General features: G+C 72.5%; 97 protein-coding genes, 1 tRNA gene and 1 pseudogene (2 of these 99 only partly in view). 35 read left to right on the forward strand and 64 right to left on the reverse strand.

The annotated features are described in order from the left end of the window. Positions 1–269, reverse strand: the start of a protein-coding gene (locus SA2016_RS13050; protein ID WP_066498756.1) for a glycosyltransferase. It extends 1789 nt beyond the left edge of the window; the window shows 269 of its 2058 coding nt (coding positions 1–269); it begins with the start codon at positions 267–269; its stop codon lies off the left edge, out of view. Beyond that, complete coding sequence (gene glf, locus SA2016_RS13055; protein WP_066498762.1) at positions 266–1453, reverse strand: UDP-galactopyranose mutase; 1188 nt, start codon at positions 1451–1453, stop codon at positions 266–268. The genes SA2016_RS13050 and glf overlap by 4 nt, the downstream gene beginning before the upstream one ends. 203 nt (positions 1454–1656) lie before the next feature. Between glf and SA2016_RS13060 the strand changes: the two genes are divergently transcribed. After that, on the forward strand, positions 1657–5751 hold the full coding sequence (locus SA2016_RS13060) for an FtsK/SpoIIIE domain-containing protein (RefSeq protein WP_066498765.1): 4095 nt from the start codon (positions 1657–1659) through the stop codon (positions 5749–5751). 9 nt (positions 5752–5760) lie between these two features. On the opposite strand, the gene SA2016_RS13065 is transcribed toward SA2016_RS13060, so the two are convergent. Further along, the gene (locus tag SA2016_RS13065; RefSeq protein ID WP_066498766.1) at positions 5761–6237 is read right to left on the reverse strand and encodes a hypothetical protein; all 477 of its coding nucleotides are present in this window, start codon (positions 6235–6237) and stop codon (positions 5761–5763) included. Between the two features lie 265 nt (positions 6238–6502). Between SA2016_RS13065 and SA2016_RS13070 the strand changes: the two genes are divergently transcribed. Then, entirely contained in the window at positions 6503–6751 is a 249-nt protein-coding gene (locus SA2016_RS13070) for a WhiB family transcriptional regulator (protein WP_066498767.1), read from the forward strand. A gap of 124 nt (positions 6752–6875) precedes the next feature. On the opposite strand, the gene SA2016_RS13075 is transcribed toward SA2016_RS13070, so the two are convergent. The 4 genes from SA2016_RS13075 to SA2016_RS13090 form a co-directional block, all read right to left on the reverse strand. Further along, the gene (locus tag SA2016_RS13075; protein ID WP_066498769.1) at positions 6876–8348 is read right to left on the reverse strand and encodes a sensor histidine kinase; all 1473 of its coding nucleotides are present in this window, start codon (positions 8346–8348) and stop codon (positions 6876–6878) included. A 121-nt stretch (positions 8349–8469) separates the two neighbouring features. Continuing rightward, a complete protein-coding gene (locus SA2016_RS13080; protein WP_066498771.1) occupies positions 8470–13377 on the reverse strand; it encodes an NAD-glutamate dehydrogenase in 4908 nt (1635 codons plus the stop codon). A 54-nt stretch (positions 13378–13431) separates the two neighbouring features. After that, positions 13432–14760 carry a CpaE/TadZ family protein gene (locus SA2016_RS13085; protein ID WP_066498773.1) on the reverse strand — a complete coding sequence of 443 codons (1329 nt, stop codon included), beginning with the start codon at positions 14758–14760 and terminating at the stop codon, positions 13432–13434. After that, positions 14757–15398: a hypothetical protein gene (locus tag SA2016_RS13090; RefSeq protein ID WP_066498776.1), complete on the reverse strand. Its 642-nt coding sequence runs from the start codon at positions 15396–15398 to the stop codon at positions 14757–14759. The genes SA2016_RS13085 and SA2016_RS13090 overlap by 4 nt, the downstream gene beginning before the upstream one ends. A 149-nt stretch (positions 15399–15547) precedes the next feature. On the opposite strand from SA2016_RS13090, the gene SA2016_RS13095 reads away from it, so the two are divergent. Continuing rightward, the gene (locus tag SA2016_RS13095; protein ID WP_066498778.1) at positions 15548–15769 is read left to right on the forward strand and encodes a helix-turn-helix domain-containing protein; all 222 of its coding nucleotides are present in this window, start codon (positions 15548–15550) and stop codon (positions 15767–15769) included. A 78-nt stretch (positions 15770–15847) separates the two neighbouring features. Here the strand turns inward: SA2016_RS13095 and SA2016_RS13100 are convergent, their stop codons facing one another. Next, positions 15848–16408 (reverse strand): hypothetical protein, encoded by a 561-nt coding sequence (locus SA2016_RS13100; RefSeq protein ID WP_084249511.1) that lies wholly within the window; start codon positions 16406–16408, stop codon positions 15848–15850. Positions 16409–16559: 151 nt separating this feature from the next. Here SA2016_RS13100 and SA2016_RS13105 point away from each other — a divergent pair, with 151 nt between their 5' ends. Together SA2016_RS13105 and SA2016_RS13110 are read left to right on the forward strand one after the other, a co-directional pair. Next, positions 16560–17147 (forward strand): LysM peptidoglycan-binding domain-containing protein, encoded by a 588-nt coding sequence (locus SA2016_RS13105; protein WP_066498782.1) that lies wholly within the window; start codon positions 16560–16562, stop codon positions 17145–17147. 114 nt (positions 17148–17261) lie between these two features. Then, a complete protein-coding gene (locus tag SA2016_RS13110) occupies positions 17262–17792 on the forward strand; it encodes an Rv3235 family protein (RefSeq protein ID WP_066498785.1) in 531 nt (176 codons plus the stop codon). Positions 17793–17868: 76 nt separating this feature from the next. On the opposite strand, the gene secA is transcribed toward SA2016_RS13110, so the two are convergent. The 7 genes from secA to mtrA form a co-directional block, all read right to left on the reverse strand. Further along, positions 17869–20571: a preprotein translocase subunit SecA gene (gene secA, locus SA2016_RS13115; protein WP_066498790.1), complete on the reverse strand. Its 2703-nt coding sequence runs from the start codon at positions 20569–20571 to the stop codon at positions 17869–17871. A gap of 60 nt (positions 20572–20631) precedes the next feature. Next, entirely contained in the window at positions 20632–21891 is a 1260-nt protein-coding gene (locus SA2016_RS13120) for a winged helix-turn-helix domain-containing protein (RefSeq protein WP_066498791.1), read from the reverse strand. A 108-nt stretch (positions 21892–21999) separates the two neighbouring features. Beyond that, the gene (hpf, locus tag SA2016_RS13125; protein WP_066498793.1) at positions 22000–22725 is read right to left on the reverse strand and encodes a ribosome hibernation-promoting factor, HPF/YfiA family; all 726 of its coding nucleotides are present in this window, start codon (positions 22723–22725) and stop codon (positions 22000–22002) included. Positions 22726–22874: 149 nt separating this feature from the next. Then, entirely contained in the window at positions 22875–23759 is an 885-nt protein-coding gene (locus SA2016_RS13130; RefSeq protein ID WP_169803074.1) for a ComF family protein, read from the reverse strand. A 258-nt stretch (positions 23760–24017) separates the two neighbouring features. Next, positions 24018–25733: an LpqB family beta-propeller domain-containing protein gene (locus SA2016_RS13135; RefSeq protein ID WP_066498797.1), complete on the reverse strand. Its 1716-nt coding sequence runs from the start codon at positions 25731–25733 to the stop codon at positions 24018–24020. Next, positions 25733–27754, reverse strand: coding sequence for an MtrAB system histidine kinase MtrB (mtrB, locus tag SA2016_RS13140; protein WP_141305438.1), 2022 nt, complete (start codon positions 27752–27754; stop codon positions 25733–25735). Before mtrB ends, SA2016_RS13135 begins: the two co-directional genes overlap by 1 nt. 36 nt (positions 27755–27790) lie before the next feature. Next, complete coding sequence (gene mtrA / locus SA2016_RS13145) at positions 27791–28465, reverse strand: MtrAB system response regulator MtrA (RefSeq protein WP_066498799.1); 675 nt, start codon at positions 28463–28465, stop codon at positions 27791–27793. A 165-nt stretch (positions 28466–28630) separates the two neighbouring features. On the opposite strand from mtrA, the gene SA2016_RS13150 reads away from it, so the two are divergent. Then, positions 28631–29518, forward strand: coding sequence for a cytochrome c oxidase assembly protein (locus SA2016_RS13150; RefSeq protein ID WP_084249512.1), 888 nt, complete (start codon positions 28631–28633; stop codon positions 29516–29518). Positions 29519–29533: 15 nt separating this feature from the next. Here SA2016_RS13150 and SA2016_RS13155 read toward each other — a convergent pair whose 3' ends face one another. The 8 genes and pseudogenes from SA2016_RS13155 to mnmA form a co-directional block, all read right to left on the reverse strand. Continuing rightward, on the reverse strand, positions 29534–30550 hold the full coding sequence (locus tag SA2016_RS13155) for a uroporphyrinogen decarboxylase/cobalamine-independent methonine synthase family protein (RefSeq protein ID WP_066498800.1): 1017 nt from the start codon (positions 30548–30550) through the stop codon (positions 29534–29536). Next, a complete protein-coding gene (locus SA2016_RS13160; RefSeq protein WP_066498801.1) occupies positions 30547–30963 on the reverse strand; it encodes a chorismate mutase in 417 nt (138 codons plus the stop codon). Before SA2016_RS13160 ends, SA2016_RS13155 begins: the two co-directional genes overlap by 4 nt. A gap of 121 nt (positions 30964–31084) precedes the next feature. After that, the gene (locus tag SA2016_RS13165) at positions 31085–32791 is read right to left on the reverse strand and encodes a dipeptide ABC transporter ATP-binding protein (RefSeq protein ID WP_066498802.1); all 1707 of its coding nucleotides are present in this window, start codon (positions 32789–32791) and stop codon (positions 31085–31087) included. Then, a pseudogene (locus tag SA2016_RS13170) lies at positions 32788–33716 on the reverse strand (ABC transporter permease). Before SA2016_RS13170 ends, SA2016_RS13165 begins: the two are co-directional and overlap by 4 nt. A gap of 98 nt (positions 33717–33814) precedes the next feature. Beyond that, positions 33815–34903: an ABC transporter permease gene (locus tag SA2016_RS13175; protein WP_066498806.1), complete on the reverse strand. Its 1089-nt coding sequence runs from the start codon at positions 34901–34903 to the stop codon at positions 33815–33817. Between the two features lie 83 nt (positions 34904–34986). After that, entirely contained in the window at positions 34987–36618 is a 1632-nt protein-coding gene (locus tag SA2016_RS13180; RefSeq protein WP_066498809.1) for an ABC transporter substrate-binding protein, read from the reverse strand. 233 nt (positions 36619–36851) lie between these two features. Then, complete coding sequence (locus SA2016_RS13185) at positions 36852–37946, reverse strand: metallophosphoesterase family protein (protein WP_244932809.1); 1095 nt, start codon at positions 37944–37946, stop codon at positions 36852–36854. 140 nt (positions 37947–38086) lie between these two features. Beyond that, entirely contained in the window at positions 38087–39289 is a 1203-nt protein-coding gene (gene mnmA / locus SA2016_RS13190; RefSeq protein WP_084249513.1) for a tRNA 2-thiouridine(34) synthase MnmA, read from the reverse strand. A gap of 61 nt (positions 39290–39350) precedes the next feature. Here mnmA and SA2016_RS13195 point away from each other — a divergent pair, with 61 nt between their 5' ends. Further along, positions 39351–40601, forward strand: coding sequence for an NAD(P)/FAD-dependent oxidoreductase (locus tag SA2016_RS13195; protein ID WP_066498816.1), 1251 nt, complete (start codon positions 39351–39353; stop codon positions 40599–40601). Between the two features lie 444 nt (positions 40602–41045). Here the strand turns inward: SA2016_RS13195 and SA2016_RS13200 are convergent, their stop codons facing one another. Continuing rightward, positions 41046–42272, reverse strand: coding sequence for a cysteine desulfurase family protein (locus SA2016_RS13200; RefSeq protein ID WP_066498818.1), 1227 nt, complete (start codon positions 42270–42272; stop codon positions 41046–41048). Between the two features lie 49 nt (positions 42273–42321). Continuing rightward, the gene (locus tag SA2016_RS13205; protein WP_066498820.1) at positions 42322–42999 is read right to left on the reverse strand and encodes a helix-turn-helix transcriptional regulator; all 678 of its coding nucleotides are present in this window, start codon (positions 42997–42999) and stop codon (positions 42322–42324) included. Between the two features lie 93 nt (positions 43000–43092). Between SA2016_RS13205 and SA2016_RS13210 the strand changes: the two genes are divergently transcribed. Beyond that, positions 43093–43527, forward strand: a complete 435-nt coding sequence (locus SA2016_RS13210; RefSeq protein WP_169803075.1) for a hypothetical protein — start codon at positions 43093–43095, stop codon at positions 43525–43527. Here SA2016_RS13210 and SA2016_RS13215 read toward each other — a convergent pair. Further along, entirely contained in the window at positions 43502–44455 is a 954-nt protein-coding gene (locus SA2016_RS13215; RefSeq protein WP_066498822.1) for a diacylglycerol/lipid kinase family protein, read from the reverse strand. The genes SA2016_RS13210 and SA2016_RS13215 overlap by 26 nt on opposite strands. A gap of 72 nt (positions 44456–44527) precedes the next feature. Between SA2016_RS13215 and SA2016_RS13220 the strand changes: the two genes are divergently transcribed. Further along, positions 44528–45481 (forward strand): J domain-containing protein, encoded by a 954-nt coding sequence (locus SA2016_RS13220; protein WP_066498823.1) that lies wholly within the window; start codon positions 44528–44530, stop codon positions 45479–45481. A gap of 35 nt (positions 45482–45516) precedes the next feature. Next, positions 45517–45984 carry a tRNA (cytidine(34)-2'-O)-methyltransferase gene (locus SA2016_RS13225; protein WP_066498824.1) on the forward strand — a complete coding sequence of 156 codons (468 nt, stop codon included), beginning with the start codon at positions 45517–45519 and terminating at the stop codon, positions 45982–45984. A 5-nt stretch (positions 45985–45989) separates the two neighbouring features. Here the strand turns inward: SA2016_RS13225 and SA2016_RS13230 are convergent, their stop codons facing one another. The 4 genes from SA2016_RS13230 to SA2016_RS13245 form a co-directional block, all read right to left on the reverse strand. Continuing rightward, positions 45990–46790 (reverse strand): PIG-L deacetylase family protein, encoded by an 801-nt coding sequence (locus tag SA2016_RS13230; RefSeq protein WP_066498826.1) that lies wholly within the window; start codon positions 46788–46790, stop codon positions 45990–45992. Beyond that, positions 46790–47767 (reverse strand): electron transfer flavoprotein subunit alpha/FixB family protein, encoded by a 978-nt coding sequence (locus tag SA2016_RS13235; protein WP_066498833.1) that lies wholly within the window; start codon positions 47765–47767, stop codon positions 46790–46792. The genes SA2016_RS13230 and SA2016_RS13235 overlap by 1 nt, the downstream gene beginning before the upstream one ends. Before the next feature lie 11 nt (positions 47768–47778). Then, on the reverse strand, positions 47779–48579 hold the full coding sequence (locus tag SA2016_RS13240; RefSeq protein WP_066498836.1) for an electron transfer flavoprotein subunit beta/FixA family protein: 801 nt from the start codon (positions 48577–48579) through the stop codon (positions 47779–47781). 276 nt (positions 48580–48855) lie between these two features. Beyond that, on the reverse strand, positions 48856–50535 hold the full coding sequence (locus tag SA2016_RS13245; protein WP_066498838.1) for a S1C family serine protease: 1680 nt from the start codon (positions 50533–50535) through the stop codon (positions 48856–48858). A 255-nt stretch (positions 50536–50790) separates the two neighbouring features. Between SA2016_RS13245 and SA2016_RS13250 the strand changes: the two genes are divergently transcribed. Next, positions 50791–52818, forward strand: a complete 2028-nt coding sequence (locus SA2016_RS13250; RefSeq protein ID WP_066498841.1) for a TPM domain-containing protein — start codon at positions 50791–50793, stop codon at positions 52816–52818. 62 nt (positions 52819–52880) lie between these two features. Next, positions 52881–53672 carry a PspA/IM30 family protein gene (locus tag SA2016_RS13255; RefSeq protein ID WP_066498843.1) on the forward strand — a complete coding sequence of 264 codons (792 nt, stop codon included), beginning with the start codon at positions 52881–52883 and terminating at the stop codon, positions 53670–53672. A gap of 85 nt (positions 53673–53757) precedes the next feature. On the opposite strand, the gene SA2016_RS13260 is transcribed toward SA2016_RS13255, so the two are convergent. From SA2016_RS13260 to SA2016_RS13270, 3 genes are all read right to left on the reverse strand, one after another. Then, positions 53758–53831 (reverse strand) — tRNA-Met (locus SA2016_RS13260). A gap of 66 nt (positions 53832–53897) precedes the next feature. Continuing rightward, positions 53898–56891, reverse strand: coding sequence for a UPF0182 family membrane protein (locus SA2016_RS13265; protein ID WP_066498850.1), 2994 nt, complete (start codon positions 56889–56891; stop codon positions 53898–53900). 167 nt (positions 56892–57058) lie between these two features. Beyond that, a complete protein-coding gene (locus SA2016_RS13270; protein WP_229710912.1) occupies positions 57059–58228 on the reverse strand; it encodes a YlbL family protein in 1170 nt (389 codons plus the stop codon). Positions 58229–58455: 227 nt separating this feature from the next. Between SA2016_RS13270 and SA2016_RS13275 the strand changes: the two genes are divergently transcribed. Next, positions 58456–59928, forward strand: coding sequence for a zinc-dependent metalloprotease (locus SA2016_RS13275; RefSeq protein WP_066502537.1), 1473 nt, complete (start codon positions 58456–58458; stop codon positions 59926–59928). A gap of 73 nt (positions 59929–60001) precedes the next feature. Here the strand turns inward: SA2016_RS13275 and SA2016_RS13280 are convergent, their stop codons facing one another. From SA2016_RS13280 to nudC, 4 genes are read right to left on the reverse strand one after another with little or no spacing between them, the layout of a single operon-like run. Then, positions 60002–60202 (reverse strand): hypothetical protein, encoded by a 201-nt coding sequence (locus SA2016_RS13280; protein ID WP_066498852.1) that lies wholly within the window; start codon positions 60200–60202, stop codon positions 60002–60004. Positions 60203–60211: 9 nt separating this feature from the next. Continuing rightward, positions 60212–60835 carry a M48 metallopeptidase family protein gene (locus SA2016_RS13285; RefSeq protein ID WP_229710913.1) on the reverse strand — a complete coding sequence of 208 codons (624 nt, stop codon included), beginning with the start codon at positions 60833–60835 and terminating at the stop codon, positions 60212–60214. Further along, on the reverse strand, positions 60825–62948 hold the full coding sequence (locus tag SA2016_RS13290; RefSeq protein ID WP_066498854.1) for an ATP-dependent DNA helicase UvrD2: 2124 nt from the start codon (positions 62946–62948) through the stop codon (positions 60825–60827). Before SA2016_RS13290 ends, SA2016_RS13285 begins: the two co-directional genes overlap by 11 nt. Further along, positions 62945–64027, reverse strand: coding sequence for an NAD(+) diphosphatase (gene nudC, locus SA2016_RS13295; RefSeq protein WP_084249515.1), 1083 nt, complete (start codon positions 64025–64027; stop codon positions 62945–62947). Before nudC ends, SA2016_RS13290 begins: the two co-directional genes overlap by 4 nt. A gap of 103 nt (positions 64028–64130) precedes the next feature. On the opposite strand from nudC, the gene SA2016_RS13300 reads away from it, so the two are divergent. Further along, the gene (locus SA2016_RS13300) at positions 64131–65219 is read left to right on the forward strand and encodes a phosphotransferase (RefSeq protein WP_066498857.1); all 1089 of its coding nucleotides are present in this window, start codon (positions 64131–64133) and stop codon (positions 65217–65219) included. 57 nt (positions 65220–65276) lie between these two features. Here SA2016_RS13300 and SA2016_RS13305 read toward each other — a convergent pair whose 3' ends face one another. Genes SA2016_RS13305 through SA2016_RS13315 form a run of 3 tightly spaced genes read right to left on the reverse strand, consistent with a single transcriptional unit; the run spans position 65277 to position 72339 of the window. Continuing rightward, positions 65277–68672, reverse strand: coding sequence for an ATP-dependent helicase (locus tag SA2016_RS13305; protein ID WP_066498859.1), 3396 nt, complete (start codon positions 68670–68672; stop codon positions 65277–65279). Next, positions 68669–71923, reverse strand: a complete 3255-nt coding sequence (locus tag SA2016_RS13310; protein WP_066498862.1) for an ATP-dependent helicase — start codon at positions 71921–71923, stop codon at positions 68669–68671. Before SA2016_RS13310 ends, SA2016_RS13305 begins: the two co-directional genes overlap by 4 nt. Then, entirely contained in the window at positions 71920–72339 is a 420-nt protein-coding gene (locus SA2016_RS13315; protein ID WP_066498865.1) for an MGMT family protein, read from the reverse strand. The genes SA2016_RS13310 and SA2016_RS13315 overlap by 4 nt, the downstream gene beginning before the upstream one ends. 104 nt (positions 72340–72443) lie before the next feature. Here SA2016_RS13315 and SA2016_RS13320 point away from each other — a divergent pair, with 104 nt between their 5' ends. The 4 genes from SA2016_RS13320 (at position 72444) to SA2016_RS13335 (ending at position 75971) form a co-directional block, all read left to right on the forward strand. Then, positions 72444–73151 (forward strand): 3'-5' exonuclease, encoded by a 708-nt coding sequence (locus tag SA2016_RS13320; protein WP_066498868.1) that lies wholly within the window; start codon positions 72444–72446, stop codon positions 73149–73151. 330 nt (positions 73152–73481) lie between these two features. Beyond that, positions 73482–74432 carry a substrate-binding periplasmic protein gene (locus tag SA2016_RS13325; RefSeq protein ID WP_066498870.1) on the forward strand — a complete coding sequence of 317 codons (951 nt, stop codon included), beginning with the start codon at positions 73482–73484 and terminating at the stop codon, positions 74430–74432. Between the two features lie 28 nt (positions 74433–74460). Beyond that, complete coding sequence (locus tag SA2016_RS13330; RefSeq protein WP_066498873.1) at positions 74461–75237, forward strand: amino acid ABC transporter permease; 777 nt, start codon at positions 74461–74463, stop codon at positions 75235–75237. Beyond that, positions 75234–75971 carry an amino acid ABC transporter ATP-binding protein gene (locus SA2016_RS13335; protein ID WP_066498874.1) on the forward strand — a complete coding sequence of 246 codons (738 nt, stop codon included), beginning with the start codon at positions 75234–75236 and terminating at the stop codon, positions 75969–75971. Before SA2016_RS13330 ends, SA2016_RS13335 begins: the two co-directional genes overlap by 4 nt. A gap of 94 nt (positions 75972–76065) precedes the next feature. Here SA2016_RS13335 and SA2016_RS13340 read toward each other — a convergent pair whose 3' ends face one another. Then, on the reverse strand, positions 76066–76521 hold the full coding sequence (locus SA2016_RS13340) for an Lrp/AsnC family transcriptional regulator (protein WP_218030604.1): 456 nt from the start codon (positions 76519–76521) through the stop codon (positions 76066–76068). An 81-nt stretch (positions 76522–76602) separates the two neighbouring features. Here SA2016_RS13340 and SA2016_RS13345 point away from each other — a divergent pair, with 81 nt between their 5' ends. After that, positions 76603–77283 (forward strand): LysE family translocator, encoded by a 681-nt coding sequence (locus SA2016_RS13345; RefSeq protein WP_066498879.1) that lies wholly within the window; start codon positions 76603–76605, stop codon positions 77281–77283. A 34-nt stretch (positions 77284–77317) separates the two neighbouring features. On the opposite strand, the gene hemL is transcribed toward SA2016_RS13345, so the two are convergent. The 9 genes from hemL to hemE all read right to left on the reverse strand — a co-directional run bounded on the left by hemL (position 77318) and on the right by hemE (position 87366). Further along, positions 77318–78631, reverse strand: coding sequence for a glutamate-1-semialdehyde 2,1-aminomutase (gene hemL, locus SA2016_RS13350; RefSeq protein WP_066498889.1), 1314 nt, complete (start codon positions 78629–78631; stop codon positions 77318–77320). A gap of 71 nt (positions 78632–78702) precedes the next feature. Beyond that, positions 78703–79758 (reverse strand): LLM class flavin-dependent oxidoreductase, encoded by a 1056-nt coding sequence (locus SA2016_RS13355; RefSeq protein ID WP_066498891.1) that lies wholly within the window; start codon positions 79756–79758, stop codon positions 78703–78705. 33 nt (positions 79759–79791) lie between these two features. Beyond that, entirely contained in the window at positions 79792–80772 is a 981-nt protein-coding gene (hemB, locus tag SA2016_RS13360; RefSeq protein WP_066498893.1) for a porphobilinogen synthase, read from the reverse strand. Between the two features lie 18 nt (positions 80773–80790). Beyond that, positions 80791–81687 (reverse strand): uroporphyrinogen-III synthase, encoded by an 897-nt coding sequence (locus SA2016_RS13365; RefSeq protein ID WP_066498895.1) that lies wholly within the window; start codon positions 81685–81687, stop codon positions 80791–80793. Next, complete coding sequence (hemC, locus tag SA2016_RS13370; RefSeq protein ID WP_066498897.1) at positions 81687–82673, reverse strand: hydroxymethylbilane synthase; 987 nt, start codon at positions 82671–82673, stop codon at positions 81687–81689. Before hemC ends, SA2016_RS13365 begins: the two co-directional genes overlap by 1 nt. A 2-nt stretch (positions 82674–82675) precedes the next feature. Next, the gene (locus SA2016_RS13375; RefSeq protein WP_066502544.1) at positions 82676–83950 is read right to left on the reverse strand and encodes a ferrochelatase; all 1275 of its coding nucleotides are present in this window, start codon (positions 83948–83950) and stop codon (positions 82676–82678) included. Between the two features lie 26 nt (positions 83951–83976). Further along, entirely contained in the window at positions 83977–84693 is a 717-nt protein-coding gene (gene hemQ, locus SA2016_RS13380) for a hydrogen peroxide-dependent heme synthase (protein WP_066498901.1), read from the reverse strand. A gap of 88 nt (positions 84694–84781) precedes the next feature. Further along, positions 84782–86305, reverse strand: coding sequence for a protoporphyrinogen oxidase (gene hemG, locus SA2016_RS13385; RefSeq protein WP_066498905.1), 1524 nt, complete (start codon positions 86303–86305; stop codon positions 84782–84784). After that, positions 86305–87366, reverse strand: coding sequence for a uroporphyrinogen decarboxylase (gene hemE, locus SA2016_RS13390; RefSeq protein ID WP_066498910.1), 1062 nt, complete (start codon positions 87364–87366; stop codon positions 86305–86307). Before hemE ends, hemG begins: the two co-directional genes overlap by 1 nt. Positions 87367–87474: 108 nt before the next feature. Between hemE and SA2016_RS13395 the strand changes: the two genes are divergently transcribed. Beyond that, complete coding sequence (locus SA2016_RS13395) at positions 87475–88818, forward strand: glutamyl-tRNA reductase (RefSeq protein WP_066498913.1); 1344 nt, start codon at positions 87475–87477, stop codon at positions 88816–88818. A gap of 42 nt (positions 88819–88860) precedes the next feature. On the opposite strand, the gene moeB is transcribed toward SA2016_RS13395, so the two are convergent. After that, positions 88861–90045, reverse strand: coding sequence for a molybdopterin-synthase adenylyltransferase MoeB (gene moeB / locus SA2016_RS13400; RefSeq protein ID WP_066498915.1), 1185 nt, complete (start codon positions 90043–90045; stop codon positions 88861–88863). 196 nt (positions 90046–90241) lie between these two features. Here moeB and SA2016_RS13405 point away from each other — a divergent pair, with 196 nt between their 5' ends. The 5 genes from SA2016_RS13405 to SA2016_RS13425 all read left to right on the forward strand — a co-directional run bounded on the left by SA2016_RS13405 (position 90242) and on the right by SA2016_RS13425 (position 93715). Beyond that, positions 90242–90823 (forward strand): TetR/AcrR family transcriptional regulator, encoded by a 582-nt coding sequence (locus SA2016_RS13405; protein ID WP_084249517.1) that lies wholly within the window; start codon positions 90242–90244, stop codon positions 90821–90823. A 72-nt stretch (positions 90824–90895) separates the two neighbouring features. After that, on the forward strand, positions 90896–91120 hold the full coding sequence (locus SA2016_RS13410) for a DUF3107 domain-containing protein (RefSeq protein WP_066498921.1): 225 nt from the start codon (positions 90896–90898) through the stop codon (positions 91118–91120). Positions 91121–91124: 4 nt separating this feature from the next. After that, positions 91125–91439: a hypothetical protein gene (locus SA2016_RS13415; RefSeq protein WP_066498924.1), complete on the forward strand. Its 315-nt coding sequence runs from the start codon at positions 91125–91127 to the stop codon at positions 91437–91439. Continuing rightward, entirely contained in the window at positions 91322–92098 is a 777-nt protein-coding gene (locus SA2016_RS22720; RefSeq protein WP_503413206.1) for a GNAT family N-acetyltransferase, read from the forward strand. The genes SA2016_RS13415 and SA2016_RS22720 overlap by 118 nt, the downstream gene beginning before the upstream one ends. A gap of 132 nt (positions 92099–92230) precedes the next feature. Further along, on the forward strand, positions 92231–93715 hold the full coding sequence (locus tag SA2016_RS13425) for an HNH endonuclease signature motif containing protein (RefSeq protein WP_218918320.1): 1485 nt from the start codon (positions 92231–92233) through the stop codon (positions 93713–93715). A gap of 20 nt (positions 93716–93735) precedes the next feature. On the opposite strand, the gene SA2016_RS13430 is transcribed toward SA2016_RS13425, so the two are convergent. Genes SA2016_RS13430 through thiO form a run of 4 tightly spaced genes read right to left on the reverse strand, consistent with a single transcriptional unit; the run spans position 93736 to position 96376 of the window. Next, positions 93736–94080: a 4a-hydroxytetrahydrobiopterin dehydratase gene (locus SA2016_RS13430; RefSeq protein ID WP_066498933.1), complete on the reverse strand. Its 345-nt coding sequence runs from the start codon at positions 94078–94080 to the stop codon at positions 93736–93738. Positions 94081–94120: 40 nt separating this feature from the next. Then, the gene (locus SA2016_RS13435) at positions 94121–94933 is read right to left on the reverse strand and encodes a thiazole synthase (protein WP_066498934.1); all 813 of its coding nucleotides are present in this window, start codon (positions 94931–94933) and stop codon (positions 94121–94123) included. A gap of 1 nt (position 94934) precedes the next feature. Then, a complete protein-coding gene (gene thiS / locus SA2016_RS13440; RefSeq protein ID WP_066498935.1) occupies positions 94935–95183 on the reverse strand; it encodes a sulfur carrier protein ThiS in 249 nt (82 codons plus the stop codon). After that, the gene (thiO, locus tag SA2016_RS13445) at positions 95183–96376 is read right to left on the reverse strand and encodes a glycine oxidase ThiO (protein WP_066498940.1); all 1194 of its coding nucleotides are present in this window, start codon (positions 96374–96376) and stop codon (positions 95183–95185) included. The genes thiS and thiO overlap by 1 nt, the downstream gene beginning before the upstream one ends. Positions 96377–96494: 118 nt before the next feature. On the opposite strand from thiO, the gene thiE reads away from it, so the two are divergent. From thiE to SA2016_RS13460, 3 genes are read left to right on the forward strand one after another with little or no spacing between them, the layout of a single operon-like run. Beyond that, positions 96495–97196 (forward strand): thiamine phosphate synthase, encoded by a 702-nt coding sequence (thiE, locus tag SA2016_RS13450; RefSeq protein WP_066498942.1) that lies wholly within the window; start codon positions 96495–96497, stop codon positions 97194–97196. Continuing rightward, positions 97193–98047 (forward strand): prephenate dehydratase, encoded by an 855-nt coding sequence (locus SA2016_RS13455; RefSeq protein ID WP_066498944.1) that lies wholly within the window; start codon positions 97193–97195, stop codon positions 98045–98047. Before thiE ends, SA2016_RS13455 begins: the two co-directional genes overlap by 4 nt. A gap of 10 nt (positions 98048–98057) precedes the next feature. Continuing rightward, positions 98058–99611 carry an RNB domain-containing ribonuclease gene (locus SA2016_RS13460; RefSeq protein WP_084249519.1) on the forward strand — a complete coding sequence of 518 codons (1554 nt, stop codon included), beginning with the start codon at positions 98058–98060 and terminating at the stop codon, positions 99609–99611. An 89-nt stretch (positions 99612–99700) separates the two neighbouring features. Here the strand turns inward: SA2016_RS13460 and SA2016_RS13465 are convergent, their stop codons facing one another. Then, complete coding sequence (locus tag SA2016_RS13465; protein WP_141305380.1) at positions 99701–100285, reverse strand: ABC transporter substrate-binding protein; 585 nt, start codon at positions 100283–100285, stop codon at positions 99701–99703. Positions 100286–100668: 383 nt separating this feature from the next. Here SA2016_RS13465 and SA2016_RS13470 point away from each other — a divergent pair, with 383 nt between their 5' ends. Both SA2016_RS13470 and SA2016_RS13475 read left to right on the forward strand, forming a co-directional pair. Then, a complete protein-coding gene (locus SA2016_RS13470) occupies positions 100669–102438 on the forward strand; it encodes a DEAD/DEAH box helicase (RefSeq protein WP_066498946.1) in 1770 nt (589 codons plus the stop codon). A 5-nt stretch (positions 102439–102443) separates the two neighbouring features. Further along, on the forward strand, positions 102444–103337 hold the full coding sequence (locus SA2016_RS13475; RefSeq protein WP_229710767.1) for a DNA-methyltransferase: 894 nt from the start codon (positions 102444–102446) through the stop codon (positions 103335–103337). Here the strand turns inward: SA2016_RS13475 and SA2016_RS13480 are convergent. Then, positions 103334–104179 (reverse strand): PHP domain-containing protein, encoded by an 846-nt coding sequence (locus SA2016_RS13480; protein WP_066498948.1) that lies wholly within the window; start codon positions 104177–104179, stop codon positions 103334–103336. The genes SA2016_RS13475 and SA2016_RS13480 overlap by 4 nt on opposite strands. A gap of 70 nt (positions 104180–104249) precedes the next feature. On the opposite strand from SA2016_RS13480, the gene SA2016_RS13485 reads away from it, so the two are divergent. Then, positions 104250–105824, forward strand: coding sequence for an aminopeptidase P family protein (locus SA2016_RS13485; RefSeq protein WP_066498949.1), 1575 nt, complete (start codon positions 104250–104252; stop codon positions 105822–105824). 129 nt (positions 105825–105953) lie between these two features. On the opposite strand, the gene SA2016_RS13490 is transcribed toward SA2016_RS13485, so the two are convergent. Next, positions 105954–107048, reverse strand: a complete 1095-nt coding sequence (locus tag SA2016_RS13490; protein WP_066498951.1) for a YflT domain-containing protein — start codon at positions 107046–107048, stop codon at positions 105954–105956. A gap of 86 nt (positions 107049–107134) precedes the next feature. Here SA2016_RS13490 and SA2016_RS13495 point away from each other — a divergent pair, with 86 nt between their 5' ends. The 3 genes from SA2016_RS13495 to SA2016_RS13505 are packed head-to-tail and all read left to right on the forward strand — an operon-like array spanning position 107135 to position 110125. Continuing rightward, positions 107135–108412, forward strand: a complete 1278-nt coding sequence (locus SA2016_RS13495; RefSeq protein WP_066498954.1) for a magnesium transporter MgtE N-terminal domain-containing protein — start codon at positions 107135–107137, stop codon at positions 108410–108412. After that, positions 108405–109010: a DUF1003 domain-containing protein gene (locus SA2016_RS13500; protein WP_066498956.1), complete on the forward strand. Its 606-nt coding sequence runs from the start codon at positions 108405–108407 to the stop codon at positions 109008–109010. The genes SA2016_RS13495 and SA2016_RS13500 overlap by 8 nt, the downstream gene beginning before the upstream one ends. After that, positions 109007–110125 (forward strand): Mrp/NBP35 family ATP-binding protein, encoded by a 1119-nt coding sequence (locus SA2016_RS13505; RefSeq protein WP_066498963.1) that lies wholly within the window; start codon positions 109007–109009, stop codon positions 110123–110125. The genes SA2016_RS13500 and SA2016_RS13505 overlap by 4 nt, the downstream gene beginning before the upstream one ends. Before the next feature lie 10 nt (positions 110126–110135). Here the strand turns inward: SA2016_RS13505 and SA2016_RS13510 are convergent, their stop codons facing one another. From SA2016_RS13510 to sigE, 3 genes are read right to left on the reverse strand one after another with little or no spacing between them, the layout of a single operon-like run. Continuing rightward, on the reverse strand, positions 110136–110528 hold the full coding sequence (locus SA2016_RS13510; protein WP_066498966.1) for a twin-arginine translocase TatA/TatE family subunit: 393 nt from the start codon (positions 110526–110528) through the stop codon (positions 110136–110138). 57 nt (positions 110529–110585) lie between these two features. Next, positions 110586–111095, reverse strand: a complete 510-nt coding sequence (locus SA2016_RS13515; protein WP_141305381.1) for a hypothetical protein — start codon at positions 111093–111095, stop codon at positions 110586–110588. A gap of 15 nt (positions 111096–111110) precedes the next feature. Continuing rightward, positions 111111–111737, reverse strand: coding sequence for an RNA polymerase sigma factor SigE (gene sigE / locus SA2016_RS13520; protein WP_066502555.1), 627 nt, complete (start codon positions 111735–111737; stop codon positions 111111–111113). Positions 111738–111911: 174 nt separating this feature from the next. Here sigE and SA2016_RS13525 point away from each other — a divergent pair, with 174 nt between their 5' ends. Further along, a complete protein-coding gene (locus tag SA2016_RS13525; RefSeq protein ID WP_066498975.1) occupies positions 111912–112547 on the forward strand; it encodes an O-methyltransferase in 636 nt (211 codons plus the stop codon). Between the two features lie 94 nt (positions 112548–112641). On the opposite strand, the gene SA2016_RS20950 is transcribed toward SA2016_RS13525, so the two are convergent. From SA2016_RS20950 to SA2016_RS13535, 3 genes are all read right to left on the reverse strand, one after another. Continuing rightward, the gene (locus tag SA2016_RS20950) at positions 112642–112809 is read right to left on the reverse strand and encodes a DUF3117 domain-containing protein (protein WP_084249520.1); all 168 of its coding nucleotides are present in this window, start codon (positions 112807–112809) and stop codon (positions 112642–112644) included. A 112-nt stretch (positions 112810–112921) separates the two neighbouring features. Continuing rightward, entirely contained in the window at positions 112922–114187 is a 1266-nt protein-coding gene (locus tag SA2016_RS13530) for a putative hexosyltransferase (protein ID WP_229710768.1), read from the reverse strand. Next, a protein-coding gene (locus SA2016_RS13535; RefSeq protein ID WP_066498977.1) for a DivIVA domain-containing protein crosses the window boundary here: on the reverse strand, positions 114177–114302 show its final stretch. It continues 237 nt past the right edge of the window; the window shows 126 of its 363 coding nt (coding positions 238–363); its start codon lies off the right edge, out of view; the stop codon is at positions 114177–114179. The genes SA2016_RS13530 and SA2016_RS13535 overlap by 11 nt, the downstream gene beginning before the upstream one ends.

Below are 114302 nucleotides of genomic sequence, written 5' to 3' on the forward strand. Positions count from 1 at the left end.
ACCGCCATCGACTCCCGCGAGAGGAAGTCCTCGTAATGCGCCTCCGCGGGCTGGGACGAGACGAGGTTGAGCTTCTCGTCCGGCTTCCGCGGTTTGCGGTAGAGGGTGTCGTCCTCCACGAGCCGCACACCGTGCGACGAGCCGGCGTCCACGTAGAGGGGGACCACGTCCTCCTGCCCGGTGCCGGGCAGCACGACCCGCTGGATCTCCTGCCAGTCGGAAGCGGCGTCCGGCGAGCCGGCAGCGACAGCGGTCTCCGCCGTCGTCACTCGTCCACTCCCCCGCTCACGAGGGCCTGGCCGCCCTCGAAGTGCGGCTTGATCCTGTTCTCGTACATCGACAGCGCCGAGCCGATGGCCATGTGCATGTCGAGGTACTTGTAGGTCCCGAGCCGGCCGCCGAAGAGGACGTCCTTCTCCGCCTTGGCCAGGTCGCGGTAGGCGAGCAGCTTCGCGCGGTCGGCCTCGGTGTTGATCGGGTAGTACGGCTCGTCGCCCTTCTCTGCGAAGCGGGAGAACTCGCGCATGATGACCGTCTTCTCGGTCTGGTAGTTGCGCTCGGGGTGGAAGTGGCGCGGCTCGATGATCCGGGTGTACGGCACATCGGCATCGTTGTAGTTCACCACCGAGGTCCCCTGGAAGTCGCCCGTGGGGAGGACCTCCTCCTCGAAGTCGATCGTGCGCCAGGAGAGGTCGCCCTCGGCGTAGTCGAAGTAGCGGTCCACCGGGCCGGTGTAGACGACCGGGACGCTGCCGACCACGTTGCCCTTGCTGATGGGCTGCGACTCGTCGAAGAAGTCGGTGCTGAGGCGGACGTCGATGTTGGGGTGGTCGGCCATCCGCTCGATCCACGCCGTGTAGCCCTGGGTCGGGAGGCCCTCGTAGGTGTCGTTGAAGTAGCGGTTGTCGTACGTGTAGCGCACGGGCAGGCGGGAGATGATCCCCGCGGGCAGGTCCTTCGGGTCGGTCTGCCACTGCTTGCCCGTGTAGTGCTTGATGAAGGCCTCGTACAGCGGGCGGCCGATCAGCTGGATGCCCTTGTCGTTGAGGTTCTGCGGGTCGGTGCCCGCGAGCTCGCCGGCCTGCTCGGCGATGAGGGCGCGCGCCTCGGCCGGGGTGTAGTTGGCCCGGAAGAACTGGTTGATGGTGCCGAGGTTGATCGGCAGCGGGAAGACCTCGCCCTTGTGGACGCCGTACACACGGTGCACGTAGTCGGTGAAGGTCGTGAAGCGGTTGACGTACTCCCACACCTTCTCGTTGGAGGTGTGGAAGAGGTGGGCACCGTAGCGGTGGACCTCGATCCCGGTCTGCTCCTCAGTCTCGCTGTAGGCGTTGCCGCCGATGTGGTGGCGCCGGTCGATCACGGTGACCTTGAGGCCCAGCTCGCTGGCTGCCCTCTCGGCCACGGTGAGCCCGAAGAATCCGGATCCGACAACGACGAGGTCTGCAGTCAAGGTGTCTCCCTGTGAGAAAAGCCGAGCGCCGCCGCGCGTGGGGCAGCGACCCGAGATGTCCGGGGTTCAGATTACCCGAGCCGCTCCGGCTTCCCGGAATCGCCGGAGCCCGGGTTGTCCACAACGGGCAGCCTGGCGGTGGCACCGGCGGCGGCGCGCTGCCTAGCGTGGTGGACGGTACGGGACGCTCCCACGGGGGGACCATGGAACTGCACTGCACGCTCATCTCACCGGACGCCGGCGGCGCGCTGGCGGGGCGGATCCGCCGGGAACTGGTGGTCCACGCGGCCGAGGGCTCGCCCGGCTCCGACGTCGCCGAGGCGCTGGAACGTGCCTACGGCCGCGGGGACTGCACCGTCGAGGGCCTGTCCCTGTCCGGCCTCGCGGTGGGCCGGCCGCCCCTCGTCAGCGGCGCGGTCCTCGTCGCTTCCGGCGCTGGCCTCCTCGGCCGCGGCGCCGGCACCGGTCCTGGCCGGCCGGCCCCTCCCCCGCTCTCGCTCGTCGTGCATACAGGACCCGCGGCAGGGACCGTGGTGCCGGTCGGACGGGGAACCCTCAGGCTCGGCCGCGCCCCGGGTGGGCCGGGCCGCTGCCTGACGCTGCCGGATCCCGAGCTCTCCCGCGACCATGCGCTCCTCGAGGTGACCGATGCGGCAGTCACCGTCACCGACCTCGGAAGCTCCAACGGCGTCTGGGTCGGCGGGCGTCGGGTCCAGCGCGCCGAGCTCTGCGTCGGCCAGGACTTCCGTCTGGGAGCGGGCACGTGCACGCTCGTGTTCGCGGCCGAGGAAGCCCTGCTCGACGCCTCCGCCGGATCCGGCCCGAGTGCGCCCCTGCGGGTGGCCCGCCACGCGCCGCCGTCCCGCAGGGCGGCGATGATCACCATGGCCGTGCTCCCCCTGGGGGTCGGAGTGGCCCTCGCCCTCACCACCGGGATGTGGATGTTCCTCGCATTCATCGCCGTCTCCGCCGCCTCCGCCGTCATCCCGCTCCTCGAGGGCCGGTCGGCGCGGCGGGACTTCGAGCGGCGGCTCGCGTCCGCGGCCGACGCCGATGCCGCACGCCGGCGCTCGAGGGCACCTGACGTCGGGCTTCTCGCGAGGTCCTCCGGCGTCGCACCCCGGCGCGAGGGCAGCGCAGGAGAGGGCGAGGACGGGTCGGTCCATGTGCGCCTCGGGACGGCGGACCAGCCCGCGGACATCGTGCTCGAGCCCGAGGGCTCCCGCCCCGCGCCGCCCACGCTCTCCGCTGCCCCGGTGACGGTGCCGCTCCGAGGAGTCCTCGGGATCGACGGCGGGGCGGAGCAGATCGAGGGACTCATGGCGTCGCTCCTCCTCCAGCTCGCCCGGCTGCCGTCCGCCGAGGGCCTGGACATCGCCGTCGTCGGGGGCACGGACAGGCTGCGGCTGGTGGCCCGGTTCCTCCCACGCCTCAGGTTCCTGCCGGCACGCACGACGCAGGCGCGCCTCGACGCCGCCCTGCCGATGCACCCGCGCGGGCTCCTCATGGTCCTGCCGGGCACGGATACGTGCGCGGCGGCCGTCCACGCGGCGCTCGCCCGCGGCGTGCCCGTGGTCGCGCCCCTGGACCGCCTGCCCAGGCCCGCCGACACGGTGGTCCGGCTCGGCGGCAGCAGCTCGGCCCTCGTCCGGGAGGGGCCGGCGGCCCCCTTCGCTGCCGACCTGATGCCGGCAGCCGCCTTCGAGGCCGCCGCGCGGCGTGCCGGGCGATCGGCGCCCGTGGCAGGGCACTCCGGCGTCCCCGACCGGTGCGGGCTCGACGAGCTCGCACCGCTCGACGCCGGCGGGATCGCGGCAGCCTGGGCCAGGAGTTCGCTCGGCGGCGGCGTCACGGTCCCCCTCGGACGCTCCGAGAGGGGCACGGTCCTGCTCGACCTCGTGGCCCACGGGCCGCACCTGCTCGTGGCGGGCACCACCGGATCGGGCAAGTCGGAGTTCCTCCGCACCCTCGTGGCGGCCGCGGCCGCCACGCACTCGCCGGGCCGCCTCACGTTCCTGCTCGTGGACTTCAAGGGCGGCTCCGGCCTCGAGCCACTCGCTGGCCTTCCCCATTGCGTGGGCCTCGTCACCGATCTGGCCGGAGGCGGCATGGACCGCACCCTCGCCTCGCTGCGGGCCGAGCTCAAGCGGCGGGAGCGGATGCTGGGGCGTGTGCGTGCGGCTGACGTGGTCGACTACGCGCGCCTCGCCGACGACCTGCCCCGGCTCGTGCTGGTCGTGGACGAGTTCAGGATGCTCGTCGAGGAGGCCCCGGCCGCCCTGGCTGAGCTCATGCGCATCGCGACCGTGGGCAGGTCCCTCGGCATGCACCTCGTCATGGCCACGCAGCGCCCCCAGGGTGCCCTCTCGGCGGACATCCGGGCGAACGTGGCCACGAGCATCGTCCTGCGGATGCAGCACGATGCCGAGTCCTCGGATGTCCTGGGCTCACCGCTGGCGGCCCGGATCCCCGCCGCCCGCCCGGGCCGGGCCTACCTCGCCGTCGGGGGTGACGAGCCGCTGGCCTTCCAGTCCGCCTCCCTCGGGCTGTCCACGGCGGCTCCCGCCGCCGTCCGGATCACCGACGCCCATGGCTGGCCGGAGGACGGGGGCGCCGACGCCCGGGAGGTCCGGCCGACACCGGCCGAGGCGGCATGGCCCCTTGTCGAGGCCGCGCGCACCGCGTGGGCCGCGGCGGGCGGCGCGCCCGTCAGGAAGCCCGTCGCACCACCCCTGCCGGACGAGCTCACCGTCGCCGAGGCTGCCGCCTGCTCGGCCCGGTCTCGGGGCGCGGACACGCCCGCAGGGATGCCGGCGGGCCGTGGAAGGCACACGATGCGGGACCGCATCCACCTCGGGCTCGTCGATGTCCCGCACGAGCAGCGGCTCGCCCCACTGGACTGGGACCCTTCAGCCCACGGCCACCTCGCGCTGGTCGGGCCCCCGGCAGCCGGAGGGGCAGGGGCCCTCTCCGCGGTCGTCGGCCAGCTCGCCGAGGGTGGGGCCGTCCGCCACCTGTACCTGCTCGACGGGGACGGCTCCCTCGCCGGGTGGAGGGACCATCCGCGGGTGGGGGCCCACGTCAGCCTCGGAGACCTGCGGCGGGCGGCGCGCGTCGTCGCGAGGCTGGGTGAGGAGTGCGCGCAGCGCCTCCCTAGGGAGCCCGGCGCGCCGGCTCCGGTCCCGCTCGTCATCGTCGTCTCCGCGTGGGGTGCCTGGGTCTCAGCGCTGCGGCAGAGTCCGCAGGCGTGGGCGGAAGAAGGACTGGGCGACCTCGTCCGGAACGGGGACGCGGCCAGACTCAGCGTCGTGGCGGCCGGCGAGCGCGAGCTTGTGGGGTCACGGATCTTCGGCGGCATGGCGGCCAGGGTCTACTTTCCACGGGGGGCCACCGTTGAGGCGCGCCTGTCGTGGCCGCGCCTTCCCGCTATGCCGGCGCTCGTGGGCCGCGCGGCGGCGGCCGGGACCCTCGTGGTCGGGGACGCCCCCTTGGCTGCACAGTGCTGCATGGCCGGCCCTCCGCCCGGGGGCGCCCGGGCTTCCGGCAGCAGACCGTCGGCGCGCCCCCTCTCCGGCGGCGAGCCTGCACCCTTCCGGGTCGATCCGCTGCCGGCGCTCGTCCCCGCAGCCCTGGTCGCCGAGCTCGCGCGGGCCGCCGGGCCGGGCACGGCAGCGGTCGCAGCTCCGCCGGGCCGGCACCTCGTGGTGGGGCTGGCAGGCGACGAGGCGGCGCCGCTGTCCCTCAGGCTCGCCTCCGGCGAGGTGCTCCTCGTGCTCGGGGCGCCCGGGTCCGGCAAGAGCGCGTTCCTCGCGGCCCTGCCGACGATGAACCCCGCGGTGGACTTCGTCGCCGCGGACCCGCGGTCGCGGGAGCTGGAGTGGCAGGCCGTCCTCGACCGATGTGCCGGGTCCGGAGCCGGAGCCGCCGTCGCAGAGCGGACCGTGGTCCTCGTCGACGACGCCGACCACCTCGATCCGGCAGAGAACCAGCTGCTCTCACGGCTGCTCGAAGCCGGCGCGGGGATGGTGGCCACGGCGGGCTACAGCGCCAGCCTCTACGCGCGGTGCCCGCTGGCCCTCGCGGCGCGCTCGTCGGGGACAGGCATCCTCATCGCCCCGCGGACGCCGGGCGACGGCGACGCCCTCGGGGTCCGGGTCGATGTTCCGGGACGTGTCCCGCCCGGGCGCGGGGTGGCCGTCGTCGACGGCCGCCAGACGGACGTGCAGCTCGGCGTGCCGCACCAGCACTCGGACGCCACCGCGCCGTGGCCCGCTGGCGGGCGGCCCTGGCAGTCCTAGCTGGCAGTCCTAGCTGGCACCGCCGGCGTCCTGCCCACCGGCGTCGGGCCGCTCGGGTGCCGCGCCGTCGTGGTTCCGGCCGCGGGCGCTGCCCTGGGTGACGGCGAGGACGCGCTTCTCGAAGAGGAGGAAGAGCGCCACGAGCGCCGGGACCACGATGGCGATCCCGAGGACTACGACGCCTCCGGTGAGTGTCGGCACGCCGATGACGAGGGCGAAGAGCTGTGCCACGAGCGCGGCCGACCGGGGCCAGCGGCGCCCCCGCCACAGGAACACCCCGGCGGCGGCCAGCCACGCCCCGAAGGCGGCGAGGAGCACCAGGGTGAATGCCGCCCCGCCGGGCGACGTCTCGGCGTTGCCGGCCAGGAGCTCTACCGCGTAGAAGACCGCGAAGCCCACGAGGACCGCCGCCTCGAGCAGCACGACGGCCACGAGCACGGCGAGGGTCCAGGGGCGGTGGAACGACGGGGCGTCTGGGGTAGGCACACCCGCACGATACCCGAGGCTCCTCCCTCGGAGCCCAGCCGGTCCCGTGGCGTCCCCGCAGGCGGTCTCGGGCGGAGGCGAAGGTGTGACGCATCCCTCTCGCCCGGGGCCCGAATCCTGCCCTCGACCCCTTGTTTACACCCAGTTAACGTGACAACCTTAATGAAGTTGACCGCGGGGCCCCCACAGGCCCCTTTGCTTTGGACGGACTCGTGAATGTTTTCACAAGCCGCTCGTCCCCCAAGAACGGAGTTGCTCTACCACCATGGACTGGCGTGATCGCGCGGCCTGCCTCGACAAGGATCCGGAACTGTTCTTTCCTGTCGGGAACACCGGGCCAGCCCTCCTTCAGATCGAAGAAGCCAAGAGCGTCTGCCGCCGCTGCCCCGTCGTGGACACCTGCCTGCAGTGGGCCCTGGAGTCCGGTCAGGACGCCGGCGTCTGGGGCGGCATGAGCGAGGACGAGCGCAGGGCGCTCAAGCGCCGCGCGGCCCGCGCGCGCCGCGCCTCCTGAGGCACGGCCCCAGGGCCGCCCGCACAGACGCTTCCGCCGCCCGCTGCTGCCCCTCCCGAGGGGCAGCGGCGGGCGGCTTCTCTATGCGCCGGGGTCAGCCCGGGCTGCCGCGGGCCGGGCCGGTTCAGCCCTGGTCGAGCCCCAGGACGATCTTCACGACGGTTCCGCCGCCCTCGCGCTCGTGCCAGGAGATCGTCCCCGCGAGCTCGCTCGTGACGAGGGTCCGCACGATCTGCAGGCCCAGTCCCTCGTGCCGGGCCTGCCCCGGCGGCAGCCCGACGCCGTCGTCCTCCACGGTGACTTCGAGCTCCTCGGCCCCGGCGTCGTCCCGGCGACGGTCGGCGGTGAGCCACACGGTGCCGGAACGGTCCGCGAGGCCGTGTTCCACAGCGTTGGTCACGAGCTCGTTGATGACGAGTGCCAGCGGCGTCGCGAAGTCGCTCGGGAGGTCCCCGAAGTCTCCCTTCCGCTCCGTGGCCACGTGCTGGCCCTCGGTGGCGACCTCGGCCGAGAGGCGGAACTGGCGGCCGATCAGCTCATCGAAGTCCACGGTCTGGGTCAGTCCCTGGGACAGGGTCTCGTGGACGAGGGCGATCGTCGCGACGCGGCGCATCGCCTGCTCCAGCCCCTGCTTCGCCTCCTCGCTCTTCATCCGGCGAGACTGCATGCGCAGGAGCGCGGCGACCGTCTGCAGGTTGTTCTTCACCCGGTGGTGGATCTCACGGATGGTGGCGTCCTTGGTGACGAGCTCCATCTCACGGCGGCGCAGCTCCGAGACGTCGCGGCACAGGACGAGCGCCCCGAAACGTTCATGCTCGTCGCGCAGCGGGATGGCACGCAGGGACAGGCTGACCCCGCGGGACTCGATCTCGCTGCGCCAGGGCATGCGCCCGGTCACCACCAGCGGGAGCGTCTCGTCGACGAGGCGTCGGTCCTTGAGCAGCCCGGTCGTGACCTCGGCGAGCGAGCGCCCCTCGAGGGACTCGATGCCTCCGAGCCGACGGAACGCGGAGACCCCGTTGGGGCTCGCGTACTGGACCACCCCGTCGGCGTCGAGCCGGATGAGGCCGTCCCCCACACGCGGGGCACCGCGGCGCGATCCCGTCGGGGAGGCGAAGTCCGGCCACAGGCCCAGGGTGCCCATGCGCAGCAGGTCGTAGGCGCACTGGCGGTACGTGAGCTCGAGCCGGCTCGGCATGCGCGAGCTCGAGAGGTCGAGGTGGGAGGTGACGACGGCGAGGGTGCGGCCGTTGCGCACGAACGGCACCGCCTCGACGCGCAGCGCCATCTCCGAGTTGAAGCTCGTCTCGTGGTGGCGCTCGATCGTCTGGCTGTTCCACGCCCGGTCGACGAGCGGCTTGAGGTCGGAGCGGATGCGCTCCCCCACGAAGTCGCTGTGGAAGACCGTGTGCGTGGTCGACGGCCGCACATGGGCCAGGGCGATGTAGCCGTCGTCGGGATGGGGGAACCACAGGGCGAGGTCGGCGAAGGCGAGGTCGGCCACGAGCTGCCAGTCCCCGACCAGCAGGTGCAGCCACTCGGCGTCCCCCGGACCGAGGTCGGCGTGCTCCCTGATCGGATCCGTGAAGATGGCCACCTGCACTGCCTCGTTTCCCGCTTTCGTCAGCGCCCGGGACACCCGCCTGCCGGGCTCCCGCTGGCCGCGGGGACGCGAGGGCCGCGAGGGCAGGGCCCCCGCGGCCTCCGGCGTCCGCGCCCTACGAGCGCACGATCGACCGCAGCAGCCTCAATGCTACCGAGAGCGAGGCGATGTCGTCGCGCTCGAGGGAGTTGACCTCGGCGAACATCGCCGCCGCCCGGTTGAGCTGCTCGCGGTTCTCCTCCTCCCACACGGCCAGCCGCTCTTCGGGCTCGAGCGTGTCCGGCGCGGCGTCCATGATCGACCGGGTGAAGTCGGCCACCGTGCTGTAGAGGTCATCGCGCAGCGCGGCCCGGGCGAGCGCCTCCCAGCGGTCCCGGCGCGGCAAGGCGGTGATGCGCTCGAGCAGCCCGTCGACCCGGAACCGGTCGAAGACCGTGTAGTACACCCCGGCGACCTGCTCGATCGAGGCACCGCTGGTCTGGGCGATGCGGGCGACGTCGAGCAGCGCGTAGCTCTCGAACAGCTCCGCCCAGCGGTGGGCGAGCTCCTCCGGCAGCCCCCACGAGCGCGCCCGGTCCAGCCACGCGGCGACGCGCTCGGCGTCCTGGCCCCGCAGGTACTCGAGCAGCCTCGCGCGCAGGGCCGCCAGCGGCGTGCCGTAGTCCTCGACGACCTGCGCGATCGGCCCACCGGTGGCCCCCTGGTGGATGAGCCAGCGGACCGCCCGGTCCAGGAGCCGGCGGATGTCCAGGTGGATGGCCGTCCAGTGCTCGGTCGGGAACGAGGCCGGCAACGCGTTGAGCGCCTCGGTCATCTCGTCCAGCCGGTACACCTCGCGCAGCGCGACGAACGCCTTGGCGACCGCGGCCGGCGTCGCGCTGGTCTCCTCGATGGTGCGGAAGGCGAACGTGATGCCGCCGAGATTGATCATGTCGTTCGCGACCACCGTGGCGATGATCTCGCGCCGCAGCGGGTGGCTGTCGAGGTCCGTGTCGAAGCGTTCCGCCAGCTCGACCGGGAAGTACTCGCGCAGCGTGCTGCGGAACCACGGATCGTCGGCGAGGTCGCTGTCCCGCAGCGCCTCGGTCAGCTCGATCTTGGCGTAGGCGACGAGGACCGACAGCTCGGGGGCGGTGAGCCCCTGCCCCTGCTCGAGCCGCTTGTGCAGCTGCGCGGTGGTCGGCAGCGATTCGAGCGAGCGGTCGAGGTCGGCCTCCTCCTCGAGCCAGTCCATGAGGCGCTCGAAGCTCGGGCTCCACTCCACGACGCGGGCGCGGTCGTTCACGAGCAGGATGTTCTGGTCGATGTTGTCCGCGAGCACCAGGCGCCCCACCTCGTCCGTCATGGTGGCGAGGAACGCAGCCCGCTCCTCGGCGGGCAGCTTCCCCGCGGCGACCATGCGGTCGACGAAGATCTTGATGTTGACCTCGTGGTCGGAGGTGTCGACGCCGGCCGAGTTGTCGATCGCGTCCGTGTTGATGATGACGCCCTGCAGCGCGGCCTCGATCCGGCCCTGCTGCGTGAAGCCGAGGTTGCCGCCCTCGCCGACCACCTTCACCCGCAGGTCGCGCCCGTCCACGCGGATCGCGTCGTTGGCCTTGTCGCCCACCTCTGCGTTCGTCTCGGCGCTGGACTTGACGTACGTGCCGATCCCGCCGTTGTAGAAGAGGTCCACCGGTGCGAGCAGCACCGCCCGGAGCATCTCGGGGACGCTCAGCTGCGTGGTCCCCTCGGGCAGGCCGAGCGCCCGGCGCACCTCGTCCGTGACCGGGATCCACTTGGCGGTGCGCGGGTACACCCCGCCGCCGGCGCTGATCAGGTCCCGGTCGTAGTCGTCCCAGGACGAGCGCGGAAGGTCGAACAGGCGCCGCCGCTCGGCGAAGGAGGCCGCGGCGTCGGGCGTCGGGTCGAGGAAGATGTGGCGGTGGTCGAAGGCCGCCACGAGCCGGATGTGCTCGGAGAGGAGCATCCCGTTGCCGAAGACGTCCCCCGACATGTCGCCGACGCCGACCACGGTGAAGTCCTCGGCCTGGGTGTCGACGTCGATCTCGCTGAAGTGCCGCTTGACCGACTCCCACGCGCCCCGTGCCGTGATGCCCATGGCCTTGTGGTCGTAGCCGACGGAGCCGCCGGAGGCGAAGGCGTCGCCGAGCCAGAAGCCGTACTCCTGGGAGAGGCCGTTGGCGATGTCGGAGAAGCTCGCGGTGCCCTTGTCCGCCGCGACGACGAGGTAGGAATCGTCGTCGTCGTGGCGCACGACGCCGGCCGGCGGCACGACCTTCTCGGTCACCGCCGCCTCGTCCCCGGCCGCGCCCGGGGCGGCCTCGCTGACCCGGTTGTCCGTGATGTCGAGCAGGCCGCGGATGAAGGTCTTGTAGCTCTCCACGCCCTCGGCGAGCCACGCCGCCCTGTCCTGCGCCGGGTCCGGGAGCCGCTTGGCGTAGAAACCGCCCTTGGCGCCGGTGGGCACGATCACCGCGTTCTTCACGACCTGGGCCTTGACCAGGCCGAGGATCTCCGTGCGGAAGTCCTCGCGCCGGTCCGACCAGCGCAGGCCGCCGCGGGCCACCTTGCCGAAGCGGAGGTGGACGCCCTCGACGCGCGGGGAGTACACCCAGATCTCGTACGCCGGCTTGGGCGAGGGGAGGCCCTCGATCAGGCCCGGGCTGAACTTGAAGCTCAGGTACGGGCGGCCGAGGTAGTAGTTAGTGCGCAGCGTGGACTCGATGAGGTTGATGAACGCGCGCAGGAGGCGGTCGGCGTCCAGCGTGGGGACCTGCTCGAGGGCGGCGCCGAGCTCCTCCTTCACCTGGGCGCTGCGGCGGGCGCGCTCCTCGTCGGAGAGCTCGGGGTCGAAGCGGGCCTCGAAGAGCCCCACCAGGCGCCGGGTGACCTCTGCGTTGCCCAGGAGGGTGTCGGCGATGAAGCCGAAGGAGTTCGAGTTCCCGATCTGGCGCATGTACTTCGCGTAGGCGCGCAGCATCTGCGTCTGGCGGGAGCGCAGGCCCTCCCTCAGCACGAGGCGGTCCAGGCTATCCGACTCGGTCTCCCCCGCGAGCGCCTGCCCGAACGACTCGGCGAGGAGGTCACCGGTGGAGACGGGGTCGATCCCGGCCGGGTACTTCAGCCCGAGGTCGTAGAGGAAGAACTCCCGGCTGTCGCCCGTCTCGATCTCGAACGGGCGCTCGTCGAGGACCTCGAGGCCGAGGTTGTGGAAGTACGGCAGGATCTGGCTGAGGCTCCGGGGCTCGAAGAGGTAGAGCTTGACCCGGGCGTCCTCCTCGAGCGCCTCGCCGTCGCCCTGCGGGAGGTAGACGTAGACGGCCGGCCGCTCGCCCGTGCCGGACTCGGCGGCGGCTTCCGCAGCGCCGGCGGCGCGGCTCGCGGCGTAGTCCTCGAAGCGCGTGATGTCCTCGAGCGCGTCCTCGATGGTGAAGTCCACCCGGTAGGAGGCCGGGAACGCCTCACCCCAGACGGCCGCGAGGTGCTCGGCAGCCTCGAGGGGCCGGTTCTCGTGCAGGACCTGGGCGATGCCCTCGCTCCAGGAGCGCGTCGCGGTGACGAGGCGCTGCTCGAGGGCGTCCCGGTCGACGGCGCGCAGATCGGCAGCGCTAGTCGCCTTCGGCAGGCGGATGCGGAAGTACAGCCGCGCAAGCGCCGAGTCGCTCATGTGCGAGTCGTAGTCGATCGAGTCGGAGTGGAACTCCTTCCCGAGCTCCTGCTCGATGCGGCGCCGCACCGCCGTGTTGTACCGGTCCTTGGGCAGGTACACGACCGCATTCATGAACCGTCCGTAGATGTCCGGTCGGAGGAAGAGCCGGGTCCTGCGACGCTCCTGCAGCCGGTGGATCCTCGTGACGGTGTCGAGGAGCGTCTGCGTGTCGATCTGCATGAGCTCGTCGCGCGGGTACGTCTCGAGGATGGCGAGGAGGTCCTTGCCCGAGTGGGAGTCGGCGGGGAAGCCCGAGCTCCGCATGACCTTCTCGATCTTGTCCTTCACGATCGGGACGGTCCGCGCGGACTGGGTGTACGCACTCGAGGCGAAGAGCCCGATGAACCGGCGCTCCCCGTCGACCTTCCCCGCCGCGTCGAAGCGCTTGATGCCGATGTAGTCCAGGTAGGCGCGCCGGTGCACGGTGCTGCGGGAGTTGGCCTTGGTGATCACGAGCGCCCTGCGCTCGCGGGCGTGCTCCTGCCCCTCGACGGTGAGGTGCTGGAGCGCGTGCCCGGCGTCGCCCCGGAGCAGCCCGAGCCCGCTGCCCTCGACCAGCTCGAGGACGTCCTCGCCGTCGACCGTCGTGAGGTCGTACTCGCGGTAGCCGAGGAACGTGAAGTTCCCGGCGTCGAGCCAGCGCAGGAGCTCCTGCGCGGGGACGAGGTCGGGGATGTCCTCGGCGCCGGCGACGGAGCCGAGGCCCTCGGCGATCTCGAGCGCCTTGGAGCGCATGGGCTGCCAGTCCTCCACGGCCGCGCGCACGTCGCCGAGGACGCGGCGGACCCCGTCCACGAGCTGCGTCTTGGCTGCCGCGGAGGCGCGGTTCGTCTCGATGGCGATCCACGACTCGATGTGGGTGGCGTTGTCGCCGTCGGCGACGAGAGCGCTCAGCAGGGGCATCGTGGCCGTGTCGCCGCTCGACATGCCCCACTGGGCGGGCACGCGCTGGACGGCGACGAGGCCGCCGTCGCTCTTGCGGCGGGTCACCACGAACATGGGGTGCACGACGAGATGGATGGGTGCGCCCTGGCGCCCGAGCTCCGCGCTGACGGAATCGACCAGGAAGGGCATGTCGTCCGTGACGATGTAGACGACGCTGCGGCCGCCCTCGTCGACGACGGCGATGTTCGCGGTGCCCGTCTCGCGGCCCTCGGCGACCGCCCAGTGCTCGCGGGCCCGGTCCGCAAGGGCTTCGCCGGGGTACGCCTGCCGGTCTTCCTCGGCCAGGTGCTCGTAGTAGTCCGCGAGGAACTTGGTTTCCTGGTCCGCTGATGGGAACGGGGTCTGCTGGGCAGTACCTGTCGACACTCTGGCTCGCCTCCGGTGCATGTGGCTGCCACCTCGCAGCCCTCTGATCCGAGCCTAGCGCGGTGCTGCCGAGCCAGCTTTGGCACGTAGGCCAGCGAATCTTCGATTTCGCTGTCGAGGTGCACACACGAGCTCTGCGATGCTGTGCCGCATCGCAGACTCGGGGGCCGCTTCCAGGAGCACTTGGCCCGCGAGCAGCGCAGCGTCCGCGGCCTCGGCGTCGTGCGGCACCATCGCGGCGATGGGCAGTCCGGGGCCGAACCGCTCCCATGCATCCCGCAGCGCACGCTCCGGGAACCGCCCCACGGCGGACGCTCGGAGCCGATTGAACACGACCGTGGGCACCGCGCCCGGGACAGCCTGTTCGAGGTCGGCCAGCGCACGCACCAGGCGGGGCATGCCGATGGAGTCGGCAGAACCGACGGCCAGGACGCGGTCGGCGAGCTCGAGCGCGCGCAGGGCCGCCCCGTTACGGCGGGGCGCCATGGTGTCGAAGCTGAGCTCCTCATCGGCCTCGAGGCAGAATCCGGGGTCCACGACGACGAACTCGGCCAGTTCCCGGCAGCGTTCGAGCACGGAACCGAAGGCGGCCGCGCGCAGCTCGGGCCAGCGGTCGGCCCGGGTGAGGCCTGTGAGGACGCGGAGCGTGCCTGCGCCCGTGACGACCGGGCTCGCGACGCGCTCGAGGGAGGCGCGGTCGAGGAGGCCCTGGTCCGCGAGCCGGCAGGCCTGGGCGAGGCCGGCCGAATCGTCGAGGAGGCCGAGTGCGGCCGCCACGGAGGAGCCGTAGGTATCGGCGTCGACGAGGATCACGCTGCGGCCGTCCGCGGCGAGCTCTGCGGCACAGTTGACGGCAATCGTGGTCCGGCCCGGCGAGCCGATCGGGCCCCAGACCGCGATGATCTGTCCCAGCTCGCCCGGCTCCGGCCCCTCCTCCGGATCCTCCGCATCCGCGTCCGCATCCGCATCCGCACCGAAGGTGGGCGGCGCCCCGGCGAGGGCGAAGGAGGACCCGGGCCGTCCTGGACCGAGCGCTGCAGCCGCCTCGACGGCCTGGCCGATCAGGCGGGCGAGCTCCTGGGCGGGAACGGCCTCGGAGGCCGCGAGCACTCCGAGTCCGGCGAGCCGCACCCGCTCGGCGTCGTCGTCGGTGAGGCCCACGAGGGCGACCCCGACCGCTCCGAGCCTGTCGACGAGGGTCGCGGTAACCTCCTGGGTGGCGCCGGCGATCACCGCAGCCCTGGCCAGGCCCGTCTGGCAGGCCGCGACGAGCTCGGCGAGCTCGGAGCAGCGCCGCACCACGGTGACCGGCCCGTGCAGGCGCTCGAGGGACCCGACGAGTTCGGCCTGGCCGGCCCCGACCGTGACGACGGGGATGCTCATCGGGAGCCGCCCGCGGGGTTCCACACGAGCGAGACCTTCGCGCTGTTCGCCTGGGCGCCGAGGACCTGGGCGAGCTTCGCATCCTCGACGAGCACGAGGACAGTCGTCTCGCGGGTTCCGCCGAGCGCCGAGGAGGCCGTCTCGATGTGGGCGATCTCGGCGCCGGTCACGAGGCGCTTGGGCTCGGAGAATCCGTTCCTCCCGTCCGGCAGGGCAACCCACACGTCGACCCGCGATCCCGCCGCGGCTTCCGCGGGCAGCGGCTGCGCCACGCTGATCGAGACCGGCTTGCGGTCGACGGCGTGCGGCTCGCCGAGGCTCGACGCGGGCACGAGATCGCCCTTGGACACCCGCTGGAGCGCCACCTTGCCCTCCGGCAGGCGCCCCGCCGTGAGGTACCGTCCTTCCGCATCCCCGAGGCGGACGTCGACGCGGACGAGCCTGCTCGGATCGACCGTCTGGCCGACGGCGATGTCCTCCTTCGCGGCGTAGGCCGCCACCGTCCTCTGGGCTGAGTCGACGAGCGCCACTACCCCTGCGACCGAGGCCGCGACGAGCAGGAGCCCGACCAGCAGGCGCGGGTCCTTCCATGACGGCTTCGCCAGCCGGGCCCCGCGAGCCCCATCGGCAGCAGGCATTGCTCTCCCCCTCCAGTACGCAGGCCGCCAGCCGGCCCCCCGGCGCCATTCTCGCCGGGAGCGGCGCCGGACCCAAGTCACAGGGCACCATCGCGCCAAACTGTGGATAACTGCCCCGGTCCCCTCCAGGGCGGTGGCAGAATGGATCCATGCCCCGCTTCCTGACGCTCGCAGATGTCTGCGATCAGCTCCAGATCAGCGCAGCCCAGGCGTATGCGCTCGTGCGCAGCGGCGAGCTCAAGGCCATCCAGGTGGGCGGACGCGGTCAGTGGCGCGTCGAGGACGTCAAGCTCGAGGAGTACATCCAGGAGAGCTACGCCAAAGCCGAGAGGATGCTCGCCGAGAACCGGCGGGACCACACCGGCGCCTGACTGGTCCCGGGGACGCCCTGCCGACCGCCGGCGCCCGCCACGGGCGCCCCATGAGCGGGCGAGCCTGCCAGCCCCGCGCTAGCCGCCCGAGCGGACCGCGATGAGGCGTGCGAAGGGCACGACCCGCAGCCCGCGGGCTGCTCCCCCATCGTGCGCCCGCGGCGCAGCGATCTCGACATAGTCCGCGCCGACGGTATCGAGCGTGCCCGCGACCGTGAGCGGCTCGCTTGCTCCCGCGTCCACGAAGCAGGCCACGGGAGAGCGATCCCGCGCAATCGCCCGCAGTCCCGAGCCGAGGGACAGCGCGCGCCGGACCGCGGAGCCCTCGGCAACGGCCGCACGTCCGAGCCCTTCGATGGTCACGATGCCGAGATGCGGCACGAGCACGGAGTAGGGGCCGGAATCCAGGGCGAGCCAGGTGGACGCGACGTGGGCCAGACGTCCCCGGAACCGGACCCCACCGGCGAGCAGGAGCGCGAGCGGCGCTGCACCGTGGCCCCGCAGCCGCTCGGCGAGGCCTATCCCGGCGGCTTCGGCCCGCGCGAGGTCGGCCACCTGCGCCTCCAGCTCCAGCTGGCCCGCGGCAGCGAGCTGCGCCTCGAAGTCGGAGAACAGGTTGTCCCAGCGCATGGCGCTCACCCTACCGCTCCCTTCACGTCGACGACCCATTGAGGAAGATCTCTCGACAAACCGCCGCCATCATGATCAAACTTGCTTCAACGCTGCAAAGCGCACCAAATGGCATCAAACAGCATCAAATAGGCCTGAAGAAGACGTTTGAGGGGGGACCATGGAGAACACCGTCCTCCTCGGCCTCGTCGCGAGCCTCGTCGGCCTCGCGGTGGTGGCCTGGTGGCTGCTGTCCATGGGCTTCGCCATCGCGTCGGCCCTGCTCGCCGCCGCCGGGGCGTCGACGGCGTCCCGGCGTGTGGGCAGCTTCGCGCCAGCGTTCATGCGGCGCCTCGCGATGGCGATGCTGGGGCTGGGCCTCGTCGCTGTGCCCGCCGCCCACGCCGACAGCCTCCCCGACCCGGCCTGGCGTCCCGCGGCCTCGGGCCCGGCGGCGGCGGTGCAGGGCACTCCGGCGTCCGCTCCCGTCGCGCCGCCGGCCCCGGAAGCAGGCTGGGTGCCCGCCGCCCCGCCCACAGATCCGGGCCCGCTCGTGCAGCAGCCTCTGCGCCCGCCGGCCCACACCTCACAGGTAGAGGTCCGCCCGGGCGACAGCCTGTGGACCATCGTGGCGCGCCATCTCGGGGCCGGCGCCACCGACCTCGACATCGCGCAGGCATGGCCGTCCTGGTACGAGGCCAACGCCGGAATCATCGGCGGCAATCCCGATCTGATCCGCCCGGGCCAGATTCTCGTCCCGCCGCGCTGAGACCCGGGACCAACGGCGAAGGCGCAGCCTCCGCCGGACCGCGCCCACGAGTACCGGGGCAGCCCTCCCTGCCGCGCGCCCTTGCGCCGGCCCCACCAGAAGGACCTCACCGCCATGGCTCCACGCACCCTGCCCCAACTCGTCGAGACCGGCCCCCGCACCGAGGACGTACTGCGCCTCCACCGCGCGCACCCCGATCCGGGGAAGGGCACACCGAGGACCTCGGGCACCTCCGCACTCGCCGCCGAACCGGCACAGCGCCCCGCCAGGCGTCTGCGCGCACTCCCTGGCGCGCATGAGGGCGAAGAGGTGCGCAGGCTCGCGGCAGCGATCACGCGGGCGACGATGGAGGTCCTCGCCGGGACGCGGCCGGTCCAGCAGCTCACACCGTGGCTGCACCGCGATCTGCTGGCCTCTGTCCAGCTGCGGGCGGACCTCAGCCGCGCCGCCCGGGAGGGGGCTTCGGGGCCCTCGGCACGTGCGCACCGTGCCACCACGATCAGGTCCTCCCACGCGAGCCTGATCGAACCCGGGCTCTACGAGGCCGCCGTCGTCGTGGCGGACGCCGCGCGCTGCCGCGCCGTGGCACTGCGCCTCGAGGCTGCCCGCTCGGGATGGCAGGTCACGGCGCTCGAAATCGGCTGAGGGACCGTGGGCAGAGCGGACGGAAAAGGCCGGCGGCCCATCCCGAGAGATGGGCCGCCGGCCGTCCGCTGAAGGATCAGCGCTTGGACCGACGCCCCGGAGCGTTCTTGGACGCCGGCCGCGAGCCGCCCTTCTTCTGTGCGGGCTTCTGGCCGGTCGCCCGGGAGCCGCCGCCGTTCTCGGCGGCGCGCGAGCGGGCCTGCTCCACGTGCGTCTCGGTGGTGCCGTCCTCGGCGGGAGCCGAGTACTCGAGCCGCGCGGGCTGGACCGGTGCCTCGGCCTGTTCGGTCTGCTCGATCTCGAGGTTGAACAGGAACGCGACGGACTCCTCGCGGATGCCCTCCATCATCGTCTGGAACATGGCGAAGCCCTCGCGCTGGTACTCCACCAGGGGGTCGCGCTGCGCCATGGCCCGCAGGCCGATGCCCTCCTTGAGGTAGTCCATCTCGTAGAGGTGCTCCTGCCACTTCCGCCCGATCACGGACAGGACGACCCGGCGCTCCAGGTCGCGCATCGTGTCCGGTCCGATCTGGGCCTCGCGTTCGGCGTAGAGGAGCTTCGCGTCGGAGATGATCTCCTCCTTGAGCATCTCCACGGTGACGCGCGGCTTGCCGCCCGCCTCGTCGATGACGTCCTGGGGAGTGATCGAGATGGGGAAGATCGTGCGCAGGTTCGACCACAGGGCGTGGAAGTCCCAGTCGTCGCCGTTGCCCTCCGCAGTGGCCGATTCGATCATCGCCGTGAGCGTGTCCTCGAGGAAGAACTGCACCTTCTCGTGCAGGTCGTCTCCTTCGAGGATCCGGCGCCGGTCGCCGTAGATCGCCTCGCGCTGGCGGTTGAGCACGTCGTCGTACTTGAGCACGTTCTTGCGCTGCTCGGCGTTGCGCCCCTCGACCTGCGCCTGGGCGGACTGGATCGCGCGGGAGACCATCTTCGACTCGAGCGCCGTGTCGTCCGGCAGGCTCGAGGCCATGAGCCGCTCGGCACCGCCAGTGCCGAAGAGGCGCATGAGGTCGTCCGTGAGCGAGAGGTAGAACCGCGACTCGCCCGGGTCGCCCTGACGGCCGGAGCGGCCACGGAGCTGGTTGTCGATGCGGCGGGACTCGTGGCGCTCGGTGCCCAGCACGTAGAGGCCGCCGAGGGCGAGGACTTCCTCGTGCTCGGCCTTGACGGCCTCGTTGGCCGCCTGCAGCGCGGCGGGCCACGCCGCCTCGTACTCGGCAGAGTTCTCTTCGGGGTCCAGCCCCCGCCCGGCGAGGTCGGCCACGGCCATGAACTCGGCATTGCCACCGAGCATGATGTCGGTGCCGCGTCCGGCCATGTTGGTGGCCACCGTGACGGCGCCCTTGCGGCCGGCCTGGGCCACGATGGCGGCCTCCCGGGCGTGGTTCTTCGCGTTGAGGACCTCGTGGCGGACGCCGGCCTTCGCGAGCGCCTTCGAGAGGTACTCGCTCTTCTCGACGCTCGTCGTGCCGACCAGCACGGGCTGGCCCTTCGCATTCCTGCGCGAGATGTCCTTGACGACGGCGTCGAACTTGACGATCTCGTTCTTGTACACGAGGTCGGACTGGTCGATGCGTGCCATGGGCTTGTTCGTGGGGATCGGCACAACCCCGAGCTTGTACGTGCTCATGAACTCGGCGGCCTCGGTCTCCGCCGTGCCCGTCATGCCGGAGAGCTTCTCGTAGAGGCGGAAGTAGTTCTGGAGGGTGATGGTGGCGAGGGTCTGGTTCTCCGCCTTGATCTCCACCCCCTCCTTGGCCTCGATGGCCTGGTGCATGCCCTCGTTGTAGCGGCGTCCGGGCAGGATTCGGCCCGTGTGCTCGTCGACGATCAGCACTTCGCCGTCGAGGACCACGTAGTCCTTGTCCCGCTTGAAGAGCTCCTTGGCCTTGATGGCATTGTTGAGGAATCCGATGAGCGGGGTGTTCGCCGACTCGTACAGGTTGTGGATGCCGAGGTAGTCCTCGACCTTCTCGATGCCGGGCTCGAGGACGCCCACCGTGCGCTTCTTCTCGTCGACCTCGTAGTCGTCCTCGCCGAGCCGCAGGGCGAGCTTGGCGAATTCGGAGTACCAGCGGTTCGCGTCTCCCTGCGCAGGGCCGGAGATGATGAGCGGGGTGCGGGCCTCGTCGATGAGGATGGAGTCCACCTCGTCCACGATCGCGAAGTGGTGGCCGCGCTGGACGAGCTCGTTGCTGTCCCAGGCCATGTTGTCGCGGAGGTAGTCGAAGCCGAACTCGTTGTTCGTACCGTAGGTGATGCCGGCGTCGTACTGCTTCTTGCGCTCGGCCGGGTCCATGTTGGCCAGGATGCAGCCGCTCGAGATGCCGAGGAAGCGGTACACGCGCCCCATGAGCTCGGACTGGTACTCCGCGAGGTAGTCGTTCACGGTGACCACGTGGACGCCCTTGCCAGACAGCGCGTTGAGGTAGGCGGGCGCAGTCGCCACGAGGGTCTTGCCCTCACCGGTCTTCATCTCGGCGATATTCCCGAGGTGGAGCGCCGCCCCGCCCATGAGCTGGACGTCGAAGTGGCGCATGCCCAGGGTGCGGCCGGCAGCCTCGCGGACGGCGGCGAAGGCCTCCGGCAGCAGGTCGTCGAGCTTCTCGCCGTCGGTGTGGCGCTCGCGCAGCCGGTCCGTCTCCGCGCGCAGCTCGGCGTCCGTGAAGGCCTTGAACTCGTCCTCGAGCGCATTGATGGCGTCCGCGTAGACGCGCAGCTGCTTGAGCGTCCGGCGGTCGCCGGTGCGCAGGAGTTTCTCGAGAAGGTTTGCCACGTGGCGTTCGCTCCCTTGTCAATGGCGTGTGCAGCAGCGTCTCGTGCGCTGCGGCGGGATTCAGTCTACGGGAGACACGCGCGGAACCCCGTGCAGGTTCCGCCCTCCGCGGACGGGCCCGACGGCGCGGGCGAGCGCGGGGGCGAGACTGCCGCGGTCCGCCACACGCACCTGGTCGAGCTCCAACCAGTCTGCCAGCAGCCGCAGTTCCTCCGCGAGCTCGCCTGCCGTGTCCGGCGGGGCACCGGGTTCCCCGTGGGCGGCCTGCACGAGAAGGACCCCTGCGCTCCGGTCCGCCTTCAGGTCCACGCGGGCGGCCATGGCATCGCGCAGCAGGAAGGGCAGCACGTAGTAGCCGTACTCTCGGCGCTGCACGGGCGTGTAGATCTCGAGACGGTAGCGGAAGCCGAAGAGTCGCTCGAGGCGCCGCCTCTCGAACACGAGGGAGTCGAAGGGACTCAGGAGCGCCCTGCCTGTCGCGGCGCGGGGTATCGGGCGCCCGGCGGCGAGGAAGGTCCTGCCCTCCCATCCGTCGACGTGGACCTCCTCGATGCTCCCCTCGGCGGCCAGGACGGCCAGAGCGGATTCCGTGGCGCGGACCGGAAGGCGGAAGTAGTCCGCGAAGCAGCGCGCGGTGCCGATCCCGTGTGCCTCGACCGCGCAGCGCACGAGCGCGAGGATCGCCTCGTCCCGGCCCAGCCCTTCCTCGCGCACCAGGGCCCGGGGCAGCACGTCCTCGGTCAGCGCGTACCGGCGCTCGAAGGCGCCAGACCGGCCCGCCGAGGCGACCGTGCCGGCTTCGAAGAGGTGGCTCAGGACGCGTTGGACTGCGCTCCAGTTCCATCCCCACTGGTCGCGGCGGCGCTCCTCGACATGCCCCAGGCGGTCGGCCAGCTGCCCGGCTGTGAGGGGCCTGCTCGAGCCGAGCACCGCGAGGATGCGCGCAGCGAGGTCCTCGCGGGCGTCCGCGTCCATCTCGTGGGCGCCCACCCAGGCCCGCCGCTGCCACAGGCGCAGGGCGTCGAAGTGCTCGGGCCGGATGAAGCTCGCCTCGTGCGCCCAGTACTCGAGCATCCGCCGCGGGCTCCGGGCCGAGAGGCGGTCCAGCGTCTGCCGGTCATACGGTCCGAGGCGCGAGAAGAACGGCAGGTAGTGGCTCCGGACGAGCACATTGACGGAATCGATCTGGACCAGCTGCAGCGCCTCGAAGGCGCGCACGAGTGCCCGGGCGGACACGGGGCCGGTGGGGCGCGGGCGGTTGAGGCCCTGCGCGGCGAGCGCGACCCGGCGTGCCTGTGCGAGGGTGAGCCGCGCCGTCATGCTGTGCGGACGCCGGCGGCTTCGGCCCGGCGCGCCGCAGCGGCGGCCCCCAGGGGGACCGCCGCTGCCGGGGATGCCGCGTCCGGGGCCGCGGCCGTGCGCGCAGGATCAGGAGACAACGGCACCGGCATCGTCGGAGCGGTACGCGAGGATCTTCTCCTCGACCTTGGCCGCTCCGGGCTCACAGGCCTGATCGAGGCTGATGACGCCATAGGTCCATCCACGGCGGCGGTAGACCACGGAGGGGGTGTTCGTGTCCGCGTCGATGAACAGGTAGAAGTCATGGCCGACGAGTTCCATGTTGTCCACCGCGTCATCGAGGGTGAGCGTGGCGGCGGGGAACACCTTGCGGCGGATGAGCACGGGCGAATCGCCGGCCGGGATGTCGTTCTCGACCTCGTAGGGCGACGGCGCCTGGGCCTCCGAGGAGGGAACCTCGAGGGCGTGCTCGGCGTAGATCGGCGTACTGCCGCTGACCACCGGGAGGGAGGCGGTGGCCGCGTTGACCCCGACGGGGGTGTGCTTGCCGTGGTGGACCTTGCGGCGGTCCTTCGCCCGCCGGAGGCGTTCAAGGAGCTTCCCGTAGGCGAGGTCGAAGGCAGCGAACTTGTCCGGAGCGGTGGCCTCGGCCCGGATCACCGGTCCGCGCCCGGTGACCGTGAGCTCGACGGTGAGCTGGTCTCCTCCGGTCTTCGCACTGCTCTGCTTGGAGCACTTCGCATCGACGCGCTGGACCTTGTCAGCCAGCGCACCGATCTTCTCGAGCTTCTCACCTGCGTACTCGCGGAAGCGATCCGACACAGTCAGGTTGCGACCGCTGATGTTGAACTCCATGGTGCCCTCCAGATACTTCTGAGTTCAGCCGCATACCGGCGTCCAGAGGCTCCGTCGTCAGACAGTCGAGCCCCTTTCCTGAGCCGCTATCGACAGGTCCTTCTGGCTAAAGGACCCACCACCGACGTTAGTGGATCGTCACGCTTTATTCACCCCCCGTTGGCATCCTCCCGCTGTGTGTCCGCTGGGAGCGTACCGGCCGACCTCCGGGCCCCGGCGTCGGGCAGCGGCACGTGCGCGAGGGCCACGAGGCCGAGGACGACGGCGCCGGCGGCCTCGAGTGCGCGGGTCGCCTCCCGGGCGGTCGCACCGGTGGTCAGGACGTCGTCGACGACGAGGCAGCGGCGCCCCTGGAGGGATGGGACGGTGCGGCCGGCCTCCGGTACCCGGGCGCCCTGTCCCCGCACGCGCACATGTCCGCGGGCGGCGAGCGACCCGGAGACGCGGGCGCGGCGCTGGGAGCGGCCGAGCCCCTTCTGCGACCCTCCGCCCGGGGACACGACCGCGCGCGCCACCGCAGCGAGCCGCTCCCGCGGACCGCGCCTGCGGGGCGCGAGCGCTTCGGCCCACAGGGTCCCGGGCGGGATGCGGCCGTCGCGCCGGACCCGCGCGAGGAGCACCTGCAGCGGATCGAAGCCCCGCCGCAGGAACGCCGCCGCGCTCGTGGGCACGGGCACGAGGAGCACGCCGCCGTCCGCCGCAGTGCCGAGCCCAGCGGAACCGGCCGCGGCGGCCAGGGCCCGTGCGAGGGCGGCGGCGAGCTCGGCGGCCAGGACGGCGCTCCCGTGCCGTTTGAAGGCCAGGAGCGCGAGCGAGAGCTCGTTGCGGTACGGTCCGGCGGACACGGCCGGCAGCAGGACGCGGCCGCTTGCTTCGATCAGCGCCGGCGCGTGGTCCTCGACGCGGGCCGGCCTGGCCGTGAGGCGGCGGACCTGCCTCGCGCAGACGGCGCAGAGCTCTCGATCGGGGGCGCCGCAGGCGACGCAGTCGACGGGCACGAGGAGCCCGAGCACGTCCTTCGCCGCGGCCCCCACGCCGTCGAGCAGCCGCAGCGCCGGGTGCGCAGGGCGCCCCGCGTGCCGCCCGGCGGCAATCGGCTCGGGCCGATGCGGAGGCGGCGCGCCCCGCGGAGGCGGCGCGCCCCGCGGAGGTGGCGCGTCCCGCGGAGAATGGCACTGGCGATCGGGACGGAGCGGGTGCATGCCTCCAGCCTCACGGGGCGGCAGGCCCGGGGGCCAGCGCTCCGGTGCCCCATGTGGACAACGCGCCCGCACCGAACGCGCCAGGGGCGGCTATCCGGCGAACGAGAGGCCCTCGACGCCCTTGCCCAGCTCGGTCCACGTGGTGCGCACGAGCGCGAAGACCCCCGCCGGCGTCTGGGCGTAGATCTCCTGGTCGCCGTTGCCGGCCGAGATCGCCTCGATCCCGGGCAGCTGCGGCAGCTGCCGCGGATCTCCGCCCTTGAGCGAGACGAGCTCGGGTGCCACCGCATCGCTGGCGGACACCCCCGAGACGAGGATCGTGGTGTCGTCGACCCAGACCGCACGGCGGGGGCTCTTCTCGGCGGTCGAGAGCGTGATCGGCTCGGAGAGCGCCCGCGGGGTGCCGTCAGCGGCCCGCTGCACGCCGGCGAGCTGGAGCGACGTCGAGTTGCCCTGGGTCGAGAGGACGAGGGCGCGCGTGCCGTCGCGGGAGACGCGCAGGTCCTCCACCGTCCGTCCCGCGAGCCACGGGGCCGTCAGCGTCGCCTTGGGCACGGCCGCACCCTCGGCGGCCCCGACCGGTTTGTAGGCCACAGCCTCGGTCGCGCCGGCGCCGCCCGGACCGGCCGTCCACACCCAGTCGAACGGATCGATCGACGGCCGGCTGAAGCTGGTCCGCGAGTCGAGGAGCCGCGGGGCCTGGTTCGGGACGATGGAATAGAGGCCCTTGGCGCCGAGGAAGGCATAGACGTGCTGCGAGGCGGCCGCGGCGGGATCGTGCGGTCCGAGCGGGGCCACGCTGCGCAGCCCGTCGATCCTGGTGGCCTGCCGGCTCGCGTACTGGACGAGCTCGCCGCCGGCGATGCCCACCTGCCAGACCGGCACCTTGGGGTCGACGGTCGGCTCGGGGACCGACTTGCCCGTCGTCGGGTCCTCGAGGGTCACATCGGCCTGGTTCGAGCGCAGCGTCACGTCCACGACGGAGCTGATCCCCGAGAATGTCCGCACGAGCTGGTAGCGCATGCGCTGCCGGTCCGTGAACGAGGCGTCCCTCAGCTCGGGCGTCAGGTCGACCTGGGCGGTGTTGTCCACGATCGGCACCGATTCGCGCTCGAGCCGGATGCCCTGCGGGAACGCGCTCGCCACGGCCGAGCGCAGGTAGGGCGCCGGGCCCGCGATGAGGGCGCTCACGAGCGACTTCGCGACCCCCGTATTGTCGATGAACCAGCGCACGTCGGGGACGAGCGTCGTGAAGGAGGGGTCGTAGAAGTACAGGGGGAAGGGCCGGTAGAGCGCCTTGAACGTCTCCTCGGGGATGGCCGTGCCGTCCGGGAGGCCGGACAGGCGCCACTGGCCGTCCACCTGGGAGAGCGTGACGTCGATGTGCTCCTTGGTGCCCGGCGGGAACGGAGTCGTGATGCCCTGGGAGTCCACCGAATAGGCGAGGTCGAACTCGTAGCGGTACTGGTTCTCCTTCCCCGTCGCCACGACGGTCGCGCTGCCCCGGTAGACCAGGGTCCGGTCGCTGGGCTTCCAGGACACCGCCTGCGCGGGAGCGAGGAACTGCCGCGCGACGGTGAAGTCGTTCTGGTAGCCGCTGCCGGCGTTGAAGAAGCCCTCGATCATGGCCTGCGGGCTGGCGCCGTCGCGGGGCCCGGGCGGGATGATCTGGGGTGCATTGCCGAGGGTCACGGCGCTGTCGCGGCTCTTGCCGACGGTGCCGGTCGTGGGGATCTGGGCGCAGCCCGCCAAGGTGACGAGGGCGAGCAGCATCGCGACGAGAGCGGCCGGCACGGAACGGCGCATCACGCCTCCTCCCCTTCTGTGCCCGGCTCCCCCGGCGGCGTGCCCGGCTCCCCCGGCGGCGGAGCAGCGGCAGGCGAGGGCCCGCCGTCGTCCGCCGCCGTGCCGCCCGCGGCGTGGAACGAGCCGAGGACGACGCCGCGCGTCGACTGCTCCTCGACCAGCACCACGTCGCCGTCGGCCGGCTGGAGCGCGACCGGGGACTCGACGATCTCCGCTCCCGCGCGCAGCGGCAGCGTCAGGCGGAAGCAGGAGCCAGCTCCGGGCTTGCCCCAGGCCTGGAGCCAGCCGTTGTGGAGCTTGACGTCCTCGGTGGCGATCGACAGGCCCAGGCCCGAGCCGCCGGTGGTGCGGGCACGGGCCGGGTCGGCGCGCCAGAAGCGGTCGAACACTCGGGCCGCCTCCGAGGGGGACATGCCGATGCCGTGGTCCCGCACGGACACCCCCACCGAATCGGCGTTCGCGGCAACGAAGATTTCGACAGGACGGCCCTCGCCGTGCTCGAGGGCGTTGAGCAGCAGGTTGCGCAGCACGCGCTCGATCCGCCGCCCGTCCATCTCCACGACGATGCTGGGCGAGCGCGTGTAGAAGCGCACCTCGGAGCCGCAGGCCGCAGCGATGGGCGCCGCGGTCTCGATGACGGTGCGGATCACGAGGACGAGGTCCTGGGGCTCGGCGTCGAGCACCGCCGCGCCGGCATCGAAGCGGGAGATCTCGAGCAGGTCGTTCAGCAGGGCCTGGAACCGCTCCACCTGGTTGTAGAGCAGCTCGGCGGAGCGCTTCGTGACGGGATTGAAGGTGTCGCGCGCGTCGTAGAGCACCTCGGCGGCCATGCGCACGGTGGTCAGCGGGGTGCGGAGCTCGTGGCTGACGTCGGAGACGAACCGCTGCTGCATGCGGGAGAGGTTCGCCAGGGCGGTGATCTGCTCCTGCAGGTTCGCGGCCATGTGGTTGAACGAGGCGCCGAGGCGGGCCACCTCGTCCTCGCCCTCGACCGCCATGCGCTCCTCGAGCTGGCCGGAGGCGAGCTTCTCCGACACGGCCGCGGCGTGGCTGACCGGGGACACGACGCCGCGGGTCACGATCCAGGTGATCGCGCCGATGAGCAGGAGCAGGAAGATGCCGCCGAACCACAGCACGTTCTGCATGTCGTCGAGGGTCTGCTGCGCCGTCTCGATGTCGTAGATGAGGTACAGCTCGTACACGGTCCCGCCGAAGCTGACCTTGTTGCCGACCGCGATGGCCGGGTGGATCCGGTTGTCCACCGTCAGCGGGATGGACTGCCAGTACTGCTCCTGCTGCGAGTGCTGGACGGCGTCCCGCAGGCTCTGCGGGATGTCGTTCTCGGTCCGCAGGTAGGAGGCGCGGGAGTCGACCCAGCGGTTGCGCGGCTGGTCCTGGTTCGGCACGGCCAGGAACACGTACTGCCGCGGAGTCCCGGATTCACGGTTCTCAAGCTGGTTGAGGGTGTCGTTGACGAGCTTGAGGACGCCCTGCTGGTCGGTGACCTGAGCGCCGTCAAACGTCTCCTGGACCTGCTGGACCGACTGGCGGGTCTGCACCTCGGCCTGCGCGAGGCGCTCCTGGAAGAGGTTGTTCGCGATCTGGTTCGACAGGTAGGCGCCCACCGCCAGGAAGGAGACGAAGGTCAGCAGGAGCGTGACGAGCACGGTGCGGAACTGGAGGGACCGCCGCCAGCGGCGCGCGAACCCGCCCCGGGCCGCGAGGAGGGCCGGCCCGATGTTCCGCAGTCCGCGGAACCCGGCGCGGAACGCCCGGAATCCGAGGACGCGGGCGCGCTTGGCCGCGATCCGCGCCCGGTCCCCCACCTTGCGCCTCGTGGCCCACCGTCGGGCGAGGCCCCAGGCCAGGCGCAGCCGCGAGCCGGACCGCGCCGATCCGCCCAGCCCGGCCTGCGCGCGGGGCGCGTTCGGCTCGCCGTCGCGGGGGGCCTCCTCGGGGGAGGCGCCGGCGCCCGCGGGGGGCGTCCCGGGGGGCGTGCGGTGGTCCTGCTCGATGTCCATGGTTCTCGTTCTGGCGCGCGGCGTGCGTGCCCTGTGCTAGCTCCCGGCCTTGTACCCGACGCCGCGCACCGTGAGGATGACCTCGGGGGCCTCGGGATCCCGCTCGATCTTCGAGCGCAGGCGCTGGACGTGGACGTTGACGAGCCTCGTGTCCGCCGCGTGGCGGTAGCCCCACACCTGCTCGAGCAGCAGCTCGCGGGTGAAGACCTGCCAGGGCTTGCGGGCGAGCGCCACGAGGAGATCGAACTCGAGCGGTGTGAGGGAGATGTACTCGTCGCCGCGCTTGACGGTGTGCCCTGCGACGTCGATCGTGACCTCGCCGATGCGCAGCGTCTCGGGCGCCTTCGTCTCACCGGGACGGAGCCGCGCGCGGACCCGGGCCACGAGCTCGGCCGGCTTGAACGGCTTGGGCACGTAGTCGTCCGCCCCCGACTCGAGGCCGCGCACCACGTCCGAGGTGTCCGACTTGGCGGTGAGCATGACGATCGGAACGTCCGATTCCGACCGGATCTGCCGGCACACCTCGATGCCGTCGAGCCCGGGCAGCATCAGGTCGAGGAGGATGAGGTCCGGCTTCTGGGCCCGGAACACGTCGGGGGCCTGGGCGCCGTCGGCGCAGAAGACGGGATCGAATCCGTCGTTGCGCAGGACGATGCCGATCATCTCGGCCAGGGCCTCGTCGTCGTCGACGACCAGAATGCGTGCCTTCATGCCTTCCACTCTCCCCCAACTGCGCGATGTCGCTGACCATCCGGGCCCTGCCGGGCCGGGCATGCGTTTGGTCCATTCTAGGCGGCGCGCCGCCGCCCACCGTCGCCTGGGCGGGGCCCGGGCGTTTCCAGCGCCGTCCCAGCGAAGCGATCTAGGCTACGCCCTGTGCCTCCCCTGACCACTGTGCTGGCCTCGTTCGCGCTCGACCCCGCGGCGGCCCTGCTGGCCCTCGCGGCCGCGGCGCTGTACGGGATCGGGATGGCCAGGGCGCGCCGACGCGGAATCGCCTGGCCCCTGTGGCGGGCGCTGTGCTTCTACGTCCTCGGCCTCGTGCCGTACCTCGTGCTCGCCTGCGGGTTCACCGGGGCCTACGGGTCTTCGCTGCGGTGGGCCTTCACGCTCAAGATCGCGCTCATGTTCTTCGTCGTCCCGCTCTTCGCCGGGCTCGGGCGCCCGGTGGGCCTGGCTCAGGCGGCGCTGGGGGACGCCGGGCGCGCGCGCCTGGAGAGCATCATGCAGAGCCGGGCCGTGCGCATCCTCGGCAATGCCTTCGTGGCGCCGATCATCGGGCTCGTGCTCTTCGGCACCTTCCTCACCCCGCTGCTGGCGCTCTACCGTTCCCAGCCGGTGGTGAGCGGCGCGCTGAGCGTCCTGGTCCCACTCGTCGGCCTCGTCCTCGCGCTGCCGCTGACGGAGGCCGAGTCCTTCGAGCGCTCGAGCGCGTTCATCGTCCTGGAGTTCGTCTACGTCTTCATCGAGCTCCTCGCGGACGCGATCCCGGGGATCTTCCTCCGCCTCGCGCCGACGGTGCTCGACGGCGTCTCGACGTGGCCGGCAGGCGCGCCCTCCTGGTTCCCCTCGCCGCTGCGGGACCAGCAGCTGGCCGGGGACCTCCTGTGGTTCATCGCCGAGGCTGTCGACATCCCGGTCATCATCCTCATGTTCGTGCGCTTCTCGCGCAGCGACCGGCGGGAGGCGCGGTCCTTCGACGAGCTGACCGACGAGCAGATGGACGCGCTCGCCGAGGAGCACCTGCGCCGCCGCAACGGCTGATCCCCCGGGTTGGGCTCAGCCGAGGGCGATCTGGTTCACCGCGTCGGCGACCTTGACCGCGGCGGTGAGCAGCGCCGTCGCCTCGGCCGGAGAGAGGGCGGCGAGGCCGCCCACCGGGGTGACGCGGACGGCGTCGAGCGCGGAGAGCGGCAGGCCGAGCTGGCGCCACGGCCGCAGCACGCGCTCGGCGAGCGCGCGCGTGCGGGGCCGGGCCGCGGCGTCGTGCGGGACCGCGCCGAGCCAGACCCCTGCGCCCGCCTCGACGGCGCCGGCCAGCTGCTCCCACTGCGGCACCGTCAGGTCCGCGATCGGCAGGGACACGGCGTCGGCGCCCGCGTCGAGCACCCGCCCGATCGGCGCCTCCCACGCCGGGAGGTTCACGACGACGGCCTCCGCGCCCGCCGCGTGCAGCGCCTCGACGGCCCAGGCCCAGGCGAGCCCCGCCTCCTCCGCGGGCACCGACCGCAGCGTGCGGTAGCCGCTCGCGGTCGGGAGGAGCCCGGCCAGCACGCGCGCCGCGTCCGGCTCGTCCAGCTGCACGGTGAGGCGCGCCCCCGGCGCCGCCCGGCCGACGCGGTCGAGGAACGGCGCGAGCCCGGCCGCGAGTGACTGCGCGACGTCGCGCCGGGCCCCGTGGTCCACGAGGACGCGCTCGCCGGAGGGCAGGTAGAGCCCTGCCATGAGGCTCAGCGGGCCGAGCACGCGCACGTGGAGCGCGTCCGCGCTGCGCTCCTCATGCCCCACCACGTCCGCGAGCACGTTGAGGTCGGTGGAGAGGGCGGAAGCGGCGCGGGCCGCATCGAGCCCGGGCTGGGGCACGAGCCGCCACCCGTGCGGCTGGACGTCGGCGTGCAGGTCGGCGAGGATCGAGGCGGTCCGGCCCACCGGGTCCGATCCGACGCCCCGGTCCGGCAGCTCGGCCAGGACGGGCAGGTGCGGCGTCCCGAGCTCGCCGCGGATGGCCCTGGCGGCCTCGAGCGGATCAGTGCCGGGCCAGTCGCCCAGCGCCGTCGCGGTGACCTGGCCGGTCACGCGCCCGCGTCCGCGGGCGCCGCGCCCTGCCCATGGTCCTCGGCGATCGCCTGATGGTGGCGGATGACCTCGCTGATGATGAAGTTCAGGAACTTCTCGGCGAAGGCCGGATCCAGCTGGGCCTCCTCGGCCAGGCGGCGGAGGCGGGCGATCTGCGCTGCCTCCCGGTCGGGGTCCGCCGGCGGGAGATGGTGCTGGGCCTTGAGGAACCCGACCCGCTGGGTGACCTTGAAGCGCTCGGCCAGGAGGTAGACGAGGGTCGCGTCGAAGTTGTCGATGCTCGAGCGGATCGAGAGGAGCTCCGCCATGACGGCCGGATCGACGTGGCCCGTCAGCGAACTGGCGCTCGGATCGTAGCCGCCGCGCGGGATTTCTGTCGTCTCGACGTCGGTGTCAGGTCGCTGCTCGGTCATGGTCTCCAGTCTATGGGGCCGCGGCGGCGCCGGGTTTCCGTGACGGGACGGCCGCGGCCCCCCACCCGTGTCCGGGCGAGGGGCCGCTGTGCGCGGTGGCGGAACGGGGCCGCCGTCCGCATCAGCTCCCGAGGAGGGCCCGGTGCGCCCGGCGCCGCTCGGCCTGCTCCACGGGGTCCGGGACCGGGAGCGAGGCGATGAGCCGCTTCGTGTAGTCATGCTGGGGTGCCCCCATGACCTGGCTGCCGATCCCCTGCTCCACCATGCGCCCCTTGTACAGCACGCCGACCCAGTGGCTGAGCTGGTCCACCACGGCGAGGTCGTGGCTGATGAACAGCGCCGCGAAGCCCAGTTCGGCCTGGATCTCGCGGAACAGCTCGAGCACCTTCGCCTGCACCGAGACGTCGAGGGCCGAGGTGGGCTCGTCCGCCACCAGCAGCTTCGGCTCGAGCGCGAGGGCGCGCGCGAGGGAGGCCCGTTGGCGCTGGCCCCCGGAGAGCTCGTGCGGGTAGCGGGCCGCGTACGACGCCGGCAACTGCACGGACTCGAGCAGCTCGCCGACGCGGCGCCTCACCTGCGCGGAATCGAGGTCCAGGTGGACGATGAGCGGCTCGGCGATGCACTCGCCGATGGTGAGCTGGGGGTTGAAGGACGCCGCGGGATCCTGGAACACGAAGCCGATGTCCTTGCGGACCGGTTTGAAGGCCCGTTCCCTGAACCCGACCATCTCGTGCCCGAGCACCTTCAGGCTCCCGCCGGTGGCGCGGTTGAGCCCGGCGATCGCCCGGCCGATCGTCGTCTTGCCCGAGCCCGACTCCCCCACGAGCCCGAACACCTCGCCGGCGCGCACCGTGAAGGACACGTCCTGCACGGCGCGGAACGGCGGCGTGCCGAGGCGACCCGGGTAGGTGATGTCGAGCCCCGTGGCCTCGACGAGTACCTCCCCGTCCTGCCGCAGGCGCTCGGTGGCGCCCTCGGAGGCCGAGTCCCGCCCGAGGTGGGGCACGGCGTCGAGCAGGCGGCGCGTGTAGTCCTCGCGCGGGCTGGCGAAGAGCGTACGGACCGGTGCCTCCTCGACGACCTCGCCCTGGTACATCACGACGACGCGGTCCGCGAGGTCCGCCACGACACCCATGTTGTGGGTGATGAGCACGATCGAGGTCCCGTACAGGTCCCTCAGGTCGCGCAGGAGCTCGAGGATCTCGGCCTGGACGGTGACGTCCAGCGCCGTCGTCGGCTCGTCGGCCACGATGAGTTCGGGGTCGAGCGCGAGAGCGGCGGCGATGACCACGCGCTGCTTCTGGCCCCCCGAGAACTGGTGCGGGTAGTAGTCGACGCGCTTCTCGGGATCAGGGATGCCGACCTTGCGCAGGGCCTCGATGGCCCGCTCCCTGGCCTCCTTCTTCGAGATCCTCTTCCCGTCGCGGCCATGGTGCGCGCGGATGCCCTCGGCGATCTGCCAGCCAACCGTGAAGACGGGGTTCAGCGCCGTCGAGGGCTCCTGGAACACCATCGCCACGTCCCGGCCCCGCAGCTCCCGGAGCTTGCCCGCGCTGACCGTGACCACGTTGTGCCCGTTGATCACCACGGCGCCGGAGCGCGTCGCGGTCTCGGGGAGGAGGCCGAGGATCGTCTTGGCCGTGACGGTCTTGCCCGAGCCGGACTCGCCGACGACGGCGACGACCTCGCCGGCGCGGACGTCGAGGCTGACGCCGCGCACCGCGTTGACGGGGCCGGAGTCGGTGGCGAACGTCACCTCGAGGTTGTCAATGTCCAGGACCGTGGCGGTGGACCCGGCTGCGGGTGCCACGTCGAGCTGCTCACTCATGCTGGGCTTCCTTCCGAGCTGGGGGCCGTGGCGACCTTCGCGCCCTTGGCCGCGCTCTTCTTCTTGCCTCGGGTGCGGATCCGGGCGTCGGCGAGGTCGTTCATGCTCTCGCCCACGAGGGTGAGGCCGAGGACCGTCAGGACGATGGCGAGGCCGGGGAAGACCCCGGTCCACCAGATTCCCGCCGTCACGTCCGAGGTCGCCTTGCTGAGGTCGTAGCCCCATTCGGCAGCGCTCGTGGGCTCGATGCCGAACCCGAGGAAGCCGAGGCCCGCGAGGGTCAGGATGGCCTCCGAGGCGTTGAGCGTGAAGATGAGCGGGATGCTGCGGGTGGCGTTGCGGAACACGTGCCGCGCCATGATCCTCCAGCTCGAGGCACCGATCACCTTCGCGGACTCCACGAACGGCTCGGCCTTGAGGCGGATCGCCTCGGCGCGCACCACGCGGAAGTACTGCGGGATGAAGACCACGGTGATGGAGATCGCCGCGGCCATGATGCCGCCCCACAGGCTGGACTGCCCGTGGCTGATGACGATCGACATCACGATGGCGACGAGCAGCGAGGGGAACGCGTAGACGGCGTCCGCGACCACCACGAGGATCCTGTCGAGCCACCCTCCGACGTAGCCGGAGACGAGGCCGAGCGCGACGCCGGCGAAGATCGAGAGGATGACGGCGACGATGATCACGAGGATCGCGGTCTGCGTGCCCCACACGACGCGCGAGAACACGTCGAAGCCGCCGACCGTGGTGCCCCAGATGTGCTGGGCGCTCGGGGGTCCTGGGTCGGGAAGTTGCCGCTGGCATCCGCGAGCTGCGAGTACCCGTAGGGGGCGATGAGCGGGGCGAGGATCGCGCAGAGCAGGAAGATGCCGGTCAGGACCAGGCCCGCGATGAGCATGGTGCGCTGGACGCCCACGCTCATGCGGACTTGGGCTAGCACGGGGATCTTGGTCCAGAGCGGGTCCTTCCGCTCGATCTGCGGAACCGCGGCGGAGGAGCCAGTCGGGGTGGGGGCCGTCATCAGTACCTCACTCTCGGGTCGATGAGGGCGGCGATGACGTCCACGATGAAGTTCGTGACGGCCACGATCACCGCCAGGAGCACGACGATGCCCTGCACCGCGACGAAGTCACGGGCGGTCAGGTACTGCGCCAGCTGGAAGCCGAGGCCCTTCCACTCGAAGGTCGTCTCGGTGAGGACCGCGCCGCCGAGCAGGAGCGCGATCTGCAGGCCCATCACGGTGATGATCGGGATGAGCGCGGGCTTGTAGGCGTGCTTGGTCACGAGCCGGAACTCGCTCACGCCCCGTGACCGGCCCGCCTCGACGTAGTCCTTGCCGAGGGTGCCGATGAGGTTGGTCCGCACGAGCCGCAGGAAGACGCCGGCCGTGAGCAGCCCGAGGGCGAGCCCCGGGAGGATCGCGTGCTGCTCGACGTCCCAGAATGCGGCCATGTTGCCGCTGCGGAGCGCGTCGAGCCAGTAGATGCCCGTGGGTGCGGACAGCTGGGTCAGCGCGAGCTCGGTCGTCGTCGTGGCCCGACCGGCGATGGGCGTCCAGCCGAGCCAGACGCCGAAGACGAGCTTGAGCAGGAGCCCGGCGAAGAAGACCGGCGTGGCATAGAACAGGATCGCGAGCACGCGCAGCACGGCGTCGGAGCCCTTGTCCCGCCGGTGGGCGGCGACCATCCCGAGCGGGATGCCGACGATGAGCGCGACGACCACGGCGTTGACCGCGAGCTCGAGCGTCGCCGAGCCGAAGGTTGCGAGCATGTCCGTCACGGCCCGGTTGTCGGAGATGGTGCGGCCGAAGTTGCCGGTGAAGATCTGGCCCAGGTACTCGAAGTACTGGACCATGATCGGCCGGTCGTAGCCGGCCTCGTGGATGCGCTGCTGGAGCTGGTCGGCCGGCAGGCGGCCGCCGAGCGCGGCGGTGATCGGGTCTCCGGTGATCCTCATGAGGAAGAAGACCATGGTGACGAGGATGAGGATGGTCGGGATGATCAGCAGGAAGCGGATCACAAGGTAGGTCAGGAGGCCGCCGCCCTTGGTCTTGGCGACGGGCTCTGGGACACCCGCGGCTTCTGGGGGTGCCTCGGTGAATGCAGTCATGGTGGGGGTTCCTCCGCACCGCAGCGGCGGGATGCCGGTTGTGCATCCCGCCGCCGCGTTGGTCTAGCTGTGGTCCGTGCCGGCTACTTGCTCAGGACGCCGAGGCGGAACTTGAACGACGGGTCCAGCGTCGAGTCGACGCCCTTGACGCTCGTTCCGGACACGGCGACCTGCGAGCCCTGCAGCAGCGGCAGGGTCGAGAGGTCCTTGGCGACGTCGTCCTGGATCTGCCCGAGCTGCTGGGAGCGGGAGCTCTTGTCCGGGTTGGTGGCCTCCTTGGAGATGAGGTCCTGGACCGCCGTGTTGGTGTAGTGGTTCTTCAGGAAGCTGTTCTCGGTGAAGAACGGCGTGAGGTAGTTGTCCGGATCGGAGAAGTCCGGGAACCACCCAAGCTGGTACATCGGGTACACGTCCTTGGTGCGGTCCTTGGAATAGGTGACCCACTCGGTGGACTGGAGGTTGACCTTGAACAGGCCGCCGGCCTCGAGCTGCTGCTTCACCAGGGCGTACTCGTCGCCCGAGGACTTGCCGTAGTGGTCCGGGTTGTACTGCAGGTTCAGCGTCACCGGGCTCGTGATGCCGGCGTCGGTGAGGGCCTTCTTGGCCTTGTCCGCGCTGGGCTTGCCGTTGCCGTCGCCGTACATCGACTTCAGCGGGGTCGTGGCGCCGAGGAAGCCGTCCGGGATGTAGGAGTACAGCGGGGTGTAGGTGCCCTTGTAGACCTGGGACGCGATCGCGTCGCGGTCCACGAGGTCCGCCATCGCCTGGCGGACGGCCAGGGACTTGGCGGGGTCGGCCTGGGGGGTCTTGGCGCCGAAGGGCATCGTGTCGAAGTTGAACACGATGTAGCGGATCTCGCCGCCGGGGCCCTTGTGGACGGTGACCTTGTTGTCCTTGGCCAGGCTGTCGACGTCGGTGGCGGCGAGGGAGCGCCAGGCGACGTCGATGTTGCCCTGCTGGACATCGAGCTTGAGGTTGTTCGAGTCCGAGTAGTACTTGAGGTTGACCGTGTCCGTGGCCGGCTTGCCGAGGAGGCCCTTGTAGTCGGGGTTCGCCTTGAAGGACACGAGCTGGTTCTTCTGGTAGGAGGAGATCGTGTACGGGCCCGCGAAGGCCTTCTTCGAGATGATGTCCTCGTCGTTCATGACCTTGTCGGCCGGGAAGACGTTGTGGTCGACAATCGGCCCGACCGGGCCGGTGAGCACCTGCGGGAAGGTCTGGTCGTTGCCCTTCTTCAGGTGGAACACGACCGTGGTGGCGTCCTTGGCGTCGACGCTTGCGAGGTTGTCGAGGAGCGAGGCGGGGCCGTTGGGGTCGTTGATCTTGATCTGCCGGTCGAAGGAGAACTTCACGTCGGCGGAGTCAAGCGTGTCGCCGTTGGCCCACTTGAGCCCGCTCTTGAGCTTGACGGTGTACTCGGTCGGCGAGGTGAACGAGGCCGACTCCGCGATGTCCGGCTGCGGCTCTGCGCTGCCGGGCTTGGAGTTGAGCAGGAACGGGTAGATCTGGTTCATGACCATGAACGACCCGTTGTCGTAGGACCCTGCCGGGTCGAGGAACGTGACCTTGTCGGTGGTGCCGACCGTGATGGGTCCGCTCGAGGCCGAACTGTTCGAGGAGGATCCTCCGGAAGGCCCGGTGCACGCCGTGAGCGTGAGCAGGGTGACGCCGGCGAGCGCGATGGCGCTCCGCACGGCAAATCTGGTCTGAGACATCAATGACCTTTTCTTGTCGAAAGTGGCCGTGCCCTCCCCCACGCGGGCACGCGCGGGCGTGACCCAAGGCACAGTCGTGATGCCATCGATTCAATCACTGATTTCGTGAAATGAAGGACTTGTTTGAATCAATCGAGACCTAACGGTGACCTTTCTCCCGTCGGCGGGCTCCCCCGCGGCGCCGCGGACGACGGCGGCACCCGCCGCGCGCCGTCGTCCGCGGCGTGCCTTCGCTACTGCGTGAAGGGAACGCGCCGCCAGCTGAGCACGGGCTGGCCCTTCCCCGCGGCGCCGTCCGCGGCGACGTCCACCTTGAGGTAGTCGGTCGCGTTCGAGGAGCCGTCGACCGTGACGCGCGTGAGGTTGTCCGCCGTGCCCTGGACGCCGTAGCGCGCGAGCCATGCCGAGCCGGCCGCGAGCGGGCGGTCGGAGTTGTAGACATGGCTGTCGCCGTTGAACAGGTACACCTCACCGTCGAAGGCCGAGGCCTCGTCCACGAGGGCCTGCACGAGCGGGGTGAACGCGCTGATGTCCTCCGGCGTCGGCGTGTAGGTGGGGTCGAACATGTCGGCCTGCTGGGAGATCACGACCGTGCGGTCGTGGCGCTGCTTCGCCTGGGCGAAGGTCTGGCGGACCTCGGCGATGTCCGCCGCCGTGCGGGAACGCACCTCCGCGGCCTGCTCGGGGGTCTCGGCGGTCTTGCCGAGACCCGTCCACGGCTGGGAGGCGTTGTTGCTGCCCGGGACGTTGATCGCCGCGATCGCCACGCGGTTCCTGGTGAAGGACACGTTCTCGGGCACGCCGAGGGCTGCCTGGCTCGCGACCGGCATCGTGGCCCCGAGCGTCGTGCCTGGGGTGCTGAAGAACATCTGGCGGATCTTCGCGAGGCGCTCGAGCGGGTTGTAGGCGCCGTTGTTGGTTCGGTGGCAGTCCGTCCACTCGTTGTCGCCCGGCGTGTACACGAGCGGGTGGGTGAACGCGTCGAAATCCGCCCGGATCTGGGCGAAGTACGCGTCCGAGCACACGGTCGAGCCGTTCTTGATGTCGCCGACGTGGATCACGAAGTCCAGGGACGTGTCCGCGTTGAGCTGGGCGACGTGGGCGGGGAAGTCCGCGAGGGCTGCCGCACCGTAGGGGGTGTCGCCGATGACAGCGAAGCTGAAGGCGGGGTTGGGCGCCGGGGCGGTCGCCGCGGGCGCGGCGGAGGCCGGGGCGGCGAGGCCCGCCGAGGGCAGGACGGACGCTGCGGCAGACGCGAGGGCGACCGCGGCGGCTGCGGCCGCGAGGCGGGCGCACGAACGGCGGGCGCGCGAACGGTCAGAGCGCAAACGGTGAGTCTGGGCGGGCATGGCGCTTCTTCCTCTGCAGGGCTGGCTGGACAGGGGCAGGCTAGCCAGCCGAGGTGCTGCAGGGGCGTCGCGCAGGTGTACGGCGGGAGAACAGCGTCTGCGCAGGCGTGACGGGGCGGTCAGCCGACGCGGTCCAGGGCCGTGGCCGCGTCGATCGTGGCCTGGCCGAGGACGCGCGTGCCCTGGTACAGGACCACCGTCTGCCCCGGGGCGACCCCGCGCAGGGGCGCGTCGAGGGTGAGATGCAGGACGGGGCCCGGCACGCCGTCAGCAGGCTCGCCCTCAGCAGGCCCGCCGTCGGCCGGGTCACCGCCGGCCGTCCCGCCGCTGGCCGGGTCACCGCCGGCCGGCTCGACCCGGGCACGGGCCGGCACCGGGTCACCGTGGGCACGGACCTGGGCCTCGCAGGCGAACTCCTCCCCGGCCTCCGCCCCGGCCGGCGGCAGGCCGGCCCACGAGAGGCGGATTCCGCGGATCCACTCGACTGCGAGGAGCTTCTCCGGCCCCACGACGACCGTGGCGTCCTTGGGCCGGATCTCGAGGACGAAGCGCGGCTTCCCATCGGGCGCCGGGCGGCCCAGCCGCAGGCCCTTGCGTTGGCCCACGGTGAAGGCATTGGCGCCGGCGTGCTCGCCGACCTTGGCACCCGTCTCGTCGACGATGTCGCCCGGCTCCATCTCGATCTGCTCGGCGAGCCAGCCTCGGGTGTCGCCGTCGGAGATGAAGCAGATGTCGTGGCTGTCCGGCTTCTTCGCGACGGAGAGGCCGCGGTGCTCCGCTTCGGCCCGCACTTCCGCCTTGCTCGGGGTGTCCGCGAGCGGGAAGAGGCAGTGCTCGAGCTGCTCGGCGGTGAGGACGCCGAGGACGTAGGACTGGTCCTTGGCCCAGTCCGCGGCGCGGTGCAGCTCGGGGCTGCCGTCCGCGGCCCGGAGCACCTTGGCGTAGTGGCCCGTGCAGACGGCGTCGAAGCCGAGGGCGAGGGCCTTCTCGAGGAGCGCGGCGAACTTGATCCGCTCGTTGCAGCGCATGCACGGGTTCGGGGTGCGGCCCGCGGAGTACTCGGCCACGAAGTCATCGACGACGTCGGCCTTGAACCGTTCCGAGAAGTCCCAGACGTAGAAGGGGATGCCGAGCCTGTCGCACGCCCGCCAGGCGTCGTTGGAGTCCTCGATCGTGCAGCATCCGCGGGAGCCGGTGCGCAGGGTGCCGGGCATGCGGTTGAGGGCCAGATGGACCCCGACGACGTCGTGCCCCGCCTCGACGGCGCGGGCGGCGGCGACGGCGGAATCCACTCCCCCGCTCATGGCTGCCAGAACTCGCACCGGTCTATTCTAGCGTCGGGGGCGGCCGGGCCGCCCCGATCCTCGGCGGCAGGGAGGGCACATGGAGCATCCGATCGTCATCGCCGGCGGGGGCCTCGCGGCCGGGAGCGCGGCGAAGACGCTGCGCGAGGAAGGCTACCGCGGGCCCGTGCAGGTGGTCGCCGACGAGCGGCGGGCCCCCTATCTGCGGCCCCCGCTGTCGAAGGAGTTCCTCAAGGGCGCGGGCGCCGACGCGGACCTCGAGGTCAATCCGCCGGCGTGGTACGACCAGAACGGCGTCGAGCTCCTGTTGGGCGAGCGGGCGGCCCAGATCATCCCCGACGCCCGCATGCTCCGGCTCGAGAACGATGCCCTCCTGCCCTACTCGAAACTGCTCATCGCCACCGGCGCGCAGCCGCGCCGCCTCAACGTGCCCGGCGCCGACCTCGAGGGCGTCCACAGCCTGCGCAGGCTCGAGGACTCGGTCGCCCTGCGCTCCGCGCTCTCGGCCGGGGACCGGCGCGTGGCGGTGGTCGGCACGGGCTGGATCGGGCTCGAGGTCGCCGCGGCGGCCCGGGAGTACGGGAACCAGGTCACGGTGCTGGGCCGCCACACCACCGTGCTCCGGCAGCTCGAGCCGGCGCTCGGAGACGTGTTCCGCCGCGCCCTCGAGGCCGAGGGCGTGGCCTTCCGGCTCGGCTGCCACCCGGTCGAGTTCGTCCGCGCGCCCCAGGGTGACGGCGTGGCCGCCGCGGTGCTGAACACCGGCGAGCGGATCGCGGCGGAGACCGTGGTCGTGGCCGTCGGGGTGGAGCCGGACACGCACCTCGCCGAGGAGGCCCGCCTCCCGGTGCGCAACGGGATCGTGACCGACGCGTCGCTGCGCACCCGGATAGCGGACGTCTACGCCGCGGGCGACGTGGCGAACTCGCTCCAGCCGTTCACGGGAGACCACGTCCGCAGCGAGCACTGGTCCAATGCGCTGAACGGAGGGAAGGTCGCGGCACGGTCGATGCTCGGCCAGGAGGCCCGGCTGGACCTCGCCCCGTACTTCTACACCGACCAGGCAGGTCTGAGCATGGAGTACTCGGGCTACTGGCAGCTCGTGCACGGCGCCGAGCTCGTGCTGCGCGGCTCGATTGCGACCGCCGAGGCCGCCCGGGAGGGCTTCGTGGCCCTGTGGGTGCGCGACGGCGCGCTCGTGGGCGGCATGAACGTCAACGTTCCCCGGCAGCAGAAGGCCATCAAGGCGCTCATTGCGTCCCGCGCCCGCCTCGACCAGCGCCGGCTCGCGGACCCGTCGGTTCCGCTCGCCGAACTCGCCGGGCTCTAGCCGCCCCATCTGGGAGTCACCTCCTGAAGGTCAGCTTCTGGGAGTCACTTCCTGAAGGTCAGCTCCTGCGGGCGGACGGATCCGACCGGCTTTCTCGCACTCGGTCCGGCGTGTCGGCTCTGGGGACGGCGTGTCGGACCGCATGGTGCCCCAAAGCAGGTCGATCTCGTCCCCCCGGGCGCCGGGCGTGGGCTCCGGCGGCGAGCCGCCGGGGCGGTGCTCGACGCGCACGACGCCGCCACTCGCCGTCGGCCGCCCGGTTCACCTCGGCGAGCACTCGCGGGAGGTGACTTTCAGAAGCTGACCCACAGAAGGTGACCTCCAGAAGGTGACCTCCCGAAGGTGACCTTCAGGACGTGACCTTCAGGACGTGACCTTCAGGACGTGACCTTCAGGACGTGACTTTCAGGAGGTGACCTTCAGAAGGTGACTCCCAGGGGGGGGTCAGCGGCGGCCGCGGGTGCTCGCGGTCTCGATGCGGCTCGGGTGGCCGGCCATGCCCGCGGCCCGGGCCTGCTCCACCGCGGGGCCGATGGCCTTCAGGAGGGCGTCGACGTCGGCCTCGGTCGAGTTCCAGCCGAGGCTGAAGCGCTGGGAGCCGCGCGCCTCCTCCTCTGAGCGGCCCATGGCGAGCAGCACGTGGGAGGGCCGGGGCACCCCTGCCGTGCAGGCGGAACCGGTGGACGTGGCGATCCCGGCCATGTCGAGCAGGAACAGCAGCGAGTCGCCCTCGCACCCGGGGAACGTCACGTGCGCGACCCCGGGGAGCCGCGCCGCGGACTCCCCGCGCTCGGCGGGACCGCTCACGACGGCGTCGGGCACCTCGCGCTCAATTCCCGCCAGGAGCCTGTCCCGCAGCCCTGCGAGGCGCCGGGCCTCCTCGGGACGGCGGGAGACGGCGTCGCGCGCGGCGACCGCGAAGGCGGCGGCACCCGCGGCGTCGAGCGTGCCCGAGCGCAGGCCGCGCTGCTGGCCGCCGCCGTGCAGGAGGGGCGTGAGGGCGACGTCGCGGCGGACCGCGAGCGCGCCGGTCCCCACCGGGGCCCCGAGCTTGTGGCCGCTCACGGCGAGGGTGGCCAGCCCGGATCCTGCGAAGTCCACGGGGAGGTGCCCGAAGGCCTGGACGGCGTCCGCGTGGACGGGCACGCCGTGGGCCGCGGCGAGGCGGACGGCCTCGTGGACCGGCTGGACGGTGCCCACCTCGTTGTTGGCCCACATGAGCGCCGCGAGTGCCACCGAGCCGGGGTCCTGCTCGAGCTCCGCGCGGAGGGCATCCATGCTGGTGACGCCCGCCCGGTCGCAGGGCAGCCACACGGCCTCCGCGCCCTCGTGCGCCTCGAGCCACTCGACGGTGTCCGCGACCGCGTGGTGCTCCACGCTCGAGCAGAGGATGCGCCTGCGCCGCGGGTCCCCGTCACGTCGGGCCCAGTACAGGCCCTTGAGGGCGAGGTTGTCCGCCTCGGTTCCTCCCGAGGTGAAGACGATCTCGGTCGGGTGGGCCCCGAGGGAGGCGGCGAGCGATTCGCGGGCGTCCTCGAGCACGCGCCGGGCGGCCTGCCCCGCGGCGTGCAGGGAGGACGGGTTGCCGCCGCGGGCGATCTGGCCCGTGTAGGCGGCGAGGGCGGCGGGGGTCACGGGCGTGGTCGCCGCGTGGTCGAGGTAGACAGCCACATCTCCACTGTAGGCGCCGCGCGCGCAGGCTCCGCCCGGCGGCCTCGCCTCAGGGCGTTCGCGGGACGATCCGGGCGCAGCACGCGTGGCCGCCAGCGCCCGGTTCCACGGCCTCGACCGCGTGCTCGGCGTCCGCGCACCCGGCCAGCGCGCCGGCGAGCAGGGCGCCGTTGAGGCTGCAGACCACCTCGCGGTGCCCGCGCGAGAGGCGGTGGAAGGGGCAGTTGTCCAGCTCGATGGATCCGCCCTCGCCCGGCACCGGGTCGTAGCCCGTCGCGCCGAGGACTGCGCCGATGCTCCCGTACTCGGCTCCGAGGGCCTCCCCCGCCTCCCGGCCCACCGCGGCGAGGGCCTCGGTCATGGGCGTGCCGCCCGCCATCGACCGCTCGGCCGCCGCGGCGAGGAGGTCGCCGGCCAGCTCATAGGAGCGCTCGGGCACCGCGGCGACGACCTCGGTGAGGGCGGCCTCGTAGAACTTGGAGGGGCGGCCGGACCCGGGCCCGCGCCGTTCGGACGGCTTGGCGAACGTGGCGGACAGCACGCCGTCGTCCACGAGCCGGTCGAGGTGCGCGGCCGCGGCCGCGCGGGAGACACCGAGCGCGTCGGCGGCCTCGTCGCGCCCCACGGGCCGCCCGGCGGCGCGGACGTAGAGGTAGAGCGCACGACGCCGGTCCTCGCCGAGCGCGGCCAGCGCGCCGAGGCGCTGGCGCCAGGTGGGTCCAGCCATACACCCATCCTACATCCAAAACTGGGATCCATTGTTTTAGATCCGAGAGGAGTCTAAAATTCGAAACACCATTTATATCGAAGGGAGAAGGCCATGTCCGCCACCTCAGCCTCGCACCACGGACGGCTGCCCGGAGCCGGCGGCGCAGCGCGCCGCGTGCGCTCGCTCGCCCCCGCCGACCAGGCGTACCTCATGCTCAGGACCCTCTATGTCGTGGCCCCGATCCTGTTCGGGCTCGACAAGTTCTTCAACCTCCTGACCTACTGGCCGGACTACCTCGCCCCGGTTGCCACCGCGATCGTCCCGATCGGCGCCCAGACCTTCATGCACATCGTGGGCATCGTCGAGATCGTCGCCGGCCTCCTCGTGGCGTGGACCCCGCGCTGGGGATCGCTCGTCGTCGCGCTGTGGCTGGCCGGCATCATCGCGGACCTGCTCGTGCTCGGGCACGGCTTCGACGTCGCGCTGCGGGACTTCGGCCTGCTCGTGGGAGCGCTCGCCCTCAGCCGGCTCGCCCGCCGGGCCTGACGGCGAGGTCGGCCGCCGGGGCTGCGAGGACGGCCAGGGCGCGGGGAACCACGCTGATGTCCACGGCCCCGGAGGCGACCCGTTCCCCGTCCGCGTAGACCACCAGGCCCGGCGCGGCCAGCCGCACGCTGTGCGCCGTGCTGAGCCCAACGGCCCGGTGCCCCACGTGGGCTCCCCGGAACACCTTCGGGAAGACAGCGAGGAAGGCCGGAACGGACAGGGGGCCGACCACGAAGAGGTCCAGCGCGCCGTCGTCCGCCCGGGCGGCGGGCGCGACCCGCATGCCGCCGCCGAGCGAGGGTCCGTTCGCCACCGACACGAGCATGGCCCGCTGGGTGCGGGCCACACCGTCGACCGTGAGCTCGAACGGGATGGGCCGGAAGGAGACGAGCTCGCGCAGCACGGCGAGGACGTACCTGGCCCTGCCCCGCGGCCAGCACCAGGCGTTGGCGCGCTCGTTCACCCGCGCGTCGAAGCCGGCCGAGGCCACGGCCACGTAGTGGCGCCGCCCCCCGGCCCAGTCGATGCGGCCGAGGTCGAGGCGGCGCGGGCCGGCCTCGAGGGCCGCGAGGAGCACCTCCACGGCCGCCGGCACCGAGTCGAGCGGGATCCCGAGCAGGCGCGCGACGTCGTTCCCCGTCCCGGCGGGGATCACCCCGAGGGGCACGGCCGTGCCCACGAGGACGTTGGCGACGAGGTTGACGACGCCGTCGCCGCCCACCGCGACCACCGCGTCGGAGGCGGGCAGCGCCGTGGCGACGGCCTCGGCGAGCTCCGCCGCGCTCTCCCGGCGCAGCTCCGTCACGGCCACCCCGCGCGAGCGCAGGGCCGCCGCCGCCTCGCTGCCCCGCCGGCCCCCGAGACCGGCGTGCGCGGCGGGGTTCACGGCGAGGGTGATCCTTGCGGGAGAGGCCTCGGGAAGGGTCATGTGCGCGATTATCGCAGCGGTCCCCCCTCGGGGCGGGACGGCGTGCCCGGCGCCCGCCCCTACGATGGACCCATGCCCGCGCACGTGCCGTCCCACTACGAGGTGCTCGGCGTGCCCGTGACCGCGAGCGAGGGCGAGATCCGCCGCGCCTACCGGCGCGCCGCCCGGGCGCACCACCCCGACCACGGGGGCGACGTCGTCGAGTTCCGCCGGGTGACCCTCGCCTTCGAGGTGCTCTCCGACCCGCGCGCCCGCGCAGCCTACGACCGCAGCTATTTCACGTCCTCGCCCCAGCGGGAGGGGGGCCGCCCCGCGGAAGGTGCCGCCGCGGCGTCGTCCGCCGAGGGCCGCCCCGGCGCGGCCGGCTTCACCGCGAGGCCGGCCCCGCGAGCGGGCGGCCAGCGGAACCCGGCGGGCGAGCCGGCCGTCTACGTCCCGCCGTTCGAGCCCGGCACCGTGCCGCTCCTGCCGGCCGCGGTCGCCGCACGGGCCGAGCACGGGGTGCCTCGCCGGCGCGGACTGTTCGGGGCCGAGGCGAGGATCCAGCGCGAGGAGCGCACCGCCGCGCTCATCCGCCGGCGCATCCTGGGCACCATCCCCTCGGCGCGGCTGCTCAACGGGCTGCGCTCCCCCCGGGACGCCTCCCACGTGGCGCACGCCGTCCTCGCCGGCTATCGGCTCGCCCTCGTCGACTCGATGCTCGTGCCCCGGGGGAACTACGCGTGGGACGGTGCGCACCTCATCCACGGCTCCCGCACCGTGGCGCCGCCCCGGCTCGCCGAGCAGGTGCGCGACTTCCAGGACGTGTTCGGCGAGCTGAACGTGCAGGGCTACATCCTCGTCCAGACCCCGGACGAGAACCCGCATGAGCCCGTCATCGACGTCCGCCGCGGCGCGGGCGCCCTCGTCGAGCCGCTCAACGCCTCCAAGTTCGTCCGCGAGCTCACCTTCTTCCTCTCGTCCGGGCCGCAGCCGAACGTGGTCCTCGTCCCGGCGCTCGCCCGGCTGCTCACGGGCCTGCACTGACGGGAGGGCGCCCGGGCCCGCCTAGGATGGAGGGCGTGTTCCGCATCCTCTTCTACACGCCCGAGATCCCGGGCAACACCGGCAACGCCATCCGGCTCTCCGCCGTGACCGGCTCGCACCTGCACCTCGTCGAGCCGCTCGGGTTCAACTTCGAGGACGCCAACCTGCGCCGCGCCGGCCTCGACTACCACGACCTCGCCCACGTCACCGTCCACGCAACGCTCGAGGACGCCTTCACGGCCCTGCTCCCCGCGCGGGTCTTCGCCTTCACGTCCCACGGCGACACCCCGTTCGCCGACGTGGCGTACGCGCCGGGCGACGTGCTCTTCTTCGGGCCCGAGTCGGTGGGCCTGCCGCAGGAGGTCCTCGACGATCCCCGGGTCACGGCGCGCGTGCGTCTGCCGATGCTCCCGTCGCGGCGCTCGCTCAACCTCGCGAACTCCGCCTCGATCGCCGTGTACGAGGCCTGGCGGCAGAACGGCTACGCCGGCGCCCAGCTCTGAGGGGCTCAGAAGCCCGCGATCGTCTCCGGGTTGTTGACGGAGACGACGTGGAACTCCTCGGCGGACGCACCCGGGGCGAGGCCGGCCTCGCGCGCGGACTCGCGCATGCGCGAGCGCACCGATTCCTCCATGGCCGCGACGTCGGGGTGCTGGCTGATGTGGATCTGGAGCGCTGCGATCTTCGTGTCCACGAAGCCGCTGACATCCGTGTAGTGGTTGGTGCGTTCCCGGGGTCCGGCATACAGCCACAGCCACGGGAGCCGGTAGGCATCCAGGCCGGCCTCGGCCAGCTCGGGGTACGCGTACGGATTCTCGAGGGCCGGGTACACCGCCCGCGTGACCGCCTCGCCGCACGCGAGGTGGTCGGGGTGGGACTTCTGGATCCGGTCCCAGTTCCGCTCGGGGTGCATCGCGAGCACGACGTCGGGGCGCACCCGCCGCACGAGCTCGACGACGTCGCGCATCACCTCGTGCGTGGGCTCGAGGTACCCGTCCCGGTAGCCGAGGAAGTGCACGTCGGTGACGCCGACCAGGGCCGCGGCACCGCGCTGCTCCTCGTGGCGCATCGCCACGATGCCCGCGCGGTGCTCGGGCTCGAAGCCGCCCGCGTCGCCGTCGGTCATGATGCAGTAGTGCACCTCGACCCCGGCCGCCGTCCAGGCCGCGACGGTGCCGGAGACGCCGAAGTCGAGGTCGTCCGGGTGGGCGCCGAACGCGACGACCCGGCGCACCCGGTGGCGCTCCGGGTCGAACGGTCCCGCCGCCCCGGAGGCGCCGCGGGCGCCGGCGGTCTCGGCAGGGGCCATCAGCCGCGGCGCCGCTTGATCTCGGCGGTCGCCTGCGGCAGCACCTCGAACAGGTCGCCCACCACGCCGAAGTCGGCGATCTCGAAGACCGGCGACTCGGGATCGGAGTTGACCGCGACGATGACCTTGGCCGTCTGCATGCCGGCCTTCTGCTGCACGGCCCCGGAGATGCCGGCGGAGATGTACAGCTGCGGCGAGACGGTCTTGCCCGTCTGGCCGACCTGCAGGTCGTGGCTGACCCAGCCGGCATCGGCAGCAGCGCGCGAGGCGCCGACCGCGCCGCCGAGCGCATCGGCGAGCTCCTCGACGGGCCCGAAGTCGCCGTCCGTCCCGCGGCCGCCGGCCACGACGACGCGCGCCTCGGTGAGGTCGGGGCGCCCCGAGCTGACCTTCGCGGCCCGGCCCGTGACGCGCGCGGAGCGCGTCAGCGCGTCCGCGGGCACTGCTACCGGGGTGACGGCGGCGGACCCGGGGGCCGGCGCGGCGGGGCTCCCGAGGTCGAGGTTCGCCTTGAGGGTCAGGATCGAGACCGGGCTCGTGGCCCGCGCGCGGTCCTCGTAGGAGCCCGCGAGGACGGACTTGTGGGCCGTGCCGTCGGGCTCGAGGCCCACCACATCGGTGATGACGCCGGCGCCGAGGCGCACGCCGAGCCGGGCCGCGGTCTCCCGGCCGGTCGGCGAGTTGTCGAGCAGCACGGCGCGGACCGGCCGGCCCTGCGCCTCCGAGGCAGAGACCACCTCGGCCAGCCACGCCGCGGTGGGCCCCACGAGGTACTCGGACAGGTCGGCCCCGTCGGGCACGTAGGCGGCGGCCGCGCCGTTCTCGCGCAGCTGGGCGAGAACGGCCTCGCCGACGGGGGCGGTCGCGGCCACGGACACCGTGCCGAGGAGGCGCCCGGCGGAGAGGAGTTCGAGCTGGGACTTCTTCAGGGACTCCCCGACGCCGTCGAGGACCACCAGGACATTCGCTTCGGTCATTGCCTTCTCCCTCAGATGAGCTTCTGCGCGGCCAGGAAGTCGACGAGCTTGACGCCCGCGTCGCCCTCGTCGGTGATGATCGTGCCGGCGGCGCGCGGCGGGCGCGGCTTGGCCGACTCCACGGCGGTGAGCGATCCCGCGGCGCCGACCTGGCCGGCGTCGAGCCCGACCTCGGCGAGCGAGAGCGTGGCGATCTTCTTCTTCTTGGCCGCGAGGATGCCCTTGAAGTTGGGGTAGCGCGGCTCGTTGGCCTGGTCGGTGACGGAGACGAGGGCGGGCAGCTCGGCCTCCACGGTCTCGGTCACGCCCTCGCCGTCGCGCTGGATCGCCACGGTGCGGCCCGAGACCTCCAGCGAGGACGCGAACGTCAGCTGGGGCAGGCCGAGGTGCTCGGCGAGCTGGGCCGGCACGAGGGAGGTCTCACCGTCGGTCGAGGCCATGCCGGTGATGACGAGGTCCACCTCGCCGAGGGACCGGATCGCAGCGGCCAGCGCGAGCGAGGTGGCCCACGCGTCCGAGCCCGCGAGCGCCTCGTCGCTGAGGTGCACCCCGGAGCTCGCGCCGATCTGGAGGGCCTTCTTCAGCGCGTTGGCGGCGTCGGGGCCGCCCATGGTCAGCGCGATGACCTCGTTGCCGCCCTTGTCGCCCCCGCGGGCGTCCGTGAGCTGCAGCGCGGCCTCGAGGGCGTACTCGTCCAGCTCGGAGAGGATGCTCTCGGAGCGGTCGAGGGTGCGCTCAGGGCCGATGTGACGGTCGAATTGCGCATCAGGGACGTGCTTGACCAGCACGACGATCTTGAGGGTGTCTCCCACGGTCCAAGGCCTTCCATGCTCGCGTACGTGCCACGGGCGGGGACCGTCCGTGGCAGGTGCGCCCGGATCGCCTGCGGGCGCGACTGCGCCGCGCGCGGCGTGCATGCCGGGCACGCCCTAGCTAACCACACGCGCCGCCGAATGCGCTGCCCCAGCCCGACTCTGTGTCCCTGTGCGGCCCGGTCCTCGAGCCGGGGACTCCCCCGACGGCCGACGGCGCGCCCCGGCTCAGTGCCGGGGCGCGCCGTCGTGCGGGGTTCGGGAAGGGGCGGTGGGCTACCGGGCGGCGCCCACCGTGACGTCGATGTCCTGGGACTGGCCGTTGCGCAGGACGGTCACCTTGACGGTCGAGCCCGGCGCCTGCTCGTGCACCGCCGCCGTGAGCTCGGAGGCGTCGCCGATGGGACGGCCGGCGAACTTCGTGATCACGTCGCCCTGGTGGATGCCCGCCTTGTCCGCCGCCGAGCCGGAGGTCACGGACACGACCTGGGCGCCGGTGGAGAAGGCCGAGCTGGTGCCGCTGGCGGACTGGGACTGGACGGAGACGCCGAGCTGGCCGTGCGTCGCCTTCCCGTTGGCGATCAGCTCATTGGCGATGCGGTGCGCGTAGTTCGCGGGGATGCTGAAGCCGACGCCGATGTTGCCCGACTCCGAGCTGCCGCCGGAACCCGACCCGGTCGAGGCGATCGCCACGTTGATGCCGATCAGCTGGCCCTGGCTGTTGACGAGCGCGCCGCCCGAGTTGCCCGGGTTGATGGCCGCGTCGGTCTGGATGACGTTCAGGCTCACGGTGCTCTGGGCGGACTGGCGCTGCGCCTGGCCGCCGCCGGGGGGCGCGAACTGGAAGCCCTGGCCGCCGTTGTCCTGCGAGTTGTCGCCGCCGTTGGGCGCCGCCGAGGACTGGACAGAAATCGTCCTGCTGAGGTTCGAGACGATGCCGTCCGTGACCGTGCTGTCCAGGCCCAGGGGGGCACCGATCGCCACGGCGATGTCACCGACGTTGAGCTTGCCGGAGTCGCCGAAGGTCACCGGGGTGAGGTTCGCGCCGTCGACCTTCACAACCGCGAGGTCGCTGAGGGGATCCGTTCCGACCACCGAGGCCTTGTAGACCGAGCCGTTGTTCGCGCGGACCTCGATGGTCGGATTCGCCACCTGGCCGTCGAGGGTCACGACGTGCGTGTTCGTGAGGATGTGGCCCTGGTTGTCCAGCACGACGCCCGACCCGGTGCCCGAGGAGTTGCCAGAGGAGACGCCGATCGTCACGACGCTCGGGGAGGCCTTCGCGGCGGCCGCGGTCACGGCGTTCACGCTGTCCTGGTTGTTCACGATCACCGGGCTCGAGTCCTGCGACTGGGACGCGGAGCTCGTGAGATGGGGGGCCCAGAGGCTCGCCGTCCCGGCCGCGACTCCGCCGCCGACGAGGCCCGCGACGAGCATGCCGCCCACGAGCACTCCGGTCCCCCAGCGCCCCTTCTGCCCGGGACGCTGGCTCGCGGGGCGGAAGAACGAGTTCCCCTGGTTGCCCGGGTGGCCCTGCTGCCCATACTGCGGCTGGCCGTAGGGCGCCGGCCCCTGCGGGGGCCCGTACAGCGGCGCACGCTGCCCGTACTGCGGGGCCTGCTGGCCGTACTGCGGGGCCTGGGGCCCATAGTGCGGGCCGTGCTGCGCGCCCTGCTGGGGGCCCTGCTGGCCGTACTGCGGCGCACGCTGGCCGTACTGCGGGGCCTGCTGGCCGTACGGCTGAATCGGCTGGGTGGGCTGGTCCTGGTGGGGGCGCGGGCCCTGAGGCTGCGTCGGCTGCTGAGAGGCGGGGCCCTGCGGCTGCTGGCCGCCCTGCTCCCTCCCCGGCTCGCCGGCAGGGGGAACCGCCGGCTGCTGCACGGGCCCACCGGCATGGTCGCGGGGGTCGGGGGCTCCCGAGCCGGACTGTGCCGGACGGGGATCGCTCTCGTTCATCACTGATGTCCTTTCCCTGAACTCCTTATCCACTATGGTCCCCCAAGCTGTGCTGGACGCTTCTGTTCTCTGGAAGCTTGCTGGGAGTCCGCCGAAAGAGATCCCGTTTCACTCCCGGCGCAGTGCCCGCCCGTGCGGGCCACTGCGGGCACCCCTAGAATCAAGGTACGTGAGACAGCCGCCGGCGGCGTGATGCGCTGCCGGAAGCTGCGCGGAGCGGGGCCTACGCCCCCGAACGAGGCGAAGGATTAGCGCATGCGCTCGACCGTGAAGACCCTCCTTGCCGGCCTCGCGGCGGCCTTCCTCCTGCTCGTCCCGGCCACGGCGCCCGCCTGGGCCACCAACCCCGTGACGATCCCCTCCGGGACGAACATCGTGGATCCCCAGGGTGCGCTCGGGTCACGGAAGGGCGAAGTCCAGAAGGCGATCTCGGATCTCCTCTCCCAACACCGTGTGAACCTCTACGTGGTCATCGTGGACTCCTTCACCAACCCGAGCGACCGGACGGCCTGGGCCCAGGCTGTCGCGAAGAACACGGGCATGGGCGGCTCCGACGTGCTCCTCGCCATCGCAACGTCCGGGCAGTTCCAGCTGGTGGCGAACACCCAGAACGCTGCTGTCTACCCGAAGGTCCCGGCCATCGCCCAGAACGCTGTCACGCCGAACCTCGCCGGCGGCAAGAAGGACTACGCCCAGGCAGCCATCGACACCGCCAAGGCCACGGGCGATGCCGCCGCCGGGGGCAGCGGCAACGTCTCCTCGGGCTCGGGAGCGGTGCCGTGGCTCGTGGGCGGCGGCGTGGTGCTCGTCGGGGCCGGCGCCGCGTACCTCATCTCCCGCAGGCGCAAGGGCTCGTGGGCCCAGTCTCCGGACCAGGCCCGGTCGGCCCAGGGCGAGCCCGACCCGCTCGCATCGCTCAGCGTGGAGGAGCTGCGCACACGGGCGGCCGGGCTCCTGGTCCGGGCCGACGACGCGGTCCGCTCGAGCGAACAGGAGCTCGGCTTCGCCGAGGCCTCCTACGGCTCGGACGCCGTGGGCAACTTCACCCGGGCCCTCGCCGAGGCCAAGGCACACCTGGCCGAGTCCTTCAAGCTCCAGCAGCAGCTTGACGACCACCTCCCCGACACCGAGGCGCAGCAGCGCCAATGGCTCGGGGACATCATCCACCGCTCCGAGGCGGCCATCGCTTCGCTCGCGGAGCAGAAGGCCGACTTCGACGCCCTCCGCGAGCTCGAGCGGAACGCCCCGCAGGCCCTCGCCGAGGTCGCCACCGGCGCTGCTGAGGCCGAGTCCCGCCTCGCCGCGCAGAAGGAGACGCTGGCACGCCTTCAGGCTGCCTACGCGGAGTCCGCCGTCAAGCACGTGGCCGACAACGTCACGCAGGCCCAGGAGCGCCTCTCGTTCGTCGCGAACGCCTCCGGCACGGCACGGGAGAGGCTCGGCGAAGGGCAGACGAGCCCAGCGGCCGTCGCGGTGCGGGCGGCCGAGGAGGCACTCCACCAGGCCCGGGTCCTCCTCGAGGCGATCGGCAAGGCAGCCACGGCCCTCGATGACGCACGGGCCAAGGGAGACGCCGCCCTCGCGGACACCCGGGCCGACCTCGCCCAGGCCCGGGCCCTGGCCGGGCAGGGTGACCACCCCGAACTCGCGGGTCCGATCGCCGCTGTCGAAGCAGCACTCGACACTGCCCAGCGCGAGATGACGGCCGAGAAGCCGGACCCGATCGCCACCCTGCAGCGCATCGAGGCGGCCCACACCCAGCTCGACACGGCCCTCACGGGCGTCCGCGACCGCGAGCAGCAGGCCCAGAGGGCCGCTGCGTCCCTCCAGCAGGCCATCCAGTCAGCCCAGGCCCAGATCAGTGCCACAAGCGACTACATCGCTGCGCGCCGCGGCGGCGTCGGCACAGAGGCCAGGACGCGGCTCGCTGAAGCCCAGCGCAATCTCGACTATGCCCTCTCGATCTCGCGCACGGATCCCACCACCGCGCTTGCCTACGCCCAGCAGGCCAATGCGCTCGCCGCGCAGGCCGCGCAGCTCGCCCAGCACGATGTCGACCAGTTCGCCGGCTGGGGCGGCGGCCCGGGCGGCGGCGGAATGTTCGGTGGCGGAGGCCTGGGCGGCGCGGTGCTGGGCGGGATCATCATCGACTCGATCCTGCGCGGAGGCCACCACGGTGGCGGTGGCTGGGGCGGCGGCGGGTTCGGTGGCGGCTGGGGCGGCGGAGGGGGCGGAGGATTCGGCGGCGGAGGCGACTTCGGCGGCGACGGCGGCAGCTTCTAGGCCGCACGGGGGAACGCAGAGGCTTTCCACCAGTGACTTTCAACCACACGAAAGGGAGCACCATGGTAAAGCAGTCCATCTTCGGGCGCATCGCACAGCTGGCCAAGGCGAACATCAACACGCTGCTGGACCAGGCGGAGGACCCGCAGAAGATGCTGGACCAGATGGTCCGGGACTACACGAACAACATCGCCGAGGCGGAGGCGGCCATCGCCCAGACCATCGGCAACCTCCGGATGCTCGAGGACGACCACGCCGAGGACGTCAAGGCAGCCCAGGACTGGGGCAGCAAGGCCCTCGCGGCCTCCCGCAAGGCCGATGAGTTCCGCGCCGCCGGCAACACCGCGGACGCGCAGAAGTTCGACAACCTCGCGAAGGTCGCCATCCAGCACCAGATGTCCTCCGAGAACGAGGCGAAGGCCGCCGAGCCGACGATCGCGACCCAGAACGAGGTCGTCGAGCGCCTCAAGACCGGCCTCGACCAGATGAAGGGCAAGCTCAACGAGCTCACGGCCAAGCGCAACGAGCTCGTGGCCAGGGCCAAGACCGCCCAGGCCCAGACCCAGGTCAGCGATGCCCTCAAGAGCATCGACATCATGGACCCGACGAGCGAGGTCGCACGCTTCGAGGAGAAGGTCCGGCGCGAAGAGGCCAGGGTCCGCGGCCAGCAGGAGCTCGCCGCCTCGAGCCTCGACGCCCAGTTCAACCAGCTCGAGGACCTGGGCGAGCAGACCGAGATCGAGGCGCGCCTCGCAGCCCTCAAGCAGGGTGCCCCTTCGGCAGCCCTGGGCACCGGAACCGGCCAGCCCGCCGCGGCCCCCGCCGTCGAGGAAGCCGACGCCGACAGGCGCTGAGGCGGACGGGAGGTGCGCCGGGCTGCGGCACCGCGGACATGCAGTGAGGCCCCGGACCAGATGGTCCGGGGCCTCACTGTGGGAGTTGCGGGGGCAGGATTTGAACCTACGACCTCTGGGTTATGAGCCCAGCGAGCTACCGAACTGCTCCACCCCGCGGCGTGCCTTCAACTCTAGCAGCGGGGCGGACGTCGGCCAAATCCTCCCGGGACGGCCGCCGGGAGCCTACTTGCTCGGCGTCGGACTCGGCGCGGGGCTCGCGGTCGACGAGCCGGACGTGCCGCCGCCAGACCCTGCGATCTTCGCCTCGGCATCCATCGCCCGCTGCACGGCGGCGCTCAGCTTCTGCTGCGCGTCGCCGTAGGCCGCGAAGTTGCCCGCCGCGAGCGCAGCCTGTCCGTCCTTGATGGCCTGGCTCGCGTCCTGCAGGGCTGCCTGCAGATCGGCCTGGGCTGTCTGGGACGTTCCCGTTCCGCCGGACGGCTGCGGGCTCGGGGTCGCGCCGGCCTGCCCGTTGTTGCCCGAATCGCCCGCCTTGGCGCCCGAATTCCCGCCGAAGAGATCGTCAAGCGCCTTGTCCAGGGTCGGAGCGAAGCCGATCTTGTCCCCGAAGGCCACGAGCACGCGCTGGAGGGTCGGGTAGGAGGTCGAGCCCGTGGACTTCACATAGACGGGCTGGACGTAGAGCAGGCCCCCGCCCACGGGCAGCGTCAGGAGATTGCCGTTGAGCACCTCGGAGGCGCCCTGACGCAGGAGGTTGAGCGCCTGGGAGACGTTGGTGTCCGAGTTGAACGTGTTCTGCACCTGCCCCGGGCCCGGGACCGATGTGTCGGTCGGGAGTTTGAGCAGCGTCAGCTTCCCGTAGTCGTTCCCCTTCACGCCGGCCTTGTTCCCGGCATTGGAGTCCGCGGCGAGATAGCCGTACATGACCTCCCGGGAGGACCCGCCCTCGACCGTCTGGGGGATGAAGCTCGAGGTCAGCTGGAAGGACGGGGTCTGCTGGCCCGGCATCTGCAGCGTCATGTAGTACGGGGGCTGCTTCACGCCTCCGGACTTCACGGTCGGATCGTTGGGCACGCTCCAGACGTCGTTGTTCTTGTAGAAGTCGCCCGGATCGGTCACGTGGTACCGGGTGAGCAGCTCCCGCTGGACCTTGAACAGGTCCTCGGGGTAGCGCACGTGGCTGATCAGGCCGGCGGACATGTCCGAGATCGGCTTGACGGTGCTCGGGAACACCTTCTGCCAGGCCTTGAGCATCGGGTCCTGGTCGTCCCAGGCGTACAGCGTCACCGAGCCGTCGTACGCGTCCACGGTCGCCTTGACCGAGTTGCGGATGTAGTTGACCGTCGCCTGCGGCAGCTGGCTCGCGCGCCCCGCGGCCGTCTGGGAGTCGGCGGTGATCTGCTGGAGCTGCTGCTGCTGCGAGTACGGGTAGTACTGGCTCGTCGTGTAGCCGTCCACGATCCACTTCACGCGTCCGTCGATCACGGCAGGGTAGGCGTTCCCGTCGATGGTCAGGTACGGGGCCACCTTCTGCACCCGGTCGCGCGGGTTCCGGTCGTACAGGATCTGGGAGTCCTGGTTCACGCCGTCCGAGAAGAGGAGGTCGGTGCTCTGGAACTTCATCGCGTACATGAGCTTGTTGAAGATGTTGCCCACGTTCGGGCCCCCGTTGCCCGAGAAGGTGTACTGGGTGTCCCCCGCGCTGCCCTGGGGCTTGTCCTGCTCGCGGGGCTGGGTCCCCGCGGGGCCGCCGACGACCGAGTAGTCGGGCGAGTACTCGCCGAAGTAGATCCGCGGCTGGTACGTCGAGTCGGTCCCCAGCACCCCGGTCGAGGGGATGCTCGACTCCATGAACACCGGCTTGCCGTCCACCGTGGCCGTGTTGCCGTAGGCGGCCACCACGCCGTAGCCATGGGTGTAGACGATGTGGTTGTTGTACCAGGACTGCTGGCTCGGCGAGAGGCCCTGCGAGTTGAGCTCGCGCACCGCGATCACGGTGTCCTGGGTCTTGCCGTTCACCGAGTAGCGGTCCACGTTGAGCGAGGGGGCGAACTGGTAGTACGGCCGGTACTGCTCGAGCTGCTGGAAGGTCGGGGACACGAGGGTCGGGTCGAGCAGCCGGATGCTGGCGGTGGTCTGGGCGTCCTGGCGCAGCGCCCCCGGGGTCGCGTCGGTGGTGGCCTTGTAGTCCTGCACCTGGACCTTGTCGAGGCCGTAGGCGGACCGTGTCGAGTTGATGTTCCGCTCGAGGTAGGGGGCCTCGGCGCTCTGCTCGGAGGGGCGCACCTGGACCTGCTGGATGACCCAGGGGTAGACACCGCCGGCGAGGATCCCGGTGATCACGAGCATGGCGGTGCCGATGAGCGGCAGGCGCCAGCGCCCGATGACCGCGGCGACGATGAACAGGACCGCGACGATCGCGGCGGCCACGGCGAGGATGGCCTTGGTCGGGATGACCGCGTTGACGTCGGTGAAGAGCGCACCGGACACCCGGCCCGAGGAGTCGAAGACCGCGCTGTAGCGGTCCAGCCAGAAGTTCACGGCAATGAGCAGCAGGAGCGCCGCCCCCGAGATCGCGAGGTGCAGCTGCGCCGCGCGGGCCATGTAGACCCCGCTCTCGCTGATGCGGATCGACCCATAGAGGTAGTGCGTGAGGACGCCCGCGATCCCCGCGATGACGACGACGCCGAGGAGGAAGCCCACGACCGTGCCCAGGAAGGGCAGGGTCATCGTGTAGAAGCTGATGTCGAGGTGGAACTGCGGGTCCTGCACCCCGAACCCGACCTGGTTGAAGAAGAGCGCGGCCTTCTGCCACTGGCTCCCTGCCGCCGCGCCGGCGAAGAGGCCGAAGACGATCGGCACCGCGGCCATGACGATGCGCCGCACCGGCTCGAGCTGCTCCTGGTAGCGCGCCATCGTGTCGTGGCTGGACGGATCCGGGGCGTACACGGGGCGCGCCCGGTACGCGGCCCGCATCACGCCGTACACCGCCCCGGCCATCACGAGCCCGGCCACGAGGAAGACGGCGGCCCGGATGGCGTTCTGCCGGAGGAAGACCTGCAGGTAGCCCAGCTGCTGGAACCACAGGATGTCCGTGTACACGCCGGAGAAGATGACGAACCCGACCGCGATGACGACCACGATGACGATCGTCGGAATCAGGGCGCCCCGACGGCGGCGGAGTGCGGTCGGTCTGCCTTCGGGGCGGGATGTCACGGCGTACCTCTTGCTCTGGGCTCGATGGGTCGGCGCCCGGCTCCGCGGACACGCATGCGGAGCACGGCGCTGCTCTTAGTCAAGCACGCCTGACGCGGGACCACAGTTCCCCGTGCCGCGCGGGTGCGCGATAACGATTCGGCCTCGGCTCGGCCCCGCAGGCTCCGTCAGCCGGCGGTGCACTGCGGCAGGGACGCAGGGGCCCTGCCCTGCGCGTAGGCCTCCACCGCGGAGCGCGCCTCCCTGAGGGTGGAGACCTTGACGACCGCGAGACCGTCGGGGATGTGCCCGACCACCTCGTTGCAGTTGGCCGCGGGCGCCAGGAAGAGTGTGGCACCAGCAGCGCGGGCGCCGACCAGCTTCTGGTCGATCCCGCCGATCGCGCCGACCGACCCGTCGGGGTCGATGGTCCCGGTCCCGGCGATGTTCTTGCCTCCGGTGAGGTCTCCCGGGGTGAGCTTGTCGATGATCCCGAGCGCGAACATCATGCCTGCGCTCGGGCCGCCGACCCGGTCCAGCTCGATCTGGACGTCGAACGGGAAGCGGTAGGTGTAGCGGATGCCCACACCCAGGATCCACCTGCCCTGATTCTGGGCGGGCGTCACCGTGGCCGTCGCCGGCGCTCCCCCGCGGTCGACCACCACCTCGACCGGAGCGCCCTTCCCCGCGGCGAGGGTCTGCTGCACCACGGCGAGGGAGGTGGCCTTCTGGCCGCCGACGCTGACCAGCTTGTCGCCCACCTTCAGCTTCCCGGAGGACGGCGACCCGTCGGCGATCGAGGCGACGTTGAGCTGCTGGTCGTACTGGATGCCCAGGGCGCCGAGCGCGGCGGCGACCGACGTCTGCTCCGAGTCCTGCATGAGCGAGGCGTTCTCGTCCGAGACCTGCTGGCGCGTGGTCCCGGGCGGGTAGACGACCCGCTGGGGCAGGATGCCCTGCGAATGGTCGAACCACGAGCGCGCAAGGTCGATCAGGCCGACGTCGCTGTTGGGCCCGCCGTTGACGTACACCGTCGTGAGGTCGAGGGAGCCGCTGGCCGGGTACGAGGGATGCCCGCTGATCGAGATGACGTCCTTGCCGCCCGTCTGGCCGAGGGTGTTGTACGCCGGTCCGGGCGACTCCACCACGTAGGGAACGGGGACGGAGACCACCGTGGCGCCCAGCACGAGCGCCGCGAGGCCCGAGATCACCGCGGCGAAGGTGCGGCCGCTGCCCGCCGCCTTCGGGGAGCGGGCCGCGCGGGGTGCGGCCGCGCCGTCCTCGGCCCGGCCCTCCTCCGGCCGCACGCCGTCCGGCTGCCCGCCGTCCTTCTCGGGAACTGCGGGGGGATTGACCACGTCTCGCGCCGCCTTCCAGGTGCTCGCACCGCCTCGCACCGCCGGGACCGGCGGACGCGGCCGCCGCGGACCTCCGCGGCGGCACGCCCCAGCCTACGATGCCGCGGACGTGTGCGCCGTGCAGGGCGGTGTGCCGTCAGCGAAAGGGAGCCGCCCGCCGGAGACACGTCGGCGAGCACCGCGGTACCGTGAGGATGTCCCTACCACCAGCATTGATCGGCGGCACGATGACCACACCAGAGAAGCCTTCGGGCCACGACGACGAGCCCCAGGACCCGCTGTCCGAGCTCTTCGGCAGGCTCATGGGCGGTGCGGGCGCCGAGGGATTCGACCCCACGGAGATCGCCAAGGCGGCCGGCCTCCCGAGCGACCCCAACCTCCTGCGCCAGATGTTCGAGCAGGTCCAGGCCATGATGTCGGCCCCCGGCGGCGAGGGCCCGGTCAACTGGCAGCTGGCGCACGACCACGCCCGCCGGACCGCGGCCGCGACCTCGGACCCCTCGGTCTCCGCGGCGCAGAACCGCGACGTGGACGAGGCCCTGCGGCTGGCCGAGCTCTGGCTGGACCAGGCGACCGACCTTCCAGGCACGGGCATCATCGGCCGCGGCTGGTCCCGGGCCGAGTGGATCGAGGCCACGATGGGGACGTGGCGCCGGCTCACGCAGCCCGTCGCCAACAGCATCGCCACCGCGCTCTCGACCGCGCTGAACGAGCAGATGCCCGAGGAGATGAAGGGCATGCTGGGCGGCGCGTCCTCCATGCTCACCAACATGGGCGGGGCCATCTTCGGCATGCAGCTCGGCGCGGCGATCGGCGCGCTCTCGGGCGAGGTCGTGAGCTCCTCCGACATCGGCGTCCCGCTGGTCGACCTCGAGATGGCGCTGCTGCCGGCGAACGTCGCGAAGTTCGGCGAGGGACTGGGCCTGCCGGAAGGCGACGTCCGCCTCTACCTGGCGGTCCGCGAGGCCGCCCATGCGCGCCTGTTCATGCACGTGCCGTGGCTGCGCGCCCATCTGCTCGGCGCGATCGAGGACTACGCGCGCGGCATCCACATCGACGTGTCCAAGATTGAGGAGCTCGCCCACGGGATCGATCCGGGCAACCCGGAGTCGATCCAGGAGGCACTCCAGGGCGGCGTGTTCATGCCGCAGCGCACTCCGCAGCAGGATGCCGCCCTGGCCAAGCTCGAGACGGCGCTCGCCCTCGTCGAGGGGTGGGTCGACGAGCTCACCGCCACGGCGACCGAAGGGGTGCTGCCCTCGGCCGCGGCGCTCCGCGAGGCTGTTCGGCGTCGCCGTGCCACCGGGGGGCCGGCGGAGCACGCCTTCGCCTCGCTCGTGGGGCTCGAGCTGCGCCCGCGCCGGCTGCGCGACGCTGCCACGCTGTGGAAGTCCCTCGGCGACGAGCGCGGGATCGCGGGGCGCGACGCGATCTGGACGCACCCGGACCTGCTCCCCACCGGCGAGGACCTCGACGACCCCCAGGGCTTCTCCGCCCGGCGCTCCCAGGCAGAGGCGCAGGGCTCGGAGGTGGACGAGGCGCTCGAGAAGCTCCTCGCCGGCGGCTTCGACGAGCCGGCGGCCTCCTCCGAGGCGGACGGCCAGCGCGGTGACGGCGGCGATCGCGAGGACGGCGACGGTCCCGAGGACGGCGACGGGACGGACGACGGCGGCACTCCCCCGGGTGCGCCCCGCGACTAGCAGGGGGCAACCCTCAGGGGGAACGGCAGAGACACTCACGGAGCCGGCCGCGCGACGCGGCCGGCTCCGTGTGTCAGTCGATGCCTTCGGTGATCTGGCCGAACGGGACCGACTCGTCCAGATGGGCCTGGAGCTCGTGCGGCTCGTTGATGACCACATGGACGCCGCACACGGCGTCCGCGGCCGACTGGAGCAGCACGGGGCGGACCGTGTCGATGAACTCGGCGCTGCGGCCCTCGAGGTACTTGGCGTAGCTGGCAGGAAGCTGGCTCATGGCGCGATTCTAGGCGTCTTCTTCGTCGTCGATAAGGTCCCAGCCGCTGCCCTCGGCGTCCCCGGCGTCCCCGCGCTGGGAACCGGCGAACGCCACCCCGGCGAGGAAGGCCTTCGCCTCCGCGAGCCTCGGATACGCCTCGACGAGCTTCCAGAACTGGGGGCCGTGGCCCGAGACGAGCAGATGGGCGAGCTCGTGCACGATCACGTAGTCGACCACCCACTCCGGCATGCCCTGCAGTTCGTGGGAGAGGCGGATGGTCCGCTGGCTCGGCGTGCAGGAGCCCCACCGGCGGCGCTGGTTCGTGACCCAGCGGATGGACGCGGGCTCGGTCCGGCCGCCGAAGTACCGCCGCGACAGCCCGGCGGCGCGCTCGGCGAGGGCCTCGTCCGAGTGCGCGCCGCGGCGGCGCGCGGTGTCCTGCTGGAGCCGCTCGACCATCCGCTCGACCCAGTGCGCCTCCTGGGCCCGTGTGAAGGTGGCGGGGATCGCCACCACCGCAGTGCTGCCCTCCCAGAAGGCGGAGACCGTCTTCCTGCGCCGGCCCGACCGGCGCACCTCGATGCGCGGGCCGTCCCCGCCCAGCGGGAGCGCGCCCTGGCCGGGGACGGCGCGCCGGCCCTCACGCGCCACGGATGAGCTCCAGGACTGCCTCGCCGTAGCGCTCGAGCTTGGCCCGCCCCACACCGGCCACTTGGGACAGCTCGTCCAGGCTCGAGGGCTTCGCCTCCGCGATGGCCGTCAGGGTCGCGTCCGTGAACACGACGAAGGCCGGCACGTCCGCCTCGCGCGCCTGCTCAAGGCGCCACGCGCGCAGCGCCTCGAACGTGGCCTCCTCGTAGGTGGGTGGGCACCCGGAGCAGCGGCCGACCTTCCGCTCGGCCCCGGTCGAGAGGATCGTCCCGCACACGCGGCACGTGGTGGGCCCCTTCAGCTCCCGGCGCTTGCGGGGGCTGCGCTCGGCGTGCGAGGAGGTCGAGCCCGCGGGCCGCAGGCCGTCGAGGAACCGCGACGGACGGCGGTGCGCGCGCCCGCCCGGGGTGCGGGACAGGGACCACGACAGGTGCAGGAACTCCCGGGCCCGGGTGATCCCGACGTACAGCAGGCGCCGCTCCTCGTCCACCGTCACGGGCGTGTCGGCGAAGGAGATCGGCACGAGGCCTTCGCTCAGCCCCACGAGGAACACCGCGTCCCACTCGAGGCCCTTCGCGGCGTGCAGCGACGCGAGCGTCACGCCCTGGACGGCCGGTGCGTGCTGGGCCGTGGCCCGCTCCTGCAGCTCGGCCACGAACTCGGGCAGCCCGAACCCCTCGCCCCGCGCGGCGGAGAGCTCGTCGGCGAGGGCCACGAGGGCGGCAAGCGACTCCCAGCGCTCGCGCGTGGCGCCCCCGCCCGTGGGCGCCTGCTCGGAGTAGCCCAGCGAGGAGAGGACATCGCGCACCCGCTGCGCCACCGGCACGCCGTCGTCCGCCTGGGCGCGGGCGGCACCGCGGAGCTGCAGGAGCCCGTCGCGGACCTCGCGGCGGTTGAAGAACCGCTCGCCGCCGCGCAGCTGGTAGCCGATGCCGGCCGCGGCGAGGGCCTGCTCGAACGCCTCGGACTGGCCGTTGGTGCGGAAGAGCACCGCGATGTCCTTGGGCTCGGTGCCCGCCTTGACGAGGGCGGCGATCCTGCGGGCCACGGCGGACGCCTCCGCCTCGTCGTCGGCGCACTCGGCGAATTCGGGCTCGGGCCCGCTGGGCCGCTGGGCGATGAGGTTCAGCGGCTTCGCCCAGCGGGCATCGGCCGCGGGGCCCGCGGGGCGGCGGGCCGCGAGGAGGTCGTTGGCCAGGCGGACCACCTGCGGCGTGGAGCGGTAGTCCCGCACGAGCCGGATCATGGCCGCCTGCGGGTGGCGCTTGCCGAACTCGAGCAGGTGGGTGCTCGTGGCGCCCGTGAACGAGTAGATCGTCTGGCTCGCGTCGCCGACCACGCACAGCTCCTCGCGGCCGCCGAGCCACAGCTCGAGGAGGCGCTGCTGCAGCGGGGAGACGTCCTGGTACTCGTCGACGACGAAGTGGCGGTACTGCTCGCGCACGGTCGCGGCGACCTTCGGGTCCTCCTGCAGGATGCCGACCGTGATGAGCAGGACGTCCTCGAAGTCGATGAGGTTCCGGTCCACCTTGACGTCCTCGTAGGCCTCGAAGAGCCGCGCCACCGTGGCCGGCTGGAGGCCGCCGGGCTCTCCCCTGCCCGCGGCGCCCTCGAGGTAGGTGGAGGGCGTGAGCATCGAGACCTTGGCCCATTCGATCTCCGAGGCGAGGTCGCGGATCGCGGCCCGGTCCACGGTGAGGCGCAGGCGCCGTGCGCCCTCGGCGATGGCCTGGGCCTTGTGCTCGAGGAGGCTCGGCAGCGAGCCCCCCACGGCCTGCGGCCAGAAGTACTGCAGCTGCCGCAGGGCCGCGGCGTGGAACGTGCGGGCCTGCACTCCCCCCACGCCGAGGTCGCGCAGGCGGCTGCGCATCTCGGCGGCGGCCCGCGCGGTGAACGTGACCGCAAGGAGGCGCTGGGGCGAGTAGACGCCCGAGTGGACGCCGTACGCGATCCGGTGGGTGATCGCCCGCGTCTTGCCGGTGCCTGCCCCGGCCAGGACGCACACCGGCCCGTGCAGGGTGGTCGCGACCTCGCGCTGCTCCTCGTCGAGGCCGGCGAGGAGCCGCTCCTCGAGCGTCCCTCCCGCGGCCTGGGCGGACTCGGCCCCGCTCACTGGGCCGCCGCCTCCAGTGCGGTGATGGGGCCGCCGAACCACCTCTCGATGAGGGCCCGCGAGATGGACAGCCGACTGGGCAGGTCGATCTCGCCGGAGCCGGCCGCGGCTGCCAGCTCGTCCCGGGTGAACCAGCGGGCGCGGAGCACCTCGGTGCCGTCCGGCTCGGCGACCTCGTCCAGGGTGCGGGCTGTGAAGCCGAGCATGAGGGAGGCGGGGAAGGGCCAGGGCTGCGAGCCGAGATACTGGCACTCGGTCACGCGGACCCCGACTTCCTCGAGGACCTCGCGGGCCACGGCCTGCTCGAGGGACTCGCCGGGCTCGACGAAGCCCGCGAGGGTCGAGAACATCGTCGAGCGCATGCGCGCTCCGGTCGCGAGGAGCACGCGGTCGCCCGGGCCGACGACGGTCACGATGATCGCCGGGTCCGTGCGGGGGAAGTGCTCCGAGCCGTCCTCGGGGCACTGCCGCACCCAGCCGCTCTGGATCACCTGTGTGGGCGCGCCGCAGCGCGGGCACCGGGGGTGTGAGGCGTGCCAGTTCGCGATGGCGGTCGCCTCCAGCAGGATGCCCGCCTCCACGAGGTCCAGGCCGGGGCCCGATTCGCGGAAGCCGGCCCAGTTTGTCTCCTCGGGCAGCAGCCCGGCGCCCTCCCCCGCGGGCTCCGACATGACCGCAGACACGGGCTCGACCGGCTCGTCGAGGACCACGAGGACGATGTCGGAGCCCGGCGCGGCGTGGGCGGTGGTCCGTTCCTGCGGCAGCCGGCCGAGGTAGACGACGAGGCCCTCGAGCCACTCCGCCGGCAGGGACCGGGCGGGCAGGAAGGCGAGGTGCCCGCCGTCGTGCGCGGCCCGCCGCTGCGAGTAGAGCACCGCGAGGGTGCCCGGCTGGCGCACGAGCTGGCCGAGGAATTCGGGGTCGGCGCGGTCGGCGGACCGGCGGTCGAGCGCTTCCGCCGCCGTGGGGAGGAGCCGGTCGGCGAGCAGTCCGGCAGTTTGGCCCGTCCCCTCGAACGCCGAGAGCGCGGTGCCGGCGGTGGCCGAGGGCTGGGGAGGCGGGAACGAGCCGGAAGTCATACCCACTACGGTACTGAGCCCCTCCGACACTCGCACAACCGGCGGGGCGCCGGTTCGGCGTGGGTCCGTGCCCGCGGCGGCGCAGCGGGCTAGCGTGGAGAAGGTGAAACGCACTCCGCTCGAGCTGGCCGCCATCGCTACCGCCGCCGTCCCCGGGCTGCAGCCGACCGCCGTGGCGGCGTCCCCGGATGACGCCACCGACTTCGATGCGGCCCTTCTGGAGACCGCGGACGGGCGCGCGTGGCGCATCCGCTGCCCGCGCGGCACGGAGGCCAGCGCACGCCTCGAGACCGAGATGACGGTGCTGCGGGCGTTCGACCCCGCCGTGCGCGCCGAGCTGCCGTTCCAGATGCCGGCGGTGGCCGGCACGGTGCGCATGGACGGGCTCACCACGTGCGTCTACACGAATCTCACCGGGACGGTCCGGGACCTCGACGCGCTCGCCTCGGGCAGCGACCGGCTCGCGCGGGAGATCGGGGGGACGCTCGCCGCCATCCACGGCCTGCCCCAGGAGCTCGTCGACAGCGCGGACCTGCCCTCCTACACGGCCAACGGGTTCAGGCAGCGCCGCCTCAACGAGCTCGACCAGGCGGCCACCACGGGCAAGATCCCCGCGGTGCTCCTGCGCCGGTGGGAGCAGGCCATGGAGGACGTCACCCTCTGGCGGTTCAACCCGACCGTGGTCCATGGCGACCTCCACGAGGACAACCTCCTCATCGACGACGACCGCGTCACCGCCGTGACCGGCTGGACCGACCTGCGGATCGGCGATCCGGCCGACGACATCGCCTGGCTCGTCGGGTCGAACGAGCCGAAGTTCATCGACGCGGTGCTCGCGGCCTACCACGAGGCCCGCAAGGAGCCGGTGGACCCGCAGCTCGCCCGGCGCGCGGCCCTGGCGGCGGAGTTTGCCCTCGCGCAGTACCTCGTGAAGGCCCTCGCCCTCGGCGACCAGGAGGTCGCGCGGGACGCCGAGGCCATGCTCGCCGAGCTTGCCGCCGACATCGAGGCCAGCGAGGCAGCGGAGGCCGAGTCCGCCCGCGCCGCAGCGGCGGACGACGGAAGCGGCGAGGGCACCGAGGCCTCTGCGCCGGAGAACGGCCGGCCGGCGGCCGAGATTCCGCGCACGGCGGACCCTGCACCGGCGACCGATGCGCTCCCGCTCATTACCGACGGGCGCCGCGAGGACTGAGGCCGCCCCCGCCCACCCCGCGCCCGTCCACCCCGCGCCCCAGGCGGTGCTGGGGGGTCACTGCAGCGCCGAGGCCACGATCGCTTCGAGCTCTGCCTCTGTGGCGAGCGCTTCGGGGCGGACGACCGTGCCGTCGGCGAGGTAGCAGAAGGCGGCCCTGATCTCCTCCACGGGGGTGTCCGTGAGGCGCGACCAGGCCAAGCGGTACACGGCCAGCTGCACGGACCGTGCCCTCGCCTCGGCGCCCTTCGGGGCCCTTCCGGTCTTCCAGTCCACGAGGTCCCACCGGCCGTCGGCGTCGCGGAACACGGCGTCGATGCGTCCGCGCACGACGACGGGCCCCACCTTGGTCTCGATCGGCACCTCGACGTGGGCCGGACTCCGGTTCGCCCATTCGGTGCGCTTGAAGGCCTCCACGAGGGTGCCGAGCTCGTAGGCCTCGTCCACGTACTCGTCCGAGCTGTCGAAGCCCTCGAGGTCCAGCATGGCGCTGGTGCCGAAGTGCTCCTCGACCCAGGCATGGAAGGCCGTCCCCCGCCGCGCAGCCATTCCGGGCCGGCGCGGGACGGGCCGGCGCAGCTGGCGGACGACCGCCTCGCGGTCCTCGCCGAGCGCCACGAGGGTGGACGCCGAGACGTGCTCCGGCAGCCGCACGCCCGAGGTCACGTGGGCGCGGGCCTGTTCTGCCAGGAGCAGCTCGGCCTCGCGCGCCCACTCGGCCTGCCGCGGGGCCCCCGGGGCCGGGAGGTGCGGACCGGCGCCGCCGTCGTGGATCATCTCGAGGACGCGGTGCGCCGCCGCCTCCAGGGCCCCGCGGCGGCCCGGCGAGAGGCTGTGGCGGGCCCCGGTGGCAGCATCGACTGGCCCCTCGAGCGGGTCATAGGGCCAGAGCGAGCGCTGGGCCAGGGCCTGCAGGGGGTTCTGCTCCGGCAGGTCGGCGTCCTCCGCCCAGGCCAGGACCTCGAAGCCGTGGCGGTCCGCGTCCTCGCGCAGCTCCTCGAGGAACGGCGACGCGGGCAGGGGCCTGGATCGGGTGCTGCTCCAGGCGAACCCGGTGGCCACGAGGAGCGACCTGGCGCGGGTGAACGCGACGTAGGCCAGCCTCCTGTCCTCGCGCTCGGCGTGCTCCGTGGCGTCCTCTGCGAGCTGCTTCTCCGCGTCGACCCAGCCCTTCTGGTCCGGCTGGTCCGTGTCCCACGCGGGCAGGTCGGCCCGGTCTCCGCGCAGGGGCCAGGGCAGCGCGGACTGCCCGACCGTCCACCGGTCGTTGCCCCCCGAGGGGAACATGCCGCGGTTGAGTCCCGTCACGGCGACCGCGTCCCACTCGAGCCCCTTGGAGGCGTGGACCGTGAGGAGCTGGATCGCCCCGGGCGAGGGCTCGCTGGGGGCCATGTCGAGCCCGGACTCTTCACGCGCGGCGACCTCGAGCCACGCGAGGAAGGCGAGTAGGCCGGGCTCGGACGACTGGGCGAGGAACGACGCCGCCGCCTCGGCGAAGGCGTCCAGGTTGCGGCGCGCCTGGTGGACCGACGCGCCTGGCCTGGCGGCGAGCTCGATGTCGAGCAGGAGCGCGCGCTCGACGTGGGAGACCACGGTGCCGAGATCGTCCCCGGAGACGGTGCGCAGCATCCGCAGCTCGTCGCGCAGCCGCGTCAGGCGGGAGAGCGCCTCGGGGCTGAGCTGCCTGCCTGCCCCGGACGTCCACCCTGGCCGGGGCAGCCGGTCGATGGCCTCCACGAGGCTGGAGGCCTCGGCCACGTCCCCCTCGATGAGGGCCTCCTCGACCGTGCCCGCGGCATCGAGGTCCTGCTCTTCGGGCCGGGCGGCGGCGGAACGGAGGGCTGCGAGGTGGCGGGACCAGTCGGCGAGGGCCATGAGGTCGGCCGGCCCGATCCGCCAGCGCGCCCCGGCCAGGAGCCGCATGAGCGCGTCGGATCGGCCAGGGTCCGCGATGACCCGCAGCGTCGAGACGATGTCGATGACCTCGGGAGTGTCGAGCAGGCCGCCCAGTCCGACCACCTCGAACGGCATGCCGCGGCGCTCGAACTCGCCCCGGAGCGCCGCGAACTGCGAGCGCTTCCGGCACAGGACCGCCATCGTCGGACCAGGGCCGGACGCCTGCTCGGCGCCCACGGCCCAGTCGCGCGTGAATGCCTGCAGCTCGTCGGCCACGGCCCGCGCCTCGTCGAGCTCGTCGACGAAGCGGCCGAGCCGCACACGGCCGGGGCCCGCGCCGGGACGGGGCTCGAGCGGCTGGACCTCGATGCCGGGGGCGCCGGCGAGGTAGGCCGCGGGCGAGGCGAGCGGGCCGGCCACGGTGTTGGCGGTGGCGAGGACCGTAGTCGAGTTGCGCCATGCCGTGGTCAGGTGGCTGGTCCATGCGGGGGCGAGGCCGCTGCCCTCCCGCCGTGGGAACACCCGGGGGAAGCTCTCGAGCTGGCCGGCGGAGGCGCCGCGGAAGCCGTAGATCGACTGGTTGGGGTCGCCGACGGCGGTGACGGCGTGGCCGTCCCCGAAGAGGGAGGAGAACAGCACCAGCTGGGCGTGGGAGGTGTCCTGGAATTCGTCGAGGAGGACGGTGCGGTACTGGCTGCGCAGGAGCGTGCCGGCCTCCGGCACCGTTGCCGCGATGCGCGCGGCGAGGGCCACGAGGTCGCCGTAGTCCAGGACGCCGCGCTCGCGCTTCGCCGCGGCGTAGCGCTCCACGAGGCCCGCGACGAGGGCGCGCGTGCGCAGGGTCGTCACGAGCGCTGCGGCACCGGCCGGCTGCCTTCCTCCCCGACCGCCCGTGGGAAGCGCTTGCAGCCGCGCTGACTCCTCGTCGAGCCATGCGGCGACGTCTCCGGGCTCGCGCAGGTGCTCGGCGCACTCGCTGGCCAGCTGGAGCACCGCGGCGATCAGGCTGCTCTTGGCGGGGAAGCCGTCCCAGGTGCCCCCGTCGTAGGCCTCGACCACGCGGGCGGCGAGCTGGAAGGACTGGGCGGGCCCGAGCAGCACCGCGTCGCGCTCGATCCCGAGCCGGAGCCCGTGGTCCTGCACGACGGTGTTGGCGAACGAGTGGTAGGTGGACACCGTCGGGTCGATCGCCTGCTGGTCGCCCGCTGCCGCCGCGATGCCCTCGGCGCCGCGCTGGGCGAGCCTCGCGAGGCGGGCGAGCTGGGCGCGGATCCGGGCCGAGAGCTCCCCTGCCGCCTTGCGGGTGAAGGTCACGCCGAGGACTTCGTCCGGCCGGACCCAGCCGTTGGCGACGAGCCAGACCACGCGGTCCGCCATGGTCGCGGTCTTGCCGGATCCCGCCCCGGCCACGACCAGGCGCGGGGCGAGGGGCGAGGAGATGATCTCCGACTGCTGGGCCGTGGGACGGTGCTGGCCCAGCAGGTCGGCGAGCTCCTCGGGGCTGAAGCGCGGCTCGGGCAGCTCGGCGGCGGTCTGCGGGAGTGCTGCCTCGCTCACTCGGTCACCTGCCGTCCCCGGGCGCAGAGCGGGCAGATGTCGGGGAGCCGGCAGCCCCCGGTGAAACCCCCGCCCGGTTCGTGCCGGGCCTCGAAGTGGTCCCCGGCCATGACCTCTGCGGCCCGCTCGACCAGCTGGACGGCCCAGGCGGCATCCTCGAGGGCCGCCTGCTGCTGGACGGTGAGCTTGACCGTCCCGTCCCCCAGCTGGACGAGTTCGGCACCGCCGGGGACAGGACCCCGGTTCAGGACCGCGTCCTCGCCGAAGGCGCCCGCAACCACGGCGACCTGGTATGCGGCCAGCTGGGCATGCTGTTCGAGGTCCGCTGCCTTCGGCTTGCGGCGCCCGGTCTTGAGGTCGACGACCACCAGCCGGCCGTCCTCGTCGAGCTCGAGCCGGTCCACCTGTCCACGGAGGACCGTGCGGGCAGCGATCTCGGCCGTGCCGACGGACCCGAGGGAGGCCTCGAAGTCGACCTCGACGCCGAGGAGCTCCCGCCCGTTCACGCGGACGTACTCGGCGAGCTTGCGGACCATCGCCTGCGCGCGTTCGAAGTCGAGCTCGCCCTCCCAGGTGTCTGCGAGGCCGAGGCTCGCCCAGCGCCGCTTCAGCTCCGCGAGGTAGTCGGCCGAGGTCCCCTCGGGGAGGTCCTGCGCGATCGCGTGCACGAGGGTCCCGAGGCTCCGGGCGAAGTCGGTGGCCGCCTCGCCGCCGGCCGCGGAGACGAACCAGTCCAAGGGGTTCTTGGTGGCGGTCTCTACCTTGGACGGGGAGACGTAGACGGTGCCGTCCTCGGGTACCACCGGGCCGGTGCTGCTCAAGGGAGCGAGCCCGTACCACTGGCCGGGATGGGCGCCGGGGGCATCGGCGGCGGCCAGTGCGGCGAGCAGCGCTGCGGCGTAGGGCGCGTCGGCGTCGTCGGCCTCGACAGACTGCCGGAGCTCCGCGACGAGCGGCCTGAGCCCGAGGGTGCGGGGCACCTCGGTGTACGGCCGCACGGTGACTCCCACCGGCAGCGGAGCGACGTAGTCCAGGAACGGGGAGGGGACCTCGTCCTCGGTGGATGCCGCGGTGCACACGAGCCGCTCGGTCGCGCGCGAGATCGCGGCGGAGAAGGAGCGCAGCTCGTCGTAGCGGATGTCCTGGAGCCGCGATCGGGTCGGCACGAGCAGGGCCGAGACCACGCCGAGGTCGAGGCAGTCCGCGAAGAGGGTGCTGCCGAGGAGCTCGCCGCGCAGCCGCGTGTTCGGCCAGACGCCGTCCTGGAGCCCGGCGACGAAGACCAGCCGCCATTCGCGGCCGGCGGCGCTGGCGGGGGTGAGGAGCTCGACCGCATCCTCCGCCTGGGCGCGCGGCGCGAGGGTGTCCATGGGCAGTTCCTGTTCCGTGAGGTAGTCCAGGAACTGCGCGGGAGACGCCCCGGGGAGCCTGTCGACGTACCGTTCGGCGGTGTGGAAGAGGGCCATGAGGGCGTCGAGGTCGCGGTCCGCGCGCAGACCCAGAGTGCCGCCCGAGACAGCCAGGGCGTACCACCGCTTCGAGAGGGCCGCCGCGTCCCAGAGCGCCCACAGGACGGTCTCGGCGGTGGCCCCGGGCTCCTCGGCGGCCGCCCGCCCCTTGGCGATCATGCGGGCGATCCGGCGCGCGGCGCTGGCCTCGACGCCGAGCGGGTCGAGGGCGCCCGGGACCTCGAGTGCCTCGACGAGGAGTGCGTCGCTCGCGCGTCCCCCGCCGGCCGCGAGCTCGATCTGCCGGAGGGACTGCCGCAGGCGCCGCAGCTCCAGCGCGGTTGCACCTCCGATGCGGGAGGTCAGCAGCTCGACCGCCGTCTCCGCGGTCAGCTCCTCGGGCCGCAGGGCGACGCGGAACGCCGTCAGCAGCGGCCGCACGGCCGCCTCATCGCGCACCGCGGTCTCGGCCACGGGGACCTTGACGGGGATCCCCTGGCCGGAGAGGAAGCGCTGGATCTGCTCGAGCCGGCCGCCGGACCTGACGATGACCGCCATCTGCCCGTACTCCACCGCGCCGAGCAGGCGCGCCTCCTGGATCCGGTGGGCGAGGTAGCGCAGTTCGTGGAGTGCGGAGTGCAGGACGTGCGCCTCGGCGGCGGGCCGCGCCGTCCCCTCCTCTTCCCTGGTGGACGGCGGCGGAACGAGCCGGCGGGCCGCCTGGCCCCCGGGCACGGCGGAGATCCGCTGCGCGACCCCCCGCCACGCCTCGGCGATCCCCTCCGGCAGCCGGTGCGAGGTGCCCAGCGACAGTTCCGTGACGGTGCCGAGGAGGGCCCGCAGGCTGGGCACGAGGCCGGGCCGCGCCCCGCGGAAGCCCTGCACCACCACGTCGGGGGCGGCGGTCGCGATGAGGTCGCGGCCCTGGCCCAGGACGGCGAGGAGTTCCAGGACCGACGGGCTGGACTCCTGGACGTCGTCGACGCAGATCAGGCCGAGGCGGGCCCTCTCCTGTGCGAGCAGCTCGGGATCCTCGAGCAGGATCATGCGGGCCGCCGTAATGATCCCTGCGGGATCGAAGGCCTCAGGCATGCGCAGCTCGAGGACGTCCCGGTACTCGGTGTACAGCTGGGCGGCCGCGACCCACTCGGGGCGCCCTGCGCGGGCGCCGAGATCAGCGAGCTCGTCCGCCGTCGTGCCGTACTCGGTGACCCGGTCGAACAGCTCCCGGACCTCGTGCCGGAATCCCCGGGTGGACAGGGCCGCCTCGAACCCCTGCGGCCACGCGGGTCCGCGGCCTGAGGCGCGGTGCCCTTCCAGCAGCTCCTTGACGATGAGGTCCTGCTCCGCCCCGGACAGCAGGCGCGGGGGGCGGGTGAGCCAGTCGATCCGCCCCTCGGCCCGCGCCCGCCGGATGAGGTCGAAGGCGTAGGACTGCCAGGTGCGCGCCGGAGGGGCGCTCAGGCTGCGGTCGAGGCGCGCAGTGAACGCGTCCCTCAGCCGCGCAGAGGCTGCGCGTGCCGGGGCGAGGAGCAGGACTCCCGCCGGATCGAGGCCGTCGCGCTCCACCCGGGCCGCGGCCGCCTCCACGAGGACCCGGCTCTTGCCGGTACCGGGAGCACCCCACACGAGCACCGGACCGCTTCCCGGGCGCAGGGCGAGCACGGCCTCCTGGTCGGGCGAGGGCGAGAAGGGCACTGCATCCGCACGGCCCTTCGGAGCGAGGAGGGTCAGCTGCGGGGCCGCTCCCGCGGGCGCGGTCCGGGCAACGGGTGCCGCGGCCGGGGTGGCGATCGCTGTCATGGTTCCATTCCACCGTCGGGGTCCGACAGTTCTGCCTCGGCGCCCGAAGTCCGGCGAAGAGCGCGCTGGAGCGCTTCGGCGATCTCCTCGACCGCGTCGAGCTCGCTGTCCGTGGGCGCCCAGCGTGCCCGGGCGATGTCGACCCGCCACGGTCCGCGGTGCGGGTCGCCTCGCAGCGGCGTCCCTTCTGCGAGGTAGTGCCGCAGCGCGCGCTCCTCATGGGACTCGGGGGCGGCACCATTGGCCTTGAGCACCCGCCACCAGCCGACGTCGCCGCTGTAGCGCGACATCACGGAGCCCACCTGCCGGGGGCCGCCGGCGCCGAGGAGTTCGGCGACATCGCCATAGGCCAGCACCGACCCCGGGGGCACGAGGTCGACGACGGCCAGGACCGCCTCGACGAACTCCTCCCGCATGCCTCCCACCCTAACGGCCGCCGGGCGCCGGCCCGCGCTGCCCCGCCGGGGCGCCCGGCGTGCCTGCGCGAGAAGTGTCGGACCTGCCGCATAGCGTGTTCCCCATGACGTGGAGCACGCAGACCAGGGCAGCGTTCGATCTCGAGACGACCGGGCGCAACTCCCGCGCCGCGCGCATCGTCACCGCGAGCATCGTGGTGCTCGGGCCGGACGGCAGCATCGAGTCGGAGCACGAGTGGCTCGCCGATCCGGGCGTCGAGATCCCGGCCGAGGCCGCCGAGGTCCACGGGGTCACCACCGAGAAGGCGCGCGCGGAGGGCCGTCCCGCCCGCGAGGTCGTTGCAGAGGTCGCGACGACCCTGCAGGCCCTCTTCGACCGCGGCGTTCCCGTCGTCGCCTTCAATGCGGCGTACGACTTCACGGTCATGGCGGCGGAGTGCGCGCGCCATGGGCTCCCCCAGCTCACCCGGTTCCCGGTCCTGGACCCGTACGTCATCAACAAGCAGGTGGAGCGGTACCGCAAGGGCAAGCGAACCCTCGGGGCGCTCTGCGAACAGTACGGCGTCATCCTCACCGACGCGCACAGCTCCGCTGCGGACGCCCTCGCCGCGGCCCAGCTGCTCGACGCGATGGCCGGCCGGTTCCCGGAGCTCGACCGCCCCGCGGCGCACCTCCACCGCAGCCAGGTGGACTGGTCGGCAGCGCAGGCCGCGGACTTCCAGGCCTACCTGCGCCGGACGAAGCCCGCCGCGGTGGTCGAGGGCGACTGGCCCGTGCTCGCGCCGCATGACGCGGGGCAGGCCGGCTTCTAGCAGCCCAGCTTGTAGGAGCACAGCTTCTTGCAGCACAGCTTGTAGCAGCACAGGGGCCTGAGAGGGAAGTCACAGGGCCGCATGCGGGCTCGCGCCGCCGTGCGCCGCCGTCCGTAATTCACGCGGACCTCCCCTGGGTCGCCACCGGCACCTGCGCTGCCACGCGAGGCCGAACATCCTTCGATCCGGCGGAGAATATTTCGTCATGTGTTCTGGAGAGGGGCCCCGAAGGCCCGTCCTTCATAATGGAATGCAGCCCAGACGCCCTCGACGTGCCGACCGCACGTGGATGCTGCGCGTCCTGCATTCACATCAGAAAGCGAAGGCTCCATGAAGCTCAAGGCACCCAAGTGGCTTGCCGCCGCGCCCGTCGCGGCCGTCCTCGCCCTCTCGCTCGCCGCGTGCGGCGGCGGAAGCTCCGCCTCCGGCACGCCGACGGACGCGCTCAAGGGCAGCGACCAGCAGTCCACGGACAAGTACACGACCGCCTCGGTCACCCCGCTGGACAAGATCGACAAGTCCAAGCTCGGCCTCATCACCCCGGGCACGATCAAGGTGGGCACGCTCTCCGACGCGCCGCCGAACATCTTCATCGACAGCAGCGGCAACTTCACCGGCTACGACAACGAGCTCCTCAAGGCCATGGCGGCCAAGCTGGGGCTGAAGGTCGAGTTCGTCTCCACGAAGTTCCAGAGCCTGCTGGCCCAGGTCAAGACGAAGCAGTTCGACATGGGCTCGTCCTCGATCTCGACCACTGACTCCCGCCGCCAGACGGTCGGGTTCACCAACGGCTACGACTTCGGCTACATGGCGATCGTCACCAAGGACGGCGCCAAGGTGAAGTCCTTCGACGACCTCAAGCAGGGCGTGCGCATCGGCGTTGTCCAGGGCACCGTCCAGGACGATTTCGTCACCAACACCCTCAAGCTCGACCCGGTCCGCTTCCCGGACTACAACACGGTCTACGCGAGCGTGAAGAGCGGCCAGGTCGACGCCTGGGTCGCCCCCTCCCAGCAGGCGGAGGGCCAGGTCAAACCCGGTGACGGCACCACGATCGCGCAGAAGAAGGTCAACACGCAGAACTTCACCGCGTACGCCGTGGCGAAGGACAACCAGCCGCTCACGGACGCGCTGAACTCGGCCCTCGATGCCGTGATCGCGGACGGCACGTGGTCCAAGCTCACCGCCCAGTGGTACCCGGACCGCAAGACCCTCAAGGACCAGACGCCCGAGGGCTGGAAGCCGGGCAGCAAGGCCGTCCAGGTCAGCGCCGCCAAGTAACGCCGCCTAGCGCGCAGACAGGAGCCCCATGGATTACCTGGCCAATCTCGGCGACACCTTCTTCAACTGGAAGGTCATCGGCGAGGTCCTGCCCTCCCTCTTCACGGTGGGCCTCCCGAACACGCTCGTGCTCGCCCTCTCCTCGGGGATCATCGGCACAGTCCTCGGGATGCTGCTCGCCCTCATGGGCATCGCCCGGAATCCTGTGGCGCGATGGATCGCCCGGGTGTACACGGACATCTTCCGTGGACTCCCGGCGATCCTGACCATCCTTGCGATCGGCCTCGGGTTCGGTCCGATCGTCCGCGAGCTCACCGGCATCACGAGCCCGTACCCCATGGGGGTCGCGGCGCTGTCGCTCATCTCGGCGGCCTACATCGGCGAGATCTTCCGCTCGGGCATCCAGAGCGTGGAGAAGGGCCAGCTCGAGGCAGCCCGGGCACTGGGCTTCGCCTACGGGCCGTCGATGCGCCTCATCGTCGTGCCGCAGGGCGTGCGCCGGGTCCTGCCGGCCCTCGTGAACCAGTTCATCGCGCTCATCAAGGACTCCTCGCTGGTGTTCACCCTCGGGCTGCTCTCCTCCGAGCGTGAGCTGTTCCAGATCGGCCAGGACGAGGCGGCCCGCACGGGCAACCTCTCGGGGTACGTCGCCGCGGGGATCTTCTACCTGGTCATGACGATCCCGCTCACGCACCTCGTGAACTGGATCGATGCGCGCCTGCGCACGGGCCGCGCCAAGAACCGCGCCGAGCGCGCCGAACCGGACGAGGCCGCCGCCGTCGTCGGGAAGGGAGCCCAGGCATGAGCCAGTTCTCCTCTGGATCGCTCGAGGCGAAGGGCATCCACCTCGCCTTCGGCAGCAACAAGGTGCTCCGTGGCATCGACCTCGAGGTCCCGGCCGGGACCACGGCGTCGGTCATCGGCCCCTCCGGATCCGGCAAGTCGACCCTCCTGCGGGTCATGAACCGGCTCATCGAACCGGATGCCGGGGACATCCTCCTCGACGGCAGGTCCGTCCTGAAGGACAACCCGGACGAGCTCCGCCGCCGCATCGGCATGGTCTTCCAGCAGTTCAACCTCTTCCCGCACAAGAGCGTCGGCGAGAACGTCGCCTTCGCCCTGCGGAAGCTGCGCGGGCTGCCCAAGGAGCAGGCCCGCGAGGAGGCGCTGACGCAGCTCGACCTCGTCGGACTCAAGCACAAGGCCGATGTCCGGCCGGCGACGCTCTCGGGCGGCCAGCAGCAGCGCGTCGCGATCGCCCGCGCGCTCGCGATGAAGCCGGAGGTCATGTTCTTCGACGAGGCGACCTCGGCGCTCGATCCGGAGCTCGTCAAGGGCATCCTCGCGCTCATGGCGGACCTCGCCGAGGGCGGGATGACCATGGTGGTCGTGACCCACGAGATGGGCTTCTCGCGCAACGTCTCGGACACCGTGATGTTCATGGACGGCGGCGTGGCGGTCGAGACCGGAGCCCCGGAGCGGATCTTCGACGACCCGCAGACCGACCGGCTCAAGCGCTTCCTCAGCGACGTGCTCTGACCGTCCGCTTCGGCAGCACCGCGCACGACGTCGGGGTCCCCACTCGGGTGGGGACTCCGCCGTCGTCCGTGGTGCCGGCAGCCGGCGGCAGCGCTTAGAGCGGCAGGCCGCCGGTGCCCTTGAGGTCGCGCATCACGATCGTGGAGGTCAGCTTCGCGACCCCGGGCAGCGCGGCGAGGTGCTCGTCGTAGAGGCGCTGGTACGCGGGGAGGTCCTCGGCGACGCAGCGGAGGAGGAAGTCGGGGTCGCCGAAGAGGCGGTAGCCCTCGATGATCTGCGGCTCGGCCACCACGGCATCCTCGAAGGCCCGGATCGCCTCCCTCGAGGTCTCGCGCAGCGTCACGAACACCATGGCGCCGAACCCGAGCCCGACCTTGGCCGGGTCCACCTCCGCCCGGTAGCCGCGGATCACCCCCGACTGCTCGAGGTCCTTGAGCCGGCGGTGGCAGGGGGCGACCGTCAGGCCCACCTCGGCGGCGAGGGCCGTGGCCGTCATCCGGCCATCCTGCTGGAGGGTGCGCAAAATACTTCTGTCGAGTGCGTCGATCACCATCAGAATCTATCCCGAGCAGCTCGCAGGCTGCCACAAATCGGTGAGCACTTCTCGCGACGATCTCCGTAGTCTTGCGCCATGGACCTCAGCCCCCTCCTCGGCTTCGCCGGCATCTCCCTCACCTTGGCCCTCACGCCCGGCGCCGACTGGGCATACACGATCGCGGCCGGCCTGCGGGCGAGGTCCGCGGTACCCTCCGTCGCCGGGCTCTGTGCCGGCTACGTGGTGCACACCGCGCTCGTGGCCACCGGCCTCGGCGTGCTGCTCGCCGCGCGGCCCGACCTGGTCGCGTGGCTCTCCGCGGCGGGCGCCGTCTACCTGCTCTGGCTCGGGGCCGCGACCGCCCGCGGGTGGCGCCGCGCGGGCTTCGCCGCGGCGGGCGGCACGGTCCTGCCCTCCGGGGAGCGGCTCGAGGACGCCGTGCGGCCGGGCCGGCCCGCGCTCGACTTCCTCAAGGGGCTCGGGACGAGCGGGATCAACCCGAAGGCCCTGCTCCTGTTCGCCGCCATCATGCCGCAGTTCGTCAGGACGGACTCGGCCCTGCCCGTGGTCGCGCAGACCACGGCGATGGGGCTGACCCATCTGGCCTTCACCGCGGTGGTCTACAGCCTCGTCGCCGTGGGCGCGCGGCGCCTCCTCGCCGCGAAGCCGCGGCGCGCCCAGGCCGTGACCCTCGTCAGCGGGGTGCTCATGCTCGGCATCGGCGGATTCCTGCTCGCGGAGCAGGCCGTGGCGCTCGTGGGCCCCGCGCTCGCCTGAGCGCCGGGACCCCGCCCAGAACCTGCCGGGCCGGCTACGCGCCCGGCAGCGCCGTCGCGGCGGCCTTGGCGGCGGCCGGGAGGGCGTCGTAGATCCGGTTCATCGCCGCGTCGTCGTGGGCCGCGGAGAGGAACCAGGCCTCGAAGACGCTCGGGGGCAGGTACACCCCGGAGTCCAGCATCGAGTGGAAGAACGGCCCGTAGCGGTACGCCTCCTGCGTCTGGGCGTCGGCGTAGTTGTGCACGCCGCGCTCGGAGGTGCCGAACGCGACGGAGAACAGGCTGCCGGCCCGCTGGATCGAGTGGTCCACGCCCTCGGCGGACAGCGCCGAGGAGACGGCCTCGGACAGCTCGGCCGAGCGGGCGTCGATGTGGGCGTAGACGGCATCGGTGGCCAGGGAGAGAGTCGCCACTCCGGCGGCCATCGCCACCGGGTTCCCGGACAGGGTGCCGGCCTGGTAGACGGGACCGAGCGGGGCGAGGTACTCCATGATCTCGGCGCGGCCCCCGAGTGCCGCGACGGGCATGCCGCCGCCGATCACCTTGCCGAAGGTGAAGAGGTCCGGCGCCCAGCCCTCGCGCTGCCCGGTGAGGCCCCAGTAGCCGGCGGGCCCCACGCGGAAGCCGGTGAGCACCTCGTCCACGATGAGCAGGGCGCCGTGCTCGGCGGTGATGCGGCGCAGGCCCTCGTTGAAGCCCTCCCCCGGGGTGACGACGCCCATGTTGGCCGGGGCGGACTCGGTGATGACGGCGGCGATCCGCGGCCCGTGCTCGGCGAAGGCGGCCTCGACCGCGGCGAGGTCGTTGTACGGCAGCACGAGGGTCTCGGCGGCGGTCGCGGCGGTGACGCCCGCGGACCCCGGCAGGGCGAGCGTCGCCAGGCCGGACCCGGCCGCGGCCAGCAGCGAGTCCACGTGGCCGTGGTAGCAGCCGGCGAACTTCACGATGAGGTCGCGGTGGGTGAAGCCCCGGGCGAGGCGGATCGCGGTCATGGTCGCCTCGGTGCCGGTGGAGACCATGCGCAGGCGCTCGACCGCGGGCACGCGCCCGATCACGAGCTCGGCGAGCGCGGCCTCGTCCGGCGTCGAGGCGCCGAAGGAGAGGCCCCGGTCCACGGCGGCGTGCACGGCCGAGAGGACCTCGGGCACGGCGTGGCCGAGGAGCGCAGGGCCCCACGAGCACACGAGGTCCACGTAGTCGCGCCCGTCGGCGTCGTGCACGTACGCGCCTCGGGCGGAGACGAGGAACCGCGGCGTGCCGCCCACGGAGCCGAACGCGCGCACGGGCGAGTTCACCCCTCCGGGCATGAGCGAGCGGGCGCGGGCGAAGAGGTCCTCGGAGGTGGTCATGCCCCTATTCTTCCATCCGCGGGCCCCCGTCCCGCCCGACGCCGGCCGCTCGCCGAGGTGGGGTGCGGCACCTAGGCGAGCATGTCGGCCACGAGGGGTGCCACCTTGGTGCCGTAGAGCTCGATGCTCTTCATCATGGCGCCGTGCGGCAGGGTGCCGTTGGAGTACTTGAGGTCGAAGCGCTCGGTGCCGAGGGCGCGGTGGGTGTCGGCGATCTTCCGGGCCACCGTCTCCGGCGAGCCGACGTAGAGCGCGCCGGGGCGGGAGGCCTGGGCGTTGAACTCCGTGCGGCTGCCGGGGCCCCAGCCGCGCTCCTCGCCCAGCCGGTTGCGCATCGCGAGCCAGTGCGGGAAGAGCTCTTCGCGGGCCTGCTCGTCGGTGTCCGCGACGTGGCCCGGCGAGTGGGTGGCGAGCATGGTGTACGGCTTGCCGAACTTCTCGAGCGAGCGCTTGTAGAGCTCGACGTACGGGGCGAAGCGGGCAGGCTCGCCGCCGATGATCGCGAAGCTCACGGGGTAGCCGTAGTGCGCGGCGCGCACCACCGACTGCGGGGTCCCGCCCACGCCGACCCACACGGGCAGGAGGCCCTCCTCGACGTGGGGGTAGGCCGTGAGCCCGCTGATCGGCCCGCGGTGCCGGCCCTGCCAGTGGACCGGCTTCTGCGAGCGGACGCGGTCGAAGAGCTCGAGCTTCTCCTCGAACAGCGTCTCGTAGTCCTCGAGGTCGAACCCGAAGAGCGGGAAGGACTCGATGAAGGAGCCGCGGCCGAGGATGACCTCCGCGCGGCCGGAGGAGACGGCGTCGAGCGTCGCGAACCGCTGGAAGACCCGGACCGGGTCGTCCGAGGAGAGCACCGTGACCGCGGAGCCGAGGCGCACGTGCTCGGTCTTCGCGGCGATCGCGGAGAGGACCACCTCGGGCGCCGAGACCGCGAAGTCCCTGCGGTGGTGCTCGCCGACGTCGAAGGAGTGCAGGCCGACCTGGTCGGCCAGGACGCCCTCCTCGACGACCTCCCGGATCACCTGGGCCTCGGGTTTCGGGGCGCCATCGGGCCCGAGGCCCACGTCGCCGAACGTGTTCAGGCCGAGGAGGACGGGAGGCCTCTCACTGGTTCCATGCATATGCATTGAAACTCCGCAGCGGTCCCGTCCATTCCCGGCTCAGGACTCCTTGAGCCAGCCGGCGATCTCCGGGGCCCAGTAGGTGAGCACCATGTTCGCGCCGGCGCGGCGGATGCCGAGCACCGACTCGAGGATCGAGGCCTGCCGGTCGATCCACCCGTTCGCGGCGGCGGCCTCGATCATCGAGTACTCCCCCGAGATCTGGTACGCGGCCACGGGCACCGGGCTCATGGCCGCGACGTCGGCCAGAATGTCGAGGAAGCTCATGGCGGGCTTGACCATGAGCATGTCCGCGCCCTCCTCGAGGTCCAGCTCCACCTCGAGCATCGCCTCGCGGCGGTTCGCGGCGTCCATCTGGTAGGTGCGGCGATCGCCCTTGAGCTGGGAATCCACGGCCTCGCGGAACGGGCCGTAGAACGGCGAGGCGTACTTGGCGGCGTAGGCGAGGATCGCCACGTCCTGCCGGCCCGCGGCGTCGAGCGCCTGCCGGATCACGCCGACCTGGCCGTCCATCATGCCGGAGGGGCCGAGGACGTGGGCGCCCGCCTCGGCCTGGGCCACGGCCATGCGGCCGTAGATCTCGAGCGTGGCGTCGTTGTCCACCCGGCCCTCGGCATCGAGGACGCCGCAGTGGCCGTGGTCGGTGAACTCGTCGAGGCACACGTCGCTCATCACCACGAGGGAGTCGCCGACCTCCTCGCGGACGGCGCGGATGCCGGCATTGAGCACGCCGTCTGGGTCGAGGCCCGCGGAGCCCTCGGCGTCGCGCTCCTCGGGCACGCCGAAGAGCATGATCCCGCCGAGGCCCAGCTCGGCCGCCTCGGCGGCGGCGCGCCGCAGCGAGTCCATGGTGTGCTGGACGACGCCGGGCATGGCCTGGATCGGCGACGGCTCGGAGAGGCCCTCGCGGACGAAGGCGGGGAGGATGAGCTCGGCGGGGTGCAGGCGCGTCTGGGCGACGAGCCGGCGCAGCGCCGGGGTCTGGCGCAGTCGGCGGGGGCGGTGGGTCGGGAAGCCCATGGTGTCTCCTTCGTGGGGTCAGCGGTACAGCGAGCGCGCCACGGCCTCCGCGATCCCCTCCGGGGTGGGGGTCGCGGCGGTCGCACCGACGGTGAGGCCGAGGGCACGCAGTTCTGCGGCGGTCGGCTCGCCGATCGCGATGAGCTGGACCGCCTCGAGCGGGCGCAGCGTCTCGTGGATCCTCCGGGCGGCGCTCGGCGAGGCGGCGACGACGGCGTCGATCCGGCCCGCGGCGAGCTCGCCGTTCGCTTCGTGAGGGGTGAGGACGACGCCGGGCGCCTCCTCGCCGCCCTCGCCCGCGGCCACCGCCAGCACCGCGGTGAGGCGCCGGGCCGGGTCGGCCGGGTAGTCCACGGTGCGGTAGGCGGTGACCGCCTCCACCGCCCAGCCCTTGGCCGCCAGGCCCTCGGCGAGCGTGGGCGCGGCGAGGTTGCTCTGCGGGACGAGGACGCGAGCGACACCGGCACCATCGGCCCCGGCAGCGCCGTCGTCGAGCCAGGACCACAGTTCGACGAGCCCCTCGGCGGACTGCCGGTCGCCCGGCGCGAGGTCCACCCGCAGCCCCTCGGCCTCGAGGACCCGGCGCGAGCTCGGCCCGATGGTCGCGACGTGCACGGCCTCCGGGACAAGCTCGGCGAGCGTGGTCCCGCGGCCGGCCGCGGCCTCCTTGAGCGCGCGCACCGTGGTGATGCTCGAGACGACGAGCCACGCGTATTCCCCGGCGGCGAGCCGGTCGAGGGCCGCGGACAGCGCGGCCGGCTCCTCGGTGCGCTCGAAGTCGATGACGGGGAACAGGAGCGGCTCGGCTCCGGCCTGGGCGAGCGCACGGGCCATCGCTCCGGCCCGGTCGGGGCTGCGCGTGAGCAGCACCCGGCGCCCCGCCAGCGCCGGCGCGCCCGCGTCCGGTGGCGCCATCAGGCGCCCAGGTCCGCGAACTCCGCGGCGCCCTGCTCGAGCAGCTGTTCCGCGAGCTCGACGCCGAGCAGTGTCGCGCCGACCTCGGTGAGGCCGTCGGTGGCCCGGGCGAGCCGCAGGGACTTCGTGCCGTCCACCGCGCACACGATCGCGTCGAGGTGCAGCATGCTGCCCTTGCGCCGCGCGAACGCGCCGACGGGGGCGGCGCAGCCGGCCTCGAGGCGGGCCAGGAGCGCCCGTTCGGCGGTCACGGCGAGGCGGGTGTCGGCGTCGTCGATCGCGGCGAGCGCCTGGGCGAGCACCCCTTCCGCGGTGGCGGCGCCCCCGTGGGCGGGACGCTCGGGCGCGTCCCCGAGCCGGCACTCGACCGCGAGGGCGCCCTGGCCGGGCGCGGGCAGCATGGTGTCGGGCTCGAAGTACTCCGTCACCACCTCGGTGCGGCCGAGGCGGGCGAGGCCGGCCGCGGCGAGGACGACCGCGTCGAGGTCGCCGGGTGCGTCGGGCGCATTCCCCGGAAGGCCCGGGACGCGGCCGAGACGCGTGTCCACGTTGCCGCGGATGTCGAGGACCTCCAGGTCCGGGCGCAGGGCGCGCAGCTGGGCGGCGCGCCGGGGCGACCCGGTGCCGATCTTCGATCCGGCGGGGAGCCGGTCGAGGGTGAGGCCGTCGCGCGCGCACAGGACGTCGCGCGCGTCGGCGCGGACGGGGATGGCCGCGACGGAGAGCCCGGGCTCGCCCGTGGTCGGGAGGTCCTTGAGCGAGTGGATCGCGACGTCGCAGCGGTCGGCCAGGAGCGCCTCGCGCAGCGCCGCCACGAACACGCCCGTGCCGCCGAGGGAGGCGAGCGAGCCGGTCTTGACGTCCCCCTCGGTGCGGATGCGCACGAGCTCGGTCGAGAAGCCGCCCACCGCGGCGAGCAGGTCCGCGGTCTGCTGCGACTGGGTCAGGGCCAGTGCGCTCCCGCGGGTTCCGATGCGGACCGACATGCTCAGCTCTCGCCGCCGTCCGGCTGGAGCGCGGCCGATTCCGGGCGCGGGTCGTGGGCGGTGCCCAGCTCGACGCCCTCCTCGGAGATGACCGGCTTGTCGGCGCGGAAGTTGGCGCAGCACCCGGGGCGGCACACGTCGTACCACGGGCCGAGGTCGCTCACGTGCGGACGGTCCGCCACGGTGCCCTGGGCCATGCGCTCGCGGAGCAGCTCCACGAGGCCGGCCACGAAGTCGCGGTGGACGCCCGGGGTGGGGACGCGGACGGCCTCGATGCCGAGCTCGGAGCAGGTCTCGAGGGCCTCGGTGTCGAGGTCCCACGCGACCTCCATGTGGTCGCTCACGAACCCGAGCGGGACGATGACGATGCCCTTGAGAGCGGCAGCGCCGTCCTGGCCGGGGGCGATCGCGGTGATGTGGTCGTTGATGTCGGGCTCGAGCCACGGGATGTGCGGCGCGCCCGAGCGGGACTGGTACACGAGGTCCCACTTCACCTCCGGGGCGCCGACGGCGGCCATGATCGCCCGCGCGTTGGCGAGGTGCTGGGCCACGTAGGCCGAGCCGCCCTCGAACGTGCGCGGCTCGCCCTCGGAACGGCCGGCGGCCTCGGCGTCACGGGTCGGGATCGAGTGCGTGGAGAACAGGACGCGGATCTCGCCGTCGCGCGAGCCGTCGGCGGCGTCGAGGGCCTCGCGGACCTGCTTGAGCCCGGCGGCGGTGCCCTCGACGAACGGGGCCACGAAGCCGGGGTGGTCGAAGTACTGGCGGATCTTGTCCACCCGGAGGCGCCCGGCGAGGCCGGTCTCGGTCAGGGCCACGCCGATGTCCTCGCGGTACTGCCGGCAGCTCGAGTAGCACGAGTAGACGCTCGTGGTGAGCATGAGGACCTTGCGGTGCCCGGCGTCGTAGATCTCCTGGAGCGTCTGCGGGATGTACGGGTCCCAGTTGCGGTTGCCCCAGTACACCGGGACGTCGATGCCCTGGGCAGCGAGCTCGGCCTCGAGGGCCGCCTTGAGCTCGCGGTTCTGGGCGTTGATCGGGCTGATCCCGCCGAACGCCCGGTAGTGGTGGCTGACCTCCTCGAGGCGCTCGTCGGGGATGCCCCGGCCGCGGGTGACGTTGCGCAGGAACGGGATGACGTCGTCCTGGCCCTCGGGACCGCCGAACGAGGCCAGCAGGATGGCGTCGTACTCGGTGGGAGCGGCGCGGCCGGCCTCGGTGACTGGGTTCGTCGCCGTGCTGACAGCGAGCGGTGCGGCGGCGCCGTCGACCGTGATCCCGAAGGTGCCGGTGGACTCCGCGCTCACGCGAGCACCTCTGCGATCTCGGCCGCGGAGATGCGGCGCCCGGTGTAGAACGGGACTTCCTCGCGGACGTGGTTGCGGGCATCGGTGTAGCGCAGGTGGCGCATCATGTCCACGAGGTCCACCAGCTCGGGGGCCTCGAGCGCGAGGAGCCACTCCCAGTCCCCGAGCGCGAAGGCGGAGACGGTGTTGGACAGGACCTGCGGGAAGTCGCGTCCGAGCATGCCGTGGTCGCGCAGCATGCGGGCGCGCTCGTCGGCGGGGAGCAGGTACCACTCGTAGGAGCGGACGAACGGGTACACGGTCAGCCACGTGCTCGGCTCGACCCCGCGGGAGAACGCGGGGGTGTGGCCCTTGGCGAACTCGGCCTCGCGGTGCACGCCCATGGCGGACCAGGCGATCTCGGTGCCGTCGAAGAGCTCGCTGCGGCGGATATCGCGCACGCCCTGCTGGAGCGCCTCCGGCTGCGGCCCGTGCAGCCACACCATGATGTCGGCGTCGGCGCGCATCGCGGAGACGTCGTAGGTGCCGCGGACGGTGACGCCCGCGGACGCGAGGCGCGCCACGAGCGACTCGAACTCGGTCACGGCGCTTCCGGCGGGGGCGGCAGCGCCCGGGACGCGGCGGAACACGGTCCAGAGGGTGAAGAACTGCTGCTCTGCAGCGTCACCCTCGCCCGCGGCTTTGGTGACAGATTCGACGGATGTGTGGCTCATGGTGACCAGTGTGCTCCTTCGGATGGGCCAAATCGAATTCAAATGTTCTACAGGGTGTAGAAGTGATGAAGATCACATCGGCGGGGGCTCAGGCAGGCCCGGTGCGCGCCAGTGCGGACGCGACGGCCGCGGCCTGCGAGCGCGCGTCCGGGATCACGGCGGCGAGGCCGTTCCCCGCGGCCCAGCCACCCACGACGGCGAGGCCGGGCTGGGCGGCGACGAGCCTCCGGATCGCGGCCACGCGGTCCCGATGGCCCACCGTGGCGAACGGGAGGGCGCCCTCCCAGCGCACCACGTCCCAACCGAGGACGTCGTCCGGGGAGACGGCCACGCCGAGGAGGGCGGAGGCGTCCTCGACGGCCGCCGCGAACAGCTCGTCGTCGGTCTCGGGCTCGGCCCCGGCCTCGGCGATCCCGGCCGGCGGGTCCCCGGCGCGGCCGTAGGAGAGCCGCACCACGTGCGTCCCCTCCCCCGCCCGGGCCGCGAGCCAGTCCCACTTGGCCGTCGCATGCGTCAGCGCCTTCGCCCGGATGCCGGGCACCTGCGGCGCCACGAGCACCCCGGTCCCGCGCGGGCGCGCGTCGAGCGCCGGGCAGTCGAGGACGAGCGTGACGAGCTTGACCTCTGGCCCGGGAACCGGCTCCTGGCCGGCGAGCGCCGGGACGGCGTCGGAGAGGAGCTCGACGGCGGCCGGGCCACCGAGCGCGACCACGACCACCTCTGCCTCGTAGACCTCCTCGGGGCGCGCCGGGGCGTCCTCCGGCCCGTCGCCCGCCGGCGCGACCGCGCCCACCCGCCAGAGGACCGCGCCGCCGTCGCCCGCGGAGCGGTCCAGCCGGTCCACGCGCTGGCCGAGCTCGAGGCGGACGCCGTCCGCCTCGAGCTCGCGCACGAGCGCAGCGACGATGCGGTGGAGGCCGCCGCTGATGCCCGCCACCGCTGAGCCGGCCTTCTGCCCCCGGGAGGCTCCCCGCTGCACGGCGACGGCGGCCGCGAGGGAACCTTCCTGGGCCATGAGTCGTCGGAGGCCCGGGGCGACCATGTCGGCGTCGAGCATCGCCGGATCCGCGGAGTGGACGCCGCCCACCACGGGGGCGACGAGGCGCTCGAGGACGCGCCGGCCCATCCGGGCCCGCACGAGGTCGGCCACGCTGGCCTGCCCGCCCGGCTTCCGCACGGGGAGCCACCGGTCCAGGGAGGCGCGCACCGATCCGCGCAGGCCCAGGGCCTTGCGGACCTCCGGGTCCCAGGGGTTCGCCGGGATGCCGAGGACACCGGTCTTGGGCAGTTCCCGGGGGCCGTCTGGCAGCAGGACCCACGCCCCGGCGGGGTGGGGCGCCACGATGTCGCCGCCGAGCCCGACCTCCTGGACGAGGGTGCGGACGGCATCGGTGCGCGTCGCGAAGGACTCCGCCCCGCTGTCCAGCGTCAGCCCGGCCACCTCGTGCTCCCCGATGCACCCGCCCCAGCGGGCGCCGGCCTCGAGCACCGTCACCTCGAGGCCGGCCCGCCGCAGCTCGAGGGCTGCGACCAGGCCGGAAATGCCCCCGCCCGCCACGAGTGCGCGGGGCGGCCGTGCGGCGCTGCTGCCGGGGCCGACGCTGCCGGGCATCAGTAGGTGATCGAGTGGACGAGCTCGACCACGCGGGTCAGGACGTCCGGGTCGGTCTCCGGCGGGACGCCGTGGCCGAGGTTGACCACGTGGCCCGGGGCCGAGGCGCCGCCCTTCACCACATCGCGGACGTGCGCCTCGAGGGTGTTCCACGGCGCGGCCAGGAGTGCGGGGTCGATGTTGCCCTGGAGCACCACGCGGCCGCCCAGCCGGCGGTTCGCCTCGTGCAGCGGCAGCCGGTAGTCGACGCCGACGACGTCGACACCGACCTCGTACATCGCGCCGAGCAGCTCGGAGGTGCCGGTGCCGAAGTGGACGAGCGGCGCGCCGAGGTCGCGCACGTGGTCGAGCGCCTGGGACGAGTACGGGGCCACGAAGCGGCGGTAGTCCTCGAGGCCGAGCGAGCCGGCCCAGGAGTCGAAGAGCTGCCCCGCCGAGGCGCCCGCCTCGATCTGGGCCCGCAGGAAGCGCCCGGAGGCGTCCGCTGTCCAGGCCATGAGCGCCGCCCATGTTCCCGGATCGCCGTGCATCATGGTTCGGGGACCGAGGTGGTCGCGCGACGGGCGGCCCTCGACCATGTAGGCCGCCACCGTGAACGGGGCACCGGCGAAGCCGATGAGGGGGGTGGTGCCGAGCTCGTCCACGGTGAGGCGGACGGCCTCGCGGATCGGCTCGAGGGCCGCGTCGGTGAGGCGCGGGAGCGCGGCGACGTCCGTTTCGGTGCGGACGGGGTTCGCCAGGACGGGCCCCACCCCGGGGACGATGTCCACGTCCACGCCGGCGAGCTTGAGGGGGATGACGATGTCGGAGAAGAAGATCCCGGCGTCCACGTCGTGCCGGCGCACCGGCTGGAGGGTGATCTCCGCGGCGAGCTCGGGCCGCAGGCACGCCTCGAGCATGCCCACCCCCTCGCGGGCCTTGCGGTACTCGGGCAGCGAGCGGCCGGCTTGGCGCATGAACCAGACGGGCTTCCGGCTCGGCCGGCCCCCGCGGTATGCCGTGATGAGCGGCGACTGCGCCGTCCGTCCGTCCTTGAGCGGGTGGTCTGGGCTGAGTGTCATGGGCCGATTGTCTCAAACGCCTCCAAGGCCCTTGGCGACACGCTGTCACAGGAGTGTGCTGCAGACGACGTTTTCTACACCCGAGCGAAAAGCTATGATGGCAGGGCTGTGGTTGTTTTCTCCCTCACGGCGACTCACGCCGACACCGACCTTGAGACCGTTGCCCAATTGAGCACCGGCGCTACCTCCGTGGCCGCAGGGGCCGCTTCCTCCCCCGCCCTGGAGGGCGCCGTGGTGCTGGCGACCTGCAACCGCTACGAGATCTACGCCGAGGCGGCGAGCCACGAGGACGTGGAGGCCGCACGGTCCGCGATCATCTCCGAGATCAGCGCGCGCAGCGGCATCCCCGAGGACCGGGTGTCCCGGGCGTTCGCCCTCGCGCAGGGCCGCGAAGTGACCCGCCACCTCTTCTCCGTCAGCTCGGGGCTCGATTCCGCAGTCGTGGGCGAGCGCGAGATCGCCGGCCAGGTCCGCCGCGCCCTCATCTCCGCCCAGGAGCAGGGGACGGCGAGCCCCGCGCTCGTGCGCCTGTTCCAGAACGCGTCGAAGACGGCCAAGGAGGTCGGCACCCAGACGGCGCTCGGCAGCCGCGGCCTGTCCATCGTCTCCGTGGCGCTCGACCTCGCCGAGGACCTCGCCGAGGAGCGCTCCTGGGACGGCAAGAAGGCCGTGCTCTTCGGCACCGGCGCCTATGCCGGGGCCACGATGGCCCTGCTGAAGGAGCGCGGCGTCGCGCAGGTCTCCGTCTACTCTTCCTCCGGCCGTGCCCGCGAGTTCGCGGCCGCCCGCGGCGGGATCGCCGTGAACGCCAGCGGCCTGCCGCAGGCCATCGCCGAGGCCGACGTGCTCATCGGCTGCAGCGGCTCGGACAACCCCATGGAGGCCGTCGAGCTCGCCGCGATCCGAGAGGACTCGCCGCAGCAGCTCGTCGTGATCGACCTCGCCCTCACCCACGACTTCGATCCGGGGGTGGGCACGCTCGACGGGGTGGAACTGATCACGCTCGAGTCCGTCCGTCTCGCGGCGCCCGAGGAGCAGGCCGAGTCCCTGGCCCAGGCCAGCGCGATCGTCTCGGCCGCGGCCTCCGACTTCGAGGCCGAGCGCCAGGCCCGCCAGGCCGACGCCGCGATCGTGGCCCTGCGCCGCCACACGATGGCGGTGCTCGATGCCGAGATCGAGAAGGTCCGCGCGCGCCACGGCTGCACGGCCGCCGCCGAGGAGGTGGAGTTCGCCATGCGCCGCATGGTCAAGCAGCTCCTCCACACGCCGACGGTCCGGGCCAAGCAGCTCGCGGCCGAGGGCCGTGAGAGCGAGTACCTCGCGGCGCTCGAGGCGCTCTACGGCATCAGCGTGGCCATCCCGGGGATGGTCGCCCCGACGAACGGCGCCGGCCCGGCAGCGGCCTCCGCCGGGGACGCCGACTGCCCGGTGGACCACTCCCGCGCCGTCTGAGCCACCACGGGGGCCTTGGCCCCCGCAGACCGGCGTACCGCCTCAGTAGACCGGCTTCTCCGGCTCGATCTCGCGGACCCACGCGAGCACTCCCCCGTCGAGATGACGGACCTTGGAGAAGCCCGCGTCGATGGCGGCCGCGAGCACGCTCGCCGACCGCACCCCGCCCTTGCAGTGGAAGACCACCTCGCGGTCCCGCGGGACCTCGTCCCAGGCCTCGCCGGAGAGCAGGCGCCCCTGCGGGATCAGCCGGGCGCCGGGGATGGACACGATGGATGCCTCTCCCGGCTCGCGGACATCGATGAGCTCAAAGTCCCTCACCCCTGCCTCGCGGGCCGCCAGCATCGTGGCGAGCTGCCCTGCGGTCACCGTGCGGTCCCTTCCCGGATCGGCAGCGGGAGCGACCCCGCAGAACGCCTCGTAGTCCGTCAGCTCGGTGATCGGAACGGCGTCGGGATCCTTCGCGACGCGGATCTCCCGCCACGTCGCCGTGAGCGCGTCGTAGAGCTGCACGCGGCCGAGGAGCGTCGTGCCCACGCCGGTGATGAGCTTGACGGCCTCGGTGACCATGGAGGCGCCGATCGCGGCGCACAGCATGCCGAACACGCCCCCTTCGCCGCAGGAGGGCACGGAGCCCGCCGGCGGCGGCTCGGGGAAGACGTCACGGTAGGTGGGCCCGTGCTCGGCCCAGAACACACTCACCTGTCCGTCGAAGCGGAAGATCGAGCCCCACACGTACGGCTTGCCGAGGATGGCGGCTGCGTCGTTCACGAGGTAGCGCGTCGCGAAGTTGTCGGTGCCGTCGAGGATGAGGTCGTAGTCGGCGAAGATCTCGAGGGCGTTGGAGGAGTCGAGGTGGACCTCGTGGAGGCGGACCTCCACGTGCGGATTGAGCTCGAGGATCGCGTCCCGCGCCGATTCTGCCTTGGGGCGGCCTACGCCGGAGACGCCGTGGATGACCTGGCGCTGCAGGTTGGACAGCTCGACGGTGTCGTCGTCGACAATCCCGAGGGTCCCCACCCCCGCGGCGGCGAGGTAGAGCATGGCGGGCGATCCCAGTCCCCCGGCTCCCATCACGAGGACCTTGGCGTTCTTGAGGCGCCGCTGCCCGATCTCGCCGATCTCCGGGATGATGACGTGGCGCGAGTAGCGCTGCACTTCCTCCGGGGTGAGCTCCGCGGCCGGCTCGACGAGCGGGGGAAGAATCGGTGACTGCGAGGTGGCCATGCCCCCAATCTAGGCCCGATCGCGGGCGCGCACCCAGCGGGGCCCACGCGGTGGGACGGTCACCGATTCGGCGTGGGGTCATGACCGCCGGGTAGAGTGGGACTACCGTTTGGGCCACGCTCCACAGGCCCGGACCACCCGAAAGGCATCTTCAGTGAGTACCGAACCGCGAGCCACGACCCCGCGCTCGCCCCGAATGCCACGCGACGAGCGGCGCGCCCAGCTCTTGGCAGCCGCCCTCGAGGTCTTCGCGGCCAACGGCTACCACGGCGCCGCCATGGACGAGATCGCCGAGACCGCCCAGGTCAGCAAGCCCGTCCTGTACCAGCACTTCCCCTCGAAGCGCGATCTGTACATCGCGCTCCTGGACAGCCATCTCGGCACGCTGACCGAGCTCATGCGCGCGGCGCTGGATTCCACCACCGACAACCGCGAGCGCGTGAACGCGGTGATCCGCGCCTACTTCGACTTCATCGCCGCGGACGACCAGGCGCACCGCCTCGTCTTCCAGTCGGACCTGGTCAACGACCCGGACGTGGCCTCGCGCCTCGAGACGTTCAACCGGGGATTCTCTGAGGCCATCGCCGAGGTCATCGCCTCGGACACCAAGCTCCCGCTGCTCGAGGCCCAGCTCCTGGGCCGCGGCCTCGCGGGGCTGGCCCAGGTGAGTGCGAGGTACTGGCTCGAGAAGTCCTCCTCCCTCGACATCGACGTTGCGGCGGACCTGGTGGCGCGGCTCGCATGGAAGGGGATCTCGCGCTTCCCCAAAGAGGCCTAAGGTACTCATAGGGAAGCGGGCGGCCCATGCCGGCCCGGTTCCGTTCCAGCCTTCACCGACACAAGGAGTCACGTGGAAATCAAGATCGGCATCCAGAACATCGGCCGCGAGATCATCCTCGAGTCGAACAAGGACGCGGACGAGGTCGCGAAGCTCGTGGCCGAGGCGCTCGCCGACGGCAAGCAGCTGCGGCTCGAGGACGAGAAGGGCCGCCAGGTGATCGTGCCGTCCGCCGTCATCGGCTATGTCGAGCTCGGCGCCCAGGAGCAGCGCCGCGTGGGCTTCGGCGCACTCTGACAGCATGGAAACGGTCTGGTCGCTCGTCATCGTGATCCTCGTGGTGGCTGCCGCGGGCTTCATCGCCTGGGCCACCGACCACCACCACGACGCCTACGGGATCATGCTCCCGGTCGGCGCCGCGGTCGCGTCTGCGTGCCTGACGTGGATCATCCTCGTCTTCGCAGGCACGGGCTACATCGCCGGCCTGACGTGGATGCCGTGGGTGCTTCCGATGGCGGTCGGCATCGCCGCCGCGGTCTGCGTGCCGGTGCTGGTGGGCCGCCGCCGCACGAAGCGGGACGTCGTGGCCCTCACGGAGATCCTCCGCCGCAGCTGAACCGGCTTTTCGCAGGCGCGGACGACGGCGGGTGGTTGCCACCCGCCGCCGTCCGCGCCTCTGCTGTCGCTGGGTCGCCGGAAGCCCGGCGGCCGCTGCCGATCCGGCTTCCGCGCCGCAGTCCGGGCCATGATGGAGCAATGCGAATCCGTTCCGTCCGACGCGACGAACTACCCGCCCTCCAGGCCATTGAGCGTGCGGCCGGGGAGGCCTTCCGGGGCCGCGGCATGGCCCAGATCGCAGACGATGAGCCGCCCACGGTCGAGGCACTCCACCACTACCGCGAGGAGGGACTCGCGTGGGTGGCGGCCGACCGTGAGGACGCACCCGTGGCGTACCTCGTGGCCCGCCTCGTCGACGGCTGCCTGCACATCGAGCAGGTCTCGGTGCATCCTGCGCACGCCGGCCGGCGCATCGGCCGGACGCTGCTGGACCATGCTTCTCGATGGGCGGAGTGCCACGGCGTCCCGGCCCTGACGCTCTCGACGTTCGCCTCGGTGCCCTGGAACGCGCCGTACTACCGGCGCCTCGGCTTCCGCCCGATCGACACCCCGGCCCTGGGTCCGGGACTCGTGCGGATCCGCGCCGAGGAAGAATCGCTCCGGCTGACCCGCTGGCCGCGCGTCTTCATGCGGCGCGAGGTCGGCCCTCGGGACTAGCCGAACCGGGCCAGCGCCACTGGCATTGCCCCCGACCATGGACCTGCATCCCTCGAGACGATAGTATTAGAACATATCTTCGAATCTTTGCCTGGAGTCGGTGCTGGGGGGGGTGAGACCGTGGTGGGTGCGGTGGTGGAGCTGGGGTTCGCGTCGCGGTTCCCCGATGTCCTCGCGGGTGGTCTCGAGGTCTCCGCCGAGGCCCTGGCTGGCCCAGGAGGGACTGCGCGGGCGCTGCAGGCCCTGGCCGACTTCGACGCCTACAGCGCCGCCCTCCGGGCCGTCCTGGTCGACCGGCTCGCCGCCGAGATCGCCGAGGAGCCCCTCGAGGGCCGCCACGGCCAGCCCACCCGCCTCAGCGGGAACATCGCCCACGCCGTCGCCGTCTCCGAGCTCGCCGCCCTGCAGGGCACCTCCGAGCACACCGCTGCGCGGGCGCTGAACTTCTCCACCGCGCTGGTCAACACCCACCCGGCCGTGCACGAGGCCCTCGCCTCCGGAGACATCACCGAGGCCCACGCCCGCGCCCTCGTCGACCAGGCCGCCACCCTGCCCCAGCACGCCGCCGAGCCCTACGCCCTCGAGGCCCTCGCCCGGGTCCGCACCCGCCAGGGACGCCTCCGCACCCCGGGCGAGTTCCGCGCCCTCGCCCGCGACCTGCGCGAGCGCCTCCACCCCGGCTCCATGGCCCACCGCCGCGCCGCGGCCCGCGAGGACCGCAGGGTCTGGCTGCAGCCCGAAGGCGACGGCATGTGCACCCTCTCCGCACTCCTTCCCGCCGAGACGGCCACCGGGATGTACGAGCGCACCGACGCCCTCGCCCGCGCGGCCCGCCGCGCCGACGGCGAGGCACGCACCCTCGCCCAGCTCCGGGCGGATGCCCTGGCCCACGCGGTCCTCGGCGCCCGGGAACGCACGGCGGCGGCGCCCTCGGCGGCCGTCCCCTTCCCCGAGGAACTGCTCGCCGAGGTCAAGGCCGAGATCGTCGTCCACATCCCCCTCGCCGTCGCCCTCGGGGCCTCCGACGCCCCCGCCATCCTGGACGGCCATGGAGCCATCGACCCGGCCACCGCCCGCGCCCTCGCCGCCGCCGCGCCCACATGGCAGCGCCTCTTCACCGACGCCGAGGGCACACCCCTCGCCCTCGGCCGCACCGCCTACCGGCCCCCGGCCGGGCTGCGTCGCTTCCTCCAGTACCGCGACGGCGCCTGCCGCGTCCCCGGCTGCACCCGCCCCGCCCAGAACACCGAGGCAGACCACACCACCGAATGGCAGGACGGCGGCACCACCGACGCCGCCAACCTCGCCCTCCTGTGCCCCCAGCACCACGCCCTCAAGTCCCTCGCCCTCCACCACCTCACCCACGACCGCACCACCGAGGACACCGATGGCACAGACGGCACAGGCACACCCGCCCCCGCCCTGATCTGGACCACCCTCCTCGGCCAGGCCCTCCCCGCCGAGCCCCTCGACCGCGACCACGTCCTCGCCCCCAGGGCCACCGACCACCCACCACGGGGACCATCGGGCAAGCCGGCAACGCGCGGGGAACCACCGGGCACTCCGGCCCATGGCGCGGATGTCGCGGTGCGGGAGGAATCACCCCCGCCGTTCTGACCGCAGAAACTCCGGTACGCCTACGAGCCCGCAGGGCCCTGTGGGAGCCGTTCAGGCTGGGCCACGGCGTCGAGTGCCGCCGCGCGGAGGGTGCAGCGGTGTGCCGCCTCGACGTCGCGGGCGGTGACGGCCGAGCCGGCGTCATGGCTGCTGAAGCGGAGGATGACGCGGTTGTAGCGCCAGTCGAGATCCGGGTGGTGGTTGAGCTCCTCGGCCACCTCGCCGACCGCCGCGATGAGCGCGAGCGCCGCCGCAGCGGTCGGCAGTTTGTACACGGTGGCGAGAGAACCGCCCACATGGCGCCAGTCGGCGAGGCGTCCCAGCTCGTCCCTGATCTCTTCCTCGCTCAGCGGCTCGCGTGCCATAGAAGTCAGGGTAGGCCGGGCTGGCTTCCGGCGGAACTGCTCAGAGGAACTGTGCGCGCCCCTCCATCGGGCTCGAGGCGAGCGCGTGCTCGCGCCGGGGAATGCGGCCCGCCTTCGAGGCGAGGCGCCCAGCCGCGACGGCGTGGCGGAAGGCCCGGGCCATCCGCGCGGGGTCCTGTGCACGGGTCACCGCGGTGGCCAGGAGCACCGCATCGCAGCCCAGTTCCATGGCCAGCGTCGCGTCGGAGGCCGTGCCGATGCCTGCGTCCAGGACCACCGGGACGCCGGCGCGGGCCACGATGAGCTCGATGTTGTGCGGATTCAGGATGCCCAGGCCGGTCCCGATCGGCGCGCCGAGGGGCATGACGGCGACGGCGCCCAGCTGCTCGAGCCGGCGCGCCAGCACGGGATCGTCGTTCGTGTACGCGAACACCTTGAAGCCCCGGCCCACGAGCTGCTCGGTCGCATCGGCGAGCTCAATCGGGTCCGGGAGGAGCGTCGTCTCGTCCGCGATGACCTCGAGCTTGACCCAGTCGGTCTCGAGCGCCTCGCGGGCAAGCTCGGCCGTGAGCACGGCGTCGCGTGCGGTGAAGCACCCGGCGGTGTTGGGCAGGACGCGGATGCCCCGCTCCAGCAGGAGCTGGAAGAGGGACCCCTGCTCGGCGGGCGAATAGCGGCGCATCGCCACGGTGGTCAGCTGCGTGCCGGACGCCTCGAGCGCCTCCCCGAGCCCGTCGAGGCTGGGCGCCCCGCCGGTGCCCATGATGAGCCGCGAGCCCAGCCGCACGCCGTCCACCACGAACGGGTCGTCGTCGAGCGCCGTGCTCTCGTCCCGGATGTGTGCCTGCGTCATCTCAGCCTCCCTGCATCGCTGTGACGAGCTCGACGGCGTCGCCCGCCGCGAGCGTGGTGGTCGCCCAGCTTCCGCGCGGGACCACCTCGGAATTGAGGGCGACGGCGACGCCGAGGCGCCCGCCGTCGGCCGGCCTGCCGTTGTGCTCGAGGGCGCGGCCGGTCGTGGCGGACACGAGGGCCAGCACGGTGGACGGCTGCGGGAGTTCCCGCTGCTCGCCGTTGACGGTGATGCGGTCAGTCGCCTGCATCAGCTGCCTCCTCTCTCTGCCGCCGAGACGGCCGGGATCCTCGCGGGCTGCGAGGCGAATCTGTCGGGCCGGAACGAGTCCCATTGGGGGTCCGTGCGCCCCTCGAGCAGCTGGCGGCACACCTCGGCCGCGGCGGGCGTGAGGAGCACGCCGTGACGGAAGAACCCCGTGGCCACGATGAGTCCGGGCACGTTCCCGACGCGCCCGAGCAGAGGCGCGTTGTCCGGTGTCCCGGGGCGCGCGCGGGCGGTGGTCTCGGTCAGCTCGAGCTCGGCCACGGCGGGCACGAGAGCCTGGGCGTCGCGCAGCAGCTCGTAGACCCCGCCGGCCGAGACGGCACCGGAGCCGTCCTCGCGCTGGGTTGCGCCGATCACCACCGTCCCGTCCTCGCGCGGGACCACGTAGACGGGACGCCCGCGGACGAGCCCGCGGACGGTCGCCGTCACGAGCGGCCGGAGCGCCTCGGGCACCCGCAGGCGCAGGATGTCCCCGTAGACGGGCCGCAGCGGCAGGGCTACCGGGAGGCCGCCCAGGTCGCGGGCGCCCAGCCCGTTGGCCACCACCGTCTCGGCGGCGCGCAGCTCCTGCCCGTCCTCGAGCACGACGCCGGCCACCCGGCCGCCGTCCCACGCGAGCGACGCCGCGCGGGCCGGCACGAGGGCGTCGTCGCCGAGCCGGCCGAGCAGGGCCGCGACGAGGCGCCGCGGATCGACCTGGTGGTCGGCCTCGATCGTGAAGGCGCCGGCGATGCCGGGGGCCAGGAGCGGCTCGGCCTTCCGAGCCTCGCGGACGGTGAGCGGCTGGACGGCGAGGCCGTGCGCCTCCTGGGCCGCCCTGAGGTCGGCGAACGCCTGGCGGTCCGCGGCGTCGGCCGCGAGGCACAGGGTCGGGGTGGCGAGGTAGCCGCAGTCGGGGCCCGCGGCCGCGGCGAACTCCGGCCAGCGCCGGGCGGAGTCGAGCATGAGGCCGAGGAGGGCCTCCTCCTGGTAGTGGTACTCGCTGACGGCGGCGAGCATGCCCGCCGCCGCGAAGCTCGCGCCGGTGCCCGGCGCAGGGTCGACGACGACGACGCGCCGGCCCGAGCGGGCGGCAGTCCAGGCGATGCCCAGGCCGATCACCCCGGCCCCGATGACGATGACGTCGGCGACGTCGCCCGGGTTCCGCGTCGTCCCGGGCGCGTCCGTGCTCTCCATGGTTCCTTCCCTCCGCCGGCATGACCCGGATCAGGTGCAGCGGTCGGCTCTGGCCCTCTCAGCCCTGGCGCAGTTCACACTGGCGGGCTCCCGCAGTACTGGGCACTAGTCTAGTTCCATGCTCCTCGCCGACGCCCAGCTGTACGTGTGCACCGATGCCCGCAGGGACCGCGGCGACTTCGAGTCCTTCCTCGACGCCGCCTTCTCCGGGGGGGTGGACATCATCCAGCTCCGCGACAAGCAGATCGAGGCGGCCGAGGAGCTCGAGCTCCTCGAGGTCCTGCGCGCGGTCGCCGAGCGGCACGGGAAGCTGTGGGCCGTGAACGACCGGGCGGACATCGCCCTGCTCTCCGGGGCGCCCGTGTTCCACGTCGGCCAGAAGGACCTGCCCCTCCGCGCGATCCGCCGCGTCGTGGACCAGTCTGTGCTCGTGGGCCTCTCGACCAACTCCCCCGAGCTCGTCGACACCGCGATCGCGCACGCGCAGAGCCCCGAGTCCTCGGCCCAGGCGCGCCTCGACTACTTCTGCACCGGCCCCCTCTGGGCCACGCCGACCAAGCCGGGCCGGGCCGCCGTGGGCCTCGGGATCGTGGAGCACGCGGCGCGCCGCACCCGCGAGGCGCTCGAGGCGGGCCTCTCGCCGCTGCCGTGGTTCGCCATCGGCGGGATCGACCACACGAACGTGGCCCAGGTGGTCGAGGCGGGGGCGAGCCGAGTCGTCGTCGTCCGCGCCGTCACCGACGCCGACGATCCCGCCGACGCCGCCGCCCGCCTCCGCGCCGAGCTCCCCCAGCCCGCTCCCGCCGCACCGCGCCCATGACGACGGTCGCGTACCAGGGCGAGCCCGGTGCCAACTCGCACATGGCCGCCCTCGAGGCCTACCCCAACGCCGAGACCCTCGCGTGCGCGACCTTCGAGGACGCGTTCGCGGCGGTGACCGGCGGCGAGGCGGACCTGGCGATGATCCCGATCGACAACACCGTGGCCGGACGGGTCGCGGACATCCACCTGCTCCTGCCCGACACTCCCCTGCAGATCGTCGGCGAGCACTTCCTGCGCATCCGCTTCAGCCTCCTCGGCGTCCCCGGCGCCACGATCGAGGGCGCACGGGAGGTGCACTCCCACGTGCACGCGCTCGCGCAGTGCCGCGGCTTCATCCGGGCCCACGGGCTGACCCCCGTCGTGGCCGGCGACACCGCGGGCTCGGCGCGCGAGGTCGCCGAGTGGGGGGATCCGGCCAAGCTCTCGATCGCCCCGCCGCTCGCGGCCGAGCGCTACGGGCTCACGGTCCTCGCGAGCGACATCGAGGACCAGCAGCACAACACGACCCGCTTCGTGGTCCTCGCCCCGCCGCGCGAGTACCCGCAGGCCGACGGCTCGCAGTACGTGACCAGCTTCGTGTTCCGGGTCCGGAACATCCCCGCGGCCCTGTACAAGGCTCTCGGCGGGTTCGCGACCAACGGCGTCAACATGACCCGACTCGAGAGCTACATGGTCGAGGGCCGGTTCGCGGCGACCATGTTCATGGTCGATGTGGAGGGCCACCCCGACGAGCCGGCGCTCGCCCGGGCGCTCGAGGAGCTCGAGTTCTTCTCGACCCAGCTGCGCATCCTCGGGGTCTTCCCCGCCCACCCGCGGCGCTTCGGCTCCACGAAGGCTAGTCGGGACTAGGCTGGCGCCCATGGCGCACTATTCGCTGACCCCGAAGCCGGCCGCCGCCGCAGCCGGGGAGAAGGCAGCGTCCAGCGGCAGTGTGCTCGCGGCGGCCTTCGCGGCCCTGCGGGAGGAGTTCAAGCTCGCCGACGCCTACCCCGCCGAGGCCCTCGCCGACGCCGAGGCGGCCATCGCAGCCCTCACGCTGCCCGCCGAGGACGCGACCGGGATCGGCTTCGTCACGATCGACCCGCCCACGTCCACGGACCTGGACCAGGCCGTCCACATCGAGCGCGACGGCGGCGGGTACCGGGTGCGCTACGCGATCGCGGACGTCCCCGCGTTCGTCCGTCCGGACGGTCCCCTCGACGCCGAGACCCGCCGGCGCGGGCAGACCATCTACGCGGCGGATGCCAAGGTCCCGCTGCACCCGCGCGACATCTCGGACGACGCCGGCAGCCTCCTCGCGGACGAGGTCCGGGGCGCGTTCGTGTGGGACTTCAGCCTCGACGCGGACGGCGAGGTGGCCGGCGTCGGCCTCACCCGCGCCACCGTACGCAGCCGGGCGAAGCTCAGCTACGCCGAGGTGCAGGAGCAGATCGACGCCGGGACCGCGGCCGAGCCGCTGATGCTGCTGCGCGAGGTGGGCCTGAAGCGGGTGGAGCTCGAACGCCGCCGCGGGGGCGCGAGCCTGAACCTTCCGGAGCAGGAGATCGTCCCGGCCGAGGACGGCGGCTACCGGATCGACGCACGCGGACCACGTCCGGTCGAGGACTGGAACGCGCAGATCTCCCTCATGACCGGCATGGCCGCCGCGAGCCTCATGATCGAGGGCCGGATCGGGATCCTGCGCACCATGCCCGGCCCGGACGAGAAGTCGCTGCGGCACTTCCGCCGCCAGACCCAGGCGCTCGGCGCGCCGTGGGACGGCTCCGTCCCCTACGGCGAGTACCTCCGCACACTCGACGCCGCCGAGCCCCGCCACCTCGCGATCCTGTACGCCGCGGCGGCGCTCTTCCGCGGAGCGGCCTACACCCCGTTCGACGGCGACGTGCCCGCCGAGCACCTCCAGGCCGCCATCGCGGCACCCTACGCGCACACCACCGCCCCGCTGCGCAGGCTCGTGGACCGGTTCGTGCTCGTGCTCTGCGAGGCGCTCGCGAACGGGCGCGACGTGCCGGAGTGGGTGCGGGCGGCCCTTCCCCGGCTGCCGGCCCTCATGGCGGCCTCGGACCAGCTCGCGGCCCGGGTCGAGCGGGCCTCCCTCGACCTCGTCGAGGCCGCCCTGCTCGTCACGTCGGTGGGGCGGGAATTCGACGCCGTGGTGGTCTCGGGCTCAACGCCGGCCGCCGGCAGCCCCGTGCCCGCGCGCAACGGCCGCCCGGAGCAGCCCCTCGACCGGATCGCTAGCTCCCAGAACGGGCAGCAGCCGCAGCAGGCCCGGCCGTTCGGCACCGTCCAGCTCGCCGAGCCGCCCGTGACGGCACGGTGCGAGGGCGAGATGGAGTCCGGGACCGCCGTGCGCGTGCGGCTCGTCCACGCGGACGTGACGACCCGGAAGGTCCTGTTCGAGCTGGCCTGAGCACCGGGAAGGGTCTGGGCACAGGGAAGGGGCGGTGCCGCACACGCGGCACCGCCCCTCGCGGTGTTCCTGCGGGAACCGGAAGGTGCCTACAGGCCGGACAGGAGGCCGTTGAGGATGTTCAGCACGCCCTGGAGGCCGGTGCCGTTGTCCAGCAGGCCGGCGACGCTGCAGAGCAGGTTGCCGAGCAGGTTGCCGGGGCCGTTCTGCGCGGTGATGTTCAGGTTGACCTGGTTGAGGTCGACGACGAGGCCCAGCAGGTCCAGGTGCAGCGGCCCGAGCGTCAGGCTGAGGACGTTGCAGGTTCCGCCCGAGGCAGCGTTGGTCACGAGGGCCGTGGCCGTGGTGCTCACGGGCGTGGTGGCGCCGGTGGTGGCATTTGTCAGCGTGCCCGTGACCAGACCTTGGGCCGCCAGCTGCCCATTCTGGTTCACGAACTGCGTCGGGGTGAAGGTGCCCGTCAGGGTCCCTACGACGTTGCCGGCCGCGTCGGTGACCGTCTGCGTGATGAAGGACGTCGACGGCGTCTGGGCAGCTGCCGGCCCAGCGGCGGCCGGGGAGGCCGCCACAGTCTGCGGCTGGGGACTCGCGGCCGTCGCGGGGCCCGCGACGGAGACGAGGAGTCCTCCGGCCATCGCGGCCGTGACGAGCGGGGCGAGAATGCGTGTTCTCATGTCTTACAGCTCCTAGAAATCGGTGGAGTGGATTGACTGATGAATCACCAGAAACGCGAGTCGTGTCGCATCGGCTCACGCTCCCACCGGTACCCGTCCTCCGTCGGCTTCAATCCGCCAGGCAGGACATTTGCCCGTGTCCAGCCCTCGATTCACGGATGTCACCTCCGGCGCGGTATCGTTGGAGAGTTATTGGATGCCCGATCGTCCTGATGCGATCCTCTTTTCACCCGCCGGCCGGTGCCGGCACCTTGATAGCCCGCGATCGGCTTCCGCTGGATGGCCGGCGCGCGCTCCTGCTCCAGATGCCCCACGCAGTCATGGCTGTGGCGCTCTGTTGAGCGAGACCCGCTCGGGCCCCGATGGAGAGGGACCCTTTCCCTATGAACGAAGTCCACACGCATGAACTCCTGACCGACGACTCGGGAACCGAGACGATCGAGACCGAGGAGACGATCACCAACGACGCCCCCGTCCGCCAGGAGAGCCAGAAGACGTTCTCCGACTACGGAGTGGCCCCGGAGATCGCCCAGTCCCTTGCGGATGCCGGAATCCTGAACCCGTTCCCGATCCAGTCGATGACCCTCGGGGTGGCCCTCGGCGGCCACGACATCATCGGCCAGGCCAAGACCGGCACGGGCAAGACCCTCGGCTTCGGCATCCCCGCGCTGCAGCGCACGCTCCCGGTGGAGCACCCGGACTACGCGAAGCTCCCGGTTCCCGGCGCTCCCCAGGCCCTCGTGGTGGTCCCGACGCGCGAGCTCGCGGTGCAGGTGAGCAAGGACCTGCAGACCGCCAGCAAGCGCACCTCGCTGCGCGTCGAGGTCATCTACGGCGGCCGCGCCTACGAGCCGCAGATCGAGGCCCTCCAGCGGGGCGTCGAGGTGGTGGTCGGCACCCCGGGCCGCCTCATCGACCTGCACCGCCAGCGCCACCTCAACCTCAAGAACGTCCGGATGATCGTCCTCGACGAGGCCGACGAGATGCTGGACCTCGGCTTCCTTCCCGACGTCGAGACGCTCATGGGCGCCGTCCCCGCGGTCCGGCAGACGCTGCTGTTCTCGGCGACCATGCCCGGCCCGGTCGTCGCGATGGCGCGCCGCTACATGACGCAGCCCACGCACATCCGCGCCTCGGACCCGAACGACGACTCGGTGACCAAGAAGGACATCCGCCAGGTCATCTACCGCGCGCACCACCTGGACAAGGACGAGGTCGTGGCCCGGATCCTGCAGGCCGAGGGCCGCGGCCGGACCATCATCTTCACGAAGACCAAGCGCACCGCCGCGAAGCTCTCCGAGGAGCTCATCGACCGCGGCTTCGCGGCCGCGGCAATCCACGGCGACCTCGGCCAGGGCGCCCGCGAGCAGGCCCTGCGGGCCTTCCGCCACGGCAAGGTGGACGTCCTCGTCGCGACCGACGTCGCCGCCCGCGGCATCGACGTCGAGGACGTCACCCACGTGATCAACTTCCAGTGCCCCGAGGACGAGAAGGCCTACCTCCACCGCGTGGGCCGCACCGGGCGCGCCGGCCACAAGGGCACCGCCGTGACGTTCGTCGACTGGGATGACGTCCCCCGCTGGACGCTCATCAACAAGGCCCTCGGGCTCGATGTGCCGGAGCCCGTGGAGACGTACTCGTCCTCGCCGCACCTCTACACCGACCTGGACATCCCCGCGGGCACCAAGGGCCGGCTCCCGCGCAACAAGCGCGTCCTCGAGGGCCTTGCGGGCGAGAAGCTCGAGGACCTGGGTGAGCCCGGAGGGAAGAAGCGCTCCCGCGGCGCCAAGGACCGGCGTGAGGACGCCGAGGGCCGCGGCCGCCACGGCGGCAGGGGCCGCGGCGGCGAGCATGCCGAGAGGGCAGAGAAGGCAGAGCGGCCCGAGAAGGCAGAGCACGCCTCCACCACCGCGGGCGGCGAGGCAGGCGGCGAGGGCCGCCGCCGCCGTCGTCGTCGCGGTGTGGCCGAGGGCGCGCCGGAGGCCGCCGGCACCCAGAACGAGCGCCCGCGCCGCGAGTCCGCCGCCCTGGCGGTGCACCTCACGGACTCGGCGGCGGACGGCGCGTCGGTGGACCGCGGCGTGGCGGCAGCCCGCCGTCGTCGGACCCGCCGCCGCAACGGCGAGGTGGTTGCCCGCACCGAGGCCGAGTAGGCCCCGTGGCGGCTGCCCGCCCCCGCGGGTCGTCGGGGGGCCTGTGGTCCCCCGACGGCCCCGACCTCGTGGTCCACGGCGACAACGCCGCAGTGCTCCCGGCCCTGCCCGACGGCTCGTTCACCATGGTCTACATCGACCCGCCGTTCAACACCGGCCGCTCGCAGAAGCGGCAGGAGCTGAGCATGGTGCGCAGCTCGGCCGGGGACCGCATCGGGTTCTCCGGCCAGCGCTACGAGACCATCAAGGGCGCGCTGCACCGCTACGACGACGCGTTCAGCGACTACTGGGCGTTCCTCGAGCCGCGGCTCGTCGAGGCGTGGCGGCTGCTCGCGCAGGACGGCACGCTGTACCTGCACCTCGACTACCGCGAGGCGCACTACGCCAAGGTCATGCTGGATGCGATCTTCGGCCGGGACTGCTTCCTCAACGAGATCATCTGGGCCTACGACTACGGCGCGCGGACCAAGCGGCGCTGGCCCACGAAGCACGACAACGTGCTCGTCTACGTCAAGGACCCTGCCCAGTACCACTTCGACGCGGCCGAGGTGGACCGTGAGCCGTACATGGCGCCGGGCCTCGTCACGCCGGAGAAGCGCGAGCTCGGCAAGCTGCCCACGGACGTGTGGTGGCACACGATCGTCTCCCCCACCGGCCGGGAGAAGACGGGCTACCCGACGCAGAAGCCCGAGGGCCTCGTCCGGCGCATGGTGACGGCCTCGAGCCGCCCCGGGGACTGGGTCTTGGACTTCTTCGCCGGCTCCGGCACGCTCGGCGCGGTCGCCCAGCGGCTCGGCCGGCGGTTCGTGTGCGTCGACGAGAACCCGCAGGCCGTCGAGGTCATGGCCGGACGGCTCCCGTCCGCGCGGGTGGTCACCGCGGGCGGGGGCACGGCCTAGCGCACGACGGCGGTGCCGCGCCCCTGGCGCTCGATCTCGCCGAGCGCCTCGGCCGAGGTGGTGAACTCGCCGAGCCGGTTGGGCTTGCCCGCGCCGTGGTAGTCGGACGATCCGGTGACGAAGAGGCCGTTCTCGGCGGCCAGGCCGAGCAGGAACGGGCGGCGGTCCTCCGGGTTGTCGCGGTGGTAGACCTCGAGCCCGGCCAGCCCTGCCTCGATCATGGCCCGGTAGACCGGCTCCCCGACCGTGCGGCCCCGGGCCGACGCCACGGGGTGGGCGAACACCGGCACTCCCCCGGCGGCGCGGATCAGGGAGACGGCCAGGGCGGGCTCGGGCGCATAGTGCTGCACGAAGTACCGCGAGCGGGAGGACAGGATTGTGGCGAACGCCTCGGTGCGGTCGCCGACGAGGCCTGCCGCGACGAGGGCATCGGCGATGTGCGGCCGGCCCACCGTGGCCCCGGGGGCCACGTGGCGCGTGACGTCGTCCCACGAGAGCGGGTAGTCCTCGGCGAGGAGCGAGACCATGTGCTCGGCGCGGGAGAGCCGCGCGTCCCGGGCCTTGGTGACCTCCTCGAGGAGGCCGGGATGCGCGGGGTCGTGCAGGTAGCTGAGGACGTGGACGCTGATGCCCTCGGGGGTGCGGCAGGAGACCTCCATGCCTGGCACGAGGGCCACCCCGAGGCGCCGCGCCGCCGCTCCCGCGTCGTCCCAGCCCGAGGTCGAGTCGTGGTCCGTGATCGCCAGGACGTCGATGCCTGCCTCGGCGGCCGCTCCGACGAGCTCGGCCGGGGTCTCGGTGCCGTCGGACACCGTCGAGTGGGCGTGCAGATCGATCCTCACGCCCCCACGATAGCCCGGGGACGTGCACGGGGCCTCTGGACAACGCGCACCCCGATGGAAGAATGAAGAAGTGAGTGTTTCAGATCCCGCAGTTCCAGATCCCACCGTCCAGCAGCAGGCGCAGCCGATCGACGACCGGGTGAACAACCGGTCCCAGCGGCCCACCTCCGAGGCATTCAAGGCCTTCATGGCCTCCGGCTGGGCGCCGGCAGAGGGGTCCCTGCCCGGCCGGGACGCGGTCGCCGAGTACACCGCCCGGCGCCGCCGCGCCATCTCCGAGCGGTTCCCCGGCGAGCGCCTGGTCATCCCTGCCGGCCCGCTGAAGGTGCGCTCGAACGACACCGACTACCGCTTCCGCCCCCACTCCGCGTTCGCGCACCTGACCGGGCTCGGGGTGGACCACGAGCCCGACGCCGTGCTCATCCTCGAACCCGTCGACGAGGGGACGGGCGACGACGGCGGCCACCACAGCGCCACCCTGTACTTCCGCCCGCTCGCCGGACGGGACACCGAGCAGTTCTACGGCGACGCCCGTTCCGGGGAGTTCTGGATCGGCGCACGCCCCACGCTCGCCGAGCTCGAGGCCCGGCTGGGCATCGCCACCGCGCACCTCGACGGCCTGGAGGCCGCGCTGACCAAGGGCGTGGGCGCCCCCGCGATCGGCGGCATCTCGGTGCGCCTGGTCCGCAAGGTCCACGAGGACATCGACGCCCTCGTGGACACCGCCCGCTACAACACCGCCATGGACCCCGAGCCGCTGGACCTGTCCGTGTTCGACGCCCTCGACGACCAGCTCGCCGAGGCACTGTCCGAGCTCCGTCTGGCCAAGGACGAGTGGGAGGTCGCCCAGATGCGGGAGGCCGTCGCCGCGACCGCGGCAGGCTTCGAGGAGATCATTCGGGCCCTTCCCCGCGCCGTGGCCCACCGCCGCGGCGAGCGCGTGGTCGAGGGGGCGTTCTTCGCGAAGGCGCGGGAGGAGGGCAACGACCTCGGCTACGAGACGATCGCCGCGTCGGGCAACAACGCCACCGTGCTGCACTGGATCCGCAACAACGGCCCCGTCCGCGAGGGCGAGCTCCTGCTGGTCGATGCCGGGGTGGAGGCCGAGTCCCTCTACACCGCGGACGTGACCCGCACCCTGCCCGTGGGCGGGACGTTCTCGGAGGTCCAGCGCCGGGTGTACCAGGCCGTCCTCGACGCCGCGGAAGCCGCGTTCGCCGCGGCGCGGCCCGGTGTGAAGTTCCGCCAGATCCACGCCGCGGCCATGGAGGTCCTCGCCGCGCGCCTCGAGGAGTGGGGCATCCTCCCCGTCTCCGCCGAGGAGGCGCTCTCGGATGCCGGCCAGCAGCACCGCCGGTGGATGCCCCACGGGACGAGCCACCATCTCGGCCTCGACGTGCACGACTGCGCGCAGGCACGTCGCGAGCTCTACCTCGACGGCGAGCTCGCGCCCGGCATGGTGTTCACGATCGAGCCCGGCCTCTACTTCAAGGCGGAGGACCTCGCGATTCCGGCCGAGTACCGCGGCATCGGTGTGCGCATCGAGGACGACATCCTCATGACCGCCGAGGGCCCGGTGAACCTCAGCGCGGCCCTCCCCCGCACGCCGGACGACGTCGAAGCCTGGATGGCCTCGCTGCGCTGACGTCCGCCCGCCCGCTTCAGGGGCGGGCACCAGGTCCTGCGCAGGCACAGCAAGGGGCGCCGGCCGGTTCTTCCGGCCGGCGCCCCTTGCTGTGCCGGTTCTCTGTGGCTGCCGGTGCGCTGGGACGCGCTACTCGCCCTGGCGGGAGTCGCCGTCGTGCCGCGGCCGGCCCTCGTCGTCGCGGGCCTCCTGCTCGCCGGCGGCCTCCTCGCCGAGGGCGTGGGAGCCGTGGGACTCCTGGCGACCCTGGGACTCCTGGCCGCCCTGGGCCTCCTGGCCACCGTGGGCCTCCTGCTCCCCGGCGCCGTGGGCGGGCACTGCGCCCTGGTGCTGCTGGGTGTGCTCCGGCTCGATGCGGATCCCGTACTGCGGGCGCCCGTCGGGCAGGTCGTGGATGCCCGGACGCGATTCGGGTGCCGGCTGCGGGGGCTGCTGCGCCTGGGGCTGCCCCGGCTGGCCCGAGGGCTGCCCGGCGTTCACCCCGTACGGGTCCGTCCAGCCGGTGGGGCGCTTCGGCTCCTCCTGCTGCGGGGGCTGCCACTGCTGGCCGTAGCCCTGGTCGCCGTAGCCCTGATGGCCCTGGCCGCCCTGGTGGTAGCCGCCCTGGCCCCAGTCCTGCCCGTGCTGGCCGTAGCCTCCCTGGCCGTACTGGCCTCCCTGCCCGTACTGGCCTCCCTGCCCGGACTGGCCCTGGCTGTAGCCGCCGTGGCCCCAGCTGCCGTGGGCCATGCCCTGCCCCATGGGCAGCTGGGCGAGGAGCCTGCGTGCCTCATGGGCCACCTCGTGGCCCACCACGACGTCGTAGTTGCTCGCAATCACCTGGCTCGTGGAGGTGAAGTCGCGCTTGCCGCGCTGCATCGCGTACGTGACGATGCCGAAGAGCATGAAGAACGCAGCACCCATGAGCACCGAGGTGATGATGGAGAAGTAGCTGCCGTTCGGAGTGAAGAAGGAGAGCAGCACCCCCACGAAGAGGCCGAACCACATGCCGCTGAGGGCTCCGTTGAGCGCGACACGCGGGTAGCTCAGCCGCCCGGTCACCCGCTCGACGAGCTTGAGGTCGTTGCCGACGATGGCGACCAGCTCGACGGGGAACTGCTGGTCCGCGAGGTAGTCCACCGCCTTCTGTGCATCCAGGTAGGAGGTATAGGAACCGACGGTTTCGCCCTGCGGGAGGGTGCGGGCCTCGTCAGCGGGCTTGGCGGAACCGAACATGTTGGACATGTCCCTATTCTTACCCGTCTTGCTGCACGGCGTGCCGCTTTCCGCTCAGAGTGAGCGGTGAGATTGCTCTGGAGTAGCCTAGACGGGTGAGTTGGACCCCCACCCGTGTCTTCGTCGCCAGGCTGCTCGGCCTCGACGTCTTCGACCCTGCAGGAGACAGGGTCGGGCGGCTGCGCGACGTCGTCGTCCTTCCCCGCGGCGGCCGCCCCCCGCAGGCGGTGGGGATCGTCGTCGAAGTGCCGGGCAAGCGCCGGGTGTTCGTGCCGATGACGCGCGTGACCAGCATGGACCAGTCCCAGATCATCACGACCGGGCTGATCAACCTGCGCCGGTTCGAGCAGCGCGGCGCGGAGCAGCTCGTGCTGGGCGACATGTTCGACCGGCACGTGGTCCTCGTCGAGGACGGCAGCCAGGCCGCGATCGAGGACCTCGCGATGGACCAGCAGCGCAACGGCGACTGGCTCGTGAGCAAGCTCTTCGTCCGCCGCCTCATGCCCGGACGCGGCCTCCGGAGCCTCCGGCGCGGCGAGACGGTCCTCGTCGACTGGGAAGACACGCGGCACGCAGCCGGGCTGGCCCGCGGCGCCGCGCAGTTCCTCGCCACGCACGAGGACCTCAAGCCGGCCGACTTCGCCGACGCCATGCAGGAGATGAGCGACCAGCGGCGCTTCGAGGTCGTCGCCGAGCTGCAGGACGAGCGCCTCGCCGATGTGCTCCAGGAGCTCCCCGAGGACGACCAGGTGGAGATCCTCTCGGCCCTCGACCTCGAGCGTGCCGCGGACGTGCTCGAGGAGATGGACCCGGACGACGCCGCCGACCTCCTCGCGGACCTCCCCGCGGAGAAGGCCGAGGAGCTGCTCCAGCTCATGGAGCCCGAGGATGCCGAGGACGTCCGCCGCCTCCTGCAGTACGACGAGGGCACCGCCGGCTCCGTCATGACGCCCGTCCCGGTGATCCTGCCCCCCGAGGCGACGGTCGCCGAGGCGCTGGCCCACGTGCGGCGCGAGGAGCTGAGCCCTGCCCTGGCCTCCGCGATCTTCATCTGCCGGCCGCCGCTCGAGACGCCCACGGGCCGCTATCTCGGCACGGTGCACATCCAGCAGCTCCTGCGCAGCGCCCCGCCGGAGCAGCTCGGCTCGATCGTGGACAAGAACCTCGAGCCGATGAAGGACCTCGACTCGATCAGCGATGTGGCCCGCACGATGGCCCAGTACAACCTCAATTCGCTGGCCGTCGTCAACGCGGACGGCCGTCTTGTGGGGGCGGTGACCGTCGACGACCTCCTCGATCACCTCCTGCCCGACGACTGGCGCGTGCACGAGGACGGCGAGCCTGTGAAGAAGTTCGGAGGACGCTTTGGCTGAGCCCCGCAAGCTGCCCGGTCTGGACACACCCCTCGAGCAGCGAAGCAGGCTCATCCCCCGTCTCAGTCCCGACCCGGATGCCTTCGGCCGCTTCGCCGAGAGCTTCGCCCGCTACATGGGGACGCCGCGCTTCCTGCTCTACATGACGCTGTTCTGCGTGGTCTGGCTGGGCTGGAACACCTTTGCCCCCGAGACGATGCAGTTCGACCCGCGGTCGCTGAACTACACCCTGCTCACCCTCCTGCTCTCGCTCCAGGCCTCGTACGCCGCACCCCTGATCCTCCTGGCGCAGAACCGGCAGGATGACCGGGACCGGGTCCAGATCGAGCAGGACCGTTCGCGCAACGAGCGCAGCCTCGCCGACACCGAGTACCTCACGCGGGAGCTCGCGTCGCTGCGCCTCGCCCTGCGCGAGGTGGCGACCCGCGACTTCGTGCGCGGCGAGCTGCGCTCCCTCCTCGAGGACCTCTCCGCCGACCAGGACGAGCCGGACATCGAGGACCGGTCCGAAGGGGCCAAGGCCCGCAGGGACCGCCGCCAGCGCGGCCCCCGGACGCAGCAGATCCCCCGGGTGCGCGAAAGCGGGGTCGCCGAATGAGCCGCGTGTCCGAGGAAGCCGTCCGCGCGGCCCTGCACGGCGTCCTCGATCCGGAGCTGCGCCGGCCCATCGACGAGCTCGGCATGCTGCGCTCGGTGACGGTCGACGGCGGCCGGGTCACCGTGGGCGTGCTCCTCACCATCGCGGGGTGCCCGCTCCGGGGCACCATCGAGCAGGATGTGACCGCCGCACTCCGTTCCGTCCCCGGCGTGGAGGAGACCGCCGTCGACCTCGACGTGATGACCCCCGAGCAGCGCAAGGAGCTCAAGGAGCGCCTCCGCCCCGGGCGGGGCATCCCCTTCAGCCGGCCGGACTCGCTGACCAAGGTCTTCGCCGTCGCGAGCGGCAAGGGCGGCGTGGGCAAGTCATCGGTCACCGTGAACCTCGCGTGCGAGCTCGCCGCGCGCGGGCTGCGGGTCGGGATCGTCGACGCGGATGTGCACGGCTTCTCAGTGCCCGGCCTGCTCGGGGCCACGGGCACGCCCACCCAGGTGGACGACATGATCCTGCCTCCTCTCGCGCACGGCGTGAAGGTGATCTCGATCGGCATGTTCGTCCAGGGCAACCAGCCCGTGGTGTGGCGCGGGCCCATGCTGCACCGTGCGCTCGAGCAGTTTCTCGGCGACGTGTACTTCGGTGACCTCGACGTCCTCTTCCTCGACCTGCCCCCGGGCACCGGGGACGTGGCCATCTCGGTCTCGCAGCTGCTGCCGAACGCCGAGCTGCTCGTCGTGACCACGCCGCAGGCGGCCGCGGCAGAGGTCGCCGAGCGGGCGGGGACGGTGTCGGCGCAGACCGGTCAGAGGGTCGCGGGCGTGATCGAGAACATGTCGGGCCTGACGCTCCCGGACGGGACCGTGATGGAGGTCTTCGGCTCCGGCGGCGGGCAGCGAGTCGCCGAACGGCTGACCGCGGCGCTCGGCACCCCGGTCCCACTGCTGGGCCAGGTGCCCCTGGACGTGGGCCTGCGCGCGGGCGGCGATGCCGGCACCCCGATTGTCCTCAGCGATCCGGGCTCCCCGGCGGCCGTGGCCCTGCGCACCATCGCGGACCGCCTGGCCGCGGTGCCCCGGAACCTGTCGGGACGCCGTCTGGGCGTGACCCCGGCCGTCTGAGGCCTGGCCGTCAGGTCGCCTCGGAGTCGAACGGGGCCTTCTCCCCCGCCTGGAGGCGCTCCACAAGCGGCGCGGGAATGCTGGCGGCAGCGGTGGCGCCGGCGGCCGCAGCCAGGGCGGGCGCCGGAGCCGGCGTGGCGCTGGGGGCGTCGTCGTCGAGCAGCGCGTCCCGGATGATCTTGCGGGGGTCGTACTGGCGGGGATCGTACTTGCGCCAGTCCACCTCGCTGAGGTCGACTCCGGTTTCCTCCTTGAGCTGCTCCTTCGCCCCGGCGGCCATGCGGCGCAGCTCCTTGACGATGTTGGCGAGCTTCTGGGTGTATTCGGGCAGCCGCTTGGGGCCGATCACGAGGACGCCGATGACCAGCAGGATGAGGAATTCCGGGCCGTTGATTCCGAACACGCGTGCAACACTACCTTCTGCCCGAGCGGGCCAGCGATTCCAGCGGGGAGCCTTCTGTCAGGGGCGTCCGGAGGCGCCGACGACCACCAGGAGCCCGCGCCCCAGCCGGTCGAGGGGATCATCGGAGTGGGCCGCGGTCTGGGCCGTGGCACCCGGTGCGGGGCGCACTGCATCCCCTCCGCCGGGTGCCGTCCGCACCAGCGCAGCGGCGCCGTTGCCGGGGGCCGGGCGGGAGGCAGGATCGCCGGCCACGGCGTAGGCAGTCACCGCGAGCGCAGCGGCGCACGCGGCCGCGCCCGCCAGGGCCGTGAGGCCGAGGCGCACAGCGCACCGGGCGCGGGACCGCGGGGCCGTCCGCTCTGCCAGCTCGGCCTGGGCGGCGAGGTACTGGGTGCGTTCGAGGAGCCGCTCCTGCAGGGCATCGGAGGCGCTCGGAACCTGCACCTGCCTCAGGGACGCGAGGTAGCGGCGCTCGGTCTCGAGCCGTCCCCGGCAGTCCGGACAGCCGCGGACGTGCTCGCCGGAGGCGGGGTGGTCATCGGGGAGCAGGCTGCTCCAGCGTGGCATGCCCATCCGGCCGCCTCAGCGCGTGCCGCGGGCCACACGCGGGAGCGCGAGGCGCTTCTTCGCGGAACCCCGTCGGGGGTCGCGGTGCGCCAGCTTCTCGCGCAGGAGCGTCCTGCCCCGGTGGATCCGGCTGCGGACGGTGCCGAGCTTCACGCCCAGGGCATCGGCCACCTCGTCGTAGGAGAGGCCCTCGAGGTCGCAGAGCACCACGGCGGCGCGGAAGTCGGGCGGGAGCTCTTCGAGGGCGGCCTGGACGTCGAGGTCCAGGTTGTTCATCTCGTAGCTGCGCTCCGGCCCGGGCTCCCGCCCGGGCAGGCGGGACTCCGCATCCTCGGCGAGGGCGTCGAAGCGGATGCGGCCCTTGCGGCGGGCCTGGTCGAGGAACAGGTTCGTGGTGATGCGGTGCAGCCAGCCGTCGAGCGTGCCGGGCCTGAAGTTCTCCAGCGAACGGAACACCCGCACGAAGACCTCCTGTGTGAGGTCCTCGGCGTCGTGCTGGTTGCCGGTGAGACGGTAGGCGAGCCGGTACACCTTCGCGGAGTGCTGGGCGACCACCTCTTCCCACGTCGGGGGGACCCAGGGCTGGCCTTCTGGGGCCTGGCCGTCGGGGGCCTGGGTGGCCGCAGCCGATCCAGCTGACACGTCCACACACCTGCCTTCGCTCCGTTGGTGATCGGAACCCCATTCTTCCAGCGCAGGCTGGGAGTTGGCTCGGCGTTCCGCCGCCAGCGTACAGGCTCCCGGGACGATAGGCTTGATCAGCTCCCCCGTCACCGCGGAGTCCCCGCGTGAAGCGAAACTGAGGCGAAAGCAGGCATGACCTCCGACAAGTCCACCAGCTGGTCCTACACCGAGGCGTTCGCGTCCGAGGACATCGTGATGGACCGGGCCCGGGAGCGCTCCTACGACCTGGGCGTGACGGCCGTGAGCCCCGGGGTCGGCGCGGTGCTGACAGTGCTCGCCGCGTCGTCGAAGGCGCATGCCGCCGTGGAGGTCGGCTCGGGCGCCGGCGTCTCGGGGCTGTGCATCCTCAGGGGTCTGGCGTCCCATGCCGTGTTCACGACGATCGACCGGGACGTGGAGCACCTCAAGGCCGCGCGCGAGGCCTTCGCGGAGGCCGGCCTGCTCACGAGCCGGGTGCGCACCATCCCGGGGCGGGCCGCCGCGGTCCTCCCCCGCCTCACCGACGGCGCGTACGACCTTGTCTTCATCGACGCCGACAAGCCCAACGCGCTCCTGTACGCAGAGCAGGGGATCAGGCTCCTGCGTCCCGGCGGGCTGCTCATCGTCAATGACGCCCTCGACCGCGACCGCGTCTCCAATCCGGCGCACCGCGAGCCCACCACGGTCCGCCTGCGCGAGCTCCACCGGGCGCTCCGCGCGGACGAGCGCCTGACCACCGCGATCCTGCCGACCGGCGATGGGCTCATCGTGGCGGCGCGGGGGGCCTGAGGCGCCCGCCGCCCTGCGAGGCGGAGGCTCCGGGCACGACAAAGGGCCGGTCCCTGGGACCGGCCCTTGAACGTTCCTCGGCCGTTCGGCGACCCTACTGGGTGACGCCGACGAGGCACTCCCGCAGCTCGGCAGCCTCATCGGCGTTGAGCTCGACGACCAGCCGACCGCCACCCTCGAGGGGCACCCGCATGATCAGGCTCCGGCCCTCCTTGGTGACCTCCATCGGCCCGTCCCCGGTACGCGGTTTCATGGCTGCCATGTGCTCTTCCCCTCCAGTCGGTCATCCGCACGATGTGCTGCTGACAACATTACCAGCCGGCCCCCCTTGCGCCCGCGAGCGACCGGAACGGGCGTGCCGATCGCACGGGCCCCTACGGCGCCCAGTCGCCGCCGCTCGGAAGCGGGAACCAGACCCACAGCCACACGACCCAGACGATCTGCAGCAGCACGAACATCACGAGCGCCGTCCACCGGTAGGCGCGCGAGCGGGACAGCCCGGCCGCCGCGAGCGCCAGCGGGACCAGCGGCAGCATCATCCGGAACGTGCTCGTCTGCGGGTAGAGGAACGCCAGCAGGTAGAGCGCATAGGCGGCGCACCACAGCTGCATCTCGAGACCCACGCGGCGCACGTGGGCGCTCGTGAGGTAGAGGGCGCCCAGCACCACCAGGACGAACGGGGCGATCGGCCCCATGACCGGGCCGAAGAGGTACTGGCCCGTGTCGAACCACGGCAGGAACGGCACGAGGTCCTGCCCCCTCCACACCGCTTCCGTCGTCGTGTAGGCATCCGGGACTCCTGTCAGCGCCCACGCGATGGCCGGCCAGGCCGCGGCTGCAGCACCTCCGACGACGGTGAGGGCCCCCAGCCGCGCCAGCTCGCCCGCCGTCGTGCCCTCCCTGCGGCGCCGGACCACCCGCACCAGGAAGACACCGGCGAGCATGAGCGCGAACGGCACGCCGACGGGCCGGGTGAGGGCCATGACGGCGACCACGGGCATCGCGGCGAGGTAGCGGCGCTCGACGACCCACAGGAGTGCCCAGGCGAGGAACAGGAGCCCGAGGGACTCCGCGTACGGGATCTGCAGGATGGCCGAGACCGGGAAGAACGCCACGAACGCCACGCCCCACAGCGCGGTGTCGTGGCCTGCGCGCAGCCGGAACAGCCGGTACAGGACCAGGGCGGCAGCGAACCCGGCGACCAGGGCGACGATCTGCGCCCAGGCCTGCCATGGCAGGCCCGAGACGCTGCTGAGGCCGCGGATGACCAGCGGGTACACCGGGTAGAACGCCCACGCGTTCTCCTTCACGGCCCCGGTCGGCGTGTGCGGGAGCGTGGACGGGTAGCCGTTCTGGACGATCCGGCCGTACCACTCCGAGTCCCAGATCTGCACGAAGTGCCAGTAGTCCGGCTGCGCCGGGAACCACGGGTTGTGGCCCTGCTGGAGCGCTGCCGCGGAGATGATGCAGAAGCTGACCACCCGGCTCACGGCGTACACCGACACGACCTGCACCCACCACGGCAGCCCTCCGAAACGGGCCGCGCCGGCGCGCACCAGGCCGGCCAGGGCACGGTGGACGGCGCTCGGCCGGGCGGTGGCCGGGCTGTCCTCGACGCCCGTCATCGCGTCAGTCATCATCGCGGGGCTCCCTCGCGGACTTGAGCTGCTCGGTGAGCGCGTGGATGAGGGCGGCCTGGACGCCGATGCGGTCCCGCAGCCGCGCGAGCACCTCGTCGACCTGGTCCATGCGGTA

Origin of the sequence: Sinomonas atrocyanea, from assembly GCF_001577305.1 — a bacterium.
GTDB lineage: Bacteria > Actinomycetota > Actinomycetes > Actinomycetales > Micrococcaceae > Sinomonas > Sinomonas atrocyanea.

Coding starts and splice junctions, on each gene's coding strand:
- SA2016_RS13060 (WP_066498765.1), top strand. CDS start 1,657: ATGGAACTGCACTGCACGCTCATCTCACCGGACGCCGGCGGCGCGCTG.
- SA2016_RS13070 (WP_066498767.1), top strand. CDS start 6,503: ATGGACTGGCGTGATCGCGCGGCCTGCCTCGACAAGGATCCGGAACTG.
- SA2016_RS13085 (WP_066498773.1), bottom strand. CDS start 14,760: ATGAGCATCCCCGTCGTCACGGTCGGGGCCGGCCAGGCCGAACTCGTC.
- SA2016_RS13090 (WP_066498776.1), bottom strand. CDS start 15,398: ATGCCTGCTGCCGATGGGGCTCGCGGGGCCCGGCTGGCGAAGCCGTCA.
- SA2016_RS13095 (WP_066498778.1), top strand. CDS start 15,548: ATGCCCCGCTTCCTGACGCTCGCAGATGTCTGCGATCAGCTCCAGATC.
- SA2016_RS13105 (WP_066498782.1), top strand. CDS start 16,560: ATGGAGAACACCGTCCTCCTCGGCCTCGTCGCGAGCCTCGTCGGCCTC.
- SA2016_RS13110 (WP_066498785.1), top strand. CDS start 17,262: ATGGCTCCACGCACCCTGCCCCAACTCGTCGAGACCGGCCCCCGCACC.
- SA2016_RS13120 (WP_066498791.1), bottom strand. CDS start 21,891: ATGACGGCGCGGCTCACCCTCGCACAGGCACGCCGGGTCGCGCTCGCC.
- hpf (WP_066498793.1), bottom strand. CDS start 22,725: ATGGAGTTCAACATCAGCGGTCGCAACCTGACTGTGTCGGATCGCTTC.
- SA2016_RS13135 (WP_066498797.1), bottom strand. CDS start 25,733: ATGCGCCGTTCCGTGCCGGCCGCTCTCGTCGCGATGCTGCTCGCCCTC.
- mtrB (WP_141305438.1), bottom strand. CDS start 27,754: ATGGACATCGAGCAGGACCACCGCACGCCCCCCGGGACGCCCCCCGCG.
- mtrA (WP_066498799.1), bottom strand. CDS start 28,465: ATGAAGGCACGCATTCTGGTCGTCGACGACGACGAGGCCCTGGCCGAG.
- SA2016_RS13160 (WP_066498801.1), bottom strand. CDS start 30,963: ATGACCGAGCAGCGACCTGACACCGACGTCGAGACGACAGAAATCCCG.
- SA2016_RS13165 (WP_066498802.1), bottom strand. CDS start 32,791: ATGAGTGAGCAGCTCGACGTGGCACCCGCAGCCGGGTCCACCGCCACG.
- SA2016_RS13175 (WP_066498806.1), bottom strand. CDS start 34,903: ATGACTGCATTCACCGAGGCACCCCCAGAAGCCGCGGGTGTCCCAGAG.
- SA2016_RS13180 (WP_066498809.1), bottom strand. CDS start 36,618: ATGTCTCAGACCAGATTTGCCGTGCGGAGCGCCATCGCGCTCGCCGGC.
- SA2016_RS13195 (WP_066498816.1), top strand. CDS start 39,351: ATGGAGCATCCGATCGTCATCGCCGGCGGGGGCCTCGCGGCCGGGAGC.
- SA2016_RS13205 (WP_066498820.1), bottom strand. CDS start 42,999: ATGGCTGGACCCACCTGGCGCCAGCGCCTCGGCGCGCTGGCCGCGCTC.
- SA2016_RS13210 (WP_169803075.1), top strand. CDS start 43,093: ATGTCCGCCACCTCAGCCTCGCACCACGGACGGCTGCCCGGAGCCGGC.
- SA2016_RS13215 (WP_066498822.1), bottom strand. CDS start 44,455: ATGACCCTTCCCGAGGCCTCTCCCGCAAGGATCACCCTCGCCGTGAAC.
- SA2016_RS13220 (WP_066498823.1), top strand. CDS start 44,528: ATGCCCGCGCACGTGCCGTCCCACTACGAGGTGCTCGGCGTGCCCGTG.
- SA2016_RS13230 (WP_066498826.1), bottom strand. CDS start 46,790: ATGGCCCCTGCCGAGACCGCCGGCGCCCGCGGCGCCTCCGGGGCGGCG.
- SA2016_RS13235 (WP_066498833.1), bottom strand. CDS start 47,767: ATGACCGAAGCGAATGTCCTGGTGGTCCTCGACGGCGTCGGGGAGTCC.
- SA2016_RS13245 (WP_066498838.1), bottom strand. CDS start 50,535: ATGAACGAGAGCGATCCCCGTCCGGCACAGTCCGGCTCGGGAGCCCCC.
- SA2016_RS13250 (WP_066498841.1), top strand. CDS start 50,791: ATGCGCTCGACCGTGAAGACCCTCCTTGCCGGCCTCGCGGCGGCCTTC.
- SA2016_RS13255 (WP_066498843.1), top strand. CDS start 52,881: ATGGTAAAGCAGTCCATCTTCGGGCGCATCGCACAGCTGGCCAAGGCG.
- SA2016_RS13275 (WP_066502537.1), top strand. CDS start 58,456: ATGACCACACCAGAGAAGCCTTCGGGCCACGACGACGAGCCCCAGGAC.
- SA2016_RS13280 (WP_066498852.1), bottom strand. CDS start 60,202: ATGAGCCAGCTTCCTGCCAGCTACGCCAAGTACCTCGAGGGCCGCAGC.
- nudC (WP_084249515.1), bottom strand. CDS start 64,027: ATGACTTCCGGCTCGTTCCCGCCTCCCCAGCCCTCGGCCACCGCCGGC.
- SA2016_RS13310 (WP_066498862.1), bottom strand. CDS start 71,923: ATGACAGCGATCGCCACCCCGGCCGCGGCACCCGTTGCCCGGACCGCG.
- SA2016_RS13315 (WP_066498865.1), bottom strand. CDS start 72,339: ATGCGGGAGGAGTTCGTCGAGGCGGTCCTGGCCGTCGTCGACCTCGTG.
- SA2016_RS13320 (WP_066498868.1), top strand. CDS start 72,444: ATGACGTGGAGCACGCAGACCAGGGCAGCGTTCGATCTCGAGACGACC.
- SA2016_RS13325 (WP_066498870.1), top strand. CDS start 73,482: ATGAAGCTCAAGGCACCCAAGTGGCTTGCCGCCGCGCCCGTCGCGGCC.
- SA2016_RS13330 (WP_066498873.1), top strand. CDS start 74,461: ATGGATTACCTGGCCAATCTCGGCGACACCTTCTTCAACTGGAAGGTC.
- SA2016_RS13335 (WP_066498874.1), top strand. CDS start 75,234: ATGAGCCAGTTCTCCTCTGGATCGCTCGAGGCGAAGGGCATCCACCTC.
- SA2016_RS13345 (WP_066498879.1), top strand. CDS start 76,603: ATGGACCTCAGCCCCCTCCTCGGCTTCGCCGGCATCTCCCTCACCTTG.
- hemL (WP_066498889.1), bottom strand. CDS start 78,631: ATGACCACCTCCGAGGACCTCTTCGCCCGCGCCCGCTCGCTCATGCCC.
- SA2016_RS13355 (WP_066498891.1), bottom strand. CDS start 79,758: ATGCATATGCATGGAACCAGTGAGAGGCCTCCCGTCCTCCTCGGCCTG.
- hemB (WP_066498893.1), bottom strand. CDS start 80,772: ATGGGCTTCCCGACCCACCGCCCCCGCCGACTGCGCCAGACCCCGGCG.
- SA2016_RS13365 (WP_066498895.1), bottom strand. CDS start 81,687: ATGGCGCCACCGGACGCGGGCGCGCCGGCGCTGGCGGGGCGCCGGGTG.
- hemC (WP_066498897.1), bottom strand. CDS start 82,673: ATGTCGGTCCGCATCGGAACCCGCGGGAGCGCACTGGCCCTGACCCAG.
- hemQ (WP_066498901.1), bottom strand. CDS start 84,693: ATGAGCCACACATCCGTCGAATCTGTCACCAAAGCCGCGGGCGAGGGT.
- hemG (WP_066498905.1), bottom strand. CDS start 86,305: ATGCCCGGCAGCGTCGGCCCCGGCAGCAGCGCCGCACGGCCGCCCCGC.
- hemE (WP_066498910.1), bottom strand. CDS start 87,366: ATGACACTCAGCCCAGACCACCCGCTCAAGGACGGACGGACGGCGCAG.
- moeB (WP_066498915.1), bottom strand. CDS start 90,045: ATGGCCACCTCGCAGTCACCGATTCTTCCCCCGCTCGTCGAGCCGGCC.
- SA2016_RS13405 (WP_084249517.1), top strand. CDS start 90,242: ATGCCACGCGACGAGCGGCGCGCCCAGCTCTTGGCAGCCGCCCTCGAG.
- SA2016_RS13415 (WP_066498924.1), top strand. CDS start 91,125: ATGGAAACGGTCTGGTCGCTCGTCATCGTGATCCTCGTGGTGGCTGCC.
- SA2016_RS13430 (WP_066498933.1), bottom strand. CDS start 94,080: ATGGCACGCGAGCCGCTGAGCGAGGAAGAGATCAGGGACGAGCTGGGA.
- SA2016_RS13435 (WP_066498934.1), bottom strand. CDS start 94,933: ATGACGCAGGCACACATCCGGGACGAGAGCACGGCGCTCGACGACGAC.
- thiS (WP_066498935.1), bottom strand. CDS start 95,183: ATGCAGGCGACTGACCGCATCACCGTCAACGGCGAGCAGCGGGAACTC.
- thiO (WP_066498940.1), bottom strand. CDS start 96,376: ATGGAGAGCACGGACGCGCCCGGGACGACGCGGAACCCGGGCGACGTC.
- thiE (WP_066498942.1), top strand. CDS start 96,495: ATGCTCCTCGCCGACGCCCAGCTGTACGTGTGCACCGATGCCCGCAGG.
- SA2016_RS13455 (WP_066498944.1), top strand. CDS start 97,193: ATGACGACGGTCGCGTACCAGGGCGAGCCCGGTGCCAACTCGCACATG.
- SA2016_RS13460 (WP_084249519.1), top strand. CDS start 98,058: ATGGCGCACTATTCGCTGACCCCGAAGCCGGCCGCCGCCGCAGCCGGG.
- SA2016_RS13465 (WP_141305380.1), bottom strand. CDS start 100,285: ATGAGAACACGCATTCTCGCCCCGCTCGTCACGGCCGCGATGGCCGGA.
- SA2016_RS13470 (WP_066498946.1), top strand. CDS start 100,669: ATGAACGAAGTCCACACGCATGAACTCCTGACCGACGACTCGGGAACC.
- SA2016_RS13490 (WP_066498951.1), bottom strand. CDS start 107,048: ATGTCCAACATGTTCGGTTCCGCCAAGCCCGCTGACGAGGCCCGCACC.
- SA2016_RS13505 (WP_066498963.1), top strand. CDS start 109,007: ATGAGCCGCGTGTCCGAGGAAGCCGTCCGCGCGGCCCTGCACGGCGTC.
- SA2016_RS13515 (WP_141305381.1), bottom strand. CDS start 111,095: ATGCCACGCTGGAGCAGCCTGCTCCCCGATGACCACCCCGCCTCCGGC.
- SA2016_RS13525 (WP_066498975.1), top strand. CDS start 111,912: ATGACCTCCGACAAGTCCACCAGCTGGTCCTACACCGAGGCGTTCGCG.
- SA2016_RS20950 (WP_084249520.1), bottom strand. CDS start 112,809: ATGGCAGCCATGAAACCGCGTACCGGGGACGGGCCGATGGAGGTCACC.
- SA2016_RS13530 (WP_229710768.1), bottom strand. CDS start 114,187: ATGATGACTGACGCGATGACGGGCGTCGAGGACAGCCCGGCCACCGCC.